The sequence below is a fragment of the Rhodococcus sp. NPDC076796 genome (assembly GCF_040702765.1).
Classification (GTDB): Bacteria; Actinomycetota; Actinomycetes; order Mycobacteriales; family Mycobacteriaceae; genus Rhodococcoides.
This window is the reverse complement of sequence record NZ_JBFBMS010000006.1, coordinates 172,066-286,251: the sequence shown is the minus strand read 5'-3', so window position 1 is coordinate 286,251 and position 114,186 is coordinate 172,066. Positions and strand designations below refer to the sequence as shown.

General features: G+C 65.0%; 97 protein-coding genes, 4 tRNA genes, 1 rRNA gene and 1 pseudogene. 50 read left to right on the top strand and 53 right to left on the bottom strand.

The genetic code is table 11. The features are described 5' to 3' along the window. The first annotated feature begins 185 nt into the window (after nt 1–185). Nucleotides 186–302: ribosomal RNA gene (gene rrf, locus AB0366_RS19990) — 5S ribosomal RNA — on the top strand. A 523-nt stretch (nt 303–825) separates the two neighbouring features. On the opposite strand, the gene AB0366_RS19985 is transcribed toward rrf, so the two are convergent. Beyond that, nucleotides 826–2,415, bottom strand: a complete 1,590-nt coding sequence (locus AB0366_RS19985; RefSeq protein ID WP_366245456.1) for an adenylate/guanylate cyclase domain-containing protein — start codon at nt 2,413–2,415, stop codon at nt 826–828. A gap of 43 nt (nt 2,416–2,458) precedes the next feature. Between AB0366_RS19985 and nucS the strand changes: the two genes are divergently transcribed. Continuing rightward, nucleotides 2,459–3,130, top strand: a complete 672-nt coding sequence (gene nucS, locus AB0366_RS19980) for an endonuclease NucS (protein ID WP_366245454.1) — start codon at nt 2,459–2,461, stop codon at nt 3,128–3,130. A gap of 41 nt (nt 3,131–3,171) precedes the next feature. After that, complete coding sequence (locus AB0366_RS19975; RefSeq protein WP_037193364.1) at nt 3,172–3,489, top strand: hypothetical protein; 318 nt, start codon at nt 3,172–3,174, stop codon at nt 3,487–3,489. A 30-nt stretch (nt 3,490–3,519) separates the two neighbouring features. Here the strand turns inward: AB0366_RS19975 and AB0366_RS19970 are convergent, their stop codons facing one another. Together AB0366_RS19970 and mce are read right to left on the bottom strand one after the other, a co-directional pair. After that, entirely contained in the window at nt 3,520–4,470 is a 951-nt protein-coding gene (locus AB0366_RS19970) for a hypothetical protein (protein ID WP_094611685.1), read from the bottom strand. 59 nt (nt 4,471–4,529) lie between these two features. Then, nucleotides 4,530–5,006: a methylmalonyl-CoA epimerase gene (gene mce / locus AB0366_RS19965; RefSeq protein WP_366245452.1), complete on the bottom strand. Its 477-nt coding sequence runs from the start codon at nt 5,004–5,006 to the stop codon at nt 4,530–4,532. 111 nt (nt 5,007–5,117) lie between these two features. Here mce and AB0366_RS19960 point away from each other — a divergent pair, with 111 nt between their 5' ends. The 3 genes from AB0366_RS19960 (at nt 5,118) to AB0366_RS19950 (ending at nt 7,751) form a co-directional block, all read left to right on the top strand. Then, nucleotides 5,118–6,308: an acetyl-CoA C-acetyltransferase gene (locus AB0366_RS19960; protein WP_366245451.1), complete on the top strand. Its 1,191-nt coding sequence runs from the start codon at nt 5,118–5,120 to the stop codon at nt 6,306–6,308. 69 nt (nt 6,309–6,377) lie between these two features. Continuing rightward, on the top strand, nt 6,378–6,749 hold the full coding sequence (locus AB0366_RS19955) for a DUF3817 domain-containing protein (protein ID WP_179273743.1): 372 nt from the start codon (nt 6,378–6,380) through the stop codon (nt 6,747–6,749). Nucleotides 6,750–6,806: 57 nt separating this feature from the next. Beyond that, complete coding sequence (locus AB0366_RS19950; protein WP_366245449.1) at nt 6,807–7,751, top strand: tetratricopeptide repeat protein; 945 nt, start codon at nt 6,807–6,809, stop codon at nt 7,749–7,751. Between the two features lie 9 nt (nt 7,752–7,760). Here AB0366_RS19950 and AB0366_RS19945 read toward each other — a convergent pair whose 3' ends face one another. From AB0366_RS19945 to AB0366_RS19935, 3 genes are read right to left on the bottom strand one after another with little or no spacing between them, the layout of a single operon-like run. Further along, entirely contained in the window at nt 7,761–9,209 is a 1,449-nt protein-coding gene (locus tag AB0366_RS19945) for a metallopeptidase (protein WP_366245448.1), read from the bottom strand. Continuing rightward, the gene (glgB, locus tag AB0366_RS19940) at nt 9,210–11,411 is read right to left on the bottom strand and encodes a 1,4-alpha-glucan branching protein GlgB (RefSeq protein ID WP_366245446.1); all 2,202 of its coding nucleotides are present in this window, start codon (nt 11,409–11,411) and stop codon (nt 9,210–9,212) included. Nucleotides 11,412–11,422: 11 nt separating this feature from the next. Further along, nucleotides 11,423–13,429: an alpha-1,4-glucan--maltose-1-phosphate maltosyltransferase gene (locus AB0366_RS19935; RefSeq protein ID WP_121869352.1), complete on the bottom strand. Its 2,007-nt coding sequence runs from the start codon at nt 13,427–13,429 to the stop codon at nt 11,423–11,425. Nucleotides 13,430–13,634: 205 nt separating this feature from the next. Here AB0366_RS19935 and glgP point away from each other — a divergent pair, with 205 nt between their 5' ends. Further along, entirely contained in the window at nt 13,635–16,163 is a 2,529-nt protein-coding gene (gene glgP, locus AB0366_RS19930) for an alpha-glucan family phosphorylase (RefSeq protein ID WP_366245444.1), read from the top strand. A gap of 6 nt (nt 16,164–16,169) precedes the next feature. On the opposite strand, the gene AB0366_RS19925 is transcribed toward glgP, so the two are convergent. After that, nucleotides 16,170–18,218, bottom strand: coding sequence for an ATP-dependent DNA helicase (locus AB0366_RS19925; RefSeq protein ID WP_366245442.1), 2,049 nt, complete (start codon nt 18,216–18,218; stop codon nt 16,170–16,172). Between the two features lie 50 nt (nt 18,219–18,268). Next, a complete protein-coding gene (locus AB0366_RS19920) occupies nt 18,269–19,618 on the bottom strand; it encodes a nicotinate phosphoribosyltransferase (RefSeq protein WP_366245441.1) in 1,350 nt (449 codons plus the stop codon). Between the two features lie 58 nt (nt 19,619–19,676). On the opposite strand from AB0366_RS19920, the gene clpS reads away from it, so the two are divergent. The 8 genes from clpS to AB0366_RS19880 all read left to right on the top strand — a co-directional run bounded on the left by clpS (nt 19,677) and on the right by AB0366_RS19880 (nt 25,522). Next, nucleotides 19,677–20,036: an ATP-dependent Clp protease adapter ClpS gene (clpS, locus tag AB0366_RS19915; RefSeq protein ID WP_179276142.1), complete on the top strand. Its 360-nt coding sequence runs from the start codon at nt 19,677–19,679 to the stop codon at nt 20,034–20,036. A 34-nt stretch (nt 20,037–20,070) separates the two neighbouring features. Continuing rightward, entirely contained in the window at nt 20,071–20,640 is a 570-nt protein-coding gene (locus AB0366_RS19910; RefSeq protein WP_121869356.1) for a DUF2017 domain-containing protein, read from the top strand. A 9-nt stretch (nt 20,641–20,649) separates the two neighbouring features. Next, nucleotides 20,650–21,735: a P1 family peptidase gene (locus tag AB0366_RS19905; RefSeq protein ID WP_366245439.1), complete on the top strand. Its 1,086-nt coding sequence runs from the start codon at nt 20,650–20,652 to the stop codon at nt 21,733–21,735. A gap of 59 nt (nt 21,736–21,794) precedes the next feature. Continuing rightward, on the top strand, nt 21,795–22,424 hold the full coding sequence (locus AB0366_RS19900) for a rhomboid family intramembrane serine protease (RefSeq protein ID WP_366245438.1): 630 nt from the start codon (nt 21,795–21,797) through the stop codon (nt 22,422–22,424). 112 nt (nt 22,425–22,536) lie between these two features. After that, on the top strand, nt 22,537–23,295 hold the full coding sequence (locus tag AB0366_RS19895; RefSeq protein WP_366245436.1) for a cyclic nucleotide-degrading phosphodiesterase: 759 nt from the start codon (nt 22,537–22,539) through the stop codon (nt 23,293–23,295). Between the two features lie 21 nt (nt 23,296–23,316). Next, nucleotides 23,317–24,102, top strand: a complete 786-nt coding sequence (gene rph, locus AB0366_RS19890; RefSeq protein ID WP_121869359.1) for a ribonuclease PH — start codon at nt 23,317–23,319, stop codon at nt 24,100–24,102. After that, the gene (rdgB, locus tag AB0366_RS19885; protein ID WP_366245434.1) at nt 24,095–24,709 is read left to right on the top strand and encodes an RdgB/HAM1 family non-canonical purine NTP pyrophosphatase; all 615 of its coding nucleotides are present in this window, start codon (nt 24,095–24,097) and stop codon (nt 24,707–24,709) included. The genes rph and rdgB overlap by 8 nt, the downstream gene beginning before the upstream one ends. Before the next feature lie 6 nt (nt 24,710–24,715). Further along, complete coding sequence (locus tag AB0366_RS19880) at nt 24,716–25,522, top strand: alpha/beta fold hydrolase (protein ID WP_366245433.1); 807 nt, start codon at nt 24,716–24,718, stop codon at nt 25,520–25,522. Between the two features lie 2 nt (nt 25,523–25,524). On the opposite strand, the gene AB0366_RS19875 is transcribed toward AB0366_RS19880, so the two are convergent. The 4 genes from AB0366_RS19875 to AB0366_RS19860 all read right to left on the bottom strand — a co-directional run bounded on the left by AB0366_RS19875 (nt 25,525) and on the right by AB0366_RS19860 (nt 27,172). Continuing rightward, nucleotides 25,525–25,878, bottom strand: a complete 354-nt coding sequence (locus AB0366_RS19875) for a DUF3817 domain-containing protein (RefSeq protein ID WP_121869362.1) — start codon at nt 25,876–25,878, stop codon at nt 25,525–25,527. Next, nucleotides 25,875–26,276 (bottom strand): transcriptional regulator, encoded by a 402-nt coding sequence (locus AB0366_RS19870; RefSeq protein WP_121869363.1) that lies wholly within the window; start codon nt 26,274–26,276, stop codon nt 25,875–25,877. The genes AB0366_RS19875 and AB0366_RS19870 overlap by 4 nt, the downstream gene beginning before the upstream one ends. Before the next feature lie 89 nt (nt 26,277–26,365). Then, entirely contained in the window at nt 26,366–27,025 is a 660-nt protein-coding gene (locus AB0366_RS19865; protein ID WP_366245431.1) for a maleylpyruvate isomerase family mycothiol-dependent enzyme, read from the bottom strand. Between the two features lie 65 nt (nt 27,026–27,090). Continuing rightward, nucleotides 27,091–27,172 (bottom strand) — tRNA-Leu (locus AB0366_RS19860). 103 nt (nt 27,173–27,275) lie between these two features. Between AB0366_RS19860 and AB0366_RS19855 the strand changes: the two genes are divergently transcribed. Beyond that, nucleotides 27,276–28,082, top strand: a complete 807-nt coding sequence (locus tag AB0366_RS19855) for a TetR/AcrR family transcriptional regulator (RefSeq protein ID WP_366245430.1) — start codon at nt 27,276–27,278, stop codon at nt 28,080–28,082. On the opposite strand, the gene AB0366_RS19850 is transcribed toward AB0366_RS19855, so the two are convergent. Next, nucleotides 28,034–28,780 carry a hypothetical protein gene (locus tag AB0366_RS19850; protein WP_366245429.1) on the bottom strand — a complete coding sequence of 249 codons (747 nt, stop codon included), beginning with the start codon at nt 28,778–28,780 and terminating at the stop codon, nt 28,034–28,036. The genes AB0366_RS19855 and AB0366_RS19850 overlap by 49 nt on opposite strands. Before the next feature lie 435 nt (nt 28,781–29,215). Here AB0366_RS19850 and AB0366_RS19845 point away from each other — a divergent pair, with 435 nt between their 5' ends. Both AB0366_RS19845 and AB0366_RS19840 read left to right on the top strand, forming a co-directional pair. Beyond that, complete coding sequence (locus AB0366_RS19845; RefSeq protein ID WP_366245427.1) at nt 29,216–38,515, top strand: fatty acid synthase subunit beta domain-containing protein; 9,300 nt, start codon at nt 29,216–29,218, stop codon at nt 38,513–38,515. Continuing rightward, nucleotides 38,515–38,907 (top strand): holo-ACP synthase, encoded by a 393-nt coding sequence (locus AB0366_RS19840; RefSeq protein ID WP_008715184.1) that lies wholly within the window; start codon nt 38,515–38,517, stop codon nt 38,905–38,907. The genes AB0366_RS19845 and AB0366_RS19840 overlap by 1 nt, the downstream gene beginning before the upstream one ends. Before the next feature lie 75 nt (nt 38,908–38,982). Here AB0366_RS19840 and AB0366_RS19835 read toward each other — a convergent pair whose 3' ends face one another. Next, nucleotides 38,983–39,699 (bottom strand): TetR/AcrR family transcriptional regulator, encoded by a 717-nt coding sequence (locus tag AB0366_RS19835; RefSeq protein WP_366245426.1) that lies wholly within the window; start codon nt 39,697–39,699, stop codon nt 38,983–38,985. 302 nt (nt 39,700–40,001) lie between these two features. On the opposite strand from AB0366_RS19835, the gene AB0366_RS19830 reads away from it, so the two are divergent. Both AB0366_RS19830 and AB0366_RS19825 read left to right on the top strand, forming a co-directional pair. After that, a complete protein-coding gene (locus AB0366_RS19830; RefSeq protein ID WP_366245425.1) occupies nt 40,002–41,366 on the top strand; it encodes a hypothetical protein in 1,365 nt (454 codons plus the stop codon). A 74-nt stretch (nt 41,367–41,440) separates the two neighbouring features. Further along, nucleotides 41,441–42,805 (top strand): dipeptidase, encoded by a 1,365-nt coding sequence (locus AB0366_RS19825; RefSeq protein ID WP_366245424.1) that lies wholly within the window; start codon nt 41,441–41,443, stop codon nt 42,803–42,805. Between the two features lie 3 nt (nt 42,806–42,808). Here the strand turns inward: AB0366_RS19825 and bcp are convergent, their stop codons facing one another. Then, on the bottom strand, nt 42,809–43,282 hold the full coding sequence (bcp, locus tag AB0366_RS19820; protein WP_032375973.1) for a thioredoxin-dependent thiol peroxidase: 474 nt from the start codon (nt 43,280–43,282) through the stop codon (nt 42,809–42,811). A gap of 77 nt (nt 43,283–43,359) precedes the next feature. On the opposite strand from bcp, the gene AB0366_RS19815 reads away from it, so the two are divergent. Together AB0366_RS19815 and AB0366_RS19810 are read left to right on the top strand one after the other, a co-directional pair. Further along, on the top strand, nt 43,360–43,581 hold the full coding sequence (locus tag AB0366_RS19815; protein WP_032375974.1) for a DUF3618 domain-containing protein: 222 nt from the start codon (nt 43,360–43,362) through the stop codon (nt 43,579–43,581). 93 nt (nt 43,582–43,674) lie between these two features. After that, a tRNA-Lys gene (locus AB0366_RS19810) sits at nt 43,675–43,748 on the top strand. 143 nt (nt 43,749–43,891) lie between these two features. On the opposite strand, the gene AB0366_RS19805 is transcribed toward AB0366_RS19810, so the two are convergent. From AB0366_RS19805 to AB0366_RS19795, 3 genes are all read right to left on the bottom strand, one after another. Next, nucleotides 43,892–45,778, bottom strand: a complete 1,887-nt coding sequence (locus AB0366_RS19805; RefSeq protein WP_366245422.1) for a S9 family peptidase — start codon at nt 45,776–45,778, stop codon at nt 43,892–43,894. Nucleotides 45,779–45,800: 22 nt separating this feature from the next. After that, nucleotides 45,801–47,369 (bottom strand): alpha/beta fold hydrolase, encoded by a 1,569-nt coding sequence (locus AB0366_RS19800; protein WP_366245421.1) that lies wholly within the window; start codon nt 47,367–47,369, stop codon nt 45,801–45,803. Between the two features lie 160 nt (nt 47,370–47,529). Next, a complete protein-coding gene (locus tag AB0366_RS19795; protein ID WP_366245420.1) occupies nt 47,530–48,216 on the bottom strand; it encodes a DUF3159 domain-containing protein in 687 nt (228 codons plus the stop codon). Between the two features lie 214 nt (nt 48,217–48,430). On the opposite strand from AB0366_RS19795, the pseudogene AB0366_RS19790 reads away from it, so the two are divergent. Together AB0366_RS19790 and AB0366_RS19785 are read left to right on the top strand one after the other, a co-directional pair. After that, nucleotides 48,431–48,550, top strand: a pseudogene (locus AB0366_RS19790) (ectoine hydroxylase); the annotation flags it as partial. A gap of 27 nt (nt 48,551–48,577) precedes the next feature. Continuing rightward, nucleotides 48,578–49,039, top strand: a complete 462-nt coding sequence (locus tag AB0366_RS19785; RefSeq protein ID WP_366245419.1) for a GNAT family N-acetyltransferase — start codon at nt 48,578–48,580, stop codon at nt 49,037–49,039. A gap of 71 nt (nt 49,040–49,110) precedes the next feature. On the opposite strand, the gene AB0366_RS19780 is transcribed toward AB0366_RS19785, so the two are convergent. Further along, a complete protein-coding gene (locus AB0366_RS19780) occupies nt 49,111–50,175 on the bottom strand; it encodes a hypothetical protein (protein ID WP_366245418.1) in 1,065 nt (354 codons plus the stop codon). 45 nt (nt 50,176–50,220) lie between these two features. Continuing rightward, a complete protein-coding gene (locus AB0366_RS19775; protein ID WP_366245417.1) occupies nt 50,221–50,697 on the bottom strand; it encodes a hypothetical protein in 477 nt (158 codons plus the stop codon). 118 nt (nt 50,698–50,815) lie between these two features. Here AB0366_RS19775 and AB0366_RS19770 point away from each other — a divergent pair, with 118 nt between their 5' ends. The 5 genes from AB0366_RS19770 (at nt 50,816) to AB0366_RS19750 (ending at nt 54,775) form a co-directional block, all read left to right on the top strand. Continuing rightward, nucleotides 50,816–51,142, top strand: a complete 327-nt coding sequence (locus AB0366_RS19770) for an antibiotic biosynthesis monooxygenase (RefSeq protein ID WP_366245416.1) — start codon at nt 50,816–50,818, stop codon at nt 51,140–51,142. Nucleotides 51,143–51,238: 96 nt separating this feature from the next. Then, nucleotides 51,239–52,459, top strand: a complete 1,221-nt coding sequence (locus tag AB0366_RS19765) for a lipase family protein (RefSeq protein WP_366245415.1) — start codon at nt 51,239–51,241, stop codon at nt 52,457–52,459. A gap of 25 nt (nt 52,460–52,484) precedes the next feature. Next, nucleotides 52,485–52,655 (top strand): hypothetical protein, encoded by a 171-nt coding sequence (locus AB0366_RS19760; protein ID WP_366245414.1) that lies wholly within the window; start codon nt 52,485–52,487, stop codon nt 52,653–52,655. Between the two features lie 83 nt (nt 52,656–52,738). Further along, entirely contained in the window at nt 52,739–53,767 is a 1,029-nt protein-coding gene (locus AB0366_RS19755) for an LLM class flavin-dependent oxidoreductase (protein WP_366245413.1), read from the top strand. Nucleotides 53,768–53,881: 114 nt separating this feature from the next. Further along, a complete protein-coding gene (locus AB0366_RS19750) occupies nt 53,882–54,775 on the top strand; it encodes a universal stress protein (RefSeq protein WP_366245412.1) in 894 nt (297 codons plus the stop codon). A 9-nt stretch (nt 54,776–54,784) separates the two neighbouring features. Here the strand turns inward: AB0366_RS19750 and AB0366_RS19745 are convergent, their stop codons facing one another. Both AB0366_RS19745 and AB0366_RS19740 read right to left on the bottom strand, forming a co-directional pair. Then, entirely contained in the window at nt 54,785–55,492 is a 708-nt protein-coding gene (locus AB0366_RS19745; protein WP_366245411.1) for an enoyl-CoA hydratase-related protein, read from the bottom strand. A 59-nt stretch (nt 55,493–55,551) separates the two neighbouring features. Beyond that, nucleotides 55,552–56,673, bottom strand: coding sequence for a hypothetical protein (locus AB0366_RS19740; RefSeq protein WP_366245410.1), 1,122 nt, complete (start codon nt 56,671–56,673; stop codon nt 55,552–55,554). 117 nt (nt 56,674–56,790) lie between these two features. On the opposite strand from AB0366_RS19740, the gene AB0366_RS19735 reads away from it, so the two are divergent. Further along, nucleotides 56,791–57,072 (top strand): Rho termination factor N-terminal domain-containing protein, encoded by a 282-nt coding sequence (locus tag AB0366_RS19735; RefSeq protein WP_121869412.1) that lies wholly within the window; start codon nt 56,791–56,793, stop codon nt 57,070–57,072. A gap of 1 nt (nt 57,073) precedes the next feature. On the opposite strand, the gene AB0366_RS19730 is transcribed toward AB0366_RS19735, so the two are convergent. From AB0366_RS19730 to AB0366_RS19710, 5 genes are all read right to left on the bottom strand, one after another. Continuing rightward, nucleotides 57,074–57,562 carry an SRPBCC domain-containing protein gene (locus AB0366_RS19730; protein WP_366245409.1) on the bottom strand — a complete coding sequence of 163 codons (489 nt, stop codon included), beginning with the start codon at nt 57,560–57,562 and terminating at the stop codon, nt 57,074–57,076. Between the two features lie 7 nt (nt 57,563–57,569). Next, nucleotides 57,570–58,619 (bottom strand): helix-turn-helix domain-containing protein, encoded by a 1,050-nt coding sequence (locus tag AB0366_RS19725; protein ID WP_366245408.1) that lies wholly within the window; start codon nt 58,617–58,619, stop codon nt 57,570–57,572. 9 nt (nt 58,620–58,628) lie between these two features. Then, a complete protein-coding gene (locus AB0366_RS19720; RefSeq protein ID WP_366245407.1) occupies nt 58,629–59,600 on the bottom strand; it encodes an alpha/beta hydrolase in 972 nt (323 codons plus the stop codon). A 95-nt stretch (nt 59,601–59,695) separates the two neighbouring features. Then, nucleotides 59,696–60,172 carry a hypothetical protein gene (locus tag AB0366_RS19715; protein ID WP_366245406.1) on the bottom strand — a complete coding sequence of 159 codons (477 nt, stop codon included), beginning with the start codon at nt 60,170–60,172 and terminating at the stop codon, nt 59,696–59,698. 51 nt (nt 60,173–60,223) lie between these two features. Then, nucleotides 60,224–61,912: a nitroreductase family deazaflavin-dependent oxidoreductase gene (locus AB0366_RS19710; RefSeq protein ID WP_366245405.1), complete on the bottom strand. Its 1,689-nt coding sequence runs from the start codon at nt 61,910–61,912 to the stop codon at nt 60,224–60,226. A gap of 119 nt (nt 61,913–62,031) precedes the next feature. On the opposite strand from AB0366_RS19710, the gene AB0366_RS19705 reads away from it, so the two are divergent. Beyond that, the gene (locus tag AB0366_RS19705; protein ID WP_366245404.1) at nt 62,032–62,619 is read left to right on the top strand and encodes a helix-turn-helix domain-containing protein; all 588 of its coding nucleotides are present in this window, start codon (nt 62,032–62,034) and stop codon (nt 62,617–62,619) included. A gap of 98 nt (nt 62,620–62,717) precedes the next feature. Continuing rightward, nucleotides 62,718–64,337, top strand: coding sequence for an MFS transporter (locus tag AB0366_RS19700; protein ID WP_366245466.1), 1,620 nt, complete (start codon nt 62,718–62,720; stop codon nt 64,335–64,337). Here AB0366_RS19700 and AB0366_RS19695 read toward each other — a convergent pair. The 3 genes from AB0366_RS19695 to AB0366_RS19685 form a co-directional block, all read right to left on the bottom strand. Further along, on the bottom strand, nt 64,330–65,226 hold the full coding sequence (locus tag AB0366_RS19695) for an SDR family oxidoreductase (protein ID WP_366245403.1): 897 nt from the start codon (nt 65,224–65,226) through the stop codon (nt 64,330–64,332). The two genes, AB0366_RS19700 and AB0366_RS19695, sit on opposite strands and share 8 nt — an antisense overlap. A gap of 154 nt (nt 65,227–65,380) precedes the next feature. Beyond that, nucleotides 65,381–65,743 (bottom strand): STAS domain-containing protein, encoded by a 363-nt coding sequence (locus AB0366_RS19690; protein ID WP_366245402.1) that lies wholly within the window; start codon nt 65,741–65,743, stop codon nt 65,381–65,383. Between the two features lie 193 nt (nt 65,744–65,936). Beyond that, complete coding sequence (locus tag AB0366_RS19685; protein ID WP_366245401.1) at nt 65,937–66,866, bottom strand: aldo/keto reductase; 930 nt, start codon at nt 66,864–66,866, stop codon at nt 65,937–65,939. A gap of 155 nt (nt 66,867–67,021) precedes the next feature. Between AB0366_RS19685 and AB0366_RS19680 the strand changes: the two genes are divergently transcribed. The 7 genes from AB0366_RS19680 to AB0366_RS19650 are packed head-to-tail and all read left to right on the top strand — an operon-like array spanning nt 67,022 to nt 75,219. Beyond that, a complete protein-coding gene (locus tag AB0366_RS19680; protein WP_366245400.1) occupies nt 67,022–68,038 on the top strand; it encodes a LacI family DNA-binding transcriptional regulator in 1,017 nt (338 codons plus the stop codon). Beyond that, nucleotides 68,035–69,042: a 2-hydroxyacid dehydrogenase gene (locus tag AB0366_RS19675; RefSeq protein ID WP_366245398.1), complete on the top strand. Its 1,008-nt coding sequence runs from the start codon at nt 68,035–68,037 to the stop codon at nt 69,040–69,042. The genes AB0366_RS19680 and AB0366_RS19675 overlap by 4 nt, the downstream gene beginning before the upstream one ends. Next, nucleotides 69,039–70,256, top strand: a complete 1,218-nt coding sequence (gene manD / locus AB0366_RS19670; protein WP_366245397.1) for a D-mannonate dehydratase ManD — start codon at nt 69,039–69,041, stop codon at nt 70,254–70,256. The genes AB0366_RS19675 and manD overlap by 4 nt, the downstream gene beginning before the upstream one ends. A 4-nt stretch (nt 70,257–70,260) precedes the next feature. Beyond that, a complete protein-coding gene (locus AB0366_RS19665; protein ID WP_366245396.1) occupies nt 70,261–71,778 on the top strand; it encodes a mannitol dehydrogenase family protein in 1,518 nt (505 codons plus the stop codon). A 55-nt stretch (nt 71,779–71,833) separates the two neighbouring features. Next, entirely contained in the window at nt 71,834–73,198 is a 1,365-nt protein-coding gene (locus AB0366_RS19660; RefSeq protein ID WP_366245395.1) for an MFS transporter, read from the top strand. 6 nt (nt 73,199–73,204) lie between these two features. Then, on the top strand, nt 73,205–74,143 hold the full coding sequence (locus AB0366_RS19655) for a sugar kinase (RefSeq protein WP_366245394.1): 939 nt from the start codon (nt 73,205–73,207) through the stop codon (nt 74,141–74,143). Then, a complete protein-coding gene (locus AB0366_RS19650; RefSeq protein ID WP_366245392.1) occupies nt 74,140–75,219 on the top strand; it encodes an L-idonate 5-dehydrogenase in 1,080 nt (359 codons plus the stop codon). Before AB0366_RS19655 ends, AB0366_RS19650 begins: the two co-directional genes overlap by 4 nt. Nucleotides 75,220–75,234: 15 nt before the next feature. On the opposite strand, the gene AB0366_RS19645 is transcribed toward AB0366_RS19650, so the two are convergent. Next, a complete protein-coding gene (locus AB0366_RS19645; RefSeq protein ID WP_366245391.1) occupies nt 75,235–75,393 on the bottom strand; it encodes a hypothetical protein in 159 nt (52 codons plus the stop codon). A 53-nt stretch (nt 75,394–75,446) separates the two neighbouring features. Here AB0366_RS19645 and AB0366_RS19640 point away from each other — a divergent pair, with 53 nt between their 5' ends. Then, complete coding sequence (locus AB0366_RS19640) at nt 75,447–75,668, top strand: hypothetical protein (protein ID WP_366245390.1); 222 nt, start codon at nt 75,447–75,449, stop codon at nt 75,666–75,668. A 254-nt stretch (nt 75,669–75,922) separates the two neighbouring features. Here AB0366_RS19640 and AB0366_RS19635 read toward each other — a convergent pair whose 3' ends face one another. The 9 genes from AB0366_RS19635 to AB0366_RS19595 form a co-directional block, all read right to left on the bottom strand. Beyond that, on the bottom strand, nt 75,923–77,008 hold the full coding sequence (locus tag AB0366_RS19635; RefSeq protein WP_366245389.1) for a glycosyltransferase family 4 protein: 1,086 nt from the start codon (nt 77,006–77,008) through the stop codon (nt 75,923–75,925). 54 nt (nt 77,009–77,062) lie between these two features. Then, the gene (locus AB0366_RS19630; RefSeq protein WP_366245388.1) at nt 77,063–78,325 is read right to left on the bottom strand and encodes a hypothetical protein; all 1,263 of its coding nucleotides are present in this window, start codon (nt 78,323–78,325) and stop codon (nt 77,063–77,065) included. Then, entirely contained in the window at nt 78,312–79,421 is a 1,110-nt protein-coding gene (locus AB0366_RS19625; protein ID WP_366245386.1) for a glycosyltransferase, read from the bottom strand. The genes AB0366_RS19630 and AB0366_RS19625 overlap by 14 nt, the downstream gene beginning before the upstream one ends. Next, nucleotides 79,411–80,676: a hypothetical protein gene (locus AB0366_RS19620; protein ID WP_366245384.1), complete on the bottom strand. Its 1,266-nt coding sequence runs from the start codon at nt 80,674–80,676 to the stop codon at nt 79,411–79,413. Before AB0366_RS19620 ends, AB0366_RS19625 begins: the two co-directional genes overlap by 11 nt. 243 nt (nt 80,677–80,919) lie before the next feature. Next, nucleotides 80,920–82,446 carry a flippase gene (locus AB0366_RS19615; protein WP_366245383.1) on the bottom strand — a complete coding sequence of 509 codons (1,527 nt, stop codon included), beginning with the start codon at nt 82,444–82,446 and terminating at the stop codon, nt 80,920–80,922. Further along, nucleotides 82,446–83,498: a glycosyltransferase family 1 protein gene (locus tag AB0366_RS19610; protein WP_366245381.1), complete on the bottom strand. Its 1,053-nt coding sequence runs from the start codon at nt 83,496–83,498 to the stop codon at nt 82,446–82,448. The genes AB0366_RS19615 and AB0366_RS19610 overlap by 1 nt, the downstream gene beginning before the upstream one ends. Next, nucleotides 83,408–84,781: an O-antigen ligase family protein gene (locus tag AB0366_RS19605; protein WP_366245380.1), complete on the bottom strand. Its 1,374-nt coding sequence runs from the start codon at nt 84,779–84,781 to the stop codon at nt 83,408–83,410. The genes AB0366_RS19610 and AB0366_RS19605 overlap by 91 nt, the downstream gene beginning before the upstream one ends. Before the next feature lie 49 nt (nt 84,782–84,830). After that, nucleotides 84,831–86,309 carry a sugar transferase gene (locus AB0366_RS19600; RefSeq protein WP_366245379.1) on the bottom strand — a complete coding sequence of 493 codons (1,479 nt, stop codon included), beginning with the start codon at nt 86,307–86,309 and terminating at the stop codon, nt 84,831–84,833. Nucleotides 86,310–86,461: 152 nt separating this feature from the next. Continuing rightward, a complete protein-coding gene (locus AB0366_RS19595) occupies nt 86,462–87,169 on the bottom strand; it encodes a GAF domain-containing protein (RefSeq protein WP_366245377.1) in 708 nt (235 codons plus the stop codon). Nucleotides 87,170–87,334: 165 nt separating this feature from the next. Between AB0366_RS19595 and AB0366_RS19590 the strand changes: the two genes are divergently transcribed. Both AB0366_RS19590 and AB0366_RS19585 read left to right on the top strand, forming a co-directional pair. Next, nucleotides 87,335–88,453 carry an endo-1,4-beta-xylanase gene (locus AB0366_RS19590; protein ID WP_366245376.1) on the top strand — a complete coding sequence of 373 codons (1,119 nt, stop codon included), beginning with the start codon at nt 87,335–87,337 and terminating at the stop codon, nt 88,451–88,453. 48 nt (nt 88,454–88,501) lie between these two features. Further along, nucleotides 88,502–89,422, top strand: coding sequence for an alpha/beta fold hydrolase (locus tag AB0366_RS19585; RefSeq protein ID WP_366245375.1), 921 nt, complete (start codon nt 88,502–88,504; stop codon nt 89,420–89,422). Here AB0366_RS19585 and AB0366_RS19580 read toward each other — a convergent pair. Beyond that, complete coding sequence (locus AB0366_RS19580; protein WP_366245373.1) at nt 89,416–93,549, bottom strand: bifunctional nitrate reductase/sulfite reductase flavoprotein subunit alpha; 4,134 nt, start codon at nt 93,547–93,549, stop codon at nt 89,416–89,418. The two genes, AB0366_RS19585 and AB0366_RS19580, sit on opposite strands and share 7 nt — an antisense overlap. A 260-nt stretch (nt 93,550–93,809) precedes the next feature. Here AB0366_RS19580 and AB0366_RS19575 point away from each other — a divergent pair, with 260 nt between their 5' ends. Beyond that, the gene (locus AB0366_RS19575; protein WP_366245372.1) at nt 93,810–95,003 is read left to right on the top strand and encodes an Ig-like domain-containing protein; all 1,194 of its coding nucleotides are present in this window, start codon (nt 93,810–93,812) and stop codon (nt 95,001–95,003) included. A gap of 20 nt (nt 95,004–95,023) precedes the next feature. Here AB0366_RS19575 and AB0366_RS19570 read toward each other — a convergent pair whose 3' ends face one another. The 3 genes from AB0366_RS19570 to orn all read right to left on the bottom strand — a co-directional run bounded on the left by AB0366_RS19570 (nt 95,024) and on the right by orn (nt 96,866). Beyond that, nucleotides 95,024–95,773 carry a M23 family metallopeptidase gene (locus tag AB0366_RS19570; RefSeq protein ID WP_366245371.1) on the bottom strand — a complete coding sequence of 250 codons (750 nt, stop codon included), beginning with the start codon at nt 95,771–95,773 and terminating at the stop codon, nt 95,024–95,026. 327 nt (nt 95,774–96,100) lie between these two features. Then, nucleotides 96,101–96,176 (bottom strand) — tRNA-His (locus AB0366_RS19565). 78 nt (nt 96,177–96,254) lie between these two features. Beyond that, a complete protein-coding gene (gene orn / locus AB0366_RS19560; RefSeq protein ID WP_121872304.1) occupies nt 96,255–96,866 on the bottom strand; it encodes an oligoribonuclease in 612 nt (203 codons plus the stop codon). A gap of 94 nt (nt 96,867–96,960) precedes the next feature. Between orn and AB0366_RS19555 the strand changes: the two genes are divergently transcribed. Further along, entirely contained in the window at nt 96,961–98,685 is a 1,725-nt protein-coding gene (locus AB0366_RS19555) for a helicase HerA-like domain-containing protein (protein ID WP_366245370.1), read from the top strand. A 2-nt stretch (nt 98,686–98,687) separates the two neighbouring features. Here AB0366_RS19555 and cmrA read toward each other — a convergent pair whose 3' ends face one another. Genes cmrA through AB0366_RS19540 form a run of 3 tightly spaced genes read right to left on the bottom strand, consistent with a single transcriptional unit; the run spans nt 98,688 to nt 102,084 of the window. After that, the gene (gene cmrA, locus AB0366_RS19550) at nt 98,688–99,491 is read right to left on the bottom strand and encodes a mycolate reductase (RefSeq protein WP_366245369.1); all 804 of its coding nucleotides are present in this window, start codon (nt 99,489–99,491) and stop codon (nt 98,688–98,690) included. A gap of 23 nt (nt 99,492–99,514) precedes the next feature. Then, entirely contained in the window at nt 99,515–101,560 is a 2,046-nt protein-coding gene (locus AB0366_RS19545; RefSeq protein WP_366245367.1) for an NADPH-dependent 2,4-dienoyl-CoA reductase, read from the bottom strand. Then, the gene (locus AB0366_RS19540) at nt 101,557–102,084 is read right to left on the bottom strand and encodes a PadR family transcriptional regulator (RefSeq protein ID WP_366245366.1); all 528 of its coding nucleotides are present in this window, start codon (nt 102,082–102,084) and stop codon (nt 101,557–101,559) included. Before AB0366_RS19540 ends, AB0366_RS19545 begins: the two co-directional genes overlap by 4 nt. Before the next feature lie 83 nt (nt 102,085–102,167). Here AB0366_RS19540 and AB0366_RS19535 point away from each other — a divergent pair, with 83 nt between their 5' ends. After that, entirely contained in the window at nt 102,168–103,490 is a 1,323-nt protein-coding gene (locus tag AB0366_RS19535) for an MFS transporter (RefSeq protein WP_366245365.1), read from the top strand. On the opposite strand, the gene AB0366_RS19530 is transcribed toward AB0366_RS19535, so the two are convergent. After that, on the bottom strand, nt 103,487–104,305 hold the full coding sequence (locus AB0366_RS19530; RefSeq protein WP_366245364.1) for an alpha/beta hydrolase: 819 nt from the start codon (nt 104,303–104,305) through the stop codon (nt 103,487–103,489). The two genes, AB0366_RS19535 and AB0366_RS19530, sit on opposite strands and share 4 nt — an antisense overlap. Before the next feature lie 35 nt (nt 104,306–104,340). Then, nucleotides 104,341–104,991, bottom strand: coding sequence for a TetR family transcriptional regulator (locus AB0366_RS19525; RefSeq protein WP_366245362.1), 651 nt, complete (start codon nt 104,989–104,991; stop codon nt 104,341–104,343). Between the two features lie 171 nt (nt 104,992–105,162). Between AB0366_RS19525 and AB0366_RS19520 the strand changes: the two genes are divergently transcribed. The 3 genes from AB0366_RS19520 (at nt 105,163) to AB0366_RS19510 (ending at nt 107,779) form a co-directional block, all read left to right on the top strand. Then, on the top strand, nt 105,163–106,275 hold the full coding sequence (locus AB0366_RS19520) for a ferredoxin reductase (protein ID WP_366245360.1): 1,113 nt from the start codon (nt 105,163–105,165) through the stop codon (nt 106,273–106,275). Nucleotides 106,276–106,337: 62 nt separating this feature from the next. Beyond that, on the top strand, nt 106,338–107,522 hold the full coding sequence (locus AB0366_RS19515) for an acyl-CoA desaturase (RefSeq protein ID WP_366245358.1): 1,185 nt from the start codon (nt 106,338–106,340) through the stop codon (nt 107,520–107,522). Nucleotides 107,523–107,545: 23 nt separating this feature from the next. Then, on the top strand, nt 107,546–107,779 hold the full coding sequence (locus AB0366_RS19510) for a hypothetical protein (RefSeq protein ID WP_094612967.1): 234 nt from the start codon (nt 107,546–107,548) through the stop codon (nt 107,777–107,779). A 70-nt stretch (nt 107,780–107,849) separates the two neighbouring features. Here AB0366_RS19510 and AB0366_RS19505 read toward each other — a convergent pair whose 3' ends face one another. The 3 genes from AB0366_RS19505 to AB0366_RS19495 form a co-directional block, all read right to left on the bottom strand. Continuing rightward, complete coding sequence (locus AB0366_RS19505) at nt 107,850–108,977, bottom strand: class I SAM-dependent methyltransferase (RefSeq protein WP_366245357.1); 1,128 nt, start codon at nt 108,975–108,977, stop codon at nt 107,850–107,852. Next, entirely contained in the window at nt 108,974–110,116 is a 1,143-nt protein-coding gene (locus AB0366_RS19500; protein WP_366245355.1) for a N(5)-(carboxyethyl)ornithine synthase, read from the bottom strand. The genes AB0366_RS19505 and AB0366_RS19500 overlap by 4 nt, the downstream gene beginning before the upstream one ends. 73 nt (nt 110,117–110,189) lie before the next feature. Continuing rightward, nucleotides 110,190–110,262, bottom strand: a tRNA-Arg gene (locus tag AB0366_RS19495). Between the two features lie 144 nt (nt 110,263–110,406). Here AB0366_RS19495 and AB0366_RS19490 point away from each other — a divergent pair. Then, the gene (locus tag AB0366_RS19490; protein ID WP_366245354.1) at nt 110,407–111,564 is read left to right on the top strand and encodes an XdhC family protein; all 1,158 of its coding nucleotides are present in this window, start codon (nt 110,407–110,409) and stop codon (nt 111,562–111,564) included. A 44-nt stretch (nt 111,565–111,608) separates the two neighbouring features. Next, the gene (locus AB0366_RS19485) at nt 111,609–113,672 is read left to right on the top strand and encodes a cytochrome c oxidase assembly protein (protein WP_366245353.1); all 2,064 of its coding nucleotides are present in this window, start codon (nt 111,609–111,611) and stop codon (nt 113,670–113,672) included. 11 nt (nt 113,673–113,683) lie between these two features. On the opposite strand, the gene AB0366_RS19480 is transcribed toward AB0366_RS19485, so the two are convergent. Next, the gene (locus AB0366_RS19480; RefSeq protein WP_366245351.1) at nt 113,684–114,109 is read right to left on the bottom strand and encodes a MarR family transcriptional regulator; all 426 of its coding nucleotides are present in this window, start codon (nt 114,107–114,109) and stop codon (nt 113,684–113,686) included. Nucleotides 114,110–114,186 lie beyond the last annotated feature (77 nt).

The window sequence follows — 114,186 nt, the reverse complement described above, 5'->3', positions numbered from 1 at the left end:
GCCCAGCAATGGGTGCAGGTGACTGGTACTAATAGGCCGAGGACTTACCACAAAGAAGCTACGCGTCCACTGTGCAATATCTGAAACAACACACGAGTTGATTCAGCAACACAATCGAATACACGAATCCGCTACCCACACACGTGTGGGTGAGAGGTTTCGCTCGTGACACTGTTTCGCAGAGTTACGGCGGCCATAGCGGAGGGGAAACGCCCGGTCCCATTCCGAACCCGGAAGCTAAGCCCTCCAGCGCCGATGGTACTGCACTCGACAGGGTGTGGGAGAGTAGGTCACCGCCGAACACAACATTCCAGAATGGCCCCCGACCACCAGGTCCGGGGCCATTCTGCATTTCGAAACCACCCACACACCACACCAACAAACGCGCGCGCACTTTCGATACGCGCGCAGAATGGCACACCGACCGCTCACCAATCCCCGCGCACCTGACACACGCGCGCGCATTTGCGGACGCGGGGGACTGGACCCGGGTGTCGGCGTTTGACGCGGCCGTGGTCACGAGGACAAACGCGCGCGCGTTCGCCACCCGCGCGCAGAATCGCACCCGGACCACCGACCATTTCCCGTGCACCTGACGAACGCGCGCGCATTCGCGGATACAAGGGGTCACAGGACGGCTGCCGGCGCGCGAGGCGGCTGCGGACTACGACGCGCTAGGGCAATCGCGCGCGCACTTGCGATACGCGAGCAGAATCGCACTCCGACCACTGACCGTTCCCCGCGCACCTGACACACGCGCGCGCATTCGCGGAAACCAATGCCGACGCGCAGGTCAACAGCAACTGCAATGACCGGAAATGCGGGTCAGGCGTGCACGGCAACAGGCTTGTCGGCGGTGACTTTCACATCTTTCGGATTCGCGAGGACTGTTTGCGCGGAGCGTCCACGGAGGGTTACCGAATCACCGAATTCCCAACGATGGGCTTCGTCGTCTGCGGCACCGTCGACTGCCGTTTTGGAAGCCAGGATCGCCCCTGGAGCGTTCTTCGCCAGTTCGGAGAGGCGAGCGGCCTCGTTCACCGGGTCTCCGATGACGGTGTACTCGAATCGGGACTTCGCACCGACGTTGCCGGCGACTGCGCGTCCCGCGGCGACACCCACAGCGGCACTGCATTCGGGGACTTCGACCACCAGCCGTCGGGCAATGGCTCGGGCTGCGGCCAACGCGGAGCCGCAGTGATCGGCAATTTCGTTGGGGGCCCCGAAGATTGCCAGCGCGGCGTCGCCCTCGAATTTGTTGATGAAACCGCCGTGTTCGTCGACCTCGTCGACGACTACTGCGAAGAACCGGTTGAGCAGATGCACGACCTCGGTGGGCGGCCGCGATGCTGCCAGCTCGGTCGAACCCACGAGGTCGATGAAGAACACCGCAATATCGCGTTCCTGTCCGCCGAGTTCGCTGTCGGACTGCAGTGCTTTTTCGGCGACCTCATGGCCGACGTGCCTACCGAACAGGTCGCGAATCTTCTCCCGATCGCGTACTCCGTCGGCCATCCGATTGAACCCACTCTGCAGCTCGCCGAGCTCGGTGCCGTCGTACACCGCGAGTCGGACGTCCATGTTGCCCTTCTCCACCTCGGCCATCCCCGCTCGTACGTTGTTGATGGGAGAGGTCGTCGCGAATCCGCCGAGGACAGTCAGTGCGAATCCGAACACGATGGTGATTCCGCCGAGCGCCAGGATCGACACAGCCAGCTGCGCGGACGTCGTCTCGGGTCTGAGGAAGCGGAAAACCGCGATCATCATGAGTCCGGTGACCGGAACACCCGTTCCCAACAACCACGACAGAATGGAACGACCCATGACACCGGCGATGCGGATCCGACGTGGGTCACCTGCCTCGAGCGCCCGAGCCGCGATGGGGCGGAGGGCGAACTCACTGAGCAGGTAGCTGAATGCGCAGACGACTGTGCCGCCCGCGGCGATCGTGAAGGCAACCTTGGGGATCGCCTGCGGATCGATGATGCCGTCGATCGTGGTCAACAGGATCAATGCGCCGATCCACAGCGCTATCTGGATGCGCGTCAGGCGCCAGGGCATTGCGAGAGTCGCGACCTGTTCGGACCGTGTGGGCTGGCGATCCTCGATGCCCCATCGCAGACTGCTCAGCGCGCTTGTGGTGCCCCAGACGACGCCGACCACGAAGGCGAGAAAGACGTACACCGGGACGACGATGAAATTGACCCACCAATAGCGATCCATGTCCAAGACGTCCGGGCCCGGAACGACGACGCTGATCAGAACGCCCACGATGACTGCGCCGATCAGGTTCGACAGGACCAAGAAGACGGTCAACAGCAGCTGAATTCGGATCCGTCGTCGACGTGGAGACTCGGAGGTGTCGCCGAGCAGTCGGGAACCCAGGGGAGCGGCAGATCGTCTCAATTGCGGCATGGTCGTCACAGACTAACGGGGGCTCCTGCCTTAAGGTGGTCGAGTGCGTCTAGTTATTGCTCGTTGCCAAGTCGACTATGTCGGCCGTCTCACCGCACACCTCCCGTCCGCCCGCCGCCTGCTTCTCGTCAAGTCCGACGGATCGGTCAGCGTGCACGCGGACGACCGGGCCTACAAACCGCTCAACTGGATGTCGCCGCCCTGCTGGATGGTCGAGACCACCGAGGACGAGACGACCAAGTGGGTTGTCACCAACAAGGCCGGCGAGGAACTTCGCATCACCATCGACGACGTCGAACTCGACTCCAGTCACGAGTTGGGCATCGATCCCGGGTTGGTGAAAGACGGTGTGGAGGCTCACCTTCAGGAGTTGTTGGCCGAGCACGTCAGCACCTTGGGTGACGGCTTCACGCTGGTGCGACGCGAGTACATGACGGCCATCGGACCGGTGGATCTGCTGTGCCGCAACGCCGATGGCGGAACAGTGGCTGTGGAGATCAAGCGACGTGGTGAGATCGACGGCGTCGAACAGCTGACTCGCTATCTCGAGCTGCTCAATCGCGATCCGCTGCTGGCCCCGGTCAGTGGAGTGTTTGCTGCGCAGGTCATCAAGCCGCAGGCGAAAACGCTGGCCACCGATCGCGGCATTCGTTGTCTCACACTCGACTACGACGTCCTGCGGGGAACCGACAGTACCGAGTTCCGGCTTTTCTGACGGCTGTCGGTATCTACCGGCCCGTTCTCTACACTGGACGGGTGCCTCGTCGTAACCAACCCCGCCGACCGAATCGGAGCGGCCCGAGTGATCTCGGTCCGGCAACCGATTCCGTGCTGGGCGGCAACCGGGTCGAGGTCGGTCCGGACGGTGACACCTATACGACGCGGATGGTCCCGGGTGCCAAGGCCGTGAAGACCTATCGATGCCCCGGCTGTGACCACGAGGTGCGGCCGGGCGTCGCACATATCGTCGCGTGGCCGTCGGACGATTTCGGTGGTGCCGACAATCGCAGACATTGGCACACCGGATGTTGGTCCGGCCGAAACACGCGAGGCCTCACCCGCAGATGGTCGTAGCGGGGGAGGCCAGGCGCAGGACGAGCCGAATCAGGACGAGGAGTCAGCCGATTCCTTCTCGTCCTCGGCCTTCGCGGCTGCCTTCTCTTCTTCCTTCTTCAGGATGGCCGTCGGGTCAGGATTGTCGAGCAGTTCGCTCTCACGATTGACCGAGGCGAGCATCGCCGGAACCGAATCGAGCTGGCCTCGAATTCCGAGCAGCTGGGCCAGCACTCGACTGCGAAGCACGCGCAGCTCCTCGGCCAGTTCCTTCGAGTGCGCGATGCGTCGCTCGGCCTGCTCACTCGCGGACTGGAGGCGTCGAGCAGATTCGGTGGTCGCCTCCTCGATGCGGCGGGCAGCATCGGCCTTGCTGGACGCTTCGAGTTCCTCGAGAGCGGTGAGCACCTTGGTGCGCCGCTCGGCCATCGTGATCTCGAAGTCTTCCTGCACCTTGGCGCGCTTGGCCTCGGATTCGGCAGCCAACTTGTCGCGCTCGGCCTGCGCGGCCTCGACCACTCGGGCGGCCTCGGTGCGCGCCTGAGCCATGGTCTGCTGGTGTTCGGCTTCGAGTGCCGTTCGACGCTCTTCGAGCTCGGCCACCAGTGACTCGTGCCGCCCGCGGAGTCGGGCACTCTCTTGCTGCGCAACGGAGATCATTTCCTCGGACTCCGAGTGCGCCTTGGCACGTACTTCCGATGCCTCGTCCGAGGCCAGCCGCAGCATGCGTGAGATTCGATCGCTCATGCCCTCCGCGGTGGTGGGCGGAACCGACAGGCGATCGATGTCCTTGCGGAGTTCGTCGATCTCGTCGCGAGCGTCGTCGAGCTGCTTGGCCAGATCACGAGCCTGCGCGGCGGCCGCATCACGATCCGCGGTCGTCAGACGTAGTTCGGCGTCGAATCGCTCGAAGTAGTTGGTGACTTCGTCGCGATCGAACCCCTTCCGGACGATGGAAAAGGGAAGTTGCACCGTGGAAGTGCGCTCATGATCGATGGCCATGGCCGTCAATTTACCGGTGAGTCAAGTAGAGAGCCATACGGTTGGTTCCCGGAGTTCGTTCAGTGCCCGTCGGGGTTCGGTTCGACCAGTTCGATGAGCACTCCACCGGCGTCTTTGGGGTGGACGAAGTTGATCCGAGAATCGGCGGTGCCGCGGCGCGGGGCGTCGTACAGCAACCGAACGCCGCGAGCGCGCAGCTCGGTCGAGATCTCTTCGATATCGGTGACGCGGTACGCCAATTGCTGCAGTCCCGGGCCGTTGCGGCCGATGAACTTGGCGATGGTGGACGACTCGTCGATCGGGGCGAGCAACTGCAGCGCAGCGGACTTCTCCGTGGCTCCGGGGAAGGAGAGCATCGCCTCGCGAACGCCCTGTTCCTCGTTGATCTCCTCGTGCACTGCAACCATGCCGAGGTGGTCGGTGTACCAGGTGATGGCAGCGTCGAGATCGGGCACCGCGATACCCACATGATCGATAGCCGTCACCAGATCGGAGCGCAGCGGGGCTCCCGTGTAAGACTGCGTGCTGGAGGTCATGGCCATGACGTTAGCGCCAGCTACGTTTCGGTGCTCCGCCCGGCCGGTATCGGTAGGGGGCGTCGGAGCGTTGATCTCGACAAGGCCGTCTTCATACTTTCGGAGGAAATCGTGACCACAACAGTCATCGTCGCCGGCGCTCGCACGCCCGTGGGACGTTTTTCGGGCGCACTCAAGGACTTCTCGGGATCGGACCTCGGCGGGATCGCCATCAAGGGTGCACTCGAGAAGGCCGGTGTCCCGCCGGATCAGGTCGACTACGTCATCATGGGCCAGGTTCTCACCGCTGGTGCCGGCCAGATTCCGGCCCGTCAGGCTGCGGTTGCCGCGGGCATTCCGATGACCGTGCCCGCCCTGACGATCAACAAGGTGTGCCTGTCCGGAGTCGACGCCATCGCACTGGCCGACCAGCTGATCCGCGCCGGCGAATTCGAGATCGTCGTCGCCGGTGGCCAGGAGTCGATGACCCAGGCACCGCACATGCTCGAGAAGTCGCGTGCCGGATTCAAGTACGGCGATGTCACCATGCGTGATCACCTCGCCTACGACGGCCTGTACGACATTTTCACCGATCAGGCCATGGGTGCACTGACCGAGCAGCGCAACCAGAGCACCGAGGTCATCACTCGCGAGGAGCAGGACACCTTCGCCGCCGCGTCGCATCAGAAAGCTGCTGCGGCCTGGAAGAACGGCGTCTTCGACGACGAAGTGGTCCCGGTGTCGATTCCGCAGCGCAAGGGCGAGCCGATCCAGTTCACCGCGGACGAAGGCATTCGCGCCGACACCACCGTCGACTCCCTCGGCAAGCTTCGCCCCGCCTTCGACAAGGCAGGCACCGTCACCGCCGGATCGGCGTCGCAGATTTCCGACGGTGCCGCCGCCGTCGTGGTGATGAGCAAGGAGAAGGCGGAGTCGCTCGGTCTGACCTGGCTCGCCGAGATCGGTGCCCACGGAGTGGTGGCCGGTCCCGACTCCACACTGCAGTCGCAGCCTGCTCGCGCGATCGCCAAGGCATGCGAGAAGAACGGCATCGATCCGAAGGACCTCGACGTCGTCGAGATCAACGAGGCGTTCGCAGCGGTCGGAATCGCGTCGACGCGTGAGCTGGGCATCGATCCCGAGATCGTGAACGTCAACGGCGGAGCGATCTCGATCGGGCATCCCCTCGGCATGTCGGGAGCTCGCATTGCCTTGCATCTGGCTCTCGAGCTGCAGCGACGCGGCGGTGGAGTCGGCGCGGCCGCCCTGTGCGGCGGCGGTGGACAGGGCGACGCCCTCATCGTTCGAGTGCCGAAGCAGTAGGACTCGTGGTGGCTCTGGAGAAGAACTGAGACCAGAGCCACTACGTTCTGTCGTAGCAAACCGGGCACAATAGCGGGCATGACCAACTTCTTCGACCTGAGCAGCACCGCAAAACGATTCCGCTTCATCGCTGTGCTCGAAGCGTTCACCTGGCTCGGACTGCTGATCGGAATGGCCTTCAAATACATCCCCGCCGACGGCAACGAAATCGGAGTGAAGATCTTCGGACCGATTCACGGTGGGGTGTTCGTGGTGTACCTGGCCGTCGCCGTGTTGACGGCGGTCAAGCTCAAGTGGGACATCAAGGCCACCCTCTTGGCGCTCGTCGCGGCGTTCCCCCCGTTCGGCACCGTCATCTTCGAGATCTGGGCCGCGCGCACCGGCCGTCTCGCCGAGCTGAGCACCGGCCGGCCCGCAGCCGATGCCAAGGTTCTGTCCTGACCTACCGGCACCGCCCGCCAGTGGATGACGCATCGTGTTAGTGACAAACTGTAGGGCGTGACTCGACCCGGTTCCCGTCCTCCCGCCCGCCCGTCAGCCGTCGTTCCCGCATCCATTGCCGGTGCCGTCGACCTGTCCGTTCTCAAGGACCGTCCGGCACCTGCACCCGCGGCCGAATCCGCGGGCGACGCGGGAGGACTGGCACCGATCGTGGACGTGACTGCGGCTACGTTCGAGGCCGAGGTTCTGCAGCGGTCAACGCAGGTGCCGGTGATCGTCGACCTGGGTTCGGCTCGTTCGCCGCAATCCCAGGCGCTGACGCGTCAGCTCGGACAGTTGGCCGTGGAGGCCGCGGGTACGTGGGTGCTCGCGCGGGTCGACGTGGACTCCAATCCGCAGATCGCGCAGGCGTTCGGTGTGAAAGCCATTCCGACGGTGGTTGCCGTTGCAGCCGGTCAGCCGCTGGCCGACTTCGAGGGCACCCAGTCTGACGAGCAGCTGCGTCAGTGGCTGCAGGCAGTGGAGCAGGCGACGGCCGGAAAGCTCAGTGGCCCACCCGGAGTCGCGGCTGCCGAGCCGGAACCCGAGATCGAGGATCCGCGGATCGTCGCCGCCGAAGAGGCCATCGACGAGGGCGATTTCGACAAGGCGGAAGCTGCCTACCAGGCGATCATCGACGCCGAACCGAAGAACACCGAGGCCGTCGCCGCACTGCGTCAGGTCAAGTTCCTCGCGCGTGTGCAGAACCTGGCACCGGACGCGATTGCACTCGCCGACGCCGACGCATCGAATGTGCAGGCCCGAATCGAGGCCGCGGACGCCGAGATGGCCGGTCAGCAACCGGAGCAGGCCTTCGCTCGTCTGATCGAAGGAATCAAGATCAGTGCCGGCGACGACCGGACCGCGTTGCGCACTCGACTTCTCGAGTTGTTCGAGTTGTTCGACGCAGCCGATCCGCTGGTGGTCTCCGCCCGACGCAAGCTCGCGTCGGCCCTGTACTGACAGCGGCACTCAGCTGTAGCGCGCGTCGCACCGTTCCTTGCCGCCGAGAACTCCCGAACGGAACGCGTCGACTCGCGAGAAGCCGGACGGCAGCGTCGTACCGTTCACGTCACTGGCGGCCAGGCCGTCGCTGAGCAGGCCGGACACGGCTTCGTCGAGATCGCCGGGGGAGAGCCAGACTTCGAGGTCCGTCGTTCCGCTCTCGACGCTCATCGCCGAGGTGATGACGCCCGACAGGCACGCCGAGCGCAGGGCGGCCTGCGGGTCGTCGAGCGTCTGGCCTGCTTCCTTCTGCACCGCGAGCGTGTAGCGCGAGGCGAACAGCACGTAGGCGCTGTAGTCGCCGGAAACGTTGAGCGGCAGGATGTCTCCGCGTCGGGGTGTCTCGGGCTGTCCGACTTCGGCCAGGTCCTCGACGTCGACACCGATGGTGTTGCTCGACGGACAGTAGGACACCGGCGCGGTGGCTTCGGCGTCCGAGCACCCGGTGTCCGAACCGGAGTAGTCGATTTCTGGTGGATCGGCCACGGGCAGCACAGATTCGAAGGATCGAGTGAAGGCGCCGAGGGTGTCCTCGGTGACCGGTAGCTCACCGGAGTCGTCGGGGTCGCTGAACTTCTGCGGCAACGATGCTCGACGCGAATCGATCTCGGCCTCATCGATACCGGTGCAGACTGCCGCGCCCTCGGTGAAGCCGAGCTGCACCGCGGTGACCCGCTCGAAGGCAGAGCCGTGTACCGATTCCGGATCGTTGGGGTCGACGTCGCGCACGGCGACAGTCGCGGCGAGGACGCCGTTGAGGCCGTCCGAGGTGTTGATGGTGAAGTGCGGCGCATCGTCTTCGGCGACGTGCCGGATGAACGCACCGGCGAAGCAGTCGGCCTGTTGCTCGGCAACGATGGTCGGGGTGTCGTCGCCGACGAGACCCGATTGATGCTGGATGGCGTGACCGTATTCGTGGGCGATCACCATCACCACCGACATCGGACCGAACGCGTCGACGAGAGCCGGGAGCAGGATGGTTCGATCCCACCCGATCGAGTCGTCGCGAGTGCAGTAGGCGGCGTTGGGAATACCGCCGGTGCGGTCTCCGCAGAATCTGATGCCCGATCCCTCGTCCTCGGACGCGTCCCACGAGACGACCTTCGAGACCGGGGTGAACGAGCCCTTGAACAAGCTGGGGTACTGCTCGGCCCAGAACTGCTGGATGTCGTCGACCGCGTTCGTGGCGAGGATGTCCGAGTCGGTGCCCTCGGCGTTCTCCACGGTGATCGTCGAATCGGGGACATCGGGACGGGGTCCGCTTGGCCCACTCGTGACCGGGAGCCCGGCGACGGTGAACGGGTTCTCGTAGATCGATACGGCGTTTCCGCTGACGGTCTGTGCGCACGAGGTCAGCAGGAGCAGCCCTGCAGTGGCGGCCGCGGCCAGTAGTCGGGGTGTGCGGCCGCCACTCATCTATCGCTCCAGTTTTATCCAGATCGCCCCGTTGGCGGGTAGGGCGACCTGGCCTGACGCCGGTCGTCCGTGCCACGAGTGCGATGTTGCCGTCACTTCACCCAGGTTGCCCACGCCGGAGCCGCCGTACTCCGTTGCATCGGTGTTGAGGATCTCGATCCAGCGGCCGGGTTCCGGTAGTCCCACACGATAGCTGCCGTGCTCGTTTCCGGAGAAGTTGAAAATACACGCGACGACCGAACCGTCGGATCCGTACCGCAGAAAGCTCAGCACGTTGTTCTCGGTGTCGTTGGCGTCGATCCACGAGTATCCACTCGGCGACGTGTCGAGCGTCCACAGTGCCGGATGGGACTTGTATGTCGAGTTCAGATCGGACACAAGGGTTTTCACGCCGTTGTGCAGCGGTTCCTCGTCGATCTGGTACCAGTCGAGGCCGCGCTCCTCGGACCACTCACGAGTCTGTCCGAACTCCTGTCCCATGAACAGCAGCTGCTTGCCGGGGTGCGCCCACATGTAGGCGAGCATGCCGCGCAGGCCGGCCGCCTTGGCGTAATCGTCGCCGGGCATCCGGGTCCACAGCGTGCCCTTGCCGTGTACCACCTCGTCGTGGCTGATGGGGAGCAGGTAGTTCTCACTCCACGCATAGACCAGAGAGAAGGTGATCTCGTGGTGGTGGTAACTGCGATGGATGGGATCACGCCCGAGGAAGCCCAGGGTGTCGTGCATCCAGCCCATGTTCCACTTCATGTTGAACCCGAGTCCGCCGACGTTCGTCGGGCGGGTGACGCCGGGCCATGCGGTCGACTCCTCGGCCACGGTGACGACGCCGCGGTGCTTCTTGTGCACCGTCGCGTTCATCTCCTGCAGGAAGGTGACGGCCTCGAGGTTCTCGCGGCCACCGTAGATGTTCGGCGACCAGCCACCCTCGGGGCGGGAGTAGTCCAGGTACAGCATCGACGCCACGGCGTCGACGCGCAGTCCGTCGATGTGGAACTCGTCGATCCAGTACAGCGCGTTCGCGACCAGGAAGTTGCGTACCTCGCGTCGACCGAAGTCGAACACCAAAGTGCCCCAGTCGAGTTGCTCGCCGCGTTGGGGGTCACCGTGCTCGTAGAGCGGGCCGCCGTCGAACTGGGCCAGGGCCCATTCGTCCTTGGGAAAGTGGGCGGGAACCCAGTCGACGATGACGCCGATTCCGGCGCTGTGGAGGTGGTCGACGAAGTAGCGGAAATCGTCGGGACTGCCGAAGCGCGAGGTCGGTGCGTAGTACGAGGTCACCTGGTAGCCCCAGGACCCGCCGAACGGGTGCTCGGCGACCGGGAGCAGCTCCACGTGGGTGAAGCCGGTTTCGGTGATGTACTCGGCCAACTGCTCGGCGAGCTCGCGGTACCCCAGGCCCGGCCGCCAGGATGCCAGGTGGATCTCGTAGACACTCATCGGTGCCTGCGTCGGCTCGATGCCGGCCCTGGTGTCGAGCCAGGACTCGTCGTTCCAGGTGTACGAGGACTCGGTGACGACCGAGGCCGTCGACGGGGGGATCTCGGTGGCGAAGGCCATCGGGTCGGCCTTGTCCTTGACCGAGCCGTCGGCACCGTGGACGCGGAACTTGTACAGCGCGCCCGGTGCGATGTCGGGAGCGAAGATTTCCCACACTCCGGTCGAGCCCAAAACGCGCATCGGCCACGTTCGACCGGTCCAGCCGTCGAAATCGCCGACCAGCGTGACGCCCTGGGCTGCGGGGGCCCAGACCGCGAACGAGGTGCCGGTGACGGGACCGTCCGGAGTCGCGTACGACTGTTGGTGCGCGCCGAGAATGTCCCACAGACGCTCGTGCCTGCCCTCGCCGAACAGGTGCAGATCGAGTTCGCCGAGAGTGGGCAGGAACCGGTATCCGTCGGCCGATTCGGAGACGTGTCCACCGGGCCACGTCACCACGAGGCGGTAGTCGATCAGGTCCTCGAACGGAAGTAGGGCCGAGAAGACTCCGTGCGCGACGTGGGTCAGCTCGTGGTCGACGCCACCGACGCGGGCGACGACCTTCTCGGCGTCGGGCTTGAGGGCACGGATCGCCGTTCCGCCAGGCACCGGGTGGGCACCGAGGACGGAATGCGGGTTGTAGTGCCGCCCTGCAGCGAGGAGTTCGAGATCGTTGTCGGACGGGGCTGCGACGGTGTCTTCGGGCGTCGTCGGATTCTCGGTCACGTTGAATCCACTCACTTTCGGTTGCCGCGGTAGGCCAGTTCGATTCGTGCCGGGTACGGGATGTGGGGGAGCGTGAAGATGTGCGCCACCGACGTCCAGGGCTCGAGCCGGACGAAATTGGTGTGACCCCAGTCGTAGTGGACGCCGCTCACTTCGTCCTTGATCGTGAGGGTGTCCTGCCAGTCGTGGCCGAGGGCAGGCATGTCCAGGTGGATCGTGCCTTCTTCGGCTCCGAAGGGATTGAGGTTGATCACCACCAGGATCGAGTCACCGGTCTGCGGGTCGAACTTGGAGTACCCGATCAGCGCCTCGTTGTCGATGGTGTGGAAGTGGATGTTGCGGAGCTGCTGCAGCGCCGGATGCGCACGTCGAATGGCGTTCAGCGTGGTGATCCAGGGTTCGAGCGACTCGCCGCGGGCCAGCGCACCCTCGAAGTCGCGCGGACGCAACTGGTACTTCTCCGAGTCCAGGTACTCCTCGCTGCCCTCTCGCACGGCCTGGTGTTCGAACAGCTCGTAGCCGGAGTAGACGCCCCAGGTGGGGGACATCGTCGCCGCGAGAGCTGCTCGGAGAGCGAACATTCCGGGCCCGCCGTGTTGCAGGCTCTCGTGCAGGATGTCCGGGGTGTTGACGAACAGGTTCGGACGCGCGTCGTCTGAGCGTCGAGCATGCTCCTCGGCGAACTCGGTCAGCTCCCACTTGGCGGTACGCCAGGTGAAGTAGGTGTACGACTGCGTGAAGCCGCGCTGCGCCAACCCGTACATGCGCACCGGTCGAGTGAACGCTTCGGCGAGGAACAGTACGTCCGGGTCGGTCTTCTTGACCTCGGCGATGAGCCATTCCCAGAAGTCCGGCGGCTTGGTGTGTGGATTGTCGACTCGGAAGACCTTGACGCCCAGCGAGATCCAGTACCGGACCACGCGGAGCACCTCTTCGTAGATGCCGCGCCGGTCGTTGTCGAAATTGACCGGGTAGATGTCCTGGTACTTCTTCGGAGGGTTCTCGGCGTAGGCGATGGTGCCGTCCGGCAACACGGTGAACCACTCGGAATGTGTTGCAGCCCAAGGGTGGTCGGGAGCGGCCTGGAGAGCGAGATCGAGCGCCACTTCCAGGTTGTGTTCCTGCGCGGCGGCGACGAACGCACGAAAGTCGTCCTCGGTGCCCAGTTCGGGATGGATGGCATCGTGCCCGCCGTCCGCTGAGCCGATGGCCCAGGGCGATCCGACGTCCTCGGGACCGGGGGTCAAGGTGTTGTTCGGGCCCTTGCGGTTGATGGTGCCGATGGGGTGGATCGGCGGCAGGTAGACGATGTCGAATCCCATCCGCTCGATGCGGGGCAACTGCTCGATCGACGTTGCGAACGTGCCGTGCCGCGGCGAACCGTCTTCGTTCCACCCACCGGTCGACCGAGGGAAGAACTCGTACCAGGCACCGTTGAGTGCGACGTTGCGATCGACCCAGATGTTGACGGCGCGAGATCGAGTCACCAGTTCGCGCAGCGGATGAGCGAACAGTAATTCGGCGACTGTCGACGCGAACGCCGAGGAGACCCGGGCAGGCAGCGGGCGGTCGGTGTCGCGAAGCGCGGCGGCGACATCGGCCAGCATCTGCCTGCTCTCGGCGGGAACGCCGGTGGCAGCCCGCAGGAACAACCGCGCCCCGATCTCGAGATCGTTCGCCAGTTCGTGAGCACTCTGGCCCACTCCGAGCTTGGCTTCGACGGCGTGGCGCCAGGTGCTGATCGGATCGCTCCACGCTTCGATGCGGCAGATCCAGTAACCCGGCCGAGAGGGGACGAACACCGCGTCGAACGTGTCGGGTTCGCGGCCCGGTGTCATCGGGATGCGTTCGAGTTTGCCTCCCGGTCCGCGCACCGACAGTGTGGCGGCCACCGCGTCGTGACCCTCGCGCCAGACGTCGGCGGAGACTGGAAACGTCTCGCCCACCACCGCTTTCGCGGGGTACTTCCCGGTCGTCGTATCTGGAAGGACATTGTCGATACCAAGTCGACCTGTCACTTCACACTCCATTCTTCGCTAGAGGTATGGCTGCGCGGGCGCAACCTCTGATCGAACCGATATTGGTGTGCTTCTACTTGTCAACCGTAGTGCAGCAATGCAGATGGCGCGTGCGCCGACGCATACTGCTCGCGATGAGCTGCGCAGCTCGGATTTCGTGTAAGCAGCCCTTCGACACAGGTGTCCGTGGGTAGGGTTCGACCCTGTGAAAGCTTTGCGCCGATTCACCGTCCGAGCCCACCTTCCCGCCCGCCTGAATGCCCTCGCCGAGCTCTCGACAAACCTCAGGTGGTCGTGGCACTCGTCGACGCAGGATCTGTTCGAGCACATCGATCCACTGTTGTGGACCGAACTCGAGCGCGATCCGGTGGCCGTACTGGGAGCCGTCGCACCTGCGCGTCTCGAGGAACTCGCGGTCGATGAGCGCTTCCTGGCCGAGCTGGACGCCGCCGAGGCGGATCTGCACGACTACCTCGCCCGTCCGCTCTGGTATCAGAACGAGCTGGCCGAGGGACGTGCTCTGCCGTCGGGCATCGGTTATTTCTCGATGGAGTTCGGTGTCACCGAGGTGCTGCCGAACTACTCCGGCGGGCTGGGAATCCTGGCCGGCGACCACCTCAAGGCTGCCTCCGACCTGGGACTGCCGTTGATCGGTGTCGGGTTGCTCTACCGCTCGGGCTACTTCCGCCAGTCGCTGACTGCCGACGGCTGGCAGGCCGAACGCTATCCGTCCCTCGACCCGCACGGGCTGCCGCTGCGGTTGCTCACCGATGACGGCGACTCTCCGGTGCTGATCCATGTGTCGATGCCCGGATCTCGGGTTCTGCGGGCGCGGGTGTGGATCGCCCAGGTGGGACGCGTCCCGCTGCTGCTGCTCGATTCCGACATCGCCGACAACGACCCGGAGCTGCGCGGGGTCACCGACCGGCTGTACGGCGGCGACCAGGATCACCGCATCAAGCAGGAGATACTCGCCGGTATCGGTGGAGTTCGAGCGATCCGGGCCTACACCCGTGCATACGGGCTGCCCGATCCCGAGGTGTTCCACATGAACGAGGGCCACGCAGGCTTCCTCGGCGTCGAACGCATACGCGAACTCGTCACCTCGGGAACCCTGGACTTCGACGCGGCGCTGGCGGCGGTGCGAGCCGGCACGGTCTTCACCACCCACACCCCCGTCCCCGCCGGAATCGACCGGTTTCCGGCCGATCTGGTGCGGCACTACTTCGCAAGTGCGGACGGCGGCGCGGACTCGGCACTGCTGCCGGGGGTGCCGATGGATCGAATCCTCGCCCTCGGCGGCGAGAGCGACGCCTCGGTGTTCAACATGGCGCACATGGGACTGCGCCTGGGACAACGTGCCAACGGGGTGTCGAAGCTGCACGGCATCGTCAGCCGCGAGATGTTCAACGACCTGTGGCAGGGCTTCGATGCATCCGAGGTGCCGATCGGATCGGTCACCAACGGCGTTCACGCTCCGACGTGGTCTGCCCGGGAATGGGCGGAGGGGGAGTCGGGGCCGATGTCCTCGGACCAGGTGTGGTCAACGCGCAACGCCCTGCGAGCGCAATTGGTGGACGAGGTGCGGCGTCGGGTGCGGCGCTCGGCGCTCGAACGCGGCTCGACCGAGGCCGAGATCAGCTGGACAGCAAACGTTTTCGATCCCAACGTACTCACCGTCGGATTCGCTCGACGCGTACCGACGTACAAGCGACTGACCCTGATGCTCCGCGAACCCGAGCGACTGCGAGCCATGTTGCTGGACCCGGTTCGTCCGGTCCAATTGGTGGTCGCGGGCAAGTCGCACCCCGCCGACGACGGCGGAAAGGCGCTCATTCAGCAGATCGTCAGGTTCGCCGATCAGGCCGACGTACGGCACCGCATCGTGTTCCTGCCCGACTACGACATGTCCATGGCGCGATTCCTGTACTGGGGATGCGATGTGTGGCTGAACAATCCGCTGCGACCGCTGGAAGCGTGCGGCACCTCGGGCATGAAGTCGGCGCTCAACGGCGGCCTGAACCTGTCGATCCGCGACGGGTGGTGGGACGAGATGTACGACGGGGAGAACGGCTGGGCCATCCCCACCGCGGACGGGGTCACCGACGACAACCGCCGCGACGATCTCGAAGCCGCTGCGCTCTACGAACTGCTCGAGCAGGCGGTACTACCGAAGTTCTACGACCGCGGGGACGATGGTGTGCCGAGCCGCTGGATCGAAATGGTGCGGCACACCCTCGAGCACTTGGGCCCGAAAGTGCTGGCATCGAGAATGGTTCAGGACTACACGTTGGGCTACTACGCGCCCGCTGCCGAATCCGGTCGCGCGGCCTCGGCCGATGGTCACCGCGGTGCCACGGACGTCGCGTCGTACCGCCGCCGCGTCGAACAGGCTTGGGGCGCAGTGAAAGTCACCCGCGTCGACAGTGACGGTCTGCCCGACACTCCGGTGATCGGTGCCGAGCTCTCGCTGCGCGCCAACGTCGATCTCGGTGGACTGGACGCCTCGGACGTCGTGGTGCAGGCGGTCGTGGGACGCGTCGACGCGGAGGAGAACCTCACCGACATTCGCACGACGGCCATGACACACGTGGGAACCGACGGCGGCGAGCACGTGTACGCAGGCGAGACGCGGCTACCGCACAGCGGCACGGTGGGATACACGGTGCGAGTGCTACCGCATCACCACGGTCTCGCCTCGGATGCCGAGCTCGGGTTGGTGGCGACGCCGTAGGGGCAGCTACTTCCCGGCCAGGCGGGTGAGGGCCTTGCGGACCACCTCCGGATCCGAGGTCTCCCAGAACGGCGGCAGCGAAGCCCGCAGGTAGCCGCCGTAGCGGGCAGTGGCGAGCCGCGAATCGAGAACGGCGACAACACCTTTGTCGTCGACGCTACGGAGCAGTCGGCCGACGCCCTGCGCCAGCAGCAGGGCCGCGTGGTTGGCGGCGACCGCGAGAAAGCCGTTGCCGCCCCGCGATTCGACGGCCTGCTGCCTGGCCACCAGCAGCGGATCGTCGGGCCGCGGGAACGGAATGCGGTCCAGAATCACCAGGCTCAGGGACGGGCCGGGGACGTCGACGCCCTGCCACAGAGACAGCGTCCCGAACAGGGAGGTGGCCTCGTCGTCGGCGAACTTCTGCACCAGTGCGCCGGTGGAGTCGTCGCCCTGGCACAGGATCGGAGTGTCGAGGCGCTCCCGCATCTCCTCGGCGGCGGCCCTGGCGGCGCGCATGGACGAGAAGAGTCCGAGCGTGCGGCCGCCGGCGGCGCTGACCAGCGACTCGATCTCGTCGAGATAGGACTTCGAGAGGCCGTCGCGTCCGGGCGGCGACAGATGCTTGGCGATGTACATGATGCCGGCCCGAGCGTGGTCGAACGGCGAGCCGACGTCGAGCGAATTCCATCTGATCGACCCGGCGTCGGACGGCGGTTCCACACCCGACGCCATCGCGGTGTCACTGCGCGACGGCTTCTCCGCAGGCAGGCCCCAGTTGATGGCCAACCCGTCGAACGATCCGCCGACGGTCAAGGTCGCCGAGGTGAGCACCACGGTGGATTCGGCGAACAGGCGAGCTCTGAGCAGTCCGCCCACCGACAGTGGTGCGATGCGGACGGTGCGTTTGACATTGCCGCGAAAATCGTCGACGGCATGCCAGACGACGTCCTTGCGTTTGGCCGGATCGGGTTCGTCGAATGCCGTGAGGACACGAACCGCGCTGTCGTGGACCTCGTCGACCGCGACGAGTGCGGCGCTGCGAGCCGCGGCGGCCTCGGGGTCGCTGGCGGCCATGCCCTGCTTGTTGGGTCCGATAGCTGTGCGGACCGCCCAGGCGGCATCGCGAATGGAGGCGAGCGCGGGGCCGACGCCGTCGGGAAGGGACTGCCAGCGGCTCGGCGGTAGCTCGTCCAGGATCGCGGCCCAGTTCTCGGCGGCCCCCTCGAGCTGATCGACCGTGTCCTCTTCGATGAGCTTGGCGCTACGACGCGCCGCGGCGGTGACGGTCGCGGCCGAAAGCTCCTCGGTCGCCACACCGGTCACTCGATCGACCAGTTCGTGGGCCTCGTCGACGACCACGACGTCGTGCTCGGGCAGTATCTGAATTCCGGTGATCGCGTCGATCGCGAGCAGGGCGTGATTGGTCACCACGACGTCGACCTGGGCGGCCTCGGTGCGGGCGCGTTCGGCGAAGCAGTCCTCGCCGACGGGGCAGCGGGACTTGCCCAGGCATTCGCGGGCGGTGACGCTGACCTGACGCCAGGCCTGATCGCTGACCCCGGGCACGACGTCGTCGCGGTCGCCGGTTTCGGTCTCGGACGACCACTTGGTCAGCCGTACCACCTCGCGTCCCATCCGTGAGACGGCGAACGGGTCGAACAGTTCCGCATCCGGTGCCTCTTGCGCAGCACCGGTGTGGATCTTGTTCATGCACAGATAGTTATTGCGGCCCTTGAGGATTGCGAACTTCGGCCGACGGCCGACGGCCTCGGTCAAGGCGTCGGACAGGCGCGGGAGATCGCGGTCGACCAGCTGCCGCTGCAGCGCGATGGTGGCCGTGGAGACGATGACGGTCTTGCCCGATTCCACCGCGTGCCGAATGCTGGGAACGAGGTAGGCCAGGGACTTTCCGGTTCCGGTGCCTGCCTGCACCGCGAGATGCTCCCCGGTATCGATCGAGTGCGCCACCGCCGAGGCCATCGTCAGCTGATTGCTGCGTTCCTTGCCGCCGAGCGAGTGCACCGCGACCTGCAGGAGAGCGGGAACGGTTGGCAATTCGGTCTTCGACGGCACCGAAGCAGACTACTGCCGATCGGCCACCCGGTTCGGTACCGACACCGTTGTCACCTCTCGACGAAGCGGGTGGGTATCGCCGGTTCGCCCTGGGACAGCTTCAAGCCCTCCCACGGGAGGCTGACCAGGCGTCGGGCCAGCAGGTCACGGCCGTCGGCGAGTGTCGGTAGGTCGGCGACTCGTTCTCCGCCGCGGACCAACGGCGTGGTCAACGTCTCCACCGTCAGATCGCTCTCGACGGTCGGGGGAGCGTCGAACGGGTGCACGATCTCCTCGACCGCGGTGCCGGTGCGGCGCGCGGTACGCAGCGCCGCCTTGGTGCCACCGCGCGATTCTTTGTGACTGCTGCGCTTGGCGACGGGAATGCCGTCGACCGTGACCAGCTTGTAGACCATGCCCGCCGTCGGTGCACCGGAACCGGTGACCAGTGAGGTGCCGACGCCGTAGGAGTCGACCGGCTCGGCGCGCAATGCGGCGATGGCATATTCGTCGAGGTCACCCGAGACGACGATCCTGGTCTTCGGCGCGCCCAGGGCATCCAATTGGTCGCGCACCTGCCGTGCGAGCACACCGAGGTCGCCCGAGTCGATGCGCACACCGCCGAGTTCGGGCCCGGCGACCTCGATGGCGTTGGCGACACCCTGGGTGATGTCGTAGGTGTCGACGAGCAGGGTGGTGCCCACTCCGAGAGCGCGAACCTGAGCCGCGAATGCGGACCGTTCGTCCGGGCCGTCGGCGGTGGTGTGCAGCAACGTGAAGGCGTGCGCCGACGTGCCCGCGCCGGGGACGCCGTGGCGTCGGACGGCTTCGAGGTTGGATGTTGCGGTGAACCCGGCGAGGTACGCCGCGCGGGAGGCGGCAACGGCGGCCTCCTCGTGGGTGCGACGCGAACCCATCTCGATGATCGGCCGAGATTTGGCGGACGTGACCATCCGCGCTGCCGCGGACGCGATCGCACTGTCGTGATTGAGGATGGAAAGCACGAGCGTTTCGAGGACGACGCACTCGGCGAACGTGCCGCGGACCGTCATGACCGGGGAGCCGGGGAAGTACAGCTCACCCTCGCGGTAACCGTCGATGTCGCCGGTGAAGCGGTAGCCGCGCAACCACTCGACGGTGGCGTCGTCGAGGAATTCGGAGACGATCCGCAGCTCGTCCGGCCCGAACCGGAAGCGCGCGATCGCGTCGAGAATGCGTCCGGTGCCCGCGAGGACTCCGTATCGCCGACCGCCGGGCAACCTGCGCGCGAACACCTCGAAGCTGCAGATTCGATCGGCGTAGCCGCTGGCCAGAGCCGCCGACAGCATCGTGTACTCGTATTGATCGGTCAGCAGTGCAGTGCTCACGCCGTCGCTGGAACTCGCGTGATCGGTGGTCGCGTCGTTGCTCACCTCGCCCACACTACGAGCGAAGGGGCGAGCGTGGGATGCTGGCCCGATACGCCGTACCCTGTTGGGCATGCCTTGGTTGACGGTGGATGGATCGCTTCTGCCCGTGGACGGCTTCTCGGCAGGGGACGTCGTCGCCGCGTCACCGCAAGCGGTCCCGGCGCAGACCGAGGCCGTTGCGGCCGACGAATCGCACGACACCCCTTGGGTCACCATCGTGTGGGACGACCCGGTCAACCTGATGCACTACGTCACCTACGTCTTCCAGAAGCTCTTCGGCTACAGCAAGGCCAAGGCGACCGAGCTGATGATGCAGGTGCACTCCGAAGGCAAGGCCGTGGTGTCGAGCGGTGAGCGCGACGCGATGGAGAACGATGTTCGACGGCTGCATGCAGCGGGCCTGTGGGCCACCATGCAGCAGGACAAGTAGTCCACCCCTTTCCCGAGACAGGACATCAGCAACAGTGCGCACGTGGACGAGACGGAATTCGCTGTCCGGGGTCAAGATCAAGTCCGAGATCGATGCTCGTGAGGCCGCCGTGCTCCGATCGCTGGTCGGCTCGGTTCTCGGATTGCTGCGCGATCGTTCCGCCGCTGCCCCCACCGACGAACTCGCGGCGCTGACCGGTCTTCGTACCGGGCACAACAGCCCGCCCGAGGATGCCGCACTGGCGCGGCTGCTGCCGGACTTCCACCGCGCCGACCCCGGCCGCGACGAGGAGGACCCGGCAGATCTCAACGGTGCACTGCGCGGACTGCACGAGCCCGAGATCATCGACGAGAAGATGGCCGCCGGATCGATGATCCTGGCCACTCTTCCCGAGTCCGGTGGCAAGATCGTGCTCACCCAGGAGCAGGCGGATGCATGGTTGACTGGCCTCAACGACGTGAGGTTGGCGCTCGGCACCACGCTGGGGATCAGCGCGGATACACCCGATGTCCTGGACGAAGGCGATCCTCGGGCTCCACATCTCGACGTGTACCACTGGCTGACCTGGATGCAGGATTCACTCGTACAGGTCCTCATTCCCTAGGACGCACGCGTGACCGCTGCATTCCAGACTCCCGGACCGCGGGACTCCCTGACCGACGTGGCAGGTCTGCTGGTCGGTCATCATCACGAACGCGACGACGATGCCACGATGGGTTCCGGCTCGGCGACCGGCTGCACTGTGGTTCGCGCACTGGGAGGTGCGACGGCGGCCGTCGATGTTCGCGGCGGCGGGCCCGGGACTCGCGAGACCGATCTGCTCGATCCGAGCCATTCCGTCCAGCACGTCAACGCGATCGTGTTGACCGCGGGCAGTGCCTACGGGCTCGCCGCGGCCGACGGCGTCATGCGGTGGCTCGAAGAACATGGCCAGGGGATTCCGATGGGCAGTCCCGATCACGTCGTACCGATCGTGCCGGCCGCGGTCATCTTCGATCTTCCGGTCGGCGACTGGACTTCCCGCCCGACGGCAGAGTTCGGCTATCTCGCCGCGGCAGCAGCTGCGACCGAGTTCGCGACGGGGTCTGTCGGTGCGGGTGTCGGTGCCCGTGCCGGAGTTCTCAAGGGCGGTGTGGGTACCGCCAGCACGGTGATCGAGGGCGGCCCTGCGGACGGGGTCACCGTGGCGGCGCTGATGGTCGCCAATCCGGTGGGCGCGGTGTTCGACCCGCGCACCGGGCTGCTGTGGGGTGTCGGCACGCTCGGGCCTGCGGCGTTCGGCATGCGCAAGCCCGACGTGAACCAGCTGTGGGCCGCGCTCGCCCTCGAACCCAAGGGCACTGCGCTCAACACCACGATCGGGGTTGTCGCCACCGACGCCGCGCTGTCGTCGGCGTCGTGCAAGCGGATTGCCGTCGCCGGTCACGACGGTCTGGCGCGCGCTGTTCGACCGGCACACTCGCCGCTCGACGGCGACACGATCTTCGCCGTGTCCACCGGCACCAGACCCGTCACCGCAGAGTCCTCGGTGCCCGCCGCATTCTCGGCCGAACTCCCGGTACTGGCCGCGGTCACCGAGGCCGCGGCGATCGTCGTCGAGCGAGCCATCGTCGCGGCCTTGCTCGACGCCACCTCGGTGGCCGGCATCCCCACGTACCGCCAGATCTTCACGTCCGCGTTCGGTGGATCGGGAGCCTGAGAGCAGCTCGCGCGATACCTCTGCCCGGTACCGTGGAGGGACCGAATCCGGAGGCGATCATGAGCGAGATCAGTAACCGTCCCGCCGAGCGTGCGCGGCCGGTCTGGATGCAGGCCGCCATGCTGGTGGGAGCATTCACAGTGCTGCTGTGGGTCATCGAGTTCATCGATGTGGCCAGCGGGTCGAGGCTCGAACGCAATGGCATCGAGCCGCGCTCGGTCGAGGGGCTGTGGGGCATTCTGTTCGCGCCCGTGCTGCACGACGACTGGCAGCATCTGATCGCGAACACCGTGCCGATCGTCGTGCTCGGGTTCCTGGTGTTGCTCTCCGGGCTGGCGCGTGGTTTGGCTGCCACCGGGATCATCTGGGTGGTCGGTGGGTTCGGTACCTGGCTCACCGCCGGTTCGTACACGAACACGATCGGCGCTTCGATTCTGATCTTCGGCTTCATCGCATACCTGTTGGTGCGCGGCTTCTTCACCCGCAAACTCGGGCAACTCGCGATCGGCGTCGTGGTGTTCGTGCTGTACGGCAGCGCACTGTGGGGAGTGCTTCCGAGCGAACCGAACGTCTCGTGGCAGGGGCATCTGTTCGGCGCGGTGGGCGGAGTCGTCGCCGCTCGACTGTTGTCCGCCGACGCGCGAGCCGAGCGGGCACGGGCGAAATCGCTCGATCGGCCCACTCTGTAGCGCCGAGGTAACTGCAGACACACCTGTGCTCGGTGGTGAATTTCGCCGACTCGCGCTGTGAATACTGCCCGAACGTTTCGAGTGATGCGCTCGGCGTGGCAGCATGGCTTTCATGCGAATTACCGTCCTGGGATGTTCGGGCAGTGTGTCCGGACCCGATTCACCCGCGTCGGGCTACTTGTTGGAAGAAGTGGAGACCGCGCCGGTCGTCCTCGACTTCGGTCCCGGCATCCTCGGGGCGTTGCAGCGCTACGCCGATCCGGGAGATGTGAGCGTTCTGCTCTCGCATCTGCATGCCGATCACTGCCTCGACGTTCCGGGGCTGCTGGTGTGGCGTCGTTACCATCCCACTCCGCCGGAGGGGCGAGCGATCGTCTACGGACCCAAGGACACGGCGTTCCGCCTCGGCGTCGCCTCGGCCGAGTGCGGTGGGCAGATCGACGACATGTCCGACACGATCGACCTGCGTCGCTGGGTGGACGGGCGCACCGTCGAGTTCGGAAAGTTGTCGATTCTGGCACGGCAGGTGTTCCATCCGCCGGAGTCGTACGGCATGCGCGTCACCACAGCGGAAGGCCGCACGTTCGCGTACAGCGGAGACACGGGAATGTGCCAGGCGGTGCGAGACCTGGCGCACGGAGCCGACATGTTCCTGTGCGAGGCGTCATGGACCGACAGTCCCGAGCGGCCCGAGGGAGTGCACCTGTCCGGAACCGAGGCGGGCCGAATCGCGCGAGAGGCAGGGGTAGGGGAGCTGTTGCTGACCCATATTCCGCCGTGGACCTCGCGGGAGGATGTCATCGCCGAGGCGAAGGCAGAGTTCAGCGGACCGGTGCACGCGGTTCTGCCAGGGGACGTCTTCACCGTCTGACGACGCGCTAGGCTTCGAGTCGTGTCCAGACGAGAAGACGGCAGGGCGGACGACGAGCTCCGCACCATCAAGATCACCCGCGGATTCACCAGCCACCCGGCAGGGTCGGTGTTGGTCGAGTTCGGCAACACCAGGGTGATGTGTACGGCCAGCGTCGAGGAGGGCGTCCCGCGCTGGCGAAAGGGATCCGGTCTCGGTTGGCTCACCGCCGAGTACGCGATGCTCCCCGCGGCCACCCACACCCGCAACGGCCGCGAGTCCGTCAAGGGCAAGGTCGGTGGACGCACCCAGGAAATCTCTCGATTGGTCGGACGCTCACTGCGAGCATGCATCGACCTCGCTGCGATCGGCGAGAACACCATCGCCCTCGACTGCGATGTACTCCAGGCCGACGGTGGTACCCGTACCGCGGCGGTGACCGGCGCGTTCGTCGCTCTCAACGACGCGGTCACCTACCTGCGGGCAGCGGGACGACTGGCCGATCCGCAGCCCATCTCGTGCATGATCGCCGCAGTCAGCGTCGGCGTCGTCGACGGCCGTGTGCGCCTCGATCTGCCCTACGAAGAAGATTCTCGCGCCGAGGTCGACATGAACGTCGTCGCCACCGACACCGGCACGCTCGTGGAAATCCAGGGCACCGGGGAGGGCGCGACCTTCCCGCGAACCACACTCGACAAGTTGCTCGACTCCGCATTCGTCGGCATCGAGAAGTTGTTCGAGGTGCAGAAGGAAGCCCTGGCATTGCCGTACCCCGGCGAACTGCCCGAGCCTGCAGTCGCGGAATCGAAGAAGAAGTTCGGTGCCTGACTCGAAGCTTCTGGTCGCGAGCCGGAACGCGAAGAAGCTGCGCGAACTTCGGCGGGTGCTCGACGCCGCCGGAGTGGCCGGAATCGAACTGGTGGGCCTGGACGAGGTGCCGCCGTTCCCGGAGGCTCCCGAGACCGGAGCGACCTTCGAGGAAAATGCGCTCGCCAAGGCACGTGATGGCGCGGCGGCCACTGGATTACCTTGTGTGGCAGACGATTCGGGAATCGAAATCGATGCCCTGAACGCGATGCCCGGAGTGCTCTCGGCGCGCTGGTCCGGTACGCACGGGCAGGACGAGGCCAATACCGCACTGGTTCTGGCGCAGCTGAGTGACACCCCCGACGAGCGTCGCGGAGCTGCATTCGTCTCGGCGTGCGCCCTGGTGATTCCCGGAGGCACCGAAACGGTGGTCCGCGGTGAGTGGCGCGGTGTAGTGGGCCGAGAGCCGCAGGGGGAGAACGGCTTCGGCTACGACCCCATCTTCGTGCCCGAGGGCGACGGCCGCAGCGCTGCGCAGCTGAGCCCGGAGGAGAAGGATGCCGCCTCGCATCGCGGTCGCGCGCTTCGCTTGCTCGTTCCGGCCCTCGGTGAGTTGGCGGGACGGTAGCCCGTGGTGACGCGAACCGTGCTGACGCGGACTGCGGTGGTGTTCGCCGCCGCCGCACTGTGCCTATTGGGCACCCCGGCCGCCGCGGCACCGGCTGCAGGCTCCTTCGCCGAGGCCCTCGCTTACTCGATCGCGCACCCGGGAGTGACTCCGCCGGGCTCGAACGACTTCTCGTGTGTTCCCATTGCGCAGCATCCCGAACCGGTCGTGCTGGTGCACGGATTCCTGGAGAACTCCTACGCCAACTGGGCATCGCTGTCGCCGAAGCTGGCCGACGCCGGATACTGCGTATTTGCGATCGACTACGGCAACACCGGGCCGGTTCAGGCGTTCGGTGCGCTCGAACCCATTCCCGAGAGTGCTGCGGAATTGTCGACGTTCGTCGATTCCGTGCTCGAGGCGACGGGTGCGCAGAAGGTGTCGATCGTCGGCCACTCGAAGGGCGGCACCGTGCCGCGCTACTACGCCCGCTTCCTCGGTGGAGACCGTACTGTGGCGCAGATCGTGGCGTTGTCTCCGCCGAACTACCCGACGGCGGGTCCACCGGTGCAGGACGACGTACTCGAGCGACTGAACGAGGGCAGCGACACCGTCTCGGGGATCGACTACACCACGATCGTCACTCGATACGACCAGATCGTCGTTCCGTACACGGCCTCCCTGCTCAGCGGCGCGGGAAACACGAACGTGGTGTTGCAGGACGTGTGCCCGGCCAACACCGTCGAGCACACGGGAATCTCGTACGACCCGCTCGCTCAGCGGCTGGTGCAGAACGCATTGGATCCGGAGAACGCGCAGCCGATCGGCTGCTGACGTCAGACGGCGAAGTCGGCTTTGACCTGCTTGGTGCGCTTGTGCTCGATGTAGAACGACAGGAACGGTACGGTTCCGGCGAGCAGTGTGCCGATCGTGCGGGCAGCAGGCCAGCGCACCTTGATCGCGAGATCGACAGTCAGCACGAGGTAGACGATGTAGACCCAACCGTGCACGACGGGAATCCACGTCGGCAGATTCTCGATCTTCAGGATGTACTTCGCGACCATTTCCGCCACCAGAACCAACAGCCACACTCCGGTCACATAGGCCAGAACGCGATAGCGCAGCAACGCGGATGCGATCTGTTTGGTCCTGTTCGCAGACGCCTGCGTCTTGTCCGGTGCCGAACTCACGTGGTGCTCCTGTCGGTCCCGCGGGATTCGTTCAGCTCCGCGAGGTAGCTGTTGTATTCGAGTAGTTGCCTGGCCTCGGGATCGTCGAGGTCCGTAGCGTCGGACGCCGGGGCGTGTCGCTGGGGAAGCAGGTCGAGGGGCACCTCGGTGGGTCCGTCGGGACGAGCCGCAGCCGCTTCCTCGGGGTCCTCGTCCTCGAGGCGTACGAACTTGCGGTAGGCGTAGACCACGAACACCGCGAACAGAGGCCACTGGAACGCGTATCCGAGGTTCTGACCGTTGCCGCCGACTGCCTCGAAGCGTTCCCATTGCCACCAGCCGAGACCCAGGCACACCGCCGCGGACACGATGACCAGCGCGATCAGTGCTGGCCGACGGTTCGGGCGGGATGAAGTCACCCCTCGACGGTACCGGAGGTACTACTACTGGAGGTAGTCGCGTGCTGCGGCCCGGCGGTGATTCTCACCATGGACGGCTCGGATGCGACTCACGCACGACGACGGTCGGCGCGTGCCTGGGCGAGTTGCTCGGCACCGGGCCCGGTGACGTCCGCGAGAGCGCTGCTGCGTCCGGTCAGAACCAGTGCCAGGGTGCCTGCCGATCCTTCGATGACCGGGCCCTCGCCGCGGCTCCAGTCCAGATCGGTTGCGCGCCATTGCAGTCGGAGCTCGGGTCCTTTGAACGGTGCCGCGCCGCTCGCGGGCACCAGGAAGTCGAGCATCGTGATCATGCGGTGATCGGGAACGTGGTGCTCGATTCCCAGCGGCCTGCATACGTCCAGTCCGTGCACGATGACGTCGGACAAGGGGGCCAGCGGACCGTGGCCGGGCGGGGTGAACTTCTTGTCTGCGTGTGCGGTGAGCAAGGCGGGTAATTCGTCGCCGTGCTCGCGACGCACGCGGGTGGTCATCAATTGATTGGCGCGGTCGAAGTTGCCTCGGGTGCGCACCATGACGAGTCCGAACTGCCAGAGCGGGACGATCAGCGGGACCACCAGATGCGCGGCGACGTCGCGGACCGTCCAGGCCTCGCACAGCGAGGGAGTGTCCCATTGTTCGGGTGTGAGAGTCTCGAGAGTTCTTGCGAGAGAGCGTCGTTCGTCGGAAATCTCGGCGAAGATCGCGTCGTTGTCGGGGTTGCTGGACATTCGAGCCGCCTTCACACGTCGGAACCTGCAGAAGTCTCCAGAAAAGCCGGGCCGAACGACCGTCGTGCGCGAGGGGGGACTTGAACCCCCACGTCCTGAGACACTGGAACCTAAATCCAGCGCGTCTGCCAATTCCGCCACTCGCGCGTGCCGATGAAGTCTACAACCTGGATGGTTGTTGTCACCGGCACGGGGAGGCGGGCTGCAAACGTTGCAGGTGTACACCGTACGGTGCCGCTACACTCGGCGAGTGGCAGCGAAAAAGGACGTCCCCTTCGATCCGGCGCGCATCCTCGAGTTGCTGTGGCGAGTCGGTGCCAAGCCGAGTCGTACCGGACTGAGCGTGGACGCGATCGTCGACGCTGCGATCGAACTGGCCGATGCGAACGGTCTCGAGTTCGTGTCGATGCGGAACGTGGCCGAGCATCTCGGTGTCGGCGCGATGTCGCTCTACACGCACGTGCCGGGCCGGGAGGAACTGGCCGATCTGATGATCGATCGAGCACTTGCAGGCCTCTACTCACACGTCGACGAGCCGTCCTCCGTCGCCGGCGGATGGCGTCCCGCGATGGGCTTCGTTGCCGAACGCAATTGGGCTCTGTACCAACAGCATTCGTGGCTGCTCGAAGCGGAGGGTGCACGCCCCGTGCTCGGTCCGCACACCAACGACAAGTACGAGGCCGAGTTGCGTCCCCTTGTCGGCATCGGCCTGGGCGACGTCGAGATCGACTCCGTTCTCACGCTGGTTCTCACTCACGTCTCCGGTACCGCGCGAGCCCTCGCCGGCGTGACGCGTATCAAGGAGCAGTCGGGCATGTCCGACGCCCAGTGGTGGGCGGCTACCGCGCCGATCCTCGAACGGGTGATGGACCGCGAACGTTTTCCGGTGTCGTCTCGGGTCGGGACGGCCGCGGCGACGTCGTACGACGCCGCCAGCGACCCCGTGCACGCCTACCGGTTCGGGTTGGAGTGCATTCTCGACGGCGTGGAGGCACTGATCTCGCGAAGTCAGCCCGTCGGTCGAAGTGCCGCCTCGGATCGACCTGTTTCGGAGTGACGCTGCTTCGCCCTACGTGACTTGTGCTGATATCGCCACACAGCGTGCTCGAGCGAGGCGATATCTGCGCCGAGTGCATTCGCCGCGGCTTCCAGGATCACAGGGGCGCGGTCCTCGGCGATCCCGGCAGCGAGGTTGTGGTGGAGCGGTTCGAGCGCGTCGGCGACGAACGAGCGCAGGTGTTCGGCCGCTTTGTCGGTGCGTACGCCGAGGTGCATGAGCATGCATTCCCACGTGGTTTCACCGAGACCGGGAATCGCGCAGAATGCATCGAATTGTTGCTCGGTGTGCTGCTCGAAGTCGCTCGAACGGCTCAGCCCCACCGACACCAGGGTCTGTGCCGCCACGGCGGCGGCAGCAGCCTTGGTTCGACTGTTTCCCGGAACCAGCTGACGGTTGGACAGGATCTCCACCAGTAGATCCGGGGTGGTGGTCAGTTGGGCGAGGGTTGTCAAGTCGTCGAGTCGGTTATCGCCGCGATGCGATCTCCATCGCTGGACCACTGCGCGGACCCCGCTGGTCGGGCCGCCGTAGGGAGCGCGCGCCGAGAAGATCGCATCCAGCAACGCCACCTCGCTCTCGGCGCGCCATCCCGGTGTCCAATGTGGCGAACGGGATTGTGGCACATGCGATTCGATGTGCAGAAGCATCGCGTCGAGTTCTTCCTCGGTGCAGATGTCCGTTACCGATGAATACATGAATTCCCCCCGGATTTCGTCGACCGCACTTCCGATGAGCGGGTCGTCGGCACAAGGTAGAGGACCGCACCGACAAGGTCGTAGGCAGCTCATCTGTGCTCGAGATCACATCACGAAAAGATAACGAAAAATACGAGGCTTTCCTCATGTTCTGGCGTCTCGCTCGATGCTCTCGCCAGCGTGGATGCGGGTTACCGACGAGTTGGGTAAACAAAAAGTAAAGCCGCTTCGATCGACGTACTCGCTGGTAGCACTCGGACGTCCGAGCAAACCTGAGGCTTTCCTCATGATTTTGTGTCAACCTTGAACAGCGCGGAGGAGACCTGTCGACGACGACCGGCTCACCGCTTCGACCCTGTAGCCCACGACGCACCAGGGCACTCATCACAGCGAACGCCCCGACCCCCGAGGCGTCCACGAGAGGAATCTTCAGCCTTGACGATCAACGAGAGCACACCATCACACGGACGAGGCTCGCGAAGCACCGGCAACGCAGACAAATCCCCTAGAAGCAATGGCGGCTCTCGGACTCTGGCAGATCGTTTCGCCGCGGGCGAGCCGTACGCACTGGCCTTCGGTGGCCAGGGTGCACCGTGGCTCAGCTCCCTCGAAGAACTGGCTCGCGACTCCGCGCTCGAACCCGAACTGACCGATCTCGTCAACGAGGCCGCAGTCACTCTCGCGCCCGTTGCCGACGAGCTGCTGGTCGTGCGCTCGGTCGGTTTCGACCCGATCGGCTGGATGCTCGAACAAGACCTCGCCGACGACGACACCGTCGGTTCGTACGGCCCGTCCGAGGCTGCGCTGACCTCCGCTGCCGTCTCGCTTCCCGGAGTGTTCCTCACTCAGGTCGCAGCACTGCGCGCACTGAAGCTGCAGGGACTCGATCCCGCCCAGACCCCGCCGGTCGAGGTCGTCGGACACTCGCAGGGGCTCATCGCCGCCGAATCCGTCGCAGCCGACGGCGCACAGGACGCGAGCTTCCTCGCGATCGCCCAGCTCGTGGGTGCTGCAGCAGGTCTCGTCGGCCGCCGCCGCGGCATCATCGGAGCCGGAGACCGCGCGCCGATGGTCTCGGTCGCCAACGTCGAACCCGCACGACTGCAGGCGATCATCGCCGACCTCGCGATCGACGGAGCACCGGAGCGATCCGCCGCCCTCGCCATCCGCAACGGCCGTCGTCGCGTCGTACTCTCGGGACCGCCGGCCCAGCTGGCCCGCGTGCAGGAGAAGTGCGAGCAGATCGCTGCCGAGGAAGAGCGTGACCGCGACGCCAAGAAGCGTGGCGGTGCCGTGTTCGCCCCGGTCTTCGAGCAGCTTCCCGTCGAGATCGGCTTCCATCACCCCGCCCTGGCAGACGCTGTCGAACTCGTCAGTGCCTGGGCACAGCGTTGTGGACTCGATGTCGAGCTCGCACGCGACCTCGCACAGAAGATCCTCGTGGACTCCGTGGATTGGGTCGACGCCATCGACGGTGTCGTCGACGCCGGTGCCGACTGGATTCTCGATCTCGGTCCTGGCGACCTGCTCACCCGCATGACCACTCCGGCGCTGCGTGGACAGGGCGTCGGCATCATCGCCGCATCCTCGCGCGGGGGACACCGCAATCTGCTCACCCCGGGAGCTGCTCCCGAGGTCCAGCCCGCATGGTCCGCCTATGCCCCCACCCCGGTCACGTTGCCCGACGGCCGAGTCGTGGTCGAGACCTCCTTCACCAAGATGACCGGACGTTCGCCGATCCTGCTCGCCGGCATGACGCCGACCACGGTCGACGCCAAAATCGTTGCCGCAGCTGCCAACGCAGGCCACTGGGCCGAGCTCGCCGGTGGCGGCCAGGTCACCGAGGACATCTTCACCGATCGTGTCGCCGAGCTCTCCACCCTCCTCGAGCCCGGCCGCGCAATCCAGTTCAACTCGCTCTTCCTCGATCCGTACCTGTGGAAGTTGCAGCTCGGCGGACGCCGCATCGTGCAGCGCGCTCGCGCAGCCGGTGCAGCCATCGACGGCGTCGTCGTCACCGCAGGCATCCCGGAACTCGAAGAGGCAGTGGCCCTCATCGAAGAGCTGTCCGAGGCCGGCATCAGCTACGTCTCGTTCAAGCCCGGCACCGTCGCGCAGATTCGCGCCGTCATCCGCATCGCCAACGAGGTTCCGTCCTACCAGGTCAACGTTCACATCGAGGGCGGCCGCGCAGGCGGACACCACTCGTGGGAGGACCTCGACGACCTGCTGCTGACCACCTACGCGGAGCTGCGGTCACGGCCCAACCTCGTCGTCTGCGTCGGCGGCGGCATCGGCACACCCGAGCGGGCAGCGGAGTACCTCACCGGAACCTGGTCGGCTGTGCACGGCTACCCGAAGATGCCGCTCGACGGCATCCTCGTCGGCACCGCAGCGATGGCAACCCTCGAGGCCACGACGGCTCCCGAGGTCAAGCAGCTTCTGGTCGACACACCCGGAACCCCCGACTGGGTCGGTGCCGGTACCGCGAACGGCGGAATGGCCTCGGGCCGAAGCCAACTCGGTGCCGACATCCACGAGATCGACAATGCGGCATCGCGCTGCGGCCGACTGCTCGACGAGGTCGCCGGCAACGCCGACGCCGTCGCCGAGCGTCGCGAGGAGATCATCGCCGCACTCGACGGCACCGCCAAGCCCTTCTTCGGTGACGTCGCCGAGATGACGTACCAGCAGTGGCTCCTTCGCTACCTCGACCTGGCCATCGGAACCGACTCGCGCAGCGAGTTCGATTGCGGCGGCGAGTTCACCGACGCCGTGTCCGAGGCACGCGAATCGGTGTGGCTCGACGTCACCTGGCGCACCCGCTTCCTGGAGATGCTGCAGCGCGCCGAGGCTCGCCTGCACCCCGTCGATCGCGGACCCATCCCCACCTTGTTCGCCGACGCCGAGGTTCTCGAACGCCCGCGCGCGGCACTGAAGTCGCTGCTCGCACAGTTCCCCGACGCAGCAGACGTGGTGCTGCACCCGGCCGACATCACCTTCTTCACCTCGCTGTGCCGCATGCCCGGCAAGCCGGTCAACTTCGTCCCCGTCGTCGACGGTGACGTGCGCCGCTGGTGGCGCAGTGACTCGCTGTGGCAGGCACACGACGCTCGCTACTCGGCCGATCAGGTCTGCGTCATCCCCGGAACCGTCGCCGTCGCAGGCATCACTCGCGTCGACGAGCCCGTGGGCGAGCTGCTCGATCGCTTCGAGAAGGCCACCGCCGATCAGCTTCTCGCCGAGGGCGTCGAGCCCACGGCCATCGCGAGCCGTCGCCACGCCGAGATCGCACCCGGACTGCTCGGCATCGTGCTGGCAGCTCCCGACGTCACCTGGGCCTCGCGGATGACGCAGAACCCCGTTTCACGCCTGGGAGATCCGGCCGACTGGACCGTGGAATCCGAGACGGTCGCGGCGCACCCGCAGACCGGCTCGTCGCTGACCGTGCTGGACGCCGAGCACGTGGAGCTGCTGGTTCCCCTCGCTCCGGGCAAGGAAGTTCGCATCCGCCTGACGGTTCCGGCTTCCACGATCGACGGCGGCGCTCCCGTCGTCACCGCTCAGGACGCTCAGCAGGCCATGTCGGCTCTGCTCGGAGTTGCTGCAGGCCAAGAGCTTCCGGCCGTCAAGGGCGGCGTTGCCCGGCTGAACATCGCGTGGATCCCCGATCTGATCGCCGACCACGCAGGCGTCACCGGCTCCGGACTGCCGGACTCGCTGACCGTCAGCGGCAAGGCCGTTCCCGACGTCCTGGTCGGTGCCTGCTGGCCCGCGGTCTTCGCCGTCCTCGGCGCGACCAGAAACGCCGAAGGCATCGACGTCATCGAAGGCATGCTCGACCTGGTGCACCTCGATCACAATGTGAACCTGGTCGGCGAATTGCCCACCGACACCTCGATTCTCGTGGTCAAGGCTGCGGCAGGAGAGGTGCTCGACACCGACCTCGGCCGCGTCGTCGAGGTCACCGTCGAGATCGGTGCCATGCTCGGTGAGGGTCTCGACGCTCCCGCCGTCGCAACTCTGGTGGAACGCTTCGCCATTCGTGGACGCACCGGCAAGGGCGAGCTCGTCGACCCGGCTCGTGCAGGCGGCTCGGTGAGCGCCGACGCACAGGACACCCCGCGTCGTCGCCGCCGTCAGGCAACCATCGTCGCTCCGCGCAACATGGCCGCGTTCGCTCAGGTCTCGGGTGACCACAACCCGATTCACACCTCGGATGCCGCTGCGCTGCTCGCCGGTCTCGGCAGCCCGATCGTGCACGGCATGTGGCTCTCGGCCGCTGCCCAGCAGACGGTCACCGCAGTCGACCACGCGGACACCAAGACTCCGCCGCGTCGCCTCACCGCCTGGACCGCCCGCTTCCTCGGCATGGTTCGCCCCGGAGCCGAGATCGACGTTCGCGTCGACCGCACCGGATTCGACCAGGGTGCCGAACTGATCGAGGTCTCCTGCCGTGTCGCAGGCGAACTGGTCATGGTCGCCACCGCTCGCACCGCGCCGCCGAAGACCGTCTACGCCTTCCCGGGCCAGGGCATCCAGCGTGCGGGCATGGGCCTGGACGCACGGTCTCGCTCGAAGGCCGCACGTGAGGTGTGGGAGCGTGCCGACAAGCACACCCGCAGCGCGCTCGGCTTCTCCATTCTCGCTGTGGTGCGCGACAACCCGACGTCGCTCAAGGCGCGGGGCGTCACGCACAAGCACCCCGACGGTGTGCTGCACCTGACCCAGTTCACCCAGGTTGCGATGGCCGTTCTCGGCGTCGCACAGGTTGCCGAACTGCGTGAATCCGGTGCGTTCGTGGAGAACTCGATTCTCGCCGGCCACTCCGTCGGTGAGTACAACGCCCTCGCAGCCGTTGCCGGTGTGCTCCCGCTCGAAGCCGTCCTCGAGGTCGTCTTCCAGCGTGGTTCGGCCATGCACGCGCTCGTTCCGCGTGACGCCAGCGGCCGCAGCGACTACCGCATGGCAGCGATCCGCCCGTCGCAGATCGGCCTGGCCGACGAGGACGTACAGGGTTTCGTCGCCGGTGTCGCAGCAGAATCCGGTGAGTTCCTCGAGATCGTCAACCTCAACCTGCGCGGTTCGCAGTACGCCATCGCAGGCACGGTTGCCGGCCTCGGCGAGCTGGAGAAGAAGATCGCGATCCGCCGTGCCGAGTTCGGTGGCAAGGCCGCCTACATCATGGTTCCCGGCATCGACGTGCCGTTCCACTCCACGGTGCTGCGCGGCGGAGTCGACGACTTCCGCAACCGCCTCCAGACTCTGCTCCCGGAGCAGATCGACCCGGCGATCCTGGTGGGGCGCTACATCCCGAACCTGGTGCCCAAGCCGTTCTCGCTCGAGCGCGAGTTCGTCCAGGAGATCGCCGATCTGGTTCCGTCCGAGCCACTGAACACCGTTCTGGCAGAGTTCGATTCGTGGGCCGCACGGCCGAGCGATCTGTGCCGCGTGATCCTGACCGAGTTGCTCGCATGGCAGTTCGCCAGCCCGGTGCGCTGGATCGAGACCCAGGACCTGCTGTTCGCAGACGAGTCCGACGGCGGCATGGGCGTCGAGCGTTTCGTCGAGATCGGCCTCGGCGCAACCCCGACCGTGGCGAACCTCGCGTCGCAGACCCTCAAGCTGCCGGGCCGCTTCGGCCACCCGGTCGAGGTACTCAACCTCGAGCGCGAGGCTGCGATCATCTACGGCACCGACACCGACCCGGCTCCGGCCGACGAGGAAGAGTCGGCACCCGTGGAAGCCGCTGCTCCGGCAGCAGCTGCAGCTCCGGCTTCGGCTCCCGCACCCGCAGCAGCACCGTCCGGCGGACCTCGTCCGGACGACATCGCGTTCGTCGCGGCCGATGCGACCAAGATCCTCATCGGCCTGTGGACCAAGCTGCAGCTCGATCAGATCGGGCCCGCCGACACCATCGAGGCACTGTGCGACGGTGTGTCCTCACGCCGCAACCAGCTGCTCGTCGACCTCGGTTCCGAGCTCTCGCTCGGTGCCATCGACGGCGCTGCCGATGCCGACATGGGCGCGCTCTCGGGCACGGTGAACAAGCTGGCTCGTACGTACAAGCCGTTCGGCCCGGTGCTCAGCGACTCCATCAACGACCACCTTCGCAAGGTCTTCGGCCCCTCGGGTCGACGCCCGGCCTCGATCGCCGATCGCGTCAAGAAGACCTGGGAACTGGGCGACGGCTGGGCGCACCACGTCACCGCCGAGGTCGCTCTCGGTACCCGTGACGGTGCCTCGGTTCGTGGTGGTGCACTCGGCGGCCTGGCCGACGGCGCTCTCGCCGACGGCAACGCAGTCGACAACGTCGTCGACGCGGCCGTGGCTGCGGTGGCCGCACGCCGCGGCGTCGCAGTCTCGATGCCGCAGGCAGGCGGCGGGGCCGGCGGAACCGTCGACGCTGCTGCTCTCGGTGAGTTCACCGAGCACATCACCGGCCGCGACGGCGTTCTGGCTTCCGCGGCCCGGCTGGTGCTCGAGCAGCTCGGACTGGCCGATGCACCCAACGCACTGCTGGCCGATGATCCCGATGCCGCTCTGGTGGAGCTGGTCTCGGCCGAGCTGGGATCCGACTGGCCTCGCCTCGTCGCCCCGGCGTTCGACGCCAAGCGCGCCGTGCTGATCGACGACCGGTGGGCCACCGCCCGTGAGGACCTGGCCCGGTTGTGGCTCGGTACCGCAGGCGACATCTCCGTCGAGTCCTTCGCCGGCGCAGGCAATGCCGTTGCGTCGCAGGCACAGTGGTGGAAGGCCAAGGCCGACTACGAGAACAAGACAGTGTTGGCCGAAACCTTCGGACGCATCTCCGACATCGCGGTCGCATCCGAGGACAAGGGCCAGTGGTCCGACGAGGTCGCAGTGGTCACCGGCGGCAGCAAGGGCTCCATCGCAGCTGCGGTGACGGCCAAGCTGCTGGCCGGGGGAGCGACGGTCTTCGTCACCACCTCCAGGCTCGACGACGAGCGACTCGGCTTCTACCGCTCGCTCTACCGCGACAACGCACGCAGCGGAGCGTCGCTCTGGGTGGTTCCGGCCAACATCGCGTCGTACACCGACGTCGATGCGCTCATCGAGTGGATCGGCAGCGACTTCATCGACACTGCCGGTGGCGCAAAGACTCTGGTCAAGGCCGGCGCCACACCGACGATGCTGTTCCCGTTCGCCGCACCTCGGGTCGTCGGCGAGATGTCCGACGCCGGAGCTCGCGCCGAGATGGAGATGCGCGTGCTGCTCTGGTCGGTCGAGCGCCTGATCGGCGGACTGTCCAAGGTCGGCTACGACAATGACATCGACACGCACCTGCACGTGGTGCTGCCGGGATCGCCGAACCGCGGAATGTTCGGTGGCGACGGCGCTTACGGCGAATCCAAGGCTGCACTCGATGCCGTTGTCGCCAAGTGGGGTTCGGAGAAGAACTGGGCCGAGCGGGTGTCCATCGCCCACGCTCACATCGGTTGGGTCCGCGGAACCGGCCTGATGGGCGGCAACGACCCCATCGTCGAGGCCGTCGAAGCCGAGGGTGTGCGCACCTGGTCGACCGACGAGATGGCAACCGAGTTGCTGCAGCTGTGCACGCCTGCCGCTCGCCGTCAGGCCGCTCAGGAGCCGATCGTCGCCGATCTCACCGGCGGCCTGGCCAGCACCAAGCTCAACCTCGTCGAACTCGCTCGGGACGCGGCTGCGGCCGCCGCCGAGAAGACCGAAGAGGCATCCGGCGATTCGGTGATCGCGGCACTGCCCGCTCCGCCGCGTCTGTCGACGTCGACCACCACTCCGGCGTGGCCGACACTCGATGTCGACCCGAAGGATCTTGTGGTCATCGTCGGTGCAGGTGAGCTCGGACCGTACGGTTCGGCACGCACCCGCTTCGAGATGGAGGTCGACGAGCAGCTCTCTGCCGCAGGCGTACTCGAACTCGCATGGAACACCGGCCTCATCGCCTGGGAGAACGATCCCAAGCCGGGTTGGTACGACATCGAGTCCGGTGACCTGGTGCCCGAGGAGGACATCGCCGACAAATACCACGACATCGTGGTCGAGAAGTGCGGTATCCGCACCTACGGCGACGACGGTGCGATGGTCGGCAACACCGCTCCGCTGATGACCTCGATCTTCCTCGACAACGACCTGACGTTCGTGGTCGGAACCGAGATCGATGCCCGGTCGTTCGCAGCAGCGGATCCCGAGCACACGCTGATCACGCCGGTCCCGGATTCGAGCGACTGGCAGGTCACTCGCAAGGCGGGCACCGAGATTCGCGTTCCGCGCAAGATGAAGCTCACCCGCACCGTCGGTGGGCAGATTCCGACCGGATTCGATCCCACCAAGTGGGGCATCTCGCCCGACATGGCCAGCTCGGTCGACCGTGTCGCACTGTGGAACATCGTCACCACGGTCGACGCCTTCATCTCCTCGGGCTTCAACCCGTCGGAACTGATGCGCTGGGTGCACCCCACGCTGGTGGCCAACACACAGGGCACCGGCATGGGCGGCATGGAGTCCATGCGCTCGCTGTACATCGACACCCTGCTCGGTGATGCCCGGGCGAACGACATCCTGCAGGAGGCTCTGCCGAACGTCGTTGCCGCGCACGTGGTCCAGTCGTACATCGGTAGCTACGGCGCGATGGTTCACCCCGTCGCCGCCTGCGCCACCGCGGCCGTCTCCGTCGAGGAAGGCGTCGACAAGATCAAGCTGGGCAAGGCGCAGCTCGTGGTCGCCGGCGGCTTCGACGACCTGAGCAACGAAGGCATCATCGGCTTCGGTGACATGTCGGCCACCGCGGACTCGGCAGCGATGACCGCCAAGGGCATCAGCGATCGACGGTTCTCTCGGGCGAACGACCGCAGGCGCGGTGGATTCGTCGAATCCCACGGCGGCGGAACGATTCTGCTCGCTCGCGGAGACCTGGCGCTCGAGATGGGCCTGCCGGTCCTCGGAGTGGTGGCCTACGCACAGTCGTACGGCGACGGAGTGCACACGTCCATCCCGGCTCCGGGACTCGGCGCGCTCAGTGCCGGTCGCGGCGGCAAGGATTCGGCGCTCGCGCTCTCGCTCAACGCACTGGGCGTCAGTGCAGACGATGTGGCCGTGATCTCCAAGCACGACACCTCCACTGCAGCCAACGACCCGAACGAGGCGGAACTGCACACCCGTCTCGCCAAGGCCATCGGCCGTTCGGACGGCGCTCCGCTGTTCGTTGTCTCGCAGAAGAGCCTCACCGGGCACTCGAAGGGTGGAGCGGCTGCCTGGCAGCTGATCGGCCTGTGCCAGGTGCTGGCCAACGGCGTCATCCCGCCGAACCGCAGCCTCGACTGCGTCGACGACAAGATGACCGCGTTCGAGCATCTGGTGTGGGCTCGGGAGCCGCTGCGCTTCGGTGACTCGGTGCCGCTCAAGGCAGGTCTGCTCACCTCCCTCGGATTCGGCCACGTGTCCGGACTCATTGCGCTGGTGCACCCGCAGGCATTCGTCGAGGCCGTTCCGGCGGACCGGCGTGCCGAGTACATCGCGAAGGCGAACGAGCGGCGCATCGCCGGTCAGCGCAGGCTGATCTCCGCGATGGTGGGAGGAGACTCCCTCTACGAGCGGCCCGACGATCGACGGCTCGGACATGACGGGACGCCGGCCAAGGCGTCACGCGAACTGGAGGCACACGTGTTGCTCAACGAGTCCGCTCGCCTCGGCGAGGACGACGTCTACTCCTCCGGTCTGCCGGGTGCCATCTGATGGCGATCCTGGGAGTGGGTTTCGACCTGGTGACGGTGTCCGATTTCGCCGAGCAGATGGAGAAGGTCGGCACGACGATGATCCGCGACAGCTTCACCGCGGGCGAGCGCCGTCATGCCGCGACGAAGAGTTCCGACCCGACCCGCCACTACGCAGCACGGTGGGCGGCCAAGGAAGCAGTGCTGAAGGCATGGGCGACATCGCGATTCGCTCGGCCGCCACAGATCGGTGACAACCCGTATCCGTTGATCGAGGTCGTCAACGATGCGTGGGGCCGGCCGTCCATCAAGTTGCACGGGATGGCGCAGGAGTTCCTGCCGACGGTGAAGATTCATCTGTCGCTGACGCATGACGGTGACATTGCCGCCGCGGTGGCGATTCTGGAGGAGTGACTCCGCGCTGAACGACGAAAGGCCCGTCCGATCCACAAGATCGGGCGGGTCTTCTTTCGTGTGGTCTCGGGAGACTCAGGCGTCGCTGTCGATGGTCGAGCCGCCGGAGCGCCTGCTCTCCTTCTCGGCGACGAGCAGATACGCCATCATGATGCGTTTGAGCTCGGCGACGGCGTCCTCGTGGCTCTGGCCGTCCTGCACGGAGAAGTTGAGCATCGAGTAAACGATGTGCACCAACACCTGAGCCATGAGGTTGCGGCGATGCCGAGGCGTGCGCGGAGTGAGCGGTCCGAGCATGCGCGAGACCTGCTCGGCGAACTCCCGCTCGTGGATAACCCCGGTTGCGCGTGTCGACGGTGTCGATTGCATGGCGAGCCACACTTCACGGCGCGACGGATCGGTCATCCACATGCCGGCCATGTGATCGACGAAGTTGTTGAGGAACCGCACCCAGTCCAGGGACGGGACTTCGCCGTCGAACTCTGCGAGTTCCTGTTGGACCCCCACGAGGTCCTGGCGGTTGAGCTCGCAGACGATGACGTACTTGTTGGCGAAGAACTGATACAGCGTGCCGATCGGCAGTTCTGCGCGCGACGCGACTTCCTCGCAGGTGAACGACTCGAAACCCACGTCACTGAGCAGCTCACGTGAGGCCTGCAGCAGCGCGTCGAACTTGCGCTGGCTGCGTTCCTGGGTGGGACGCCGTCGCGGCATGAGCTCCTGAGTCTGTGCCGTCGACTCGAGCGCGGCGTCGAGACGGCGCGAGGACTGGGCACGAGCAGAGGATTCCACCCGGTCAGGCTATCCGGCGCGGGTGCTCGTTATCCACAACGGTCCGGTACGTCACTCCCGCAGGCTGCGCTTCTGGCTCGAACACGCGAGTTCAAGCCGAAGGTTTCGAAGAAACCTGGGGTCGACGACAATTGCTGGTTCCTCTTACTGTGACAAACTCCAAGACCGATCTGGTCCAATTTAACCGTCAACAGGTATGGTTTAGGTAACAGAATCAAATTCCGTGCAGGGTGATCGTCATTCGGAACCGCTGAATGACGTTCATGGTCGGGAGCCTCCACCCTGAGCACAGGGAGACTGCCATGGCAACTATTGGTATAGCGATCGAATCCGGCTCGATGCAGACAGTGCTGTTCGAGCCGACCTCGGGAGAGGTACTCGCCGATCGGACGAACCCGCTCGACCCCGACGCCGCCTCGGTTCTCACCACAGCGATCGAGACGATGCGCGCCGAGGCGGCGACGCTCGACGTACACGTGGACGCAGTGGGCGTGGTGTATCGAACCGAGGACGAGCGCGCCGAGTTCGCAGCCGCCCTGGGCGACGAACCCGCAGTGCTGTCGTCGGCATCCGAGTCGTTCCTCGGCTGGCTGGCAACCTCGAAGGAATTTGCCGACGCGAAGACCGTCCTTCTGTACTACATGGGCGACGCGGGCGTCTCCATTTCTCTCGCCGACGCAGCCGACGCCTCGATCACCCCAGCGAAGACGGCTGCGCTGGACTCGATGTCGCCCGAGCGCATCGGCAGCACCATCCCACTGGCGTGGGAAGTGGTGGATCAGTCCGGCAAGAAGCCGGAGTTCGTGGCCCTCTTCGGTGACTCGTCCAGTAGTCGAGACCTGGTCGACATCCTGTCTCTCGGACTCGGCGTTCCCGTTGTGCGCGTGGGTGATGCGGACCAGGTCGCAGCGCGAGGAGCTGCGCTGCTGGCGCATCAGGAGGAGCCGGCAGCAGTGGCCGCTCCGCCGGTGGCGACCGAGGACTCGGATCCGGTCGAGGCCGTCGATACCGAGGTCGAGGAAGCGGACGAGGCCGACGCCGAGATTGGCGACTCCGAGCCCGAGGAGACCGTCGAAGAAGCGAAGGCTGCGAATTTCGACACGGTGGTAGCGCCGCTTCCGACGCCTGCCGTGCTGTCGGTTATCGGAGCGAAGCCGGCCCGGTCGGGAGGCTCCGGGCGCAAGCTCGTGTTCGCCGCAGTGCTGCTGGCCGGGGTGCTCTCCGCAGGTGTCGCAGTCGCTGCGACGTTGCCGGGTGAATCCGAGACGACTGCCGAGCAGAGCGTCGATCGACGCGATGCCGGTGCGGATCTGGTGGGGGCAACTCGGCAGGCGGATCCGACGACGTCCGACCCGGTTGCGGTCGTGGTTCCGCAGGCGCCGGCGATTGCGCCCCCGCCCGAGACGATTCCCCCGACAGTGGACCCATCGACAGTTGTCGAGCCTGCACCGACCACTCGGCCTTGGGTGACGCAGGATCCGCCACGTCAGGCCGTGGCGGCCCCGCAGCCGCCACCGGCAGCGACCACGGTGGCCCCTCCGCAGTTCACCGTTCCTGTTCCCGTTCCCGAGCCGGGCAAGTCGCCCGAACAGCTCGAGCAGGAAGCGTGGGATCGGCACTGGCAGCAGACCGGTGAGTGGTTTCATCAGGAGTTCTCCGGCGGCTGACGCTGAATCGTTCTCGAGACGAGTGATGACAGACTGGCTACGGCCCGTCTGTCATTTTCTCGTTTGGAGGATTCATGCCCGCCGATCCGCGACCCGTCGACGTTCGATCTGCAATCGCATCGCAGATGCCCCGAGCGAAATCGGAGTTGGCAGAGTTGGTCCGGTTCACCTCGGTGCACGATCCCCGGCAGTTTCCGGTCGAGGAATGCACGGGTGCGGCGCAGTGGGTGCAACGGGCCTTCGTCGACGCAGGCATTCCCGACGTCCAATTGATCGAGACGGTCGACGGTTCACTGGCCGTTGTCGGCTCGCGGCCGGCTCGCGCGGGAGCGCCGACCGTACTGCTGTACTCGCACTACGACGTTCAACCTCCAGGTGACGGAAAACTTTGGGACAGTGAACCTTTCGAGTTGACCGAACGGGACGGCCGTTGGTACGGGCGGGGTTCGGCGGACTGCAAGGGCAACGTGATCATGCATCTGCTGGCGCTACGGGCGCTGGGGGAGTCGCTCGACGTCGGCGTGCGGATCGTCTGCGAGGGTTCGGAAGAGATGGGCACCGGCGGGTTGGAAGCGCTCGTGGAGCAGCGCCCCGAACTGTTCTTCGCAGACATGGTGGTCATTGCAGACACCGGCAATGCGAAGGTCGGCCTGCCGACGGTCACCACCACACTCCGCGGTATCGCCAACGTGGTGGTGAATGTGGAAACCCTTGCCGGAGAGGTGCACTCGGGCATGTACGGCGGGCCTGCGCCGGATGCCCTCGCCGCGTTGGTGCAGGTGCTCTCCACGTTGCGCAACGAGCAGGGCGACACCGTGGTCGACGGTCTGGACGGAACACAGACCTGGGACGGGGTCCAGTACGACGCCGAGCAGTTCCGTGCCGATGCCGGGGTGCTCGACGGCGTCGGGCTGGCGGGCTCTGGCACTGTGGCCGAGGCGGTGTGGGCACGGCCTGCTCTGACGATTCTGGGGATCGACTGCCCACCGGTCGTGGGGTCGGCTGTTGCGATCTCGCCTCGTGCGTCGGCACGGCTCAATTTGCGAGTGCCGCCGGGAATGGATCCGCAGCGGGCTCAGGATGCGTTGGTGGCTCATCTGGAGGCGCGTACGCCATGGAATGCGCGGGTCACCATCGAGCGTGAGGCGATCGGTTCGCCGTTTCGGGCCAGGACCGACGGACCGGGTTACGCGGCGCTGTCCGAGGCGCTGGAGGAAGCCTTCGGGCATCCCATGGGGACGGCGGGGCAGGGCGGATCGATTCCGCTGTGCAACGCGCTGGCTGAGGTGTTGCCGGACGCCGAGATCGTGCTGATGGGCGTCGAGGAACCTCGGTGTCGGATCCACGCCCCCAACGAGAGCGTGGACCCGACGGAAATCGAGAGGATGGCCGTCGCCGAGGCACTGTTCCTGCAGCGGTTGGCCGGGTCGGACGGCTAGGTCTCAGACAGCCAGATCGCGGCGGAGCTTGGCGACGTGTCCGGTGGCGCGGACGTTGTACTGCGCCACCTCGATCTTGCCGGCCTCGTCGACGAGGAACGTGGAGCGGATGACGCCCTCGTAGACCTTGCCGTAGTTCTTCTTCTCCCCGAATGCGCCCCACGCCTGCAACGTCGTCTTCTCCTCGTCGGAGAGCAGCGGGAACGTCAGCTCTTCCTTGTCGCGGAACTTGGCGAGCTTGGCGGGCTTGTCGGGGGAGATGCCGATGACTTCGAGGCCTTCGCCGTTGAGTTCGGCGAGACTGTCGCGAAAGTCGCAGGCCTGCTTGGTGCAGCCCGGGGTGCTCGCGGCGGGGTAGAAGTACACGATCACCTTCTTGCCTGCGTAGTCGGCGAGAGAGACGTCGTTGCCGTCGGCATCGGGCAGGGTGAACGCCGGAGCGGTGTCGCCCGGCTCGAGCTTGCTGTATTCGGTCACCGCACGAGAGTATCGAAATATCGTCGTGCTCTAGGCTCGACTGCGACCGAGACTATTTGCAACAAGTTGGAGGACACGTGGCCAAGGACACCGACCGGATCGAGCGCGAGATCGAGGCCGCTCGCAATCAGCTCGCCAGCACCCTGGACGAGCTGAGCGTCCGTGCCAGCCCCAAGAACATCGTCGCCAACACCAAGCAGTCCGTGGTGGCCAAGCTCAACGAGCCGGCAGTGAAGTTCACCCTCCTCGGAGTGGGTGCAGTGGTGGCAGTTCTCGTGGTTCGCCGGATCTTCAACTGACGCATGCAGGTGCTCCGACCAGCCGATTTCACATCTGGCGGCATCTGCTGTTAATGTTTCTCCCGCACCGCAGAGAACACGCGGTGCGGATCGGCGCCATTAGCTCAGTTGGTTAGAGCAGCTGACTCTTAATCAGCGGGTCCGGGGTTCGAATCCCTGATGGCGCACAAGAATGACCCCCTTACCAGCGGAAACGCTGGTAAGGGGGTCATCTTTTTACCTTGGAGTGTCGGGTCAACTCATCACTTCGAAGCGCTGATGCGGACGAAAGCCTTGATCGGCGGGACCTTCGACAGGGTAAGACCCACGATCACTGCAGACTACGGCCGCCGAGGTGTTGGGCGAGAAATTTCTCCACCTCGCGGTAGTAGCGAATACTGTTCTCCGGGTTGACGAATCCGTGCCCCTCGTCGTCGAACACGAGGTAGTCGACGTCGACGCCACGCGACCGCAGGCGCTCGACGACATTGTCCGATTCTGCTTTGACGACCCGCGGATCGTTAGCACCCTGCGCAATCAGGAGCGGCGCGCGTATCGCGTCGAGCTTGGAGATGGGTGATCGGGCGAGCATATCGGCCAGCTGGTCGGGATCAGCAGGGTCGCCGACGAAGCGGTACCAGCTGTTGATGATCCCCGGACCGATGAAGGCCGGTTGGGTGCGCATGAAGTTCGACAGGTCCGAGATGCCGACGCAGTCGATCGCCGCGGCAAACGTGTCGGGAGTGAACGACGCGCCCACCAGCGCCGCGTAGCCGCCGTAGGAACCACCCATGATGGCCACCCGCTCGCGATCGGCGTACCCCGCCTCGACCGCCCAGTTCACTGCATCGATCAGATCGTCGTGCATCGCGCCCGCAAATTCGCCGACCCCGGCGTTCATGTGCGCTGTGCCGTAGCCGACCGACCCGCGAAAGTTGACCTGCAACACTGCATATCCGCGGTTCGCCAGCATTTGCGCGATGGGATCGAAGGTCCACGAATCCCGATACCAGGGGCCGCCGTGCACCACCAGAACCATCGGCAGGTTCTCGGGTTCCACGCCCACCGGAAGCGTCAGATACGACGGCAGAGTCAGACCGTCACGCGCCCGAATACTCACCGGCACCATCGGGGCCATGTCCTCGGGATCCAGATGTGGGTACGGGCGGAAGAGTCGGCGACTCGATCCGGTGGCGTGATCGTAGAAGTAGGTGACGGACGGATCGCGGTCGTGGACGAAGCTGACGATCCATTTCTGTCCGCTCTCGTCGGAGGACAGTGCTCCGATGTCACCGTCGAACAGCTGTTCCAGGTTTTTCTGGATCTCCGCGAAACCCGGTTCCACTGCATGGATCACTTGGCGTTCTCCCAGATACCGAACACCGATGAGCTCTCCGGTTGCACTGTCGCAGATCAGCGGTGACGAGGTCTGCTCGACGGCTCTTCGCACCCCATCGAGTTCGAGTGTCGGGTGACTGTCGACGACGGTCTCCTCGCCGGTCTCGAGGTCGAGACGGATCAGATGGGTCAGGTCGCGCCCTCGGTTGGAACCCAGCCACATGCCGGTACCGTCCGCAGTGATCTGCATCGGATTGATGCCCATCGGGTAGTCGGTGCCGTCGAACGACGCCACCGTGGTTTCGGCGCCGGACTCGTCCAACCGCGTGATCTCGATGGTGCCGTCCGTGGTCATCGCGAAGGCGAACACCTCGCCCTCGGCACCGAGCATCGGATACCGGCCGACGCCGGGGCTCTGCCCGATCATCGTCAGTTCACCTGTGGCGATCTCGATTTCGTACAGATCGAACTCGGCGATGCTTCTCGCATTGATCAGGACGGTATACACCCCGGCCCGACCCCGCACCGGTTCGATGGACACCGCGCGGGAACCCGGAAACGGCGTCAGATCTACTGCCGCGGCATCGGAATCCTCCAGGTCGACGCGAAACACGTGACTGTTCTCGTCACCACCGGTGTCCTGCAGATACAGCAGCCAGCGGGGGTCATCCGTCCACCGGAAATCGTGCACACTGCGAGTCTCGTCCGCTGTGACGCAGCGTGGCTCGCTGCCCGGAGAGAGGTCCTCGATCCACACGTTCAGACGGTTCTTCCACGGCGCGAGAAACGCCATCCTGGTGCCGTCCGGTGACATCGTGGCACCGGAGCGAACGGGTGGGCCGAAGAAGTCCTCGACCGAGATCAGTGGGGGTGCAGTCATGATTCGTCCTCTCGTTCGGCTGCTACAGAGCGCAGCGTGCGTCGACCGGCGGGGATTCGAGATCGACGAGGTAGTTCGCGACGATGTCGTTGACACAGGTGCTCGTTGCGCCGAACGCCACGGTGTGTTGTTCGCCGTCGACGGGGAGCAGCGAGCCGCCCAGGGTGTTCGCCAAGTCGACGCCTCCCTCGTACGGTGTGGACGGGTCGCCGGTCACCGAGATGGTCAGTGTGTCGGGTAGTCCGTCGACGTCCGTGGCGTACGGGATGTCGAGAGTCGGCTCTGCAGGCCAGAATTCGCAGGGGTCGCGTGCGCCCTCCGGTCCTAGTCCGGCGTCGGTGAACGGTGCGATCTCCTGGATCTGCCGCTTGAGGTCCACTTCCTGCTCCGGGGCGTTGCGCTGCTCGTCCATGCAGTTGATCGCGTACAGCGCTTCGGAGAAGTTCGGGACGGTGCCGTCGGCGTCGCGTCCGCCGAAGACATCGTTGATCTTCAGAAGGGTATCGCCCTGTCCTGCTTGGAGTTCGGCGATGCCCTTGGTGATGACCGGCCATGCCGAGGAGTCGTAGAGCCCTGCGATCACAGCACCGTATGCGGCGTCGAAGTCCATGACACGGCCATCGCCGGTGACGATCGGATTGTCGATCAACGGTCTGACGATCTGCTGGAAGTTGTCGACAGCCTTGCTCGGATCGGTGCCCAACGGGCAGTCAGGAGCGCTCGCGCATGCCGCCGCCAGGTCGTCGAATGCCTTCTGGAAGTTGGTGTACTGGTAGATCCTGCGCTCTGCGGTGCCCTGCTCCGGATCGATTCCACCGTCGAGGACCATCGCGCGCACGTTCTCCGGGAACATCTCGGCATAGACCGCACCGAGTCGTGTTCCGTAGCTCTGGCCGAGGTAGCTCAGGCCGTCGTCTCCGAGCACGGCCCTGAGGATGTCCATGTCGCGGGCAGCGTCGCGGGTACCGACGTGTTCGAGGACGTCGTCGCCTCCTGATCGTTCGGAGCATTGGCTCACCAGCTGGCGTGCACCGTCCTCGGTGAGGGTTCTCGAGCCGGTGAGGACCGTGGTGTAGGCCTGCCCTGCCTCGTGTTCCTCATCGGTGAAGCAATCGATGGCCGGGGTTGACGCACCGACACCGCGGGGATCGAATCCGATGAGGTCGAACTTCTCGGTCAGCCGGCTGTCCGCCCAGTTCGCGACCGCACCCGTTGCAGCCATGCTCATTCCGGCACCGCCGGGTCCGCCGGAGTTGAGCAGGAGCGAGCCCACTTTCTCGCCTCGGGCGGGTGCTTTCAGCAGCGCGATCTGCGCCGTGCGCCCGTCCGGATCGTCGTAGTCGAGTGGCACGTCCACGCGGGCGCATTCGAACCCGGGGTCGCCGGCGAACAGTTGCTCGTCGGCCGTGGTGGTGCCGTACCCTTCACACGGCTCGAACGTCACGCTCTGGTCGTAGAACTGCTGCAACTCGGCCGACGGCTCGGGGTCTGTGTCCGGTTCCGGCGGTGATTGACTGCAGGCACCGAGCAGCAGCATCGACGCTGACGCTGCAGCGAAAAATCTCGCTCTCCTGTTGTCGAACATGGGCATGGTTGGTCGACTCCTGTCGAATTGCGTTGTGCTGATGGTCTATTCGGGATCGATGGCGTCGAGTGCCGCCGCCTGTCGCTCTCCTCCGGTTCGATCAGGTCGGAACCAGTGTCGACTGTGACCCAACGGCATAGTCAAGTGCCAATTCCTCCGGCAGGGTCTACGCAGGGTTCGAGTGAACCAGCTGCGCTGTGGAGCGGCGGAAGGCCCAGACGGTGACGAGCACTGCCAGTGCGAGCAACGGTGTGCCCATCGCGATTCGGGCAAACGCGAGCCACCCGGTGGCGTCGGTGTCGTACAGCCAGTCCTGAACGACGTATCGGGCACCGAACAACACGGCGAATGTCGACGTCGCGATGTAGTGGGCGCGGGCAACCGAGCGTGTCGATCGCCAGGCGTACTCGTTGCCGTGCAACATATTCCACAGCATTCCCGTCAACGGTCGTCGTGCGAGTATCGAGGCCAGCATCAGTGCTGCTCCGGCCAAGCTCAGCCAGATGCCGATGAGGAAGTAGCCGCCTGCCGACCCTGTCCAGGCGGCGACACCGCCCGCGACGACGACGCCCAGTAGTCCGCCACTGGCCTGCGCGATCTGCTCGCCTCGCTTGACGCGAAGAACAGTGATCACCAGCGCGATGGCGATCGCGACGCCGACGGCGATCGGAAGGGCCACCAGAGCGTTGGCGGTCACGAACGCCACGACCGGAACGGCGGTGTAGATCATTCCGCTGGTTCCGCCGAAGCTGTCGAGCAGAAGCTCTGTGGCATTGACCTTTTCAGTGGTCTTGCCGTCAGGAACTGCCTGCGTCTCGTCCTTGTCGGCCGATGTCGATTCCGGCTTGTTCATGGTGCCCTCCTCGTCGATGCGTCGGTTCGCTCTTGCATTCCCTACTGTCGTCTCGTCGACCGGCGCACAACAGTGCAGACAAACATCGGATCGGGTTACAACATCATCGGCGGGACATGACGGATGTCATGTCCCGAACGATCTCGAACTGCTCGGGTACGCCGAAGCCGGATTCGTTCAGCTCGAAAGAGCGCTGAGCCCGGGTGACGTGGCGGGCAATATCTCGCCCATGCCGAGGGCGGACATTTTCGTCGTGTTCAACAGCGTCGAGAATTCTGTGGTCGAACCGTTTTCCGGCACCGAACCGCGGCCGGGGTTTCTCGCCGCGCGTTGAAGTCTGTCGGTGCGGGATACTCGCTTCATGGTGCTCGTCCGACCGAGAAATCCAGCCGACCTGCCGGGGTGTGTCGAGGCGCTGAGTGAGGTCCACGAGTCCGATGACTATCCTCATCGCTGGCCACAGGATCCGGCAGCGTGGTTGACGCCCGAGAACATGATGGCCGCGTGGGTTGCCGAGCATGACAATCACACCGTCGGACATGTCGTCCTCATCGACAAGCCCGGTGCACTGTGGGTGTCCCGTCTTTTCGTGCGACCGGGCCACAGGGGCTCGCTCGTCGGAGATTCATTGTTGCGACAGGCACGAACAGCAGGTGCGTCCATGCTCGACGTCATCGAGCACTCCAGCAAGGCAATCGAACTGTACGAACGCACCGGCTGGACTCTGGTCGACACGCGTCCGGCAGAGTGGACCATGTCAGACGGTCGTAGACCCGTCGAGCGAATCTACCGCGTGGATCCGCACTCGACCGAGCACTCCTGATCGGTTCCACCACGCCGATGATCGGCGTCGGCGTGTTGCCATCCTGATTATGGGACCGCATCCGGGGGCTCTCAGGTGAGTCGCCGGACCGCCGACATTCCCACCCCACCGACCACGAGACCGAATGCAAGCATGAGGCCGGTTTCGATGGCTTGGAATCTCCAGAAGTTGTCTTCGGTGTAGTAGCGGATGTCGAAGCGGTCGACGCCTTGGTCGCGTAGACAGTCGTCGAATCGTGCCGCACGGTCCAGGGTTTCGAGTCGAGTTCGCTCCGAACGTTCTTCGTCCGTCTCTCCGGGACGCGGATTCCAGTAGTCGTCCGGGTACGGCTGCGCGCAACGATCTATTCGAGGTCTGACTTCCGCGCCGCTGCTGTCGACGTACCCGGCGTCGACGACCCACGTTCCATCGGTTGTGTAGTACGGGTTCGGGGGATATTCCGACTCGCGATACAGGCCGCTGATCGGCTCGCTGTCGATGGCGGGCGACCCGTAGTGCTCACGCGCGATCCACGTGAACGCCACCGGAACGACGAACAGGAAGATGAAAAGGGTAGCGAGCATGGACGTGACTGCGCTGCGGAATATCAGTACCGAGGTGCTGCCGACGAGCAGCATCAGCAGCGTGTAGGCACCGAGAACGACGCCTGCTGTCTCGAAGTGAGGGAAATCGAAGAACGAGAAACTGACGGACTGTCCATACAGAGCGCTCGAGGAATCCCGAGACAGGCCGGTGGCCCAATGCAGTGCCAAGCCGAGACATGTCATGGCTGCCGAAATAGGCAGGAAGACAACGATGATGGGTGCGAGGTACCACTGGATTCGACTGGTGGACTGTGTCAGCGCAAATACATGTGCACGTGTGTCCATTTCACGGGCGAATGCGGGGACTCCCACGAACATCCCGAGCAGCAACGGTAGAAGCAACGCACCCAACGTCGACAAGGTCAGTGCGGTCTCCGGCCTGCACAGCCCGACGTCGTTCCATCGCGAACACATTCGCAGGAACGACCATGATATTTGCGGATGGCGTGGAACGTACAACCCAGCCGTCAACGTTGCGGTGATCAGGATCGCGATGGTGCTCAGTGAGATCAGCAGAGGTGTCCGGTTCAGTCGCCACGCGGACCACATCACGGCCGTAGCCGCGTATCCATGAACGTCGACTCCGACACGCGTGTGTCACGCAACGGTGAACCGCACCGTATTTGCCAGCGGATCGAGATATGTCGTGCTCACCGCGTTGGGTGCGACGGTCATCGAACCCCCACCCGATGTCATCGGAAAGGTGATTTCCCCGGTCAGTGGCGCGAAGGCCCGAGAAGCGAAGGGCAGCAGAATCAATCGTGAGCCGCTTCCCTGTCCGTTCTCTCCGACGGCAGACCAGTAGTTCACGAATATCGCGTTGTGACACTGACCGGTGAAGAAGGGCAGCCACGATACGGATACCGTCACCTGCCCCGGCCTGTCGTGTGGGGTGTGGACAGCACCGGTCAGCTGTCCACTGCAGGGTACCGAGAAGTTCTCTCCCAGTGAGTAAGCCACCGGGAGAGGCGTGAATTCCACGTGGTGCGCATGCGCCGGCGCCGGAATGCAGACGGTCGACGCGATGGCCGCGCCCGCGACGACCGCCGACCTCGTCAGAGCTCTCTTGATCATGATCGGCGACCCTACAGGCCGGACAATTCCGGCTCCCTGCACGCCATCTTCGAATGTCCGACCCATGCTGCATGATCGCCGGGAACCGCCTCTGATGGTCAGTCGAAAGGAAACACCCATGACTGCTGAAACCGCCGTTCCGCCCGGTGTCATCGTCGTCGTCTCGCACAAGACCTTTCCGAACCGACGCGACGCCGTCCGAGCCCTGTGGGAAAAGCACATGGGCCCGGCAGTTCTCGACAACGCCGGGCATCTTGCCTACTACTACGGTCTCGATGTCGACGATCCCGACGGAATCACAGCCTTCCAGCACTACCGGTCCGCCGAGGACGCACGCACATTTCTCCAGCATCCCGCCTATCGAGCGTACGAACGTGAAGTGGCACCGCTGCTGGCCGGCGCACCACAGGTCCGCAGCCTCGTCCCGACGTGGATCAAACAGTGAACGTAGCGGGAACGGCGATCCGTGCATGTGGACCGCTTTGCCTGTGGTGACGCTGGAATGCGGATTGGTGTTCAGGGCGGCATACTTGCTCGCGAGATGAGAGTCCTTATCGTCGCCCTCGCCCTGTTCGTCCTTGCGGGGTCCTGCATTCTGTCGGCCGCACCCGTCTCGTCGGCCCCCGATGGGGCAGATTTCTACTCCGATCCGGTTCCCGATCTGGAGGCCTACGAGCCCGGAACGATCGTGCGCCGAGAACCCCTGCCACAGTTCGATGTTCTGGGATCGCACACCGAGCGCATTCTGTACCGATCGGCCGATCCCCGTGATAGTGCGGTTTCGGTGTCGGGGCTTCTGATCACACCGACTCGTGCGTGGGCGGGGCCTGGGCCGCGGCCCGTGATCGCTTATGCGCCGGGCAGTTACGGGATTGCCGACCGCTGCTCGGGCTCGTCCGACCTGGGACTGGCAACCACGATGCCGGCGCTGCTGCCGCTACTTGCGCAGGGGTACCAAGTGGTAACGACGGACTACCAAGGCCTCGGAACTCCCGGCGAATACGAATTCCTGGGCCGGATCGCCAGTGCCCGTGCCGTTCTGGACTCGGCACGGGCCGCGGCGCAACGGACCGATGCCCCCGTGGCGCTCTACGGATACTCGGCGGGGGGCGTCGCCTCGGCGGCCGCTGCAGAGCTTGCCTCCACGTACGCTCCCGACCTGTCCGTGGTCGGTGCCTTCGTCGGTGCGGCACCGACCGATCCCGTGCTGCGAGTCGACGGCCAGGACGGCTCCGAGTCCGCCGCGACGATGCTCTACACGATCGACGGCCTGATCGGTGCGCACCCCGACCGGGCCGACGATATCCGCGCTCTGTTCAACGACCGCGGACGGGCAGTTCTCGATGCGGCACAGGATTTCTGCACGATCGACGCGCTCGAATACGGACCGCTGCGGTCCGAGGATCTGACGGTCGACGGCACGTCACTGGGCGCGCTCATGACGGGACCCGCACTGGGTCCGCTGACGGCAGCCAACACCGTCGGTTTCACCGCGCCCGCCGCGCCCGTGATGATCGTGCACGGTGTGCACGACGTCTCCGTCGAGATCGAACAGAGCCGACTCCTGGCTCACCGATGGCGCGTCGCCGGAGGTACCGACATCACCGTCCGTGAGTTCGACTTCGGAACCGAGCTCGTTCCCGCGTTCGACCACCCGGCCGCGAATGCCGCCGCCTACCCGGAGGCGATTGCGTGGATCGACGGACTCGTCGCGCGCCGGGCGGAAGTCTGCTCGACGGTCTGCGAGTTCGGCGAGCCATGATTCGACGGATCGGTACGGTGACGATATGGACGGTTTCGAGATCGGCGACGGTGTCACGACGGTTGATGGGCCTATGAAAGGTGTCTACGGAACCGTGGTCTGGTTCTACGAGGAGAAGCAGCAGTTGCTCGTTCGTTTCGGCGCGTCGCAGCAGATGTACTACGCGGCGAAGGAGTTGAAACGATGGGGAGACTAGACGCCTGCTCGGCCTCCCCTCGGAATAATTGAATCTTCATCGATGCTGATGGAGGCGACAATCCCGAATCGAAAGGCCCCACCATGCATCTGGGCGTAGACAGTTTCGTCTCTTCCGTGACCGATCCGACCGACGGCCGGGTGATCGCCCCCGAGGAGCGAATGGGTCACCTGCTGGAGGAGATCGCCCTCGCGGACCAGGTCGGGCTCTACTCGTTCGGCATCGGCGAGCATCACCGCAGCGAGTACTACGACTCGGCTCCGTCGATCATTCTCGCCGCGGCCGCCGCGCGCACCGAGAACATCCGACTCGGCAGCGCAGTCAAGGTGCTCAGCGCAGACGACCCGGTTCGGGTGTTCCAAGAGTTCGCCACTCTCGACCTGATCTCCAAGGGCCGGATCGATCTGGTCGTGGGACGCGGATCCTTCACCGAGTCGTTCCCGCTGTTCGGCCTCGATCTGGCCGATTACGACTCGCTCTTTGCCGAGAAGCTCGACCTCCTGCTGCAGATCCGGGACAACGTCGAGGTGACCTGGTCCGGTCGGCACCGCCCGGCGCTGAACCGTCAGGGCATCTACCCACGTCCGCTGCAGGATCCGTTGCCGATCTGGGTCGGGGTCGGTGGAACGCCCGAATCCTTCGCTCGCGCAGGGCTTCTGGGGCTTCCACTGATGATCGCCATCATCGGCGGAGAGCCACGACAGTTCGCCCCGCTCGTCGATCTGTACCGTCGCGCCGGAGCGCAGGCGGGCCATCCGCCGGAGCAGCTGAAGGTGGGCCTGCACGTGTTCGGCTTCGTCGCCGAGACCACGACGGCCGCAGCGGACACCATTTACCCCGGCTGGAACGAGATGTTCACCAAGATCTCTCGCGAGCGTGGATTCGCCCGGCCCAGTCGGCAGCAGTTCGACGCCACCGCCGGTCCCAACGGCGCGTTCTTCATGGGAGATCCGAAGACGGTGGCCGACAAGATTCTGCGAGTGAGCGAACAACTGGGCGGCGTGGATCGACTGTCGTTGCAGATGACCAATCCGCGGCTGGCCCACAGCGACCTGCTGCGCGGCATCGAGCTACTCGGCACCGAAGTTGCACCCCTGGTTGCTCGGGCGTAGTCGCTCCGACCCGAAATACCCGTGACGCAGGTGGCCAAATGCCCTAGTGGCGCGTCGATGCAGCAGCGATCGTAGGAGACGACGTAGAAACAGTCTTCGGCCAACGGAGGAACGATGGACCACACGATCGCGGCAACCACATTCGACGGACCGCTCGCGGTCGTGGTCGACGGCTCGCCCACGGACAAGGGGGTGGCCGAATGGGCGGCGCATTTCGCTGGGGCGGCATCGACATCGGTGCACCTCGTCCACGGTGCACTCAAGGACGAGTGGAGTGCGGCGGTCGCCGCCGAGCTGAACACCACCGACTTTCCGACGCGGCTGCGGCAGGAGAGTGAAGGCGTACTCGCCCGCGCCGTCGACGTAGTGCACGGAGTCGACCCCCAGGTGACGGTCAAATCGGAGGTATCCGAGCTGTCGGCAGCACGTATGGCGAAGGCACTCTCCGCTGATGCGGCGATGCTCGTCGTGGGCGCGTGCGAGTCGGGTCCATTGCGCGACATCGTCTTCGGGTACTCGACGACGGCAATCGTCAACGCCGCGACCTGCCCGGTGTTGGTATGGCACGAACGTGGCGATTCCGGATCCGAGCCGGGGCCGGTAGCGGTGGGCGTCGATGGATCCGAGCCGTCGAAGCGCGCACTGTCGGCGGCATTCGAGCTGGCGAGCATCCTGGGTGCAGAGCTGCTCGCCGTCCACGTGGGTGCCGTGCACGAAACCGATCAACTCGACTACGGCACCTCGGTCGACTGGCAGCACCTTCGTGAGGCAGAGCGAAAGTGGTTGCAGGCCAACGTCGATACCTACCGGGACAAGTATCCGTCGGTGCCGGTTCGGGCAGTGTCCGTCGGTGCTTCGGCGGCACACGAACTTCGGTCGATCTCCGCTACTTCCCAGGTGTTGGTAGTGGGCAGCCGCGGCCGAAATCGTTTCACAGCAGCAATACTGGGATCGGTGAGCCAGAACTTGGTGCATCACGCCGAATGCCCCGTTCTGGTGGTGCACTGACGGCGTCGCCTAGTTCGAGACCCATTCCATTTCGTCGACGCCTGCGACAGGCGTCAGCAAGGAGCGGATCTCACCGGCGTACATGGTGCGTTTGATCTCGCCCAGAACTTCGCCACGGGTGCCGGCCAATTCGGCTGCGCGGGCGATGGCGTCGTCGCGCACACGCTCCTGCGTCGAGACCGCGTCGACCAGGCCGAGTGCCATGGCGTCGCCACCGCCGTAGCGGCGGCCGGTCGTCAGCGCCTCGTGAAACGCATGTGGGGCCAACCTCGCTCGCACCATGTCGACGGTTCCCGGGCTGTAGGTCGCGCCGATGTTGACGCCGGGGAAGCACAGGAAGCCACGATCGGACCGCATGATGCGGTGGTCGTGAGCCATCACGAAGAATGCGGCACCGCCGTAGGTGTGTCCCTGCATGGCGGCGACGGTCTGCATCGGGAACGTCAGGAAGCGCACCAGCATCTCCTGCACCGAGCCGATGAACCGGTTGATCTGGTCGAGGTTGTCGGCACCCCATGACAGATCGACGCCGGTGGAGAAGTACTTGCCCGTCGCAGTCGTCACCAGCGCAGCCGGGCCGGAGGACGACTCCACCTCGCCGAGCAGTGCATTGATCTCGGCAACCCAGTTCGGGCCCATGCGGTTTTCGCTGTCGTCGACGCCCCGAGTTCCGAGGTTCAGCACGAACACGTCTGCAACGCGATCCAGATATGGCATATCCCGAACGTACCCAGTTTTCCTTGTTCTAGCTCACAACGCGGAGGGATCGAGGGGCCTCACGACGACGACGTGGTCGCCGACTGTCGACGAATCAACTCGCGGTGGCCGTAGGTGGCATCGAGTATGTCCTCGCGATCCGCGACCGACGACCCGACTGCACCGGCAACGGTACCGAGCGATGCGGCAAGCCAGGCGAGGGAGAAGTAGTCGCCGATCGACGAGGGCCGACCGATCTGCTCGGCCAGAAACTCCGGTGAAATCACCACAGCTGCCGAGGAGAGGACAACTGCGAACAGCAGCGCGTACATGCACAGTGCACCGGTGACAACCGTTCCCACGGTGGCTGCGTTGTACATCCAGCGATCGATCGTGGAGCGGCGGAACGTCCGCTTCTCCCACAGCCCGTTGGGAAAAATGACCCACACCGTCATGGCGAGCACTGCGGTGACCCCGATCATCGCCAATCTGCCCAGGCTCATCGACGCTGCCATCTGCCAGATACTGGCGTAGAACACGCCGAAGGCGGAGGCAGCACTGGCCGCGGCCAGCGCGCTCGACAGCGTCGGTACCAATCGCCACGGCCGATTGCACCGAATCATCCCCGACACCAACCTGATTCGGCCGAAGATGCTCGACGTCAGCAGCACCTCGTCACCCTCGCCGGAGTCACTGGACGCCCAGCGGGACTTGAAGTACCTCCTCGGAAGCCGAGAGGAATCGTCCGCTTCGATCAACTCGTGCAGTACGGCCAACGCAGCCGCTACAGCGCGTCGTCGGACCGCGAGGGTGCCGAAGGAGGGCACGTACAGCGCGCCGGTCGTTCCGTCCCGAGTCTCGGCGATCACCGGGCGGGAACCCTGGCGGCGAGGTACCTCCGAGACACACAACACGATGTCGTAACTGGCGTCTGCCTTCACAGATGCAAGCCACTGACCCAGCGGGGCCGCACCCGTCGCTGTGGGCGGGAGCGGAACCGATGCCCCTGATACGCGTATTTCGCGCCGCTTGCCGTCGATCATCGCGTGGTCGGGCAGCTTCGCGACGACGGCAGACGCGACCGTCGACGCGAAACCGTCGTCGCTGACCACTCCCACGGAGAGCGGTGTACCGGTAGCTTCGGCCGTGTCTTCGTCTGCGCGGGTGGCTCGGCTTTCCGACTGCCGTCGATCCAATTGCATCCCGTTCGCATACCCGATGGAACTCGATGCACACCACCGATCTGGGCTGCTGGGCATGATTCGTTGCCGTGCGGAGCGGGTAGCGCTTCGATGTCGATTCAGTGAAAGGAAGTTTCTATGCCGGCGAAGAAGACCACGACCGATGACCAGGCTCAGCTGAAGGACCAGGGGTTGTACGAGAAGCTCCGCGAGGAAGGCAACTCGAAGGAGAAGGCCGCCCGCATCTCGAACGCCGCAGCGAAGAAGGGGCGAGATCAGGTCGGTAGGAAGGGCGGAGAATCCGGATCCTACGAGGACTGGACGGTCGACGAACTGACCGACCGGGCCAGAGAACTGGGCCTCGAGGGCTACTCGACACTGAACAAGAAGGAGCTGATCGACGCTTTACGCAACCATTGATTCACTGCGGGCGGAGCGATAGGTAGTACTCCTGCTGCGACGGGTAGTAGTGATCGAAACTCGGCAGCGGGGTGCCGTCTCTGGATGCGATGAGCATGTCCAGGTAGTACTCCCAGCCGGGGCCGATGTCGCCCAGACCGTCCGTGCTCTCGCAGCTGTGCACGAGAACGACGACCGTCGAGCTTTCCCTCTCGTCGAGGCGAACCTCAAGCGGCCACTGCATCTCGTCGATCGTTCGAACGGCCAGCCGGCTGGGCGGCTCGCACGCTTCGATGGCCATGTCCGATGCGGGCTCACCCTCCTCGAAGCGCATCGTGACACGAACGGTGTTCTCCGAGATGCGCTCCCACGGCCCGAACCACAGTGCTGTTCGAGGCGATTCCGTGAGGCTCGCCCACACGTCCTCTCGCGAAGCGGCGATGGTCCTGGTCAACTCAAGGGCGAAGCCGGTGTCGGTGCTGCGCAGCGTGCCCGTGGGTGTCGGTTCCATCAAAGGATTATGCGACCCCTGTGTCGCTGCCGTCGAGCACCAACATCATTGCGGTTGCACGGGCACGGTGCTCGACGGAATCGACCGGGTACCCCACTGCCTCGGAGATCTTCGCGAGTCGGTGCGCAACGCTGCTGTGGTGCAGATGCGTGCGGTCTGCTGTCGCCCGCAGACTACTGGATCCCAGATACGCGCGGAGCGTACCGAGCAGTTCACGGCCGTGAACTGTGGCGCTCAGTTCCTTCGCGCGCACGAGGTCGGGAATGTCGCTGATTGCCAACGTACTTCCTCTGTCCAACAGGTTCAGGGCACCCAAACGATCGGCGATCGACACAGGTAGGTGCTCGCTGGCCTGTGCCAGGGCGAATCGAGCATTCCCGAGATGTCGGTGGAGATCGCCGGCGAGCAGCGCAAGCGAGACACCCAGACGGCAACGGCCCACCGTCGGTTCGGTCGGTTCGTCCGTCAGCAGGTACAGGACGTGGTCGTCGACCGTGATCGGCACCGACCGACCGGCCGTCGGCGGGGCAGTGGCCGACGGCGAGTCCGCAGCTGCCATGGCCACTCTCACCCGGTCTGTCGGTTCGATGTGCAATGCGGTCAACGAACTCAGCAAAGCGATGTCGTCCATCGGAAACAGCACTGCTCGGGTGTGTTCGGCCGCGGACGGAATGTGCCGGGGCACCAGAATGATGGCTGCGGTCAAGGCCATTCGATCGACGAGCATGTCGTCGAGAGCGAGCGCGGGACTTGCGCGCTCGATCCACACCGAACCCATCACGACGTCGTCGACGACGACTTCCTTGACTGCTGTCCGCTCACCCGCAGCCTGAGTCAACCAGCGGCCTTTCGGATCGCAGCGCGCATGCTGGCGATGTCCGCCGGACGTGCCGACGACGTCGATTCCGACAACGCAGTCGGCCAGAGCAGCGCTGGCGCGCAACATCGCCGAGGTATCCGCGCCGTGTCTGATCAGTGCATCGAAATAGTCGATCACGCGCACCAGGCCCGCGGAGTCGGCGTCGAGCTCCGCGAGCCGGTACATCAGTCCTTGCATGAAACGACGCTACGAGGCGGTGACACGAAGGCGCAAGCCCCTACGCAGGGCGTCCAACGCCTCTGCGTGTCCGCGTTTGCTCACCTCTGCCGTTGCCAGTAGCGCGGATCCGTGGAAAGTGCCGGGGAAGGAATGCAATTCGACGCTCACTCCGGCCTGGAGGAGTCGCACCGCATAGTCGATTCCCTCGTCGCGCAGGGGATCGAGCTCCATGGTCGAGACGTATGTCGGTGGTAGACCGGCCAGATCGGTCGCCCGAGCCGGAGCGGCGTAGATCGAGACATTCGGGTCGTCCGGGCCGCTGTACGAGTCGCCGAGGTAGTACTGCCACGACAGGATCGCGTTCGGTCGGTGCCACATCGGCGTGTCGACGAACTCGGTCATGGACACGGTGGCGAGGCGGTCGTCCAGTTCGGGGATCTCGAGCAGCTGGAACGCCACCGGCACGACGCCTTCGTCGCGTGCCCGCAGAACCGTTCCTGCCGCCAGGCCGCCACCGGCGCTCTGGCCGCCCACCGCGATTCTCTTCGGGTCGACTCCCAATTCATCCGCGTGCGAGTGGATGTACGTCAGCGCCGCATAGCAGTCGTCGAGCGGCCCGGGAAACGGCGTCTCGGGGGCGAGTCGGTATTCGACGTTCGCCACTGCGAATCCGAGTTCGCGGACGACATCGACACAGTAGGGATCGCTGGAAGCGGCTGTCCCGATGGCGAATCCACCGCCGTGGATCCACACCAGCACGGGCAACGGTCCGTCGGAGTGCTCCGGCTCGAAGAAGCGCACGGTGACGTCCGGTGCGCCGTTCGTTCCTGGGACGGTGATCTCTCGCAGCGAGACTCCCGCCATCGACAGGTCGGCGAGCATGACGTCGACAAGTGTGGTGAAGGTCGATCGTGCAGCGGGGAGGTCATCGAAATCGACATTCGGGAGCATCGCGACGGCAGCGGCGAGTTCGGGGTCGAGCGTGGGGAAGTTGGTCATGAACCCATAGTCGGCCACGTTTGTGTCCTGTGTCACGTGTCGCGTGGAGGAAGAACGGACGATGTAACCCGACGGGTGTCGGACGACATCTGCGATCAACTGCGGTCGTAGAGCTTCTCCACCAAGCCGAGGGTCCACAGCGCGGTCAGTGGACCTCCGTCGTTGGTGAACTTGTCCGTCCGGACGATGCGGTCGCTGCGCATGGCCGGCAATCCGGTCCAGAGCGGGTTGGCGTTCATCGCCTGCAGATCCTGTTCCGACGTGATTGCGGCAATCATCGCCACTGCGTCGGATGCAGCTGTGACGTTCTCCGGTCCGTATTCGATCTCCGGAGTGGCAGCGGTCCAGGCGGAGCCGACGCGGGCTCCCACATCCTCGAGCGCGATGGACGTCACCCGGTCACGTCCTATCGAGATCCCACCTTCCTCCGAAGTGCTGATCGGCAGGACTTCGGTATCGGCGATGGCATCGGCGTACTGCGTCGTGAGTTCGTCTACGCGAGTGGTGTATTCGTCGATGATTGCTCGGGCCTCGTCCTGCTGCCAGCTGACACCGGTGCCGGTGGAGCCCACCGGCAACACCGGCGCGATCGAACCAAACCCAAGTCGATCGTGAAGAACTGGTCAATCGTCGTACTCGACTCGCACCGACACCGGGTCGGTCTGCAACGCACGGAAGCCTGCGCCGATGAGGCGTCCGAGCACCGGATTGTTCGAGAAGGATCGCGCACGGACGGCGACGTCATCGTCGGGCACGAACGTCGCTGTGCCGGTGCGCCATCGGCTGCCTACACGAATTCGGATTCTGGGCTCGTCGGTGATGTTGGCTCCCCAGCCGGATCGGGTTCCGTGCTGGGAGATCAGCCAGGCTCCGGTGTCGTCGAACACTGCCGACACCGGTACCTGTCGGCGTAGGCCGGATTTGCGGCCGACGGTCTCGATATCGGTGACCAGGGAGGTTCGGACGCCGATCGAGGTGAGCCCGTTGACGACCGGATTCGCGATGTGTTTGCCGATCCAGCGCTCGCGGCGAAACTTCGTCACGGCAGCAGATGTGTCCACCCGAGCAGAGCTGCGGCGGTTGCGGAACGCGTCCCAGCCGTTGCGCTGCATCATCGTGGCCGCTGTCTTCCATGCCGGACGGCTCGAATTCGGTTGACGCCCAGCGCCGATGAGCTGCAACTGATCGGTGTGCCACTGCAGGTCGAGAGCGCCGTTGATCTGCTTGAAGGCGCTGGACTTCGACGGCACGCGCAGAGCAACCCGCGGCGATTCGACCCGATCCAGCGTGCCGTCGACCAGGGAGTTCGCCACGGCCGGGGTGAGGGCAGTCGGACGGCCGAGGCCGACCATGTCGCACTCACCCGATTGCACTGCCGCATTCATCACCGAGCGGGTACGGAAGCCGCCGGTGACCGCCAGCGGCACGGTTCCGGCCGCGTCGCGCACCGTCCGCGCGTACTCCAGGAAGTACGCCTCGCGATCGCGGGTGCTCGCGGTGCCCATCATTGCGGGTGATTCGTAACTGCCACCGCTGATTTCGATCAGATCTATGGATTCCCGAACCAGATGCTCGACGGTGATGCGTGATTCTTCCTCGCTGAACCCGCCGCGTTGGAAATCCGCCGAATTCAGTTTGATTCCTACTGCGAAACTCGGAGACACCGCTGACCTGATGGCACGGACGACTTCGAGTACGAATCGCATCCGTCCGTCGAGGTCGCCGCCCCAGGCGTCGTCGCGCCGATTGGACAGCGGCGACAGGAACTGCGACACCAGGTAGCCGTGCGCCCCGTGGATCTGGACGCCGTCGAAACCGGCCGTCTCGGCCACGGCCGCTGCGGTGGCGAATCGGTCGATGATGTCGTGAATATCGTTCTCGCTCAACGCCCGAGGTGCTGGAATCCCCGGGATGTTGGGAGCGATGGCGGACGGTGCAACGGGCTTGGTGCGGGTGACGAGCGGGTTGGCCTGTCGACCGGGATGATTGAGCTGCATCCAGATGGGGGCACCGCCGTCGGACGTCGCTTTCGCCCAACGGGCCAGCGCATCGCGGTCGCGATCGTCCTCGATGACGACATTGCCCGGTTCGCCGAGATGGGACCGGTCGACCATCACGTTGCCGGTCACCACCAGGCCGTAGCCGCCTGCGCCCCACTGGCGGTACAGCGTCTCGAGGCGGGAGTCCGGGCCGTGCTCGGCGGTGGACAGTCCTTCGCTGAGAGCTGCCTTCATGACGCGATTGGGCAGGATCTGCCCGCAGGCGAGAGTGAGCGGGCTGCTCAGGTCGATCACGTCGGTGGCAGGGGACATGGCGTTGCTCCGGTTCCGGGACTGCGGCTCCAGCTATGATGGACAACATAGCTACAGAGCGACTGTAGATGTAACGAGGCGTCACGTCAATCATTGTGGCGTCCACGGGAGGTGTTCGGATGGCGAATCGAAGCAGTGCTCGGGACGACATGCTGCGCAGTGCCGCGGATCTGTTTCGTCGACGTGGCGTGGACGCGACCTCGCTGGCCGACGTCATCGATCATGCGGGCGCGCCGCGCGGCTCGATCTATCACCACTTTCCCCGCGGCAAGCCGCAGTTGGTGGAAGAAGCGACGCGCACTGCGGGAGCCGCCATGGGCACGATGATCTCGGCCGGCCTGACCGCGGCGGGGCCCGCGGCCACCGTCCGGGCAATCATCGAGGGCTTTCGCAGCGAACTGCTGGCCACTGGCTTCGTAGCGGGGTGTCCGGTCGCTCCCGCTGCGCTCGAGGGGCTCAATGCTCCCGGTGCCGTGACGGCGGCGGGAGAGTCGTTCTCCTCTTGGGAGGACACGATCGCAGCGTCCCTGTGGCAGCGCGGTGTCGCCCGCGAGCGGGCTCACGCGTTGGCCACCTTTGCGATCGCGGCCATCGAAGGTGCGCTGATCATGTCCAAGGCGCAACGCTCGACTACGGCCCTGGATCGGACGGAGGGGGAGTTGTCGGCCCTGCTCGAGGCGGTCCTGGAGGCTTCGGCGGGCCGCTGACACCGACCTCGTGGAGGTACTCGATATTGCTATAACTGTAAGTAACAGCTAACTTCCTTTCAGGCACTATGCCGATCGTCATAGTCGAAGGGATTCTCATGTCGCTACCCACCACCTCCCGTCACTCGGTGGTCGTCCCGCAGATCCGTCGGCGATACCTCGCGCTGATCGTGATCTGCGCAGCCGAGCTGCTCGTCGTGTTGGACAACACCGTCGTCAACGTCGCACTGCCCTCGATGGGACTGCAGTTGCGTGCCGACATGAGCGGACTGCAGTGGGTGGTCGACGCCTACACGCTGACGTTCGCGGGATTGCTGTTGGCGTTCGGTCACCTCGGCGATCGCTACGGCCGCAAGAAGGTCATGATTTTCGGACTGGCGGGTATCGCGGCGATGTCGGTCGGCGGCGCTGTCGCCGCCGACCTGGGACAGGTGATCGCGGCTCGAGCGGCCATGGGAGTGTGTGCGGCCGCAGTGTTTCCGGCGACCCTTGCCCTGATCATCAACATCTTCACCGACGCCAAGGAGCGAGCGCTGGCCATCGCGGCCTGGACGGCCATGGCCGGGTTCGCCATCGCGATCGGCCCGACGGCCGGTGGATTCCTTCTCGAGCATTTCTCGTGGCACTCGGTGTTCTGGATCAACGTTCCTGTCGCCCTGCTCGTTCTGTTGGCCGCGCTGGCCTGCGTACCGGAGTCGAAGGCAGAGCACGTCGGCAAGTACGACCCCCTGGGCATCGCGCTGTCGTTGGCCGGCATCACAGTACTGGTCTGGGCGATCATCGAAGCGCCACACAACGGTTGGTTGTCTGCAACGAGCATCGGAGCCTACGCGGCAGGATCGGCAGCCATCGTCGCTTTCGTCTGGTGGGAATTGCGAACACCGTCTCCGGTACTGGACTTGAACCTGTTTCGAAACCGGCGATTCTCACTGCCCGCCTTGGCCATTGCCGTGGCGTACTTCAGTATGTTCGGATTCCTGTTCATGATCACCCAGTACTTCCAGGGTGTGATGGAGTTGACCCCACTGCAATTCGGCGTTCACTCGCTACCCTTCGCGATATCCATCGCGATCGGTGCGCCGCTGGCGACGATCATTGCGCAACGCATCGGAACCACGGCCGTGATCGTCTTCGGTTTGGTGGTGATGAGCATCGGCATGTTCATCGCAGGTCAGGTGAAGGTCGAAACGCCCTATCTGGGGCCGGTTCTCGTCTCGATGGTTCTGATGGGCCTCGGCCTGGCAATCGTGCAGGGCCCTGCCACCGAGTCGATCATGTCCTCGGTGACGCTCGACGAAGCAGGTGCGGGCTCCGCGGTGAACGACACCACTCGAGAGGTCGGCGGAACGCTGGGAGTTGCCGTGCTCGGATCGATCGTCGCATCGATCTACACCGCACAGGTGAGTCCGAAGATCGACGCGATACCCGACGCCATCATGGAGCCGTACCAAAAAGCGTTCGCTCGCGAAACCGTCGTCAGCGTCATCGAGATCGTGAAAGCGCCCACCAACCCGATCTTCGCGACGCAGAAGGCCGACCTGATTCACGCGATGAAAGCTGCTTGCCTGGAAGGCTTTCAGCTCGCGTCGTTCGTCACCGTCGGTGCCGCTATGGCCTGTGCGCTGGCCGTTGCGCTCTTCCTGCCGTGGCGACGACCCGAGGGAAACGGTGTGCTGCTCGCGTGGCGTGAACCCGAGAAGGTCGACGAAGTCAGTTGAAGGGCGTGCCGCCGGTGACCGCGATGGTCTCGCCGGTGATGTAGCTCGATTCGTTCGATGCCAGGAAGACATATGCCGGGGCCAGCTCTGCAGGTTGACCCGGCCGCCCCAACGGGACGGTCTCGCCGAACTTCTCGTACTTCTCCGCAGGCATCGTGGCCGGGATCAGTGGTGTCCAGATCGGGCCAGGCGCAACGGCATTGACGCGGATCCCACGTTCTGCGAGATCGCCGGCGAGGCCCTTGGTGAAGGCCACGATGCCGGCCTTGGTCGTGGCGTAATCCATCAATTCCGGAGAAGGATTCGACGCCTGAATCGAGGTGGTGTTGATGATCGTCGATCCTGCGTCCATGATTTCGGCGGCGCGCTTCGAGATCCAGAACAAGGCGTACAGGTTGGTCTTGAGTACCCGATCGAACTGCTCGGTGGTGATATCGGCGATCCCGCCCATCTGGGCCATCTGAAACGCGGCATTGTTGACGACGATGTCGAGCCCGCCGAGGACCTCGGAGGCGGTGTCGACCAGTTGCACGCACTGGGACTCGTCGGTGAGGTCGCAGGCGATGGCTCTACCGGCGCGCCCCGCTCCTTCGATGAGGTCGACCGTGGTCTGCGCGTCCGGACCTTCGGATTCGAGGTGTGCGATGACGACGTCGGCACCCTCGCGTGCGAATGCAAGTGCAACAGCACGGCCGATGCCCGAGTCGCCGCCGGTGATCAGTGCTTTGCGGCCGTGCAGTCGATCCGATCCACGGTAGGAATTCTCGCCGTGATCGGGAGTGGAGACCATGTCGCGGGTCAGTCCAGGGTGCTCGAGGCGACCCTGCTCGGCCCGGTCGGGCATCGGAAATGCGGTGGTCGGGTCGGATTTGCTGAACTGGTCGGACATTGTCGATCCTTGCCTCGGTGTGCGTGAAATGCTCCACGCGGCAAGTCGTACGAGCCGCTTCGGTTCAGTGGAGACGACTCACGGCAGACGTGCCGTCCGGAGTCGCTGTCCTACTGGGGTTTGCCGAATCGGACGGACCGCAAACCTCCACCGATCATGCAGCGCGTGGATCCGCCCCGACGGTCGCCGCGCCCAATGCGTCGAGAACGATGCGCGCCGGCCGCGTCGGAGCGAAGACCTCGAGCCGGCCTGCACTGCGAGAGGCAGCGTCGAGGATCACGCATGCCGACCCGGAGTACATGAAGGTGACCGCTGACAAGTCCAGCAGCACAACCGTTTCGCTGCGCAGGGCCGCGTCGAGCGCCTGTGCCAGATCGGTACGAGCCCTCAGGTCGAGATCGCCCGTCGCGCGGACGACGGTCAGGCGGGGAGAGTACAGCTCGGTGCCGATGGAGTAATTAGCGTTGCCGCGCTGGACGGATGCGAGGCGAGAATCGGAGTGGTCGGTGACAGTCACGGTGCGAACCTCTCAGTTCGGATGGCCTAGCGACCGACGTGCACGGGGTGGAACCCGAGGGCTACAGGTTCCGGTGCATGCCGTGGGGCAATCCTGACAGCGCAACGTCACCGAATCGAGGCCTGATCATCACGGACCGATAGCTAGTCGGTAACGATGAGGTAACGGCAGATGTGACGCAGCTGAGCGTCGTTCAGGGCAGTGTGTGGCCTGCCGTCCGGAACAGGCGGTACCACTCCTGCCTGGTCAGGCGTAGGTCCGAACCGCCGGCGGCCTCGACGACGCGATCGGGATTCGTGGTACCGAGCACGACCTGGATATCGGCCGGGTGCCTGGTGATCCAGGCCGTCGCCACCGCCGACGGGGTCGAGCCGTGTTCGTCGGCGATCTCGTCCAGCGCCACGTTCAGTTCGGGGTAGTTCTCTCGATCGCCCACGAACACGCCGGAGGAGGTCCCGCTCTGGAACGGTGACCACGCCTGCAGAGTGATGCCGCGCGTCCTTGCGTAGTCCAGCAAACCGTTGTCGCGGTCGATCGACTGATCCTCGCTGCCCATGTTGGCGGTCAAGCCCGCCGCGATCAACGGCGAGTGCACGATGCTCAGCTGCACTTGATCGAACAGAATAGGTTGAGTGACAGCGGTTTTCAGCAACTCGATCTGGCCGGGTGTGTGATTGGAGACGCCGAAGCCCAGGACCTTGCCCGACGCGTGCAGGTGATCGAACGCTGCTGCGACCTCCTCCGGCTCGACGAGGGTGTCCGGTCGGTGCAGTAGAAGTGTGTCCAGATGATCGACGCCGAGGGCCTCGAGTGACGCCTCGACCGTGGTGACGATGTGATCCTCGGAGAAGTCGAACCAGCCCTCGCGAATGCCGACCTTGCTCTGAATGCTGATGCGCTCGCGCTGCGACGGGGTCAGTGTCACCGCGTCGCCGAATCGCTTCTCGCACGTGTGTGGGGCTCCGCCATAGATGTCCGCGTGGTCGAACACCGTCACGCCGACGTCGAGAGCGGTGGCCACCAATCTTCTGATCCGGTCGTCGTCCAGGTCGGTGATGCGCATGAACCCCAGCACGATGCTCGAGACGACTGTCCCGGTGTGGGGGAGGGGGAATGTGCGCACCGTGAAATCTCCTGTTCGTCGATGAAGCGGTCGGTCGGAGTCTGTCAAACCCTGCCGCACGGTCGTGGGGGAACGGCTTGCGCAAGGTGTTGACAAGGTTGCGCAATATCTGCAATCGTTGTGCTCAGCATCACAACGAACCCCCGAGGTGAATCATGGCACCGACGCTCACGCAGGTGGCACAGCAAGCAGGCGTATCTCTGTCGACGGCATCGCGCGCGTTCAGTAATCCGGACCGCATCGGCGCCGACACACTCGCCCGGATCATCGCGGTCGCCGACGACATCGGCTACGTCGCGGCCTCGGGTCGATCGTCGGACACTCGCATTGCGGCAACCACCGTCGCGGTCGTGGTACCCGACATCGGCCACACCGTCTTCGCGAGCTTCGTCAAGTCTGCGCAGGCCCAGGGCTGGCATCGCAGGCAGACCATCGTCCTGACCGACACCGACGGAAGCGCCGACCGTGAACGCGAGGTGATCGGCGAGTTGCAGGGGCGGGTCGACGCATTGATCGTCTGTGCGCCGCGGCTCCCCGCAGAGGACATCGTCCAGTTGGCCGGCGACACCCCGCTGGTGCTCGTCAACCGATCCTCCGACGAATGCGATTGCGTCGTCGCGGATTCGGAGGACGGAATTCGGCAGGCCGTGGACTACCTCGCGGCTCTGGGGCACTCGCACCTCGCGTACGTCCAGGGATCGCCGCGATCCTGGTCCAACGAGCGACGGGTCGATGCCGTCGAACAGTTCTGTGCTGCACGAGGAATAGTGTTGGACGTTCTGGGCTGGCAGCAGGAAACGCTGGCGGGCGGTCACGCCGCCGCTGCCAGCGTCGTCGCGACGGGGGCCACCGCGGTCATGACCCACAACGACCCCATGGCCATCGGAGTCATGAACGGAGTCCGGTCGATGGGCCTGGCGGTACCCGAGGATCTCAGCGTCATCGGCATCGACGACTCACCCCTCGCCGAACTCGCGCATCCCGCTCTGACGAGCATCAGCGTTCCGATGGGTCGCGCCGGTCTCGTCAGCTCCGATCTGGTGTTCCAACGCGCAGCCGAGCCCGATTCGCCCGCGCGCACCATCCATCTCCCCACCCAACTCGTGGTCCGTGCCTCGTCCGGCCCCGTCCACCCACGCACTCTCGTTCCAGGAAAGGACGATTCGAAGTGAAGGTCGTCATCGCAGATTCCAACCTGCTGCCCCATCGCGCCCGATTCGAGGATCGTGTCGCCTCCGACATCGACCTGTCGTGGCACGAGAAGTTCGACGTCGATGCCATTGCCGCCGACATCGCCGACGCGACCGTGTACGTCGGCGGGAAGTTCCCGGCCGCGCTGGCCGAGGCATCGCCGGAGCTGCGGCTGGTGCACGTCGCCGGAGCCGGCACCGACGGTGTGGCCTTCGACGCCCTGAGTCTGCAGACGCTGGTGGCCAACACCTTTCACCACGAGCGGTCGATCGCCGAGTACGTCGCCGCCACCGCGGTGGTGCTGCGACGCGGATTCCTGGAACAGGACCGGCAATTGCGCGAAGACCGATGGGCGTCGCCGGTGTACGACCGGGCACTTCGGCAGTCCAGCTCGCTGGGCTCGGCCACCGTCGGATTCGTGGGCTTCGGCCACATCGGCGCGCAGTCCTGGGCATTGCTGCGGGCGTTCGGGTGCACCGGAATTGCGGTCACCGGCAGTGGATCGGTCGATGCCGCCGAGAACGGACTGGCCTGGGCTGCATCGACCGATCGCCTCTCCGATCTCATGACCGAGGCAGACGTCGTGGTGGTGTCCGCACCACTGAACGAGCGCACCGCCGGCATGATCGGTGCTACGGAACTCGCGGCCCTCGGATCCGAGGGGGTCCTGATCAACGTCGGACGCGGCCCACTGGTGCAGCAGGACGCACTGTTCGAGGCGCTGTCGACCGGATCGCTGGCCGGTGCCGCCATCGATGTCTGGTACGACTACCCCTCGGCCGACGGCGTCGGTGCGCCATCGCAGCGTCCGTTCCACACGCTGCCGAACATTCTCATGACACCCCACTCGTCCGGCATCACCGGTGAGACCTTCGAGGGCCGGGTCGACGACATCACCGCCAACATCGGTCGACTCGTCGCGCACGAACCGCTGATCAATCTCGTTGTTGGCGAGAACTTCACGGCAGAGGCAGCGATCTCGTGACCGACAAGATCATCGCTGCGGACGTGATCGTCTGCAGCCCCACCCGCAACTTCGTGACCCTCAAGATGACCACCGCAGACGGCGTCGTGGGCTACGGCGACGCGACGTTGAACGGCCGGGAACTCGCGGTGGCGTCGTACCTGCGCGATCACGTTGCGCCGCTGCTGATCGGCCGAGATCCGGCGCGCATCGAGGACACCTGGCAGTACCTCTACCGGGGCGTCTACTGGCGACGTGGACCCGTGACGATGGCCGCGATCGGCGCAGTCGATCTCGCGCTGTGGGACATCAAGGGAAAATCGCTGGGGCAACCGGTGTTCCAGCTGCTCGGTGGAGCCGTACGGGACCGCATTCTCTCGTACACCCACGCCACCGGCTGGGACACCGCAGAACTGATCGACTCGGTCGACCGGCGTCGGGCGCAGGGGTTTCGTGCCGTGCGTGCCCAATCCGGAGTTCCCGGACTCGACTCGGTGTACGGCGTGCACCGAGGAGCGCAGGGATACGAACCCGCTGGGCGCGGTGCATTTCCGGTCGAGGAAGTGTGGGATGCCGACGCCTACCTCAACCACGTCCCCGGAGTACTGGCAGCGGTGCGCGAGCACGTCGGATCGGACCTGAAGCTGCTGCACGACGCGCACCACCGGCTGACTCCGCAGCAGGCTGCGCGACTGGGCAAGTCGCTCGAGGACGTCGACCTGTTCTGGCTCGAGGACGTCACCACCGCCGAGGACCAGAGCGCCCTGCGACTGGTGCGCCATCACACCACCACTCCACTGGCGATCGGTGAAGTGTTCAACACCGTCTGGGATTGTCAGCAGTTGATCTCCGAGAAGTTGATCGACTTCATCCGCGTCGCCATCGCGCATGCGGGCGGTATCAGCCATGTGCGCAAGATCTTCTCGCTCGCCGAGGTGCACCAGGTTCGCTGTGGGCCGCACGGACCGTCCGACGTCTCGCCCATCACCCTTGCTGCGAGTGTCCACCTCGGCATGGCGACACCGAACTTCGCGATTCAGGAGTTCATGGGCTACGACCCGCTGGTCGACGAAGTCTTTCCGCACGCATGGTCGTTCGCCGACGGCTACCTCACCCCGGGGGATGCGCCCGGTCTCGGCGTCGACATGGACGAATCGTTGGCGGCGAGGTACCCGTACGAACCCGCGTATCTGCCGGTTGCGCGTCGCCTCGACGGCTCCATGACGGATTGGTGACGAGATGAGTGAGTCGAGACTGTCCCGTTCGGCGCTCGCCGGCTCGGGACTCGTCCCCGCGCGGCCGGACGGAACCGGAATCGTGCACCTGGGACTGGGCAACTTCCATCGCGCTCATCAGGCCGTGTACACCGCCGCGGCTATGGCGCAGGGCGGCGGATCCTGGGGAATTCTGGGTGTGGCCAACAGATCTCGGACGGTCACCGATGCCATGCTCGCGCAGGATCTGCTCTACGGGGTGGTCGAGATATCTCCGTCCGGATCGCGTGTGAGTGTGCCAGGAGCGCACACCGGAGTGATGGTTGCCGCGCACGAACCCGCGGCCGTCGTCCGGGCCATTGCCGACCCGGACGTCAAGATCGTCACGATCACCGTCACCGAGCACGGCTACACGTTCTCGCCCCGCACCGGTGCACTGGACCTCGAATCGACTGCAGTGCAGCACGATCTGAAGAAGCCGGACACGCCGACGACGACGGTGGGACAGCTCGCTCGAGCGCTGACGGTGCGGGCTCGAACGCACGGAACGCCGATCACGGTGGCCAGCTGCGACAACCTGCTGGGCAATGGAGACCGCACGGCTGCTCTCGTGCGTCAGTTCCTCACCCGCTGCGGCGCGGACGACGTGATCGACTGGTTGGCAACGTCGGTGGCGTTCCCCAACTCCATGGTCGATCGCATCGTCCCGTCCAGTAGTGAGCTGTACGACGCCGAGTCCACCGCCCGACTGGGCGCAGTGGACACCATCGCAGTGCCTGCAGAGCCGTTCACGATGTGGGTGATGGAGGACAAGTTCGCCGCAGGTCGGCCCAGCTGGGAGGCGGGCGGTGCTGTGTTCACCGAAGACGTCGAACCCTACGAATTGATGAAGGTTCGACTGCTCAACGGAACGCACTCTCTCATCGCCTATCTCGGAGCTCTCGACGGCCGCGCGACCATTCCGGATTCGATCGGACGACCGTTCGTCGAGGCCGCCGCGCGAGCAGTGCTCGTCGACGAATATCTCCCGACCGTGCCTGTTCCGGACGGCGTGGACATCGAGGACTACATCGCTCAGCTGTTCGTACGGTGGTCCAACTCCGCGCTGGGTCACAGAACGGCACAGGTCGGTTCCGACGGCTCGGCGAAACTCGCGCAGCGAATCCCGGTCCCCGCGCTGCATCACCTGCGCAATGGTGTTGTACCGCAGTATCTCTCGTTGACCCTGGCCGCGTATCTCTGCTGCGTGTGCCCTCCCGAAGATTTCGACCCAGGCCCGCATGCACATGCGATGGCCGACCCAGCACGTGCGCGATTGGCAGGACTTGCCGCCTCGGCAGCGTCCAGCGAAGGTGTCGTTCGTTCGGTACTCGAGCGCGGCGACATCCTCCCCGTCGAATTGGCCCACTTTCCCGAATTCATCACACGCACTGCGGAATTGATGGATACTGTTGTCCGTCACGGTCCGATGGCAGCAGCCGTCGAAGCGGCGAGTTCTTCGCTCCGCCCTGTCGTCACAGCATCCCGGACCACACTCGACTGACCTCCTTCTCCTTTCCTTCGTTCGGCCAAGGCCGAAACTTGACCCGAGGACAACCATGGACACGACCACCGAACCGTCGGACTCTCCCAGAATCGCTCCGGCCAAGCATGATCCGACCGCCGTACGACGCGCTGCGTGGGCAGGGCTCATCGGCACCACACTCGAGCAGTACGACTTCGTCATCTACGGCACGGCATCCGCGCTGATCTTCAACAAACTGTTCTTTCCCAACATCTCTCCGGCCGCAGGCATCATCGCCAGCTTCAGCGCGTATGCCGTCGGATTCCTTGCTCGTCCGCTGGGCGGACTGTTCTTCTCCCGCTACGGTGACCGCCTCGGTCGCAAGTGGGTTCTGGTGGCGACCCTGATGCTGATGGGTGGCGCGACGATGGCCATCGGACTGCTGCCGACTTTCGAGCAGGTGGGGCTGCTGGCCCCGATGCTGCTGGTGCTGTGCCGGTTCTTCCAGGGCTTCGGAGCTGGAGCCGAACAGTCAGGTGGCGCAACACTTCTCACCGAGACGGCCGAGATCGGCAAGCGGGGCAGACTGGCGGCGCTCGTCATGACCGGCGCAGCCCTCGGCACCGCGCTGGGAGCTGTCGCCTGGATTCTGGCTCAGTTGCTTCCCGAAGATCAACTGATGTCCTGGGGCTGGCGGATGGTGTTCCTCAGCAGCATTGTGGTCACCGTTGCCGCGTTCATCATTCGGCGCAAGCTCAACGAGTCCCCGGTGTTCCAGGAACTCAAGGCAGCTCAGGAGCGCCCCAAGGCACCGGTGAAGGAAGTGTTCACCAACGGCAAACGGCCGCTGTTCATCGTCATGTTCATGACTGTCGGCATCAGTGCGCAGTCGTACACCTACCAGGTGTTCATGGCCTCGTACATGAAGAACGACATCGGCGTCGACGCCACGTTCATCCCGAAGGTGCTGCTCATCGGAGCGATCTGCGGCGGCATCGCGGCCTGGGGCTTCGGATGGCTCTCGGACAAGGTGGGGCGCAAGCCGGTGTACATCGGCATCGTCAGCCTGCTCGTCGTCCTTCCGATCCCGACCTTCATGGCGCTGAACACCGGCTCGCACATGTTGATCACCCTGGTGATGATCATCGGCTTCATCCTGGCGTGCCAGGGAGCAGTCGGCGTCACGATGAGCTACTTCCCCGAGATGTTCGGAGCCCGATACCGTTACGCCGGAGTGACATTGGGTCGCGAATTCGCCTCGGTGTTCGGCGGCGGCATTGCTCCGCTGCTGTGTGCGGCTCTGATCACCGCGTTCTCCGGATCCTGGGTTCCTGTCGCCGTGTACATGATGATCATGGCGATCTCGGTACTCGTGGCCGCGTCGTTCGCTCCGGAAACCCGCGACAGGGACTTGACCGATCCGGCCAACGCCACCGATCCCGTACTCGTCAAGGTCTGATCTGCAGTGTCGGTACTGACGTTCGGCGAAACCATGGCTCTGACCACCGCCCAGGACACCGGCCCACTCGCACACGTCTCGACGATGCGGCTGGGTATCGGTGGAGCAGAATCGAATTTCGCAATAGCGCTGCGCAGGTTGGGAATTCCGGTCACCTGGGTGGGCCGAGTGGGTTCGGACAGCCTCGGTGACCGGGTCGCCAGGGAACTGTACGCCGAACGACTCGACGCACACGTCGTTCGAGACCCCGAGGCACCCACCGGCCTGATGGTCAAGGAACGCCGTACTTCCACCTCGACGCGGGTCTGGTACTACCGAGCGGGAAGTGCAGGTTCCCACTTTCGTATCGGTGATATCCCGGAAGCACTCTGGGACGGGGCCACTACGCTGCACGTCACCGGCATCACTCCGGCGTTGTCCGATACTGCGTGCAAGGCAACGCTGTTCTACATCGAGCGAGCGCGCGAGCGCGGTATCGCTGTGTCGTTCGATCTGAACTACCGCCGGGCGTTGTGGACGAAATCCGAAGCGGCACCGGTGTATCGGCAGATCATCGAGCAGTCCGACATCGTGTTCGCCGGTACCGAGGAGGCGGCCATCGCCGTTGGCGACGGCACCCCCTCCGAGCTCGCGCAGCGTCTGTGCGAGCTCGGCACGGACGAGGCCGTCATCAAGCTCGGCGATCGCGGCGCGCTGGTACGGGCAGGAGGCGTCGAATACGGCTGCGCTGCAGTGGCGGTGGACGTGGTCGATTCCGTCGGCGCAGGAGACGGCTTCGTGGCCGGCTACCTGGCCGAACGGCTCGCCGGTGCACCGATCGACCAGCGGCTGCGAACGGCAACGACCGTGGGTGCCTTCGCGTGCACCGTCCCCGGCGACTGGGAAGGTATGCCCCGCCGAGACGAGCTCGACCTACTCACCTCCGAGGAGGCAGTCACCCGATGAACGAGAACGGACGGACGAGTACCACCATGACCGAAGCACCGCAGATCCCCGAGAAGACCGTCGCCCTGATCGCCCATGCCGCCGACGATCTGCGTCTGGACACCGTCGCACTGACACCCGCGGCACCGGACGAGGCGGTCATCGCCATCGCCTACGGCGGGATCTGCGGGTCGGATCTGCACTACTGGCAGCACGGCGCGGCAGGTCGATCGGTATTGAAGGCTCCGATGCGGTTGGGCCACGAGGCGTCGGGAACGGTGGTTCGCCGCGCCGAGGACGGCAGCGGTCCCGCCGAGGGCACCGCGGTGACCGTCCACCCGGCCACGCCCGGCGGAACGGGTGCGAAATACCCGGCCGATCGTCCGAACCTGTCGCCCGGATGTCGGTACATGGGAAGCGCGGCCCAGGTACCGCACAACGACGGGCTGTTCATCGGACACGTCGCTGTCCCGACGCGAATGCTCCGAGCACTGCCACCGGGACTGGATCTGAGGATTGCGGCGCTGGCCGAGCCGGCGAGCGTCGCCTGGCACGCGGTCGAACGCGCCGGGGACCTCCGGGGTGCAACCGTCCTCGTCGTCGGTACCGGCCCGATCGGTGCCCTGATCGTGGCGGTGGCCGCTCGGGCGGGTGCGGCGCACATCGTCGCAGTCGACCTGCAGGACTACTCCCTCGAAGTGGCACGTGCACTCGGTGCGCACCGAACGATCGATGCTCGCGATTCCGCGGCGATCGCCTCCGTCGAGGCAGACGCCACGTTCGAGTGCTCGGGTAATCACCGCGGTCTGGCGTCGGCGATCGACGGCACCATGCGCGGCGGCCGCGTGGTGATGGTGGGGCTACCGCCGGCCGGTGATCAGCCGGTTCCGTTGTCGTTGGCGATCACTCGCGAGATCGACCTCGTTGGTTCTTTCCGTTTCAACGACGAGATGGACGACGTCATCGAGGCATTGGCCGACGGCTCCCTCGACGTCGGAGCCGTCATCACGGCCGAGTATCCCGTCACCGAGGCGCTCGACGCGTTCGCGCTCGCGGCGGACGCATCGCGATCGAGCAAGGTGCTGCTGACGTTCTGATCGAACAGGGCCCGGCTACTCGAACTCGAGTCGCATGGACTGACTCGTCATCTGCAATATCAGCACGAAGCCGGTGAGAGTCAACACGATCGGTGCCCACAGGACGACAGCGACGAACGTGTCCACGCCTTGGTGCACCACGATGTACACCGCCACGATGGAGGTAGCCAGCACGCACAGTGCTATGTGTGCGGCCAGCCTCCACTTGTCGAAGAGGACCCGCCAGCATGCCCAGAGGTATGAGAAACGTGCACTTCCCGAGTGTCACCTCGGGCTCGAAGTCCGCGGTGATGGTGGCCCCGAAAATTGCGATGTCGGCGATGACGACGAACGCGAAGGCCTGCCCGAGCGTCGGCCATGGACCGAACCACCAGAATGCGCCCATGACGTACGCGGCGATCATGCACGTCCACTGCACAATGGACGGGATCGCGGTGGTGGCACCGTAGCCGAACGCCATCTCGAAGGTAACCACGACGGCCATGGCCAGAGTTGCTGCCGAGACGATGCGTTTGACCGCCGTGGTCAGCGCAAGGGAGGCCATTACTCCGACACCCCAGTGGTAGTGCTCGTTCGATCGGTGCGGAGCGCGTGTCACCTGTGTCCCCTTCCATCGATCTTTCCGGATTCAATCACACGCGTCCGTGACGTCGATCATGTTTCCCACTTCACGAACTGGTGCGTCCCGCGATCGCAGTGGTGGTCAGTTGATCAGCCGGTGGAACAATTCGGGAAGCGTTTCGCTGATGTCGTGTCGACTGGCTACGCGGTAACGAGCGGTTTCACCGAGCCTGCGCCTTCGATCGGCGTCGTCGATGACTGTCGAGATGGCCTCGGCGAGAGCTGTGGGGTCACCGGGCTCGACCAAGATCCCGGCGCCGTCGGAGAGGAATTCGTGGGTACCGCCGTGATCTGTTCCGATCACCGGCAACCCGTGCGACATTGCTTCGAGTACCGACAACGGACCGGCCTCCGGCGACGTACTGGCCGAAATCACGACATCCCACCTGCGGAGTGCGGACTCTGCGTCGGAGTGCCCGAGAAACTCCACCCTGCCGGCGAGGTCCGATTCGGAGGCACGCTCGTGGAGCTCCGATACGTACTCGCGATCGCCCGGAAAGCTTCCTCCAGCCAGCTCGACTCGAATGTCGGGAAGAGTGGCGACGGCGTCGAGGAGAACTCGGTGACCCTTCCAGGGTGTCAGCAGAGCCAACATGCCGACGACCGGCGGGGTGTGAAGATCGCCGCCGAAGCGGGCCACCGGCCACGGCACTCCGTTGTGTGACACCACCACCGGAAGGCCGGCCGCGCGGAGCGGAACGGCCGTTGCTTCCGACACCGACACCGCGACTCGAACGGCGGGGCGGGAGAATCGAACCACCACCCGCTGCTTGAGTGAGTTCATGGTGTCGTGAACGAGCCACGACGCACCGCGGGCAGGCCGGGCCAGTCGAGCGACGGGGAGCGCGAACAGCGAGTTGACGACGGTCACAGTTCCCGGTGCGCGCGCGACGGAGCGCACTGCGCGCGCGGCGTTGACCCACTTGCCGAGCAGACGTACTGCGGCGACGCCGCGTGCGGCACCTTGCTCACCGCCGAGGCCGAGCTCGTCGATGCGGATGTGTCGGGTGGCGCTCGGCAGGCGCTGCGCCAGTGGTCCGGCGGGGCAGGCGATCACAGTTTCGTGGCCGCGGCGCTCGGCCTCGTCGATCAAATCCAGCAGCACCTTCTCGGCACCGGAAACCTGCCCGGTGTGGGCGAGAAAAAGCACAGTCGACTCGTCGGTCATGTGTGGGCCCGTCCGTGTGGCAAGTGTGGTTCGGCTGGTCGAACTGATGACTCGTCAAGCATCGCGAAGCAGTGTGACGGGTTCTTCACACATCCTCAGCAGTGCTGCATCGATGACGGCGACGTCGATCATCTTGCTGCAGAACGACGCCGTGTAGGTCCGCCCACCGGCAATTTCGGCGATGAGCATCGTGCAGCCGTCCGGGCCGTCCGGTTCGAGTGATGCGGCCATCTGCGGCGGCCTGCCGTCGTCGAACCAATCGAGGTGATCGAACACTCTCACTCGCCCGAGGTCGCTGACGGCCAGCCTCAATGTTTCGGGGACCTCGACGACCGAATCGTCGACGTGCGACCCAACGGACGGCCGAATTCGCGACGCGACATCGCGGAGCTGTGACATGCCCAGTACTGCTATCGGCCAACCGGATTCGATCACCTCACGCATCGCCTCGGCGATGCCGACGGGCGTCGTGTTCTCGGGAAGGTGAAGTGGAATGCCGACGGCGAAGTTCCCGTGCGAAGTCTGTTGCGCCGGATCGAGATACCGCCGACTGTTGAACAAGACCATGATGTGCTCGGCGACGTCGACGCCCTCGGCCCGCAGCGCCGCACTCCACAGCGCGATCGAGATCGACGCTGCGGTCGCGCCCGGCATGTACTCGGCCGTCCAGCGCTTGAGTTCTTCCACCCGGGCTCGGCTCATGTACCCGGCTCGACTGACCTTCGCGGCTTCCCAGTTCTCGATTCTGCGACGGGGAGCAGACCCGCTGCCGGCCTCGGCTCGGTGGCGACCGCGCAGCTTCCGAAAGTCCGCGAAAGTCTTGGGGTTCCGAGAATAGTGCCGCCACAACGCTTTCCACGTCGAACTCGCGGGCAAGCCTGTCGCGAGCCCGGGAACCAGTGACCCGTCGGCATCGTCGCAGAATGCCGCCAACATCATCACGCCGATCTGGCCGTCTCCGATTCCATGCGAGTAGTCGATCGCGAGATGGTCGTCGAACACGATCACGTCGAGAGGGCTGCGCGTGCCGTCTCGGGATCGAATCTCGGTGAGCATCCGACCCAGGTCGTCCGTGGGGCCGGTACTGACGGTGACGTTGTCACCTGCGATGTCGGTGCGGTATCGCCACTGCCGAGTGTCCGACCGCGGTTCCAGGGCGAGGTGCGGTTCGGCATCGACGTGCTCGGCGGCCGTGAGCGTTCGTCTCGTGCGTCCGACGTCGAGGCCACGGATCGGACCGACCGCGGTGACTATTCGGGTGTCGGCGAAGACGCGATCCAGCGCAGTCGAGCGGTAGCTACGCTCAGCGGACGGCATCGACGACCTCCTGCATTCGACTACGGAAGTTGGCGCGTGAAAAGCCCTCCGCCCATGTGCGGATGGCGGCGCGGTCGTAGTCTGCGGGGTCGAAGGAGCGCATGGCCTCGGCGAAACCGGCGATCACAGCCTCGTCGGAGCCTGGAGCCACATGCACACCGGTCTTTCCGGGTACCACGGAGTCCATGGCACCGCCGTCGCCCAAGGCGATGACGGGTGTTCCGGTCGCCATGGATTCGACGGGGACGATGCCGAAGTCCTCTACTCCCGGCATCAGAAGGGCGCGCGTCGTTCGGTGCAGTTCGAGGAGCTTCTCGTGTGAAACTCGTCCGAGGAAGGTCGTTTTGGGCCCGGCCAGTTCCCTGCAGGCGTTCATCGCACGACCGTCTCCTGCCACCACGAGCGGAACGTCCGCCTCGGCGGCAGCGCGCACCGCGATGTCCGGACGCTTGTAGGGGACCAGGCGTCCCGCGAGCAGGAAGAAGTTCTCTCGCTCGATGGACGGATCCGGTGTGAATCCCTCGGTGTCGACAGGTGGATGGACAACCACTGCGTCGTCCCGCCCCCACCAGTCCTCGATGCGACGTGCAACTGCAGTCGAATTGGCCACCACGGTGGTCAGTTTCGGTGCGGCGGCCATCTCGCATCGACGGGCGACGGCCGACAGTGCCGTCAGGATCGCCGCTCCGGCTCTACCACCGCCTTCTCCTGCGCGAAGTTCGGGGTCCCAGGCCCATCGTGCCGGGCTGTGTACGTAGGCGATCACCGGGGAGTCGGTGGCGAATACGGCCTGGGTCGCGAAGGCATGGTGGCTCACGACGACTGCATCGAAACCGCTGAGCGGCATGCGCCGAAAGGCCAGTGGCATCATCGGGAGAACGGGTGCGTACGACCGTTGACCGAGCGCGTTGTAGACGTGATTGAGGCTCGAGGTGTGCGGCGGGCGGCTGATTCCTGCCGGCACTCCGGACGGCCGAGAGATCGGCGCGAACACCTCGGCTGCAGGCCAGTGCAGTGCGAGCTGTTCGATGACATGCTCGGACCCGGCGATCTCGGTGAATCTTTCGTGTACGACGGCAATTCTGTCAGCTGGCATGTTTCTGGCCTTCCGGCGAGATCGTCTCTGCGGTCTGTTCCACCCGTCGGGTCGAATTCCCGCTCTGCAGAACCAGGTGCACGGGAATGTCGAAATCGTCGAGCAACCGCAGTGCGGCGGTTGCTGCCTTCTTGTCCCGTCCACGTTTGGACACCAGCACCACGACGGTCTCGACGTCACCTACGTCGGTGTGCTGCCACCATTGTTCCGACACGCCGAATTCTGCGGTGGCTCGGCGATGTTCGGTTGTCCGGTCCTGATCGTGAGCCGACTCCGATACGGCATTTTCCCCGACCAACAGGACAATCATGCTGTCGCCCTTGGGGGCAGCGTGCCGAGCGCCCCTCGAGACAGTTCGATCGCCGCGTTCGAGTGCCGAGATCCGTGCAGCCACGGCGGGAGGCACCGCGTCGCCGGTTGCCGGGTCGAAGTGTGCACCGTATTTGCGAGAGACCCGACGTGCCCAGGAGCGAGAAGGCCTGCGTCCGAGGCGTCCTCGGAGCAGCACGATCAGTTCGGCCGCCACGATGAGAGCGGCGAGCGCTGCGACGAGTGCCTCCGAGACCGGTTTCGGTGAGACCGGGGTAGTGCTCTGCTCGGGGTTCGAGAGCACGACCAGTCGATCTCCGCCCGCGGTGGCCTCAACCTCGCTCAGGCGGGTGCGCAGATCGGCCAGCTCGGAGACGGCCGCGGGCCGGCTCGGATCGTCGGGTGCCAAGGCGTCGATTCGAGCCTGTTGCGCGTCGACTGCGGACTGTGCATCGCCCGTACGCTCGGCGGAGTCGCGAATTGCATTGGCAGTGCTGGTGCTTGCCATGGTCGACACCATCGCCTCGGCCAGATCTGCGGCGAGTTCGGGAGATCGGGTCGTCACCGTCACGGTCAGCAGTGCGGGCGAGGTACCGGGAGCGAGTTCTACGCTCGAGGCCAGTTCCGCTGCGTCCATGCCGGCGTCGACCTGTGAGAGCACCTCGTCGAGCACGCCGCGGTCGGTTGCCAATTCGATGAACGGTGCGCGCATCTGCTCGATGAACGCGTCACCGGGAACGAGGGTTTGGGCCGGTTCGATCTCGGCGACGATCGACGCGGCGTACTGCTCGTCGGTGAGTTCGCTCCTGAGGTAGAACACGCCTGCCCCCACCAGCGCAGCGATCATCAGGGCGGGCAGTAGGGCCCGGCCGAGCTCACGCATGTGCCCCGCGAGGTCGATAGGTGGGGGCACGTCGCCCCGGTGTACGGCATCGTGGACGGACATCAACCGCGTACCCTTCCGTCGTTGATGCGAGCGGATGTACCGCTTCGGCGATTCGTGGAGCCGACTGGCTCGATGATAGCCGGGCTCGTGTGCTGTCCGTGTAGCCGTGTCACACGTGAATGAAACTGCACATCAACAACATTGGAATAACAAGCGCCTCGCCCTGTTGAGACGGCGAAACCGAACTTCGATTCCGGAGGGCGTGGTCCGAATCGGGTGATGTGTCCGTTTGGTCCTTGGTCCTCACTCCGAGCGTGCACGGTGACGTCCTTTCTCGGCCGGCCCCGGCAACGGTGACTCGACGACTCCGATTGCGACCAAAGCGTAGAGCAAGGTGGCGACCAGCAACGCTGCCGCAGCGGAGACGAGCAGCCACAGGCCGGGGTAGTGCTGCACCAGGAACCAGCCGGCGACCGTCGCAGCTGCGGCGATCACGAAGACGATCGAAATGGACTGCATCGGAAACAGTTTGGAGATCGGCATACTCCGCGCGATCACGATCCACAGCAGGACGAGTGTCGTTCCGATTGTCACGACCGTGGAGATTGCAGCTCCGTCGTACGACATCCGCGGAATCAGAACGAGGTTCAACCCGACGTTCAGAGTCAGTCCGACCAGCGCCACCATCGGGTAGTGTCGCTGCATTCCCGCCGATGCGAGCAGAAATATGCCCAGCATCACCAACGACATCAGCGCAGCGCCGATCACGAGCAAACGGGCTGCCTGAGCTCCGTCGACGAATCTGTCGCCGTACAGCAGGCCGATCAGCGGCTCGGCCGACGGGACGAACGCCGCGACGGCCATTGCGCCGAAGAGCGCGAACAGCAGTGCGGCCGAACGTGAGCGCGCTCGAAATGCTGTGGTGTCGTGGGGCCACGCCGCGACGAGCAGGGTGCTGATCGGTGCCACCGCAGCCAACACGAAGGTGTCGATCATGTCCGAGAATTTGTAGCCGATGGAATACAGTCCCACGGCTTCGAAGGTGTCGAGCAGGCTGAGCATCAACATGTCGATCTTGAGCATGGCAATGGTGAGAGCGAAGCCGATCGCGAGTGGCACGGCTTCTTTCAGATAGGGCCCCCAGCGACGGATCTCGATGTGCCGCGACGGTCGCAGGCCCATGGAACGGTTGCCGATGCCGAAACCCTTGGTCACCAACTTGAACACTTCGTTGGCCACGGCAGGGAGGACGAAGATCAGCAGGGTGGGGGCCAGTACGGCCGCCAACACGGTCAAGGCCAATTGGATTGCCTGGCCTGCGCTTTCGGCAACGGCCACCAGGACCAGGCGGTGACGACTCTGGAAGAGCACGCTCAAGGCGTGACCCGGTGTGGCGAACACGACCACCAGTCCGCCCACGACCGTCGCGAGAACCACTTCGCTCGGATACTGCAGCAGGAGAACGTATGCGACGGCCAGCACGTACCCCACCAACCCGAGGACGGTGCGCAGAGCCAGGAACGACGATGCCGTTCGACCGATTTCTTCGGGATCGTCGTCCATCAATTTCGCCAGCACGACGCGTCCGACTCCCAGATCGGTGACGACGGACATCAAGCCGAGCAGCGCGAAGACGAAGCTGAACTGACCCCAGTCGTCCGGTCCGAGGGACCTCGCGACGACGACGCTGCCCACCCACCCCAAGGTCGCGATGATCACTCTGCTGATCAGAACGGCAATCGTCGCTTTGGCCGCTGCTTTCGGATCCGCTGCGATCGCGCGGTAGTCCGGGGGCTGCTCGGTGCCGTCGAGCGCGAGCTCCTCGGCCATCAGACCACGCCTGCGGCTCGATATGCGTCGGCGGTGAGCTCCGCCGTTCGACGCCAGCTGATCTCGCGGGTTGCAACCGCTGCCGCGTCGACGAGAGCTGCGCGGGCAGCCCCGTCGAAAGCGATGGGTTTCATCGCCTGTACCCAGTCGTCCGCGTTCTCCGATTCGACGAGGACCGCACCGTCGCCGACGACATCGGGGAGGGCACCGACGGCACTGGCGACGACTGCGCCGCCCGAGGCCATCGCCTCGACGGGCGGGAGCCCGTAGCCCTCGTACCGCGAGGCGTACGCGGTGACTGTCGCGGCAGCGTACAGGCCGGGCAGATCCTCGACATCGACGTATCCGAGCCCCTGGGAATTGCGGGGGGCGTTGGGGCCGGTGGAGCCGGCCCCGGCCAGCAGGCACGGTAGTCCGAGTCTCTCCGCTGCGTCGGCCACCAGCTGAACGTTTTTGCGAGGCTCCACCGTTCCGACCTGCATGACGAAACGGTCCGGTAAGTCGTACTTGCGCCGAACGATCTCTATCCGGCTGTCGGTGGGGACGCCGGCCCACGCTGCGGGTGCCAGGCCGACCACCGTGGCGTCGCGCCCGCTGACCGCCTTGATCCGATCGGCGGTGAACTGCGAGACCGCGATGAGCAAGTCTGCGCGGCGCAGTGCACGCCGTACGAGTCTCTGTTCACCCAGTGCGCGAAATCGACTGGAGGCCGACGGCATGTCGATGACCGAGAGGTCGTGCACCGTCGAAACGGTGAAGGCCTTGGTGAGGAACGGCAGGTCGACGTCCAGGCCGTGCACTACATCGCAACGACCGACGGGGAGGGCACCGAGCAAGGCACGAGCCGCACCGCTGGTGACAGGCCGCTCCATCGCCTCGACCGATGGTGGGAGCTCGCCGACTGCGTCGCGCTGCACGGACGCCGCGAGATCGGTATCGGGTAAGCAATGTGGGAGCTCGTTCAGGAGTTCGCGAATGTAGGTCTGTACTCCGCTTCCGCCCGGTCGGAGGGCGAGCGCCCCGAAAACGATTCGTGTTGCGCTGCTGCGCATCCCACCACTCCTAACAAGAGCCAGAAATAGACATCGATCGGAAAGATCTCGAAATACGTGGACACGAGACTCGCGAACATGGCTGCCACGATCGACGCACCGACTCCGAGGGCCAGCGCACCGTCGTTGCCCGGTAGTGCCCGGGACAGCCGGGTGCACCACAGCAGCGACGTCAGGAGCAACGCGACCACCGCCCACAGGCCGATCGGTCCGAGTTCGAGCAGAGCTTTCACGTAGTAATTGTCGGGCTGATAGTTGGTCGAGAGCCCCGACTGCGTGAATGCGACACCCTCGGCGGTGGAAATGCGGTCTGCCGCAGATCCGCTCGATCCCAGCCCCGTCCCGAACGGATGGATCAGGATGCTGGCAATGATGTTGGCCCAGCCGTCGCCGCGCTGACCTAGGCTGCTCGAGGAGAAGAAGACCGACGTTATTCTCGGTACGAAGGGAACCGTGACCGCCACGGCCAGCGCCGCCAGAGCAAGAGGTGCGGCGAGGTAGCGGAAACGCACAGCGATCAAGTAGACGGCCCCGACCGCGAGCCCGAGAATTGCTCCTCGCACGATCGAACTGGACATGGCGACCACCATCATCGGAGTCGCGCAGAGGAACAACATGTTTCGCCGACGGCGCGGATCGGCCAGGGCAACCGCACCACCGACCAGCAACGCCAGCATCACGTACAGCCCGAACGGGAACGGCAGGTTGAACGTGCTGAACGTGCGAAGTAGTCCACCCGATGTTCTGACCTGCGTGTCGTATTCGTAGCCCAGCGACACCAACGCCGCGGGTCCGGCCAGAAGTTGCGCTATGCCGACCGCCGACGTGAACACACCCATGCCCATGAGAACGGAGACGAGGTGGTCTCGGTCCGTGGCGTCGAACGGCGCGAGCCACATGACGACCACCAGCAGGATGTAGAAGAAGGTGACCTTGATGCCGAACACGCCGACGGTTCCGAAGGTAGCGAGCGCGGACACACTGCCGAACACGACGAAGACGGCGGCGGCGGGCCACCACGGCATGAACACCCGAGGCATCGAGCCATGGACGTGTCGTGGCCGGCGCAACCACGCGCACAGAACCGTGAAGACGACAAGGCCTTCCTTCCAGCCGGACACCACCCCGGGCAGGGGCACCAGAACCAGAAGGCCGTGCAGCGGAACGAATGCAGCGAGCAACAGCACTCCGCGTTGCGGGCGGCGGTAGATCGTTGCCGCGACTGCGCAGCCGAGCACGAGAACCAGTAGTACGCCGAAACCGAGCGCGATGTAGGTGATCACGATTCGACGCCCGCTTCAGGCCGGTGCTCGTGTTCGGCGGAGGCCACAGTCAGTCTTCGGCGCGCTTCAGCACGGCCAGGACGGTGAGGAACAGGATCTTGACGTCCAGCCACACCGACCAGTTCTCGATGTAGTAGTTGTCCCACTCGGCGCGGTCCGCGATGGACGTCTGGCCGCGGAGACCGTGTACCTGAGCCCATCCCGTCACGCCGGCCTTGACGCGGTGCCGCTCGCCGTACCGACGGATCTGCATCTCGAACAGGTCGACGTACTCGGGTCGTTCGGGGCGCGGACCGACCAAACTCATGTCGCCGCGAAGTACGTTGAGCAACTGCGGGAGTTCGTCCATCGAGGTCTGTCGCATGATCTTTCCGATGCGTGTTCGTCGGTCGACACCCTCGACACCGCCGGGTGCGTCCCCGGCCTTCCGCTCGAACTCGGCGTCGGACGCACGTGGAGGCCGCATGGAGCGGAACTTCAGACAATCGAACGGCAATCCGTCGCGGCCGATTCGCACCTGCTTGAAGAAGATCGGGCCAGGTGAACTCAGGCGGACGAGCAGCATCAGCGTCAGGAAGACGGGGGAGAGCAGCAGTAGCCCGAACGCGGTCAGAACCCGATCGAGAAGTCCCTTGAGAGCAAACTGCCATCCCTTGGGGTTCACATGCGGTAGCACCATCAACGGCAGGCCGCCGATGTGTTCGACGCGGGTGTTGACCCCGACTGCGTCGTACAACCTGGGTACAACCCACACCCGCATACCGAGCCGATGCGCAATCCTGATGGCGGCAATCAACTCTCGGTCCTCGGTCGGCGCGAACGCGACGATCAACTCGTCGGCACCGGTCCTGCGCGCAACTGTTTCGAAGTTTCTCGGGAGCCCGAGGTGCGGCAGGTGGGGCACCTCGCTGCCCGAGGAGACGTCGGCGACCGGTGGCTCGCCCACATAGCCGATCGGTTCGAGACCGTACTCCGGGAACTGGCGTGTGCGCGAAACCAGTTGGTGCGCAATCGGATCGTTTCCCAGCACGATGGTCGGCGCTGCGACTCCGAACTTGGTGCGAAGCATGCGCTGGACGACGACGCGGATCAAGCGCGCCAGGGCGACCGTGATGGCGCTCAGCAACCACAGGCGTAGCACGACGGAACCGGGCCGATAGTCGGTGTCGACCAGGAACATTACGACCAACAGTGCGAGCGACGCGAACGCGACAGCAGTTTCGGCCGGCCCGATCTCGTCGAGGAAGTTGCGCCGAAGGCCGCGTCGGTACATCGACTTGCCGGCGAGGATTCCGATCAGCAGCGGCAGGAACAACCACGGGAGCCAACCGGTGTCGGTGAGACTGCCCGAATACCAGAGCAAGGCTCCGACGATCGCGACAGCTGAGGCGAGCACATCCACTGCGACGGTGATCGCGGTGTAGAGGGGATCGACTCGAAGCCGATCGCCAACTGTACGACGGGCGGCAACGGTGTCGGCCTCGTCAGCCTGCGGCCGAGTGTGCGTTGATTCCAGTGTTTTCGGCACAGCTACTTCCGGTGACTAGTTCGGCTCGGTTGGTCCCGAATATCCCATTCAATGTATACCGGCACGAAAGCGGCCACCCGGTCGACTTCTCGAAAAAAACTCGAAGTCGGTTGTAGGTCGGAAATGCTTATATTCGTCGGGGAATAACCCTCTTATTCGAAAACTCGCTCGCGAATTATCCACGCCAGATCTTGAAGTATCTGTACGTGACCGGTCGTCCATTGCCGCGGTCGCTGATCCCATACGCACAGGGTGCCCACGGAGTGGCCTGCGTCATCGGTGAGCGGAACTCCGAGGTAGGACACGAGAAGGTTGCCCTGCACGGAGGGGTGATCCTTGAGGATGTCGTTGAGTCGAGCGTCCTCGACCACCAGTGGTTGACCTAGATCGATCGCATAGCGGCAGATGGACCCGTCCATGGGGACCTCTTGCGCGCCACCGAGTTCCGCAGGAAGTCCGAGTGCACTCTTGAAGTACTGACGTTTGTCGTCGAGAAGGGAGAATGCAGCAGAAGGGGCGCTCAGGGCATCGGCGACCATGGTCACGATCCGGTCGTATCCCGCATCGGATCCGGTGTCCATCAGCCCAGTTCGAGCCACAGCGGCCAGTCGGTCGGGATCGTCGATCGGGGTGCCGAACGCTCGCGTGACCTCGGCTGGGCCGACGCCCTTCTCCGAGCCTCCCTGCAAAGCGCGAAGCAATGCACCGACGTCGGAGTCCTGATCTTCGGACAGTTCCCGCACGAGCCGGTCGACCACCGCTCCGCGAATGAATTCGGCGGTGGAAAGACCGGATTTCTCCGCCTGCCGGGCGAGCAGATCGTTCAGACGGTCGTCGAAACCGGGAAATCCTGTCGTCATTGGTTCGATGTTAGTACAGGCGTTGTTCTCGCACGGGCGCGAGCGGCGACATTGCTCGGGTGTTTATCGAATGCGTTCGAGACGTACGCGTGAGACAAAGCGCGCAACAATTGATTGGTGTCGGCACAGATATCGTGAAATCCGAGTGGTTGCTAGCATCTTTCGATGGAATGGAATTCACTGCGCCGGGCGGGTGCGGCAACGGCGACCGTACTGCTGCTGTTCGGTGCAGGGGCGGTGCCCGCTGCGGCGTCCGGTCTGCGGGAACAGCAGGCCACGGTGGGTAGTCCATCTTGTGCGCGGCAGTCGGATGCGGTTCGGATCGGAGTCTCACCCGGAGCGTCGATCGGCGCGCTGTCTCCTGCGGATCTGGATCGGGAACTCACTCTTGCCCGTGACGCCGGAGCTTTCGCGGTTCGTCTCGACATCGATTGGTCTGGCATCGAGTCGACACGGGGCAGGTTCGATTGGAGCCGAACGGATCGGGTGATCGATGCCGTTGTGGCCCACGGGATGTGCGTGCACGGCATCATCGCGTACACCCCGAGATGGGCGCGAGTGGCCGGTGCCGTCAACGATTCGCACTCCCGTCCTGCGAATCCCTCTACCTTTGCGGCGTTCGCCAAGACCGTGGTTCAGCGGTACCAGAGCCGAATCAAGATATGGGAAGTGTGGAACGAGCCGAACATCGTGACGTTCTTCAAGCCCGTTCCCGATGTGGCGGCGTACTCGGCGCTGCTTCGAGCGACCTACACCGTGATCAAGCAAGTGCAACCCGATTCCACCGTGCTCGCCGGCGGGATGGCACCAGCCGAGGACAAGGACGGCAACATCGCCGGTACGACCTTCCTGTCGAAGATGTACGCGCAAGGAGCCAACAAGTACTTCGACGCCTTCAATGTTCATCCGTACACGTGGCCGTACCTACCCAACGACCCGGACACGGCGTCGTGGAACACCGCCATGAAGATGTGGTCGATGCGGGACACCATGATCGCCGGCGGCGACAGTGGCAAACAGATCTGGATCACCGAGTTCGGAGCGCCCACCGGGACAGCCCCCAACAGTGTCAGCGAGCAGGTGCAATCGGACAGCATCGGGATAGTCCTCGATGCTGTCCTCGGCAACGACTGGCTCGGACCGGCCTACGTGTACAGCCTGCGCGACGCCGGTGCCGACACCGCCGACACCGAGCAGAACTTCGGTTTGGTGCGGCGCGACTGGACGCCCAAGATCGCCTACGGACGCGTCGACGCCTATGCCGCCGAGCACTCCGGCCGTTGATCGACCGATAGGGTTGGCGCTCCCGGCCTGGTGAGCTATCGTCTGCGCATGAACTCGCAGCCGGGGGGCTCGATCCCAGATCGCATCGATGTCACGTTCGATTCTCACGGAGACGCCTGCGCGGCGTGGCTCTATCTTCCGGCCGGTAGCGGCCCCGCTCCGGTGATCGTCATGGGGCATGGTCTCGGCGGAACTCGGGAAATGCGGCTCGACGCCTACGCGGAGCGTTTCCGCGCCGCCGGGTATGCCTGCCTGGTGTTCGACTATCGCTACTTCGGGGCGAGCGGCGGCGAGCCACGGCAGCTGCTCGACATCGAATCGCAGCTGCAGGACTGGGCCTCGGCCATCGCCCATGCCCGCTCGCGTGCCGACGTGGACAACTCCCGAATCGTGTTGTGGGGCTCGTCGTTCGGCGGCGGTCACGTCATCGTCGCCGCCGCCCGAGATCAGCAGGTCGCTGCAGTGATCTCGCAGTGCCCGTTCACCGACGGGATCGCCTCGGGACTCGCGTCGAACACCTGGACGTCGATGAAGTTGTCCGGTCGGGCACTGGGTGATCTGGCCGGATCGGTGGTCGGTCGACCGCCGCTGATGGTGAACACGGCCGGACGACCTGGAACGACCGCACTGATGACCTCGCCCGACAGCTACGACGGTTACCTGGCGCTCGCGCCGGACGCCGACGAGACGTTCCACAACCGAGTCGCAGCCAGAGTCGCGCTGCATATCGTGCGGCACCGGCCCGGGCGTCGGGCAAAGGACGTTCGCTGCCCCATCCTCTTCGTCGTCTGCGAGACGGACTCGGTCGCGCCGGCGAAAGCCACTCTGCGCTACGCACGGACGGCACCGCACGGAGAGATCAAGACCTACGACGCCGGTCATTTCGAGATCTACCTGGGTGAGGCGTTCGAGCAGGTGGTGGCAGACCAGGTCGAGTTCCTGACCCGCACGGTTCCACCGACTCAGTAGACGTCGCGTACGTAGCGCTTCTCTGCGGCAAGGGCTTTGACGTAGGCCTCGGCGCTGCTCGGGGCGAGCTTGCCGTGTTGTGCCACCACGCCCTTCAGTGCGGCGTCGACGTCCTTGGCCATCCTGGACGCATCGCCGCACACGTAGAAGTGGGCACCGCGGTGAATCCAGTTCCACAGTTCGGCCCCGTGCTCACGCATCCGATCCTGGACGTAGACCTTGTCCTTCTGATCACGCGAGAAGGCGACGTCCAGGCGGTTCAGCGAACCGTCGCTCAGCATCGCCGTCAGTTCGTCGCGATAGTAGAAGTCCGTATCGGCGTGCTGTTCACCGAAGAACAGCCAGTTGTGGCCGGTGTGCCCGAGTGCGCGACGCTCGTGCAGGAAGGCGCGGAACGGGGCCACACCGGTACCCGGGCCCACCATGATCATCGGGGTGGTGGGATCGTCCGGCGGCTTGAAGTGCGAGGTCTTCTGCACGAATATCCCCACATCGTGGTTCGACGCATGGTCGGCCAGGTAGGTCGAGCACACACCGCGCCGCGGAACTCCGTGCACGTTGTACCGCACCGCCGAGACGGTCACCTGTACCTCGTTGGGATTCTCCTTCGGACTCGACGAAATCGAGTACAGCCGCGGCTGCAACGGTTTGAGAACTCCCAGCCAGTCGTCCACCGAGGCCCGAACCGGATGGGCAGCAAGCACATCGATCGACTGACGACCCCACATCCAGTCGGACAACGCATGCTTGTTGTCGGGATGCAGCATCGCCTCCAGGTCGTCGTCAGCGGTTCGTCGGTGGACGAACTTCAGTAGATCCGGTGTTGCACGGGCGATTTCGAGGTGCCGGCTCAGCGCCGTGCGCAGCGGCATCGAGCCGAATCCAGCGAGATCGACAGCCGTATCGCTGTCCAGGCCGGTGGCCGCGAGCCATTCGTCGACGTAGCCATCGCTGTTGCGCGGCCACACTCCGAGTGCGTCGCCGACCTCGTACTCGAGGGTCCCGTCGGGCAGATGGAACCCGAACTGGCGGACGTCCTTGACCGATCCGCGTGCGGTCAGTACCCGATTGCGTACGAGGGTCGTCACCAGCGGGGACTTCTTGCTGTATCGCTCCGGCTCCGCTCGGGTCTGCGGAACGGTGCGCGCGGACTCCACCCGTGTTTCGTCGGCGGCGGTGTCGTCATCGCGCCGAAGCAGATCGGCCACCGCATCGAGCCACGCTGCCGCCTCACTCTCGTAGTCGGGCTCGCAGTCGACCCGCTCCAGCAGTCGCCGGGCACCCAACTCGGTGAGACGCTCGTCGATCCTGCGTCCGTGGCCGCAGAAGTCCGCATAGCTCGAGTCGCCGAAAGCGAGTACGGCATAACGGATTCCCGAAAGCGTCCCTGCTGACTCGGCTACGAGGCTGTCCCAGAACGTCGCACCGTTGTCGGGCGCTTCGCCGTCACCGGTGGTACTGCTGACTATCAGCACATCGGCCTCGGCGGGCAGACGATCGACGGTGAACGTATCCATCGAGTGTTCGGCGATCGTCAGGCCGGCTCCCTGCAGGTGGGCCAGGCAGGACTGGGCGTACTCCTCGGCGGTGCCGGTCTGCGAGGCCCACAGCAGCAGCACCGGGCGTCGGCCCGGATCAGCGGTATCGGCCGGTACGCCGGAGGTCGCACCGTCGGTGTCGGGTCTACGCGAGAACAGGCCCGCGAGAACGCCGTCGAGCCATGCGTGGGTTTCGGGGGACAGGGGAGTCTGCGACGGCAGTGTGGGCGTTCCGGCGGCGCTGCGGCCGGCCTCACTGCCCAGACCTTCGAGAAGGCCTGCGATGTAACGCTGCTCGATGGTGGTCAGTGGTTCCGAAGGACGCGCAGGCCGGCCGACGATCGTGGCGAGTGCATCGACCGGGTCTTCGGAATGCTCGTCGGCCACGGGTGAGAGTGATTGAGCTGCAGCAACTCTGGTGAGTGTGACCGCACACGCCTTGAACTCGGGTTGTTGAGAATACGGATCGATGGCGTCGTTGGTGACGGCATTGATGGCGAGATACTCACCGAATTCGTCGTTCCAGTGGAAGGGCGCGAAGCAGCTTCCCGGAAGCACTCGATCGCTGACGGCAGCAGGGAGGACGGCTCGGCCTCGGCGGGACGCGACCTCGACGCTGTCGCCGTCGATCACACCGAGCCGGTCGGCGTCGAGTGGGTGCACCTCGACGAACGGGCCGGAATCGAGTTTGTTCAGTTTGGCGACCTTGCCGGTCTTGGTCATGGTGTGCCACTGGTGTGGCAGGCGTCCGGTGTTGAGCAGAAACGGGTAGTCGTCGTCGGGCATTTCCGCAGGCACCATGCTGGGCCTGGCGAAGAACTGGGCCCGACCGCTCGGGGTGGGGAAGGACAGTGCGGGGATCGAACCGTCCTCGGACACCCGTCGTCGTTGACTGACTCCGTCGTTGAGGTAGCGGATCGGGTGCCGGGTGGTTGTCGCGTCGGGCGGACACGGCCACTGGATGGGACTCTCGCGCAGGCGTTCGTAGTTGACTCCGCGAATGTCGTAGCCGGTGTTGGGATTCCAGAACTGCTTGATCTCCTCGAACACCTCCTCGGCGCTCGCATAGGTGAAGCCGTCGGCATACCCCAGCGCGCACGCCATGTCGGCGATGATCTTCCAGTCCGGCAGCGCACCGCCCGGTGCCTCGAGCGCCGGTTGGAACAGCGTGAGGTTGCGTTCGGAATTGACCATCACTCCGTGCGCCTCCGTCCACAACGCGGCAGGCAGCATCACATCGGCGTAGTCGTTGGTTTCGGTATCTGCGAAGGCATCCTGAGTGATCACCAACTCGGCGCGCTCGAGACCGGCGATCACCGTCGTTCTGTTGGCCACCGAGGCAACCGGATTGGTGCAGATGATCCAGCAGGCCTTGATCTCACCGGCAGCGAGCTTGGAGAACATCTCGATGGTTCCGCCGCCGACGTCGGTGCGCAGCGTTCCGCGCGGAACGCCCCATCGGTCCTCGACGAATTCGCGGTCGGCGTCGTTGACCACTGCTCGCTGTCCCGGCAGCCCGGGTCCCATGTATCCCATTTCCCGTCCGCCCATGGCGTTCGGTTGTCCGGTCAGGGAGAACGGGCCGCTGCCGGTCCTGCAGATGGCACCGGTCGCCAGATGGAGGTTGCACAGCGCGTTGGTGTTCCAGGTTCCGTGCGTCGACTGGTTCAGGCCCATCGTCCAGCAGCTCATCCAGTTCTCTGCGCCGCCGATCATCGCGGCCGCGGCTCGGAGGTCTTGCTCGGCGAGACCGGTTGCGGCGCAGACCTTCTCCGGGGTGTAGTCGTCGAGGAACTCCGGCATCGCGTCCCACCCGTCGGTGAACTCCGCGATGAACTCCGGGTCGATGTCGCCGTTTTCCACGATGAGCGCCAGCAGACCGTTGAGCAGCGCCAGGTCCGAACCCGGCTCGAGTTGCAGATGCAGGTGGGCTTTGTCCGCGGTGGCGGTGCGCCGCGGGTCGACGACGATCAGCTTCGCGCCTGCCTTGACGCGGTCCATCATCCGCAGGAACAGAATGGGGTGACAGTCGGCCATGTTGGAGCCGATGACGAAGAACACGTCGGCGTGGTCGAAGTCCTCATACGACCCGGGTGGGCCGTCGGCTCCCAGTGATTGCTTGTATCCGGTTCCTGCGCTCGCCATGCAGAGTCGGGAATTGGATTCGATCTGGTTGGTGCCGATGAACCCCTTGGCCAATTTGTTCGACAGGTACTGGGCCTCGATCGACATCTGCCCGGATACGTACAGTGCGAGCGCATCGGGTCCGTGTTCGTCGATGATGGTTCGCAGTCGGCGGGCGGTGTCGTTGATCGCCGCCGAGGTGTCCGTGCTCTCCGGGTGCTCGCCGCGGCGGTGCCGAATCTGGGCCTTCTCGAGCCGTCCGGGACCGGCGAGCATGTCCGCGGTGGTGGTTCCCTTGGTGCACAGCCGGCCGAAGTTGGCCGGGTGAGACTTGTCGCCGACCGATTTGGTGACGACAGGCCTGGTCGGAGCGGCATCGGAGGACGTGGGCGGGCCGCCGATCTCGAGCACCATGCCGCATCCCACGCCGCAGTACGCGCAGAGTGTCTTCACCGTGGTGACCATGGATTCCACAGTGCCCGGCCCAGGGTGCGCCGTCATTACACGTCAGTTAGCCGGATATGACGTTGTCCTCACCGTGCTGCGCAAGGGGCGGTGATGTCCCGCCCGGCAGCTCGTGGAAAGCGGACGGGAGGTAACACGAACTTCCCGGTATGCGATTGGTACTCGAACGTTACTCATCGAACGGGCTGTCGAGTGGAGTGTCCGATTTTCCGCTGGCACAATCGTCCGAGTCGGGCTCGAAGTGGGAAGTGGTGTGGTTCATGAGGGTGTATCGCGGATTCGTACTCGCCGCGGTGGGAGTGGTTGCTTCGGTGGCAGTCCTGTCGGGATGTAGTTCTGCATCGGACATCTCCGAACCGTCGGTGCCGATCGATTCCAATCCGATGACCGAGCTGATGAAGCCGAAGCTGACCTCGAGCGTCCTCGACGGCGCCGTCGGATTCTCGCCGGCCGACCCGGTGACCGTCTCGGTCGCCGACGGCAAGTTGTCCTCGGTGACGATGCTCAACCCGGAGGGCGAGCCGGTCTCGGGAGCGATAGCGCCCGACGGATTGTCGTGGACCAACACCGAACCGCTCGGCTACGACCGCGAGTACCGCGTCCAGGCCGACGCATACGGACTCGGGGGAGCGTCGAGCACGGTATCGAGCTTCACCACCAGCCAACCCGGCAACTTCACCAAGCCCTACGTTCTGCCGAACCCCGGCGCAGTCGTCGGAATCGGTCAGCCGGTCGCGGTTCAGTTCGACGAACCGATCACCGACAAGGTTGCCGCGCAGAACGCCATCACCGTCACCACGACGCCCGCCGTCGAGGGTGCGTTCTACTGGGTCAACAACTCCGAGGTTCGCTGGCGTCCGCAGAACTACTGGGCACCGGGGACCGAGGTGGATGTGGCGGTGAACGTGTACGGGCGCGATCTCGGTGCCGACATCTTCGGCCAGGAGAACGCCACGACGTCGTTCACGATCGGTGACGCCGTCATCGCCACCGCCGACGACAACACCAAGCAGGTGACGTTCAACGTCAACGGCCAGGACGTGATCACCATGCCGACGTCCATGGGCAAGGACAGCACCCCCACCGACAACGGCGTCTACATCATCGGCGACCGCTTCGAGCATCTCGTGATGGATTCCTCGACCTACGGTGTGCCGGTGAATTCGTCGAGCGGATACCGCACTCCGGTCGACTGGGCCACGCGGATGTCCTACAGCGGCATCTTCTTCCACTCCGCACCGTGGTCGGTGGGACAGCAGGGCTATTCCAATGCCTCGCACGGGTGCCTGAACCTGAGTCCCACCAACGCGAAGTGGGTCTACGACAACACCAAGCGCGGCGACATCGTCGTCGTGAAGAACACCGTCGGTGGAACGCTGTCGGGTACCGACGGCCTCGGTGACTGGAACGTCCCGTGGGACGAGTGGAAAGCCGGGAACGCCACCACGGTCTGAGCGGACTCGGTTCGGCCGATCTAGCTTCGGTCGCGAGTCTGGTACAGCGAGGGATCGATGCCCAGGGTCTTCAGGTACGCCACCGGTTCGATGCTCGAACCGTTGTTGCGTACCTCGAAGTGCAGGTGCGGTCCGGTCGAATTTCCGGTGTTGCCGACTGCGCCCAGGACGTCGCCCGGTGCCACTTCGTCGCCGACTGCGACGGCGATGGTGGACTGGTGGCCGTAGTAGGTCTCGGTGTTGCCACTCTTGACCCGCACGAGCTTGCCGTAGCCGTCGCCTGCGTCTCCGGCCTGAACGACGGTTCCGCCGGTCACCGCGTGGATGGGGGTACCGCTGTCCGCAGCGAAGTCGACGCCTTGGTGGAACTGCGATCCGTTGCCGGTGGGGTTGTTGCGTCCGCCGTAGCCCGAGCTGATGCGGTACTTGCCTGCGTCGATGGGGAGCACTGCCCCGCCCAGACCCACGGTCGGAGGCGCGATCGGTAGTTCGATCTCGGGCAGGTCCGCGGTGGACGGTACGTCGGCTGCGTCGGGTGCCGTGAGCACGTCGCTGTCGAGGACGATGGCTGCGACCTGGTTGATGAGGACTCCGGTGGCGTCCAGGACGGCGGCGAGAATAGCGGCCCGTTGCTGCGCGTCGGGCTGCGGTATCGGGATCTGGGGGAGATCGATCGTGGGTTGAGCGGTGGCCACCGCCGGGCTGAGCAAGCCGGTTGTGCCGATGCACAGTGCTGCCGACAAGATCGAACCCGCTATGACTCTGTGCATTCTGCGACCCACGAAAAGCCTCCTCGTCTGCGTCTTCCGCGCACCGCCGGATGGGTGCGCGCAGGACGTAAGAACATGTTCGGTGACGCTTCGGGGCACGCTGAACTCACGTAGCAAAAAACACATGAATCACATTGGTACTTTTCTTCCCCAAAAGTGCCATTGGTAACCGTACGTCACATTAACCCCACAGGAAACCTGAAAGTTGAATTACAACAACGTAATTCGAGGTCAAGGCAGGTGCGTCGGCACCTCCGGCCGCTCCGTGACAGGTGAAATGAACGCACAAAAAAGGCCGGTCTCGCGAGGAGACCGGCCTTCTTCGTATGGGGTGAGCGACGGGACTCGAACCCGCGACATCCAGGATCACAACCTGGTGCTCTACCAGCTGAACTACGCCCACCATTGCACGCGTCCGCAGAACCTTTTGTGGCTCTGCATCAGCAGCGTCGACAATACTAGCGGGTTGAATCCGAGGTTGCTAATCCGCCCCCGATTGCGTGTCGAGTTCGGCAACAACTGCTGCGATGTCGCTGGTAGAGGGCCCCGGCGAAGCCACGAAGGCCGTCCGGCGGTAGTACTGCAACTCTTTGATCGACTCCTTGATGTCCGCCAGGGCGCGGTGCGCAAGGCCCTTGGCCGGCTGCCCGTAGTAGATCCGTGGGTACCACCGTCGGGAGAGTTCCTTGATCGAGCTGACGTCGATCATTCGGTAGTGGAGGTAGGTGTCGAGCGCCGTCATGTCGCGAGAGATGAATCCACGATCGGTCCCGATCGAGTTTCCCGCGAGTGGAACGGTCCCGGCCACCGGGACGTGCTCCTTGATGTACGCCAGCACGCGCTGCTCGGCTTCCTCCAGCGTCACCGTCGACGCGCGCACCTCGTCGGTCAAGCCCGATTTGGCGTGCATGTCGGTGACGACGGCAGGCATGTTCGCCAACGCGTCGTCGTCGGCGTGGATGACGATGTCGACACCCTCCCCGAGGATGTTGAGCTCACTGTCGGTCACCAGCGCCGCAATTTCGATCAGCTTGTCCTTGCTCAGGTCCAAGCCGGTCATTTCACAATCGATCCACACGAGTTTGTCCTGCACTCGCACCACACTAGTGCGAGCTGCGATGCCACTAGGGTTTGCGGTGGCGATCGAGCCAGTTCAGCATCAGCACACGTTCATGGAGGACGCGGACATGACAGTCGACCCGACGCAGCCGGCACCCACGCTCAGCCCGGCAGAGAAGGCGAAGGCTGCCAAGGCCGCCGCCGTCGAAGCGGCACGGGTCGCCGCCGTTGCCCTGGCCGCCGCCGAGGCCGCCGAAGCCGAGGCGCTGGCTGCGGAACAGGGGCAGCCGCAGGCATCGACCGGCAAAGCCGCCGAGATCGCCGCCGGATACGCCTCGGAGGGTGCCGCTTTGGAATTGGGAACCGTGGTGCTGGACGGCGTCACCGATCCGTCCGCCCGTATCCGAATTCCGTTGGCCACGTTGAACAGGCACGGTCTCGTGGCCGGGGCCACCGGAACCGGAAAGACGAAGACACTGCAGGGCATCGCCGAACAGCTCTGCGCCGCAGGCGTTCCCGTGGTCATGGCCGACGTCAAAGGCGACCTGTCGGGCCTGTCGAGGCCGGGCGAGGACAACGAGAAGATCCGCAGTCGAGCCACCGATACCGGGATTCCGGACTGGGCTCCGGCCGGCCATCCGGTGGAGTTTCTCTCCCTCGGCACCGACGGAATCGGGGTACCGGTCCGCGCCACCATCACCGCCTTCGGGCCGATTCTGCTCAGCAAGGTGTTGGGGCTGAACAACACTCAGGAATCGACGCTCGGGTTGATCTTCCACTGGGCTGATTCTCAGGGGCTCGCCCTGCTCGATCTCAAGGACCTGCGGTCGGTGATCATGCACCTCACCAGTGACGAGGGCAAGGCCGACCTGAAAGGCATCGGCGGCGTCTCCTCGGCCACCGCAGGCGTCATTCTGCGCGCACTGGTCAACCTCGAAGCCGACGGTGGCGACACCTTCTTCGGCGAGCCCGAGCTCGAGACCGAGGACCTGCTGCGCGTCGGGCCGGACGGCCGAGGCGTCATCACGCTGTTCGAGCTCGGGGCGCAGGCTACGCGGCCGGTGATGTTCTCCACCTTCCTGATGTGGGTGCTGGCCGATCTGTTCCAGACGCTGCCCGAGGTGGGCGATGTCGACAAACCCAAGCTGGTCTTCATCTTCGACGAGGCGCACCTGCTGTTCGCCGATGCTTCGAAGGCATTTCTGCAGCAGGTGGAGCAGACCGTCAAGCTCATCCGCTCGAAGGGTGTCGGTGTGTTCTTCTGCACGCAGCTGCCCACCGACGTTCCCAACGATGTTCTCTCCCAATTGGGCGCGCGAATTCAGCACGCCCTGCGCGCCTTCACACCCGATGATCAGAAGGCGTTGAACAAGACGGTGCGCACGTACCCCAAGACCGACGCCTACGACCTCGAGAAGGCACTGACGTCGTTGGGTATCGGCGAGGCCATCGTGACGGTGCTCTCGGAGCAGGGTGCCCCGACGCCCGTGGCCTGGACCAAGATTCGCCCGCCGCGCTCGTTGATGGACACCATCGGCAACGACGCCATCGCGGCGGCCGCGTCGTCGAGCACACTGTCCGCGAAGTACCGGGAGACGGTCGATCGGGAGTCGGCCTACGAGCGGATGAACGCTCGCGTGGCCAACGTGCCCGCTCCGGCCGAGAAATTCGACATCCCGCCCCTGCCTGCGGATCTGCCGGATCTACCCCCGAGCGAGCCGGAAGGCCCGTCGGCCGCCGAGCGGATCATGGGCAACCCCGCCGTCAAGAGCTTTCTACGCTCGGCCGCCTCGGCTGCCGGGCGAGAAATTTCGCGCAGCATCTTCGGTACCGGACGCCGCCGCCGGCGCTGAGATCAGTTGCCGAGCTTCTTGTAGAAGCTGCCGATGATCGGTGCGGAGATGCTGCGCGGGCTGTACTGCCCGGCCGCAGACATGCCCTTGCTGAGCAGTCCCGGTACAACGCGCATCTTGTTCTTCTCGAGGCCGTCGAGGGACAGTTTCGCGGTGTAGGCGCTGTCGATCCACAGAAAGTCGGGAACCATCCTGTCGACGATCGAGGCCTCGGCGGGATCGGGTGTCTCGGTGCGGACAGGGCCGGGAGCGAGGAGGGTGACGTTGACACCGGTGCCCGCGAGCTCACCGCGAAGCGATTCGGAGAACGTATTGACGAAGGCCTTGGTCGCGGCGTAGGTCGCGTTGTTGGGGATGGCCATGTTGCCTGCCGCCGAACCGGTGATGAGGATGCCGCCTGCTCCTCGGCCGATCATGCCGGGCATGACCGCCAACGTGAGGTCGTGTACTGCAACGGCATTGAGCTCGACCTGGTCGCGCTCGTACGCGGGATCGAGACCGGCCAACGGCCCGAACGTTGCAATACCTGCGTTGTTGCACAGGATCGAGATCTCGCGCTCGGACAGCTCGGTGACCAGTTCCTGTCGCTGCAGACGATTCGACAGATCCGACTGACGCACCTCGACGGCAACGCCGTGCTCGGCCGTGAGCTTGGCAGCCAACGCCTCGAGCAGTTCCCCGCGTCGAGCGACCACGATCAGTGAATGTCCGCGGGCGGCGAGTTCGGTGGCCAGGGCTTCACCGATTCCGGAGGAGGCTCCGGTGACGACGGCGCGGGCATCTGGGCTGGGCTTGGGCAGGCTCACGGTGAGACAGGCTAGCGGACAGATCAGATCGTGGCCGCGAGCCGGGTGCCTTGCTCGATAGCCCTCTTGGCGTCGAGCTCCGCTGCGACGTCGGCACCGCCGATGATGTGCGTGGTGGTGCCCGCGGCCTTCAGTTCGTCGACCAGGTCGCGCACCGACTCCTGGCCCGCGCAGATCACGATGGTGTCGACGTCGAGAACGCGCGCACGTTCGTGCTTGTCGCCGAAGGAGATGTGCAGCCCTGCGTCGTCGATCTTCTCGTAGTTGACGCCCGAAAGCTGATGCACACCTTTGGCCTTCAGTGCGGCGCGATGGACCCAGCCGGTCGTCTTCGCCAGCCCAGCACCGATGCGTCCCGGCTTGCGTTGCAGCAGATACACCTCACGCGGAGACGGTGCCGGCACCGGAGTCGTCAACGCCCCCGGGGCGGCCTCGGGCTCGGTGACGCCCCACTCCTGCTTCCATTCCTTCAGATCCAGCGTGGGGGAGGCGTCGGTGGTGAGGAACTCGGAGATGTCGATACCGATGCCGCCGGCACCGATGACCGCGACCCGATCGCCGACGGGTCTGCCGTCGCGCACCAGTTCTGCGTACGACAGCACCGACGGGTGCTCGATGCCGGGGATCCGGGGAATTCGGGGAGTGACGCCGGTGGCGAGCACCACCTCGTCGAACTCGCCTGCGAGAAGTTTCGCGGCGGTGACTCGGGTGTCCAGGTGAACGGCGACGTCTGCGCTACGGAGTGCGCTCGAGAAGTACCGGATCGTTTCGGCGAACTCCTCCTTACCGGGAATGAGTCGCGCGATTCCGAACTGCCCGCCGATCTCGTTCCTGGCCTCGAACAGGCTGACGGCGTGTCCGCGCTGCGCGAGATTGAGTGCCGCGGCCAGGCCCGCAGGTCCGGCTCCGACGACCGCCACCTTCTTGGTCTTCTTCGTCGGTAGCAGCTGCAGGTCGATCTCACGTCCGGCTCGCGGGTTGACCAGGCACGAGACCTTCTTGTGCACGAAGGCGTGGTCCAGGCAGGCCTGATTGCAGGCGATGCAGGTGTTGATCAGGTCGGCCGAATCCGTGGCGGCCTTCTCGACCCAGAACGGATCGGCCAGCATCGGCCTGGCCATAGCAATCAATTGCGCGTCGCCGCGGGCGAGGATGTTCTCGGCGATCTCGGGCATGTTGATGCGATTGGACGCGGCGACGGGGATGGCCACGTGCTTCTCGAGCTTGCCGGTGATGTCCGCGAATGCAGCTCGCGGAACCGAGGTGACGATGGTCGGCACTCGTGACTCGTGCCAGCCGATGTCGGTGTTGATGATGTTCGCGCCCGCAGCCTCGACGTCCTGCGCCAGCGCGACGATGTCGTTCCAGCTCTGGCCTTCCTCCACGAGGTCGGCCATCGACAGCCGGAACACGATGAGGAAGTCGGGGCCGACAGCTGCCCTGGTCTGCCGCACGATCTCCACGGCCATCCGCCGACGGTTCTCCGCCGAACCGCCCCACTCGTCGCGTCGCTTGTTGGTGCGCTCGGAGAGGAACTGATTGATGAAGTAGCCCTCACCGCCCATGATCTCGACGCCGTCGTATCCCGCACTCCGGGCCAGCCGGGCGCAGCGTACGAAGTTGCGGATCTGCCAGCGGACGCCCCTCGAGGTGAGGCGGCGTGGCCGAAAAGGATTGATGGGGGCCTTGATCGAGGATGCCGACACACTGAACGGTTGGTACGAGTAGCGCCCGGCATGGAGGATCTGCAGTGCGATCTTGCCACCCTCGGAATGGACGGCAGCAGTGATCCGGCGATGCCGACGGGCTTCGATCCTATTGGTCAGCTTGGCTCCGAACGGCAACAGCCAACCGGTGCGGTTGGGGGCATAGCCTCCGGTGATGATGAGTGCGACTCCGCCGCGGGCGCGCTCGGCGAAATAGGCCGCCAGGCGACCGGTGTCGCGGGCGCGATCTTCGAGGCCGGTGTGTATCGATCCCATGATCACGCGGTTCTTCAGCGTGGTCGCGCCGACATCCAACGGCGACAACAGAATCGGATACGGGCCAGCAGTCTGCTCGGTCTTCACAGCTTCTCCAATACCTCGGTGCACCACTCGGTGAATCCTTCTTCGACGCGAATTCCGCCGCGCAGCACCAGGTATTGATGCAACGTGGTGCCGGTGAGGGCAGCGGGGGCCGGAAAATCCTGCTTCTCGATCAGTCGATAGACGTCGAGGCGGGTGGCATGTACATCGCGATGGCGGGCGACTTCGACCTTGAGAGCATCGATGTCGCCGTTGGCGGCACCGCGGATCTTGACGGCGAGTTCCTCACGAAGCTGGGAGGGATCGGTAGGCGCGGCGATCCAGCGGTCGAGCTCGGCCCGGCCTGCAGCGCTGACGGAGTAGACCTTCTTGTCCGGCCGGCCGTCCTGCGCAACTGCCTCGCCGGTGATCCATCCGGCCCCGTCCATCCGCGTCAGCGTCCGGTAGATCTGCTGGTGTGTTGCGCTCCAGAAGAATCCGATGGACTTGTCGAAGCGGCGGGCGAGCTCGTATCCCGAGCCACTGAGCTCGGTGAGGGAAACCAGAATCGCGTGTTCCAAAGCCACACCCGAGAGTATGTATGCAACGCGGTGCTTATGCAACTAGGTGCACCTTAACCCGCGGCCGTGGCGGTCTAGTGTTGGCAACCATGGGAACCCAGCCGGAGGCCGCTGTCGTCGGAGTCGCCACAACGCGTAAGCAGGTCACCGCCTGGGGGTTCTGGGACTGGGGCTCGGCGGCGTTCAACGCCGTTGTTCTCACGTTCGTGTTCTCGGTGTATCTCACCGACGCCGTCGGCGACGACCTGCCCGGTTCGATTTCGGCCACCACCTGGTTCAGCTGGACGATTGCGTTGTCCAGCGTCGTCATCGCGCTCCTCGCGCCGGTGTGCGGGCAGTATTTCGACGCGCGCGGCAAACGCAAGTGGTTGCTCGGAGTGTTGACCGCGCTGACGGTCGTCGCCATGGCCGGCCTGTTCTTCGTTCGGGACGACTACCACTATCTGTGGCTGGGCCTGCTGCTGCTCGGTCTCGGATCCATCATGTTCGAGCTGGCGAGCATCCCGTACAACTCGATGCTGCGGCAGGTCTCCACTCCGGCGAACATCGGCCGAGTATCCGGGTTCGGTTGGTCCATGGGCTATTTCGGCGGAATCGTACTGCTGCTCCTGTGCTACGTCGGATTCATCGCCGGCGACGGCGACACCCGCGGGGTCCTCGGTCTGAGTACCGACGGCGGACTGAACATCCGGCTCGTCGCTCTGCTGGCTGCCGTGTGGTTCGCCGTCTCGGCCATCCCGGTGATGTTCGCCGTTCCCGAAGTGCCGCGAGCCGTCGCCGATCCGAAGGCCGCCGAAGCCGGCTTCGCAGCCTCGTACCGAGTTCTGTTTCGCGATGTCCGTGAGCTGTGGAGCGCAGACCGCCGCGCCGTCTACTACTTGATCGCCAGTGCATTGTTCCGGGACGGACTGGCGGGCGTCTTCACCTTCGGAGCCGTGCTCGCCGTCAGCGTCTACGGCATCGGTGCGGGCGACGTTCTGCTGTTCGGCGTCGCTGCCAACGTCATCGCCGGTCTCGGAGCCATCGTCGCCGGACGGTTCGACGACAGAATCGGTCCGAAGAAGGTCATCGTCTTCTCCCTCACCTGCATGATCGCCGCCGGGACCGTTCTGCTGTTCGTCTCGGGACCGACGATGTTCTGGATCTTCGGGCTGATCCTGTGCCTGTTCGTCGGACCGGCGCAGTCGTCCGCGCGCACTTTCCTGGCCCGGCTGGCTCCGCCGGGACGAGAAGGTCAGTTCTTCGGCCTGTACGCAACGACGGGACGCGCCGCGTCGTTCCTCGCGCCGTCTCTGTTCGGTCTGTTCGTGTGGATGTTCGACGCCGACCGCGCGGGTATCGCCGGGCTGATTATCGTCCTCGCTGCTGGGCTGTTGGCGCTGCTGAAGGTGCGGGCTCCCGAGGGGGTCTAGGCGGAGTCGATACGGGCCAGGATCTCGGCCGTCAGTTTCTCGGGCGCTTCCTCCGGGATCCAGTGCGAGATGCCGTCCAGTTCTAGAAATCGGTACGGGGCGTCGACGAATTCGCCGCAGCGCTCCGCTCCCGCTCGACCGATGGCGGTGTCGCCGTTGCTCCAGACGTAGGTGGTGGGCACGGTCACCGGAGGGAGGTTTGCGAACTCCCTGGTCATCGCGGCGTACCAGCTCGATGCGGCCGTGAGCGCCCCGGGGAAAGTGAGATGCCGAACGTATTCGTCATCGAGGCTGTCCGCGCCGAACATGGCCCTGAGCCGTTGCGCGCCGTTCTCGACCAGAACTCGCTCGGCCTTCTCCGGTTCTCGGAGCAGGCCGAAGTACTTCGATCGCTCCTGCTGATCCGGATCCTCGCGGATGGCCCAGTTGAAGGCCGCCGAATGCGGGACCGACGCCGCCGTGAGAGTGCGTACGCGGTCCGGATGCTCGGCCGCCACGTGCCAGGCGACCACCGCACCCCAGTCGTGTCCGACCAGATGCGCCGACGGCAGATCGAGTGCATCGAGCAGCCCGAGGACGTCACCGGTGAGCTGTTCGATGCGGTAGTGCTCTACTCCGACCGGGCGGGCACCGGGGGAGTAGCCACGCTGATTCGGGGCGATCACGCGACAACCTGCGTCGACCAAGCCGGGAGTCACCGCTGTCCACGACGCGTTGGTCTGCGGAAAGCCGTGCAGCGCAACCACCGGCACACCGTCCGACGGTCCCGACATCGCAACGTCGAACACGTACTCGCCGACTTTTACCTCGGTCATGAACTTCCCTTCGCGGCCGTCTCGTTCTCCAACGGTCAAGCCCGTCGTGGTTCCCATCGGCTCATCCCGAGCATGATCATGCGGATCTGTTTCTCGGTCCGCTCGATCAGATCCTTCTCGTTCGCACTACCCGGCCTGTCGATTTCCAACAGACCGACCACCGCAGTGAGCATCGTCGAGACGAGCAGATCAGCGGTCATCTCCAGATCGGCGACGTCCCACTGCTCCAGGCCGGGCATGCGGGACAGGTCGATGGTCAGCTCGCTGACGAACAGCCGTAGCTCGGTGGCGAAGGCGCGGCGCACCTCGGTGACGCCGCCGTACCGCTCGCGACTGAGAAAACGGAACTGATCCTCGTGGGTACGAACCTGGCGAACCAGGATGCCGAAGGACTCGGTGGCCGTCTTGGTGCTGGGGTTGCGCCGGGCGTCGCGCAACATCTGTCGCAGCATGCGCATGCTGTCCTCGACGAGAGCGACGCCGAGGTCCTCCATGGAGGCGAAGTGTCGGTAGAACGCGGTGGGGACGATCCCGGCGGATCGGGCGACCTCACGCAGGCTGACGCTGGCGAAAGAACGCTCGCGTAGCAGGTCGAGGGTGCCCTCGATCAATGCCTGACGCGTGCGCTCCTTGCGCTCGGCACGGGTCCCCGGTTCTGTCACAACGTCCAGTTTATGGGCGCGCATTCTGTGATCTCCCTTCCGGTTCCTCCCCGACACCCGCGGAACTGTCGATTCGCTCTGTAACGGCGGTCACATAAACGTTGACAGGTACCGGTGTCGCTCTGCCACACTCATGTTAGTGCACAATCGTTCACTGAATGGGTCGTAGGTTTCGATCCGGTTAGGGAGGATGGAATGACGCTTCAAGAACGTCCGTCGCGGACCTCGGGTTCGCGCAAGTTCTCGCTTCTTTCCCTGTTCGAGGCCATGGCCACACCGCACGCGCTCGATCGGTACCTCGAACTCGTCGACCCTATGACGACCGTTCGTGACCTTCGCGGCGAAGTGACCGAGATACACCGGTCCACCGAAGACTCGTTGACTCTCACCATCCGTCCCACGCGTCAGTGGAAGGGATTCAAGGCCGGCCAGTTCGTTCAGGTCGGCGTCGTCATCGACGGAGTACGCCATACCCGCTGCTACTCGCCCGCCTGCTCGCAGTACCGCAAGGACGGCCGGATCGAACTGACGATCAAGGCTCACCCCGAGGGCCTGGTGTCGCAGTACCTGCACAAGAACGCGCACGTCGGCCTGGTGGTCAGCCTGTCGCAGGCGGACGGCACGTTCGAGCTTCCCCAACCACGCCCGGCAAAGACGTTGCTGATCAGCGGTGGCAGCGGCATCACGCCGGTGCTGTCCATGCTCAGGTCGCTGCTGGACGAGGGGTACAGCAGCGACCTGACCTTCCTGCACTACGCGTTCACCGAGAACGACGTCGCGTACAAGAAGGACCTGGAGAAAATCGCTGCAGAGCACGAGAACGTGAACATCGTCTTCGCGTACACCGAGCAGAAGACGGGTGGCGACCTCTACGGGTTCTTCGGGCAGGAACATCTCGATGCAGTGGCCCCGTGGTTTGCCGAGGCCGACACCTTCCTGTGCGGACCTCCGGGACTGATGAAGGGCGTGACCTCGTTCTTCGAGGACGCAGGCCTGAGCGAGCGGCTGCACCTCGAGGAATTCACGCCCTCGTTCGCCACCGTCAGCGACGACGTCACCGGAACCACCACGTTCTCCGGCAGCGATGTCTCCTCGGAGAACGACGGCGTGACGCTGCTCGAGCAGGCCGAAGCTGCAGGACTCTCACCGGCCAACGGCTGCCGGATGGGTATCTGCTTCACCTGCACCTCGGTGAAGAAGTCCGGCTGCACCAAGAACATCAAGACCGGTGAGACCGACACCGAATCCGACAAGAAGATCCAGCTGTGCGTGTCCGTTGCCGTGGGCGACGTCGACATCGACATCTAGATCCACCCCGAACACAGACGACCCCAGACCCATCTCGACCCGATCGAATTGGAGATCATCAGATGCTCGGAACGATTCTCTCGATCCTGCCCACCACCGTTCTGCCATTCCGCCGCAACGAGACCCTGCCGGACCAGCCGACCGTACTGACCTACGAACAGGTCCAGGAACTCGGCCGCGAACTCGACGACCTGCGGGCCCGTACCGTCGCCAAGCTCGGCGACGAGGACCGCGAATACATCTACAAGATCATCAAGGCGCAGCGCGGCCTCGAGATCACCGGACGCGCGTTGATGTACCTGCCCTTCCTCCCGCCTGCGTGGCTGGCCGGTGTCGGTGCCCTCGGCGTGGCGAAGATTCTCGACAACATGGAGATCGGCCACAACGTCATGCACGGTCAGTACGACTGGATGCGCGAGCCAGGCCTCAACTCCGAGGTGTTCGAGTGGGACACCGTCTGCCCGGCAGATCAGTGGAAGCACTCGCACAACTACATGCACCACACGTTCACCAACATCGTCGGCATGGACCGCGACATCGGTTACGGCGTCCTGCGTATGGACCAGGATCAGAAGTGGAACCCGTACTACCTCGGTAACCCGGTCTACGCGTTCCTGCTGATGACGTTCTTCGAGTGGGGCGTGATGCTGCACGACCTCGAGACCGAGAACATCGTCGCGGGCAAGCGCAAGTGGCACGACGTCAAGCCGCTGCTGCAGGGCATGTGGCGCAAGGCGGGCAAGCAGGCGCTCAAGGATTACGTGATCTTCCCCGCGCTGACCGGCCCGTTCTTCGTCTCGACCGTGGTCGGCAACGTCGCCGCGAACCTCATCCGCAACGTGTGGACCTACTCGATCATCTTCTGTGGCCACTTCCCGACCGGAGTCCAGACGTTCAGCAAGGAAGAGACTGCCGAAGAGACTCGCGGCGAGTGGTACGTGCGTCAGATGCTGGGATCGGCCAACATCGAGGGCACCCCGCTGTTCCACATCATGTCGGGCAACCTCTCGCACCAGATCGAGCACCACCTGTTCCCCGATCTGCCTGCGCATCGGTACCCGCAGATCGCACCCGAGGTCAAGGCCCTGTGCGAGAAGTACGACCTGCCGTACAACACCGGCGGCTTCTTCCATCAGATCGGTACCGTGTGGGGCAAGATCTTCAAGCTCGCGCTGCCCAACTCGCTCACGGGATCGGCGGCTCCGGCCGGTGTTATCGTCGAGCGTAAGAAGACCAGCGCAGCGTGACGACTTCGAAGGGGGCGGTCCTGTTGGTAGGAAAGTTCGAGCGCAACAAGGACACCGTGCAGGAATTCACCGAATCGGCCGCGGAGCACGTCGGCCGGATCGTTGTGATCATCGCCGGAGCCGTCCGCGACGTCACTCGTGAGATCGGTGACCTGATCACCGACGGAATCGAAATGCGTGAGGCGGCGAAGAAGGCGGAGCGTGACGCACCGCTGGGCACCGTGATCAACGGCGAGTTCGAGACCCGCGAACGGTAGAGCAGTACCAGACAGATAGCCGAGAGCGCCGCCCGAGCAATGCTCGGGCGGCGCTCTCGTGTACCCACGGTCAGCGTGCGCGCAGCCGCCACAACGACGTGGTTTCGCGCGAGCGTGCCTCGTGCAGCACATCGGAGCTGTCGGTGACGCGAGAATGTGTCGGGGTGGTGTCGGTGCGGCCGACGACGGCCAGGCCCGCAGCGTCGATGGCGGTGAGAAGGTCTGCGCGAGTAACCAATTCGAGCAGCTCGGCGAGGTCGGAGACCACCAACCATGCCTCACCGTGAGGTGTCAGATGCCCGCGGAGTCGGCTCAGGAAGGACTTGAGCATTCGGGAGCCAGGGTCGTACACCGAATGTTCGATGCCCGATGTCGGCTTCGTAGGAATCCAGGGTGGATTGCACACGATCAGTCCCGCGCGCCCGGACGGGAAGATGTCGGCCTGCACCACCTCGACCCGATCGGCGTACCCGAGAGCATCGATATTGGCTCGTGCGCACGCGACCGACCGCGGATCCTTGTCGGTCGCGACCACCGAGGTCACGCCGCGGCGGGCGAGCACTGCAGCCAGAACGCCCGAGCCGGTACCGATGTCGAACGCTCGGTCCGTGTCCGGCAGCGGGGCGTCGGCGACGAGCTGAACGTACTCGCCGCGGACAGGAGAGAAGACTCCGTAGTGCGGGTGGATCGAGGCGTCGAGCGCGGGAACGAAGACGCCCTTGCGGCGCCACTCGTGTGCACCGACCATGCCGAGGAGTTCGCGCAACGAGAGCACACACGGCGCAGCGTCCGGGCCGAGAGCTTCCGTCACGGCCGCCCGCACGTCCGGTGCCCGGCCGAGATCGAGACGGACATCCGAATCGAGTTCCACCAGAAGCATTCCCAGCACTCGCGCACGTCTGGCTTGGTACTGGCGGTGCAGATGGAACCGTTCCGCACCCGACCCATTCGGCAGGTGTTTGGCGGCCGGTACTCGCCGGGTCATCGCCGACAACAGCTGCCGAGCGTTGTTGTAATCGCCGCGCCACAACAGCGCCTCACCGATCGTGGCCATCTTGTACGCCACGTCGGCGGTCGTCGAATCGTTCACGATCCGCACCACACGGGGCGGGGGAGCGCCGTTCTCGGACTGCCAGCGCGACGTCCGGTCACTACCGTCCTCGGTCCACGTGATGGGCGATGCTGCGTTCTCGGTCATGCTGCTGTGTGCGGGTACTCCGCACTGCGGTGTTGGAACGCAAGGATATTGGGGTTCACGATGACGCCGTTCCTGATCTCGATCGATCGCTCGATGGTGGCGTCACTGCTCCAGGCCGAGGGGCCGTCGAGGACGGTTCGCAGATACGGCAGCAACGATTCGCTGATCTCCCAGGTGGCCGAGTTCCACAGATAGGACGGGCTGTGGTCGACGGCGTAGTACTTCACGTTGTCGCCGACGGTGAACATGGGATCGGTGAACGAGGTGGGGCGCGCCCATTCGAAGCCCATTCCCTCGTCGCAGGAGACGTCGACCACGAGTGTGCCGGGTGCGAGAGTGGGCAGATCGTCGTTCGTCAGGAACGTCAACGGCGCATTGGTGTCCTGCAGAACACAATTGACGATCACATCGTGGTCGGCGAGGAACTGGGAGAGAGGTACCCGTCCCTCGGGCGTCAGGGCTCGGCTCTGCCTGGGATCGGCGTCGTCGAGATCGAAATTCACGATGTTGGCCGAGTGAATGGGCGAACCGACGGCCGTGACACCACGCTGGGTGAGGACGTCGACGTCGTGGATGCCGTGCGCGTTCAGAGCGGTGACCGCACCGCGGGCCGTGGCCCCGAAGCCGATGACCGCGGCACGCAACCGTCGGCCGTAATCGCCGGTGGAACCGATCAGTTGCAGTGCGTGCAGCACCGAGCAGTAGCCGGCCAGTTCGTTGTTCTTGTGGAACACATGGAGATTGAACCAGCCGTCGGGCGTCCAGTGATTCATGGCCTCGAACGCGATCAGTGTCAGCTTACGTTCGACGGCGATCTGGGTGAGTGCTCGATCCTGGACGCAGTGCGGCCAACCCCACAGCGTCTGTCCGGGGCGCAACGCGGCAAGATCCTCGGCCTGCGGCTTCGGCAGCAGAATCACGTCGCACCGAGCGATGAGTTCGGCACGGGTGCCGATGCCCGCAACCTGCGCGGCCAAGTGCTCGTCGGACAGTCCGAACGGCTCGCCGTAGCCGGATTCGAGAAACATGCGGGCTCGGATGTCGGCATCGATGCGATCGAGATGAAGTGGATGAATCGGAAGTCGCCGCTCATTCGGCTTGCGTGAACGTGAGAGGACTCCGAGAGTGAGCTGATGCACGTGTGACCCTTCGTTACCTCGAAGTCAACCACAGTGGGCCGAAGCGTCACGCGTTTGCGCTGGTCATCTGCGGTGCCCCCGGCAGGATTCGAACCTGCGACCAAGGGATTAGAAGGCCCTTGCTCTATCCCCTGAGCTACGGAGGCTGGCGCGTGCGGGCGGACCCGCTCGAGCACGGTTGACGAGTGTACCTTTCCGCTCGTGCCGTCGAAGCAGGCACGGGTTGAGCTGGCATCCTGAGGGGAGTCGGTGTTCTCGGAATCGTTCCGACCTGTGCCGAAGGAGGTTCGATGCACGACATCCTGGACGACATACTGCACATCTGGCAGTCCGGCGACGTGGCAGCGGTCGCGACGGTGGTTCGCACGTTCGATTCGGCACCGCGTCCGGTCGGGGCGTCGATGGTCGTCGGTCCAGATGGTGCCGTTGCCGGCTCGGTCTCGGGCGGCTGTGTCGAGGGTGCGGTCTACGAACTCGCGCAGGACGTGCTGGATTCCGGCGCGCCGGTTCTCACGCGATACGGAATATCCGACGACGACGCTTTTGCCGTTGGACTCACCTGCGGCGGAACGCTCGACGTCTTCGTCGAAGTCATCTCCCAGCACACGTTTCCCGAATTCGAGGCTCTTGTCGCGGACGTGCGTGGGAATGTGCCCGTGGCGACGGCGACAGTCGTCGCACACACCGATCCGGAACGGCTCGGCCGCAGGATCGTCGTCGGAGAATCGGGCATCCGTGGCTCGCTCGGCAGCGCGCGCGCCGACTCGGCCGTGACCGACGATGCGAAAGGGCTTCTCGCCGCGGGCCGTTCGGCCGTCCTGACCTACGGGCCCGACGGTCAGCGACGGGGGGAGGGGATGGAGGTGTTCGTCTCGAGCCACGCTCCGCCGCCGCGGATGCTGGTGTTCGGAGCCATCGATTTCGCCGCCGCAGTCGCGCAACAGGGCGTATTCCTCGGATACCGCGTCACCGTCTGTGATGCGCGTGCCGTCTTCGCGACCCCGCAGCGGTTCCCCGCCGCCGAGCAGGTCGTGGTCGCGTGGCCGCACACCTATCTGTCCGAGCAGTTCGCGGCGGGAGAGGTGGACGAACGCACCGTCGTCTGTGTGCTGACCCACGACCCCAAATTCGACGTGCCGCTACTCGAGGTGGCGTTGCGCATTCCCTCTCTGGCGTTCGTCGGTGCGATGGGATCGCGCCGTACCCACGACGACCGCACGGCTCGGTTGCGTGCGGCGGGTCTGACGGAGACGGAACTCACTCGTCTGGCGAGTCCGATCGGGCTCGACCTCGGGGCGCGGACGCCTCAGGAGACGGCGGTATCGATCGCCGCGGAGATCATCGCCCACCGTTGGGGCGGTACCGGTGAACCGCTGCGCGCCCGACACGGTCGCATCCATCACGACGAGACCGAAGCCGTGAGTACGGGCAAGTACGACGCTGTGTAGGACTCGCGTTTCGACTACCGCCGATCACCTCTTACTCTGGTGGTATGGCAACACCGGATCTTGAGAAGACCGAACCCTCGACCGCTGAACTGCAGGCGGACGATGTCCGGACGGATGTGGATCCGCGTTCGGCCACCACGACGGTGTTCGTCACTGCCGGCGTGATCGCCGGTGTGGTCGCCGCACTCATCGTGATGCTCTCCGCCTCCGACGCCTTGGTGTTGCTCGGAATCCCGGACCCGGGCCCGACCACCACCTACGGCCTGCCTGCCCTGCGGGCGATCGGCGAGATCGCTGCCGTCATCGCCATCGGATCGTTCCTGCTCGCCGCGTTCCTCGTGCCGCCGCAGAAGAACGGCGTGCTCGACGTCGACGGCTACCGCGCCGTGCGCACCGGTTCGGTCGCCTCGATCGTCTGGGCCGTCTGCGCGCTGCTCCTCGTGCCGCTGACACTGTCCGACACCTCGGGACAGCCGTTCGCCGAAGCCATCAAGCCCGCGAATCTCTGGATCGCACTCGACCAGGTGGAGATCGCCAGCGCCTGGCGTTGGACGGCCATCATGGCCGTTGTGCTCGCTATCGCGTCGCGCACGGTGTTGCGGTGGGCGTGGACGCCCGCGCTGCTCGGGTTCTCCCTGGCGACGCTGCTGCCCATCGCGCTGAGCGGGCACTCCTCGGCGGGCGGATCGCACGACATCGCCACCAACAGCTTGATCCTGCACCTCGGGGCAGCATCGCTGTGGGCGGGCGGTCTGTTCGCCCTGCTGGCACACGTTCGCAGGCGCGGCGCACATGCCGACGTCGCGGCACGCCGATTCTCCACCATCGCCGGAGTCTGTTTTGTGGTGATGGGCATCAGCGGCGTCATCAACGCCCTGGTCCGCGTCTCGATCGCCGACCTGTTCACCACCACCTACGGCCTGCTGATCGTGGCGAAGATCGTCGCCCTGATCGTGCTGGGCGGCTTCGGCTGGATGCAGCGTCGCCGCGCACTACCGGCCCTGGTCGCCGATCCCTCGGCCCGCGGGCCGCTGCTCCGCTTCGCCGGTGCCGAGGTACTGGTCCTCGCGGCGACCATCGGACTGGCCGTCGGGCTCGGCCGCACACCGCCTCCCGCCGAGATCGACCCCAACCTCACGACCACGGAGGCGGCCCTCGGGTACAACCTGAGCGGCCCGCCGACGTTCGCGCGAATGGCTCTGGACTGGCGCTTCGATCTGATCTTCGGTACCGCCGCGATCGTCATGGCCGTGGTGTATCTGATCGGCGTCCGCCGTCTGCGGCTGCGCGGCGACGCGTGGCCGGTGGGCCGCACCGTCGCCTGGGTCCTGGGCTGCCTGACGCTTCTGATCAGCACGTCCTCGGGAATCGGTCGCTACTCCACAGCCGTGTTCAGCGTGCACATGACCGGGCACATGATGCTGTCGATGCTGGCACCGGTCCTCCTCGCGCTCGGTGGTGCGCTGACGCTGGCATTGCGGGTACTGCCCGCGGCAGGCAAGGAGGGCGTGCCCGGAATGCGTGAATGGCTGTTGATCGGACTGCACAGCCGGATCTCACAGTTCCTGACCCATCCGCTCGTCGCCTCGCTGATCTTCGTCGGCGGCTTCTACGTGCTGTATCTCGGCGGCATCTTCGGAGCGGTCCTGGACAGTCACGGCGCGCACCTGCTGATGAACCTGCACTTCGTGCTCAGCGGCTACCTGTTCTACTGGACCGTCATCGGCGTCGATCCGTCTCCGCGCAAGATCGCTCACGTCACCAAACTCGCCGTCGTATTCGGTTCGCTGCCGTTCCATGCCTTCTTCGGGGTGGCGCTGATGAGCATGAACACCGTGATGGGTGCCTGGTTCTACCGGACGCTCGGGCTGGACTGGAACTCCGACCTGCTCGGGGATCAGAAACTCGGCGGCGGTATCGCCTGGGCCACCGGCGAGGTTCCGCTGGTGCTCGTCATGCTGGCGCTGCTGATCCAATGGTCCCGAAGCGACGATCGGGACGCCAGGCGTGGTGACCGGGCCGCCGAGCGCGATCACGATGCCGATCTGGCCGCGCACAATGCGATGTTCGCCGAGCTCGCTCGACGCGATCGGACCGGCGAGCAGTAACGTCGGTCGGTTCAGTCGGTCTCGGCGATCTTGCTCAACAGTCGATTCAGCTCGACGCGTTCCGCCGGCTCGAGGCCGTCGAACATTTCCGACGTCACCTGACGGCGCGCGTCGTCGATTCTGTCCAGCAGCGCACGGCCGGTGTCGGTCAGCTCCACCAGGACCGCTCGCCGATCGCTCGGATCCTGTTGCCGCGTCACCAGGTGCGCGGCCTCGAGGGAGTCGACGATGTCGGTGGCCGATCGAGCCACGATCCGCAGGTGCTCGGCCAGGTCGCGTAGTCGCACGGACTCGGGCTCGCGGGCCAACACGTGCAGAGCCCGGCTCTGCGAAGGATTGAGGCCGAACGGTTCCAACGCAGTCATGTGGCTGCGCCGGATCTGCCGCGCGACGGCCATGAACTGCTCGCTCAGGTTGGGCGAGTGTCCGGTTTCCATGCAAGGAATCATAGCGACGGTTGCCCGTTACCTCATAGTGAGGTAGCCTCTGCATATTACTTCAGCTATCCCGTACT

Bases quoted from the DNA above. Each gene is read 5' to 3' on its own strand.
- AB0366_RS19505 (WP_366245357.1), bottom strand. From the start codon at position 108,977: ATGACCGAGAACGCAGCATCGCCCATCACGTGGACCGAGGACGGTAGT.
- AB0366_RS19825 (WP_366245424.1), top strand. From the start codon at position 41,441: ATGCCCGCCGATCCGCGACCCGTCGACGTTCGATCTGCAATCGCATCG.
- AB0366_RS19985 (WP_366245456.1), bottom strand. From the start codon at position 2,415: ATGCCGCAATTGAGACGATCTGCCGCTCCCCTGGGTTCCCGACTGCTC.
- AB0366_RS19785 (WP_366245419.1), top strand. From the start codon at position 48,578: ATGGTGCTCGTCCGACCGAGAAATCCAGCCGACCTGCCGGGGTGTGTC.
- AB0366_RS19770 (WP_366245416.1), top strand. From the start codon at position 50,816: ATGACTGCTGAAACCGCCGTTCCGCCCGGTGTCATCGTCGTCGTCTCG.
- AB0366_RS19515 (WP_366245358.1), top strand. From the start codon at position 106,338: ATGCTCGGAACGATTCTCTCGATCCTGCCCACCACCGTTCTGCCATTC.
- AB0366_RS19970 (WP_094611685.1), bottom strand. From the start codon at position 4,470: ATGGCCATCGATCATGAGCGCACTTCCACGGTGCAACTTCCCTTTTCC.
- AB0366_RS19640 (WP_366245390.1), top strand. From the start codon at position 75,447: ATGCCCAGAGGTATGAGAAACGTGCACTTCCCGAGTGTCACCTCGGGC.
- AB0366_RS19760 (WP_366245414.1), top strand. From the start codon at position 52,485: ATGGACGGTTTCGAGATCGGCGACGGTGTCACGACGGTTGATGGGCCT.
- AB0366_RS19705 (WP_366245404.1), top strand. From the start codon at position 62,032: ATGGCGAATCGAAGCAGTGCTCGGGACGACATGCTGCGCAGTGCCGCG.
- AB0366_RS19745 (WP_366245411.1), bottom strand. From the start codon at position 55,492: ATGCCATATCTGGATCGCGTTGCAGACGTGTTCGTGCTGAACCTCGGA.
- AB0366_RS19830 (WP_366245425.1), top strand. From the start codon at position 40,002: ATGGCAACTATTGGTATAGCGATCGAATCCGGCTCGATGCAGACAGTG.
- AB0366_RS19720 (WP_366245407.1), bottom strand. From the start codon at position 59,600: ATGACCAACTTCCCCACGCTCGACCCCGAACTCGCCGCTGCCGTCGCG.
- AB0366_RS19485 (WP_366245353.1), top strand. From the start codon at position 111,609: ATGGCAACACCGGATCTTGAGAAGACCGAACCCTCGACCGCTGAACTG.
- AB0366_RS19650 (WP_366245392.1), top strand. From the start codon at position 74,140: ATGAACGAGAACGGACGGACGAGTACCACCATGACCGAAGCACCGCAG.
- AB0366_RS19620 (WP_366245384.1), bottom strand. From the start codon at position 80,676: ATGTCCGTCCACGATGCCGTACACCGGGGCGACGTGCCCCCACCTATC.
- AB0366_RS19570 (WP_366245371.1), bottom strand. From the start codon at position 95,773: ATGCACAGAGTCATAGCGGGTTCGATCTTGTCGGCAGCACTGTGCATC.
- AB0366_RS19900 (WP_366245438.1), top strand. From the start codon at position 21,795: ATGAGCGAGATCAGTAACCGTCCCGCCGAGCGTGCGCGGCCGGTCTGG.
- AB0366_RS19490 (WP_366245354.1), top strand. From the start codon at position 110,407: ATGCACGACATCCTGGACGACATACTGCACATCTGGCAGTCCGGCGAC.
- AB0366_RS19735 (WP_121869412.1), top strand. From the start codon at position 56,791: ATGCCGGCGAAGAAGACCACGACCGATGACCAGGCTCAGCTGAAGGAC.
- AB0366_RS19740 (WP_366245410.1), bottom strand. From the start codon at position 56,673: ATGCAATTGGATCGACGGCAGTCGGAAAGCCGAGCCACCCGCGCAGAC.
- AB0366_RS19865 (WP_366245431.1), bottom strand. From the start codon at position 27,025: ATGTCCAGCAACCCCGACAACGACGCGATCTTCGCCGAGATTTCCGAC.
- AB0366_RS19660 (WP_366245395.1), top strand. From the start codon at position 71,834: ATGGACACGACCACCGAACCGTCGGACTCTCCCAGAATCGCTCCGGCC.
- AB0366_RS19695 (WP_366245403.1), bottom strand. From the start codon at position 65,226: ATGTCCGACCAGTTCAGCAAATCCGACCCGACCACCGCATTTCCGATG.
- mce (WP_366245452.1), bottom strand. From the start codon at position 5,006: ATGACCTCCAGCACGCAGTCTTACACGGGAGCCCCGCTGCGCTCCGAT.
- AB0366_RS19525 (WP_366245362.1), bottom strand. From the start codon at position 104,991: ATGCGCGCCCATAAACTGGACGTTGTGACAGAACCGGGGACCCGTGCC.
- clpS (WP_179276142.1), top strand. From the start codon at position 19,677: ATGCCTTGGTTGACGGTGGATGGATCGCTTCTGCCCGTGGACGGCTTC.
- AB0366_RS19590 (WP_366245376.1), top strand. From the start codon at position 87,335: ATGGAATGGAATTCACTGCGCCGGGCGGGTGCGGCAACGGCGACCGTA.
- AB0366_RS19945 (WP_366245448.1), bottom strand. From the start codon at position 9,209: ATGAGTGGCGGCCGCACACCCCGACTACTGGCCGCGGCCGCCACTGCA.
- AB0366_RS19850 (WP_366245429.1), bottom strand. From the start codon at position 28,780: ATGTATTCATCGGTAACGGACATCTGCACCGAGGAAGAACTCGACGCG.
- AB0366_RS19730 (WP_366245409.1), bottom strand. From the start codon at position 57,562: ATGGAACCGACACCCACGGGCACGCTGCGCAGCACCGACACCGGCTTC.
- AB0366_RS19535 (WP_366245365.1), top strand. From the start codon at position 102,168: ATGGGAACCCAGCCGGAGGCCGCTGTCGTCGGAGTCGCCACAACGCGT.
- AB0366_RS19700 (WP_366245466.1), top strand. From the start codon at position 62,718: ATGTCGCTACCCACCACCTCCCGTCACTCGGTGGTCGTCCCGCAGATC.
- AB0366_RS19840 (WP_008715184.1), top strand. From the start codon at position 38,515: ATGGCGATCCTGGGAGTGGGTTTCGACCTGGTGACGGTGTCCGATTTC.
- AB0366_RS19805 (WP_366245422.1), bottom strand. From the start codon at position 45,778: ATGACTGCACCCCCACTGATCTCGGTCGAGGACTTCTTCGGCCCACCC.
- AB0366_RS19665 (WP_366245396.1), top strand. From the start codon at position 70,261: ATGAGTGAGTCGAGACTGTCCCGTTCGGCGCTCGCCGGCTCGGGACTC.
- AB0366_RS19585 (WP_366245375.1), top strand. From the start codon at position 88,502: ATGAACTCGCAGCCGGGGGGCTCGATCCCAGATCGCATCGATGTCACG.
- AB0366_RS19610 (WP_366245381.1), bottom strand. From the start codon at position 83,498: ATGCGCAGCAGCGCAACACGAATCGTTTTCGGGGCGCTCGCCCTCCGA.
- AB0366_RS19595 (WP_366245377.1), bottom strand. From the start codon at position 87,169: ATGACGACAGGATTTCCCGGTTTCGACGACCGTCTGAACGATCTGCTC.
- AB0366_RS19795 (WP_366245420.1), bottom strand. From the start codon at position 48,216: ATGAACAAGCCGGAATCGACATCGGCCGACAAGGACGAGACGCAGGCA.
- AB0366_RS19630 (WP_366245388.1), bottom strand. From the start codon at position 78,325: ATGCCGTCCGCTGAGCGTAGCTACCGCTCGACTGCGCTGGATCGCGTC.
- AB0366_RS19575 (WP_366245372.1), top strand. From the start codon at position 93,810: ATGAGGGTGTATCGCGGATTCGTACTCGCCGCGGTGGGAGTGGTTGCT.
- AB0366_RS19710 (WP_366245405.1), bottom strand. From the start codon at position 61,912: ATGTCCCCTGCCACCGACGTGATCGACCTGAGCAGCCCGCTCACTCTC.
- AB0366_RS19580 (WP_366245373.1), bottom strand. From the start codon at position 93,549: ATGGTCACCACGGTGAAGACACTCTGCGCGTACTGCGGCGTGGGATGC.
- AB0366_RS19800 (WP_366245421.1), bottom strand. From the start codon at position 47,369: ATGCCCATGTTCGACAACAGGAGAGCGAGATTTTTCGCTGCAGCGTCA.
- AB0366_RS19755 (WP_366245413.1), top strand. From the start codon at position 52,739: ATGCATCTGGGCGTAGACAGTTTCGTCTCTTCCGTGACCGATCCGACC.
- AB0366_RS19530 (WP_366245364.1), bottom strand. From the start codon at position 104,305: ATGACCGAGGTAAAAGTCGGCGAGTACGTGTTCGACGTTGCGATGTCG.
- AB0366_RS19725 (WP_366245408.1), bottom strand. From the start codon at position 58,619: ATGCAAGGACTGATGTACCGGCTCGCGGAGCTCGACGCCGACTCCGCG.
- AB0366_RS19680 (WP_366245400.1), top strand. From the start codon at position 67,022: ATGGCACCGACGCTCACGCAGGTGGCACAGCAAGCAGGCGTATCTCTG.
- AB0366_RS19480 (WP_366245351.1), bottom strand. From the start codon at position 114,109: ATGGAAACCGGACACTCGCCCAACCTGAGCGAGCAGTTCATGGCCGTC.
- AB0366_RS19765 (WP_366245415.1), top strand. From the start codon at position 51,239: ATGAGAGTCCTTATCGTCGCCCTCGCCCTGTTCGTCCTTGCGGGGTCC.
- AB0366_RS19615 (WP_366245383.1), bottom strand. From the start codon at position 82,446: ATGGCCGAGGAGCTCGCGCTCGACGGCACCGAGCAGCCCCCGGACTAC.
- AB0366_RS19555 (WP_366245370.1), top strand. From the start codon at position 96,961: ATGACAGTCGACCCGACGCAGCCGGCACCCACGCTCAGCCCGGCAGAG.
- AB0366_RS19895 (WP_366245436.1), top strand. From the start codon at position 22,537: ATGCGAATTACCGTCCTGGGATGTTCGGGCAGTGTGTCCGGACCCGAT.
- AB0366_RS19635 (WP_366245389.1), bottom strand. From the start codon at position 77,008: ATGACCGACGAGTCGACTGTGCTTTTTCTCGCCCACACCGGGCAGGTT.
- AB0366_RS19520 (WP_366245360.1), top strand. From the start codon at position 105,163: ATGACGCTTCAAGAACGTCCGTCGCGGACCTCGGGTTCGCGCAAGTTC.
- AB0366_RS19775 (WP_366245417.1), bottom strand. From the start codon at position 50,697: ATGATCAAGAGAGCTCTGACGAGGTCGGCGGTCGTCGCGGGCGCGGCC.
- AB0366_RS19750 (WP_366245412.1), top strand. From the start codon at position 53,882: ATGGACCACACGATCGCGGCAACCACATTCGACGGACCGCTCGCGGTC.
- AB0366_RS19625 (WP_366245386.1), bottom strand. From the start codon at position 79,421: ATGCCAGCTGACAGAATTGCCGTCGTACACGAAAGATTCACCGAGATC.